107 protein-coding genes, 1 tRNA gene and 1 riboswitch (1 of these 109 only partly in view) are annotated in these 114891 nt (G+C 66.6%); of the genes, 58 read left to right on the forward strand and 50 right to left on the reverse strand.

From position 1 onward, the window contains the following. Positions 1–2101: 2101 nt before the first annotated feature. Together M2390_RS11535 and M2390_RS11540 are read left to right on the forward strand one after the other, a co-directional pair. Positions 2102–3061: a ParA family protein gene (locus tag M2390_RS11535; protein ID WP_310503982.1), complete on the forward strand. Its 960-nt coding sequence runs from the start codon at positions 2102–2104 to the stop codon at positions 3059–3061. Between the two features lie 2 nt (positions 3062–3063). Continuing rightward, entirely contained in the window at positions 3064–4041 is a 978-nt protein-coding gene (locus M2390_RS11540; RefSeq protein ID WP_121687806.1) for a ParB/RepB/Spo0J family partition protein, read from the forward strand. A gap of 71 nt (positions 4042–4112) precedes the next feature. On the opposite strand, the gene trxA is transcribed toward M2390_RS11540, so the two are convergent. The 5 genes from trxA to M2390_RS11565 form a co-directional block, all read right to left on the reverse strand. Continuing rightward, the gene (trxA, locus tag M2390_RS11545) at positions 4113–4433 is read right to left on the reverse strand and encodes a thioredoxin (RefSeq protein ID WP_259178865.1); all 321 of its coding nucleotides are present in this window, start codon (positions 4431–4433) and stop codon (positions 4113–4115) included. Positions 4434–4451: 18 nt separating this feature from the next. Beyond that, positions 4452–5420, reverse strand: coding sequence for a thioredoxin-disulfide reductase (trxB, locus tag M2390_RS11550; RefSeq protein WP_030147586.1), 969 nt, complete (start codon positions 5418–5420; stop codon positions 4452–4454). A 100-nt stretch (positions 5421–5520) separates the two neighbouring features. After that, positions 5521–7161, reverse strand: coding sequence for a murein biosynthesis integral membrane protein MurJ (gene murJ / locus M2390_RS11555; RefSeq protein ID WP_259178869.1), 1641 nt, complete (start codon positions 7159–7161; stop codon positions 5521–5523). Then, positions 7154–9454, reverse strand: coding sequence for an MSCRAMM family adhesin SdrC (locus M2390_RS11560; protein ID WP_259178870.1), 2301 nt, complete (start codon positions 9452–9454; stop codon positions 7154–7156). Before M2390_RS11560 ends, murJ begins: the two co-directional genes overlap by 8 nt. Before the next feature lie 151 nt (positions 9455–9605). Next, a complete protein-coding gene (locus M2390_RS11565; protein WP_259178872.1) occupies positions 9606–9962 on the reverse strand; it encodes a hypothetical protein in 357 nt (118 codons plus the stop codon). Between the two features lie 76 nt (positions 9963–10038). Between M2390_RS11565 and M2390_RS11570 the strand changes: the two genes are divergently transcribed. Together M2390_RS11570 and M2390_RS11575 are read left to right on the forward strand one after the other, a co-directional pair. Next, positions 10039–10512, forward strand: a complete 474-nt coding sequence (locus M2390_RS11570; protein ID WP_259178873.1) for an 8-oxo-dGTP diphosphatase — start codon at positions 10039–10041, stop codon at positions 10510–10512. Between the two features lie 100 nt (positions 10513–10612). Then, entirely contained in the window at positions 10613–12166 is a 1554-nt protein-coding gene (locus M2390_RS11575) for a methyltransferase (RefSeq protein ID WP_259178875.1), read from the forward strand. 56 nt (positions 12167–12222) lie between these two features. Here M2390_RS11575 and M2390_RS11580 read toward each other — a convergent pair whose 3' ends face one another. The 8 genes from M2390_RS11580 to M2390_RS11615 form a co-directional block, all read right to left on the reverse strand. Continuing rightward, positions 12223–14349 carry an ATP-dependent DNA helicase RecQ gene (locus M2390_RS11580; RefSeq protein ID WP_259178877.1) on the reverse strand — a complete coding sequence of 709 codons (2127 nt, stop codon included), beginning with the start codon at positions 14347–14349 and terminating at the stop codon, positions 12223–12225. Between the two features lie 89 nt (positions 14350–14438). Next, positions 14439–16538, reverse strand: coding sequence for a bifunctional lysylphosphatidylglycerol flippase/synthetase MprF (locus tag M2390_RS11585; protein ID WP_259178878.1), 2100 nt, complete (start codon positions 16536–16538; stop codon positions 14439–14441). 87 nt (positions 16539–16625) lie between these two features. Further along, positions 16626–18047: an L-serine ammonia-lyase gene (locus M2390_RS11590; protein ID WP_259178880.1), complete on the reverse strand. Its 1422-nt coding sequence runs from the start codon at positions 18045–18047 to the stop codon at positions 16626–16628. A 92-nt stretch (positions 18048–18139) separates the two neighbouring features. Further along, positions 18140–18520 carry a glycine cleavage system protein GcvH gene (gene gcvH, locus M2390_RS11595; protein ID WP_121687797.1) on the reverse strand — a complete coding sequence of 127 codons (381 nt, stop codon included), beginning with the start codon at positions 18518–18520 and terminating at the stop codon, positions 18140–18142. A 58-nt stretch (positions 18521–18578) separates the two neighbouring features. Next, positions 18579–19691, reverse strand: coding sequence for a glycine cleavage system aminomethyltransferase GcvT (gene gcvT, locus M2390_RS11600; protein ID WP_259178883.1), 1113 nt, complete (start codon positions 19689–19691; stop codon positions 18579–18581). Continuing rightward, positions 19688–22570, reverse strand: a complete 2883-nt coding sequence (gcvP, locus tag M2390_RS11605) for an aminomethyl-transferring glycine dehydrogenase (protein WP_259179275.1) — start codon at positions 22568–22570, stop codon at positions 19688–19690. Before gcvP ends, gcvT begins: the two co-directional genes overlap by 4 nt. A gap of 217 nt (positions 22571–22787) precedes the next feature. Continuing rightward, a riboswitch (glycine riboswitch) is annotated at positions 22788–22877 on the reverse strand. Between the two features lie 98 nt (positions 22878–22975). Next, a complete protein-coding gene (locus tag M2390_RS11610) occupies positions 22976–24088 on the reverse strand; it encodes an NAD(P)-binding domain-containing protein (protein ID WP_396823009.1) in 1113 nt (370 codons plus the stop codon). A 5-nt stretch (positions 24089–24093) separates the two neighbouring features. Continuing rightward, positions 24094–24603: a MarR family winged helix-turn-helix transcriptional regulator gene (locus M2390_RS11615; protein ID WP_259178887.1), complete on the reverse strand. Its 510-nt coding sequence runs from the start codon at positions 24601–24603 to the stop codon at positions 24094–24096. Between the two features lie 192 nt (positions 24604–24795). Between M2390_RS11615 and M2390_RS11620 the strand changes: the two genes are divergently transcribed. From M2390_RS11620 to M2390_RS11630, 3 genes are read left to right on the forward strand one after another with little or no spacing between them, the layout of a single operon-like run. Next, a complete protein-coding gene (locus tag M2390_RS11620) occupies positions 24796–25719 on the forward strand; it encodes a DnaJ domain-containing protein (protein WP_259178889.1) in 924 nt (307 codons plus the stop codon). Positions 25720–25748: 29 nt separating this feature from the next. Next, positions 25749–26045 (forward strand): ATP-dependent Clp protease adapter ClpS, encoded by a 297-nt coding sequence (gene clpS / locus M2390_RS11625; protein WP_259178891.1) that lies wholly within the window; start codon positions 25749–25751, stop codon positions 26043–26045. Then, a complete protein-coding gene (locus M2390_RS11630; protein ID WP_259178893.1) occupies positions 26042–26536 on the forward strand; it encodes a DUF2017 domain-containing protein in 495 nt (164 codons plus the stop codon). The genes clpS and M2390_RS11630 overlap by 4 nt, the downstream gene beginning before the upstream one ends. A gap of 86 nt (positions 26537–26622) precedes the next feature. Here the strand turns inward: M2390_RS11630 and M2390_RS11635 are convergent, their stop codons facing one another. Next, positions 26623–27039 carry a DUF2809 domain-containing protein gene (locus M2390_RS11635; RefSeq protein WP_259178895.1) on the reverse strand — a complete coding sequence of 139 codons (417 nt, stop codon included), beginning with the start codon at positions 27037–27039 and terminating at the stop codon, positions 26623–26625. Positions 27040–27142: 103 nt separating this feature from the next. Here M2390_RS11635 and M2390_RS11640 point away from each other — a divergent pair, with 103 nt between their 5' ends. After that, positions 27143–28414 (forward strand): M18 family aminopeptidase, encoded by a 1272-nt coding sequence (locus M2390_RS11640; RefSeq protein ID WP_259178896.1) that lies wholly within the window; start codon positions 27143–27145, stop codon positions 28412–28414. 160 nt (positions 28415–28574) lie between these two features. Next, positions 28575–29060, forward strand: coding sequence for a hypothetical protein (locus M2390_RS11645; protein ID WP_259178898.1), 486 nt, complete (start codon positions 28575–28577; stop codon positions 29058–29060). On the opposite strand, the gene M2390_RS11650 is transcribed toward M2390_RS11645, so the two are convergent. Further along, a complete protein-coding gene (locus M2390_RS11650) occupies positions 29057–29935 on the reverse strand; it encodes a chitosanase (RefSeq protein ID WP_310503983.1) in 879 nt (292 codons plus the stop codon). The two genes, M2390_RS11645 and M2390_RS11650, sit on opposite strands and share 4 nt — an antisense overlap. A gap of 238 nt (positions 29936–30173) precedes the next feature. Here M2390_RS11650 and M2390_RS11655 point away from each other — a divergent pair, with 238 nt between their 5' ends. Continuing rightward, positions 30174–30656, forward strand: a complete 483-nt coding sequence (locus M2390_RS11655; protein ID WP_121687785.1) for a GNAT family N-acetyltransferase — start codon at positions 30174–30176, stop codon at positions 30654–30656. A gap of 78 nt (positions 30657–30734) precedes the next feature. On the opposite strand, the gene M2390_RS11660 is transcribed toward M2390_RS11655, so the two are convergent. Next, complete coding sequence (locus tag M2390_RS11660) at positions 30735–31142, reverse strand: DUF5997 family protein (RefSeq protein WP_043321635.1); 408 nt, start codon at positions 31140–31142, stop codon at positions 30735–30737. Positions 31143–31255: 113 nt separating this feature from the next. On the opposite strand from M2390_RS11660, the gene M2390_RS11665 reads away from it, so the two are divergent. From M2390_RS11665 to rplI, 7 genes are all read left to right on the forward strand, one after another. After that, complete coding sequence (locus tag M2390_RS11665; protein WP_259178902.1) at positions 31256–32101, forward strand: LysR substrate-binding domain-containing protein; 846 nt, start codon at positions 31256–31258, stop codon at positions 32099–32101. A 54-nt stretch (positions 32102–32155) separates the two neighbouring features. After that, positions 32156–33592 carry a CCA tRNA nucleotidyltransferase gene (locus M2390_RS11670; protein ID WP_259178904.1) on the forward strand — a complete coding sequence of 479 codons (1437 nt, stop codon included), beginning with the start codon at positions 32156–32158 and terminating at the stop codon, positions 33590–33592. 311 nt (positions 33593–33903) lie between these two features. Then, positions 33904–35250, forward strand: coding sequence for a sugar ABC transporter substrate-binding protein (locus M2390_RS11675; protein WP_259178907.1), 1347 nt, complete (start codon positions 33904–33906; stop codon positions 35248–35250). 230 nt (positions 35251–35480) lie between these two features. Next, positions 35481–35864: a 30S ribosomal protein S6 gene (gene rpsF, locus M2390_RS11680; RefSeq protein ID WP_030147614.1), complete on the forward strand. Its 384-nt coding sequence runs from the start codon at positions 35481–35483 to the stop codon at positions 35862–35864. A 5-nt stretch (positions 35865–35869) separates the two neighbouring features. Then, positions 35870–36394 carry a single-stranded DNA-binding protein gene (locus tag M2390_RS11685; RefSeq protein WP_121687780.1) on the forward strand — a complete coding sequence of 175 codons (525 nt, stop codon included), beginning with the start codon at positions 35870–35872 and terminating at the stop codon, positions 36392–36394. A 50-nt stretch (positions 36395–36444) separates the two neighbouring features. After that, a complete protein-coding gene (gene rpsR / locus M2390_RS11690) occupies positions 36445–36705 on the forward strand; it encodes a 30S ribosomal protein S18 (protein WP_030147616.1) in 261 nt (86 codons plus the stop codon). Positions 36706–36716: 11 nt separating this feature from the next. Continuing rightward, positions 36717–37169, forward strand: a complete 453-nt coding sequence (rplI, locus tag M2390_RS11695) for a 50S ribosomal protein L9 (protein WP_030147617.1) — start codon at positions 36717–36719, stop codon at positions 37167–37169. A 91-nt stretch (positions 37170–37260) separates the two neighbouring features. Here the strand turns inward: rplI and M2390_RS11700 are convergent, their stop codons facing one another. After that, the gene (locus tag M2390_RS11700) at positions 37261–38625 is read right to left on the reverse strand and encodes a lipase family protein (protein WP_259178914.1); all 1365 of its coding nucleotides are present in this window, start codon (positions 38623–38625) and stop codon (positions 37261–37263) included. Between the two features lie 532 nt (positions 38626–39157). Between M2390_RS11700 and dnaB the strand changes: the two genes are divergently transcribed. The 4 genes from dnaB (at position 39158) to M2390_RS11720 (ending at position 43356) form a co-directional block, all read left to right on the forward strand. After that, the gene (dnaB, locus tag M2390_RS11705; RefSeq protein WP_030147619.1) at positions 39158–40531 is read left to right on the forward strand and encodes a replicative DNA helicase; all 1374 of its coding nucleotides are present in this window, start codon (positions 39158–39160) and stop codon (positions 40529–40531) included. 189 nt (positions 40532–40720) lie between these two features. Beyond that, on the forward strand, positions 40721–41395 hold the full coding sequence (locus M2390_RS11710) for a hypothetical protein (RefSeq protein ID WP_259178917.1): 675 nt from the start codon (positions 40721–40723) through the stop codon (positions 41393–41395). A gap of 3 nt (positions 41396–41398) precedes the next feature. Beyond that, positions 41399–41848 carry a hypothetical protein gene (locus tag M2390_RS11715; protein WP_259178919.1) on the forward strand — a complete coding sequence of 150 codons (450 nt, stop codon included), beginning with the start codon at positions 41399–41401 and terminating at the stop codon, positions 41846–41848. Between the two features lie 164 nt (positions 41849–42012). Continuing rightward, entirely contained in the window at positions 42013–43356 is a 1344-nt protein-coding gene (locus M2390_RS11720) for a hypothetical protein (RefSeq protein WP_259178921.1), read from the forward strand. Positions 43357–43419: 63 nt separating this feature from the next. Here M2390_RS11720 and purB read toward each other — a convergent pair whose 3' ends face one another. From purB to M2390_RS11735, 3 genes are read right to left on the reverse strand one after another with little or no spacing between them, the layout of a single operon-like run. After that, the gene (gene purB / locus M2390_RS11725; RefSeq protein WP_030147623.1) at positions 43420–44802 is read right to left on the reverse strand and encodes an adenylosuccinate lyase; all 1383 of its coding nucleotides are present in this window, start codon (positions 44800–44802) and stop codon (positions 43420–43422) included. Continuing rightward, positions 44799–45305 carry a low molecular weight protein-tyrosine-phosphatase gene (locus M2390_RS11730; RefSeq protein WP_255505726.1) on the reverse strand — a complete coding sequence of 169 codons (507 nt, stop codon included), beginning with the start codon at positions 45303–45305 and terminating at the stop codon, positions 44799–44801. The genes purB and M2390_RS11730 overlap by 4 nt, the downstream gene beginning before the upstream one ends. A gap of 9 nt (positions 45306–45314) precedes the next feature. Beyond that, positions 45315–45710, reverse strand: a complete 396-nt coding sequence (locus M2390_RS11735) for a phage holin family protein (protein WP_030147625.1) — start codon at positions 45708–45710, stop codon at positions 45315–45317. Between the two features lie 102 nt (positions 45711–45812). Between M2390_RS11735 and M2390_RS11740 the strand changes: the two genes are divergently transcribed. The 11 genes from M2390_RS11740 (at position 45813) to M2390_RS11790 (ending at position 57405) form a co-directional block, all read left to right on the forward strand. Further along, the gene (locus M2390_RS11740; RefSeq protein WP_259178926.1) at positions 45813–46892 is read left to right on the forward strand and encodes a histidinol-phosphate transaminase; all 1080 of its coding nucleotides are present in this window, start codon (positions 45813–45815) and stop codon (positions 46890–46892) included. Positions 46893–46904: 12 nt separating this feature from the next. Further along, a complete protein-coding gene (locus M2390_RS11745; RefSeq protein ID WP_259178928.1) occupies positions 46905–48041 on the forward strand; it encodes a thiamine pyrophosphate-dependent dehydrogenase E1 component subunit alpha in 1137 nt (378 codons plus the stop codon). After that, positions 48038–49021: an alpha-ketoacid dehydrogenase subunit beta gene (locus tag M2390_RS11750; RefSeq protein WP_259178929.1), complete on the forward strand. Its 984-nt coding sequence runs from the start codon at positions 48038–48040 to the stop codon at positions 49019–49021. The genes M2390_RS11745 and M2390_RS11750 overlap by 4 nt, the downstream gene beginning before the upstream one ends. A gap of 11 nt (positions 49022–49032) precedes the next feature. Then, positions 49033–50346 (forward strand): dihydrolipoamide acetyltransferase family protein, encoded by a 1314-nt coding sequence (locus M2390_RS11755; protein ID WP_259178931.1) that lies wholly within the window; start codon positions 49033–49035, stop codon positions 50344–50346. A 477-nt stretch (positions 50347–50823) separates the two neighbouring features. Then, a complete protein-coding gene (locus M2390_RS11760) occupies positions 50824–52134 on the forward strand; it encodes a glycine betaine/L-proline ABC transporter ATP-binding protein (RefSeq protein WP_259178933.1) in 1311 nt (436 codons plus the stop codon). Continuing rightward, entirely contained in the window at positions 52131–53057 is a 927-nt protein-coding gene (locus tag M2390_RS11765) for a proline/glycine betaine ABC transporter permease (RefSeq protein WP_259178935.1), read from the forward strand. Before M2390_RS11760 ends, M2390_RS11765 begins: the two co-directional genes overlap by 4 nt. Positions 53058–53124: 67 nt before the next feature. Further along, a complete protein-coding gene (locus M2390_RS11770) occupies positions 53125–54036 on the forward strand; it encodes a glycine betaine ABC transporter substrate-binding protein (protein WP_030147632.1) in 912 nt (303 codons plus the stop codon). A 120-nt stretch (positions 54037–54156) separates the two neighbouring features. Continuing rightward, on the forward strand, positions 54157–55167 hold the full coding sequence (locus tag M2390_RS11775; protein ID WP_259178937.1) for a metal ABC transporter solute-binding protein, Zn/Mn family: 1011 nt from the start codon (positions 54157–54159) through the stop codon (positions 55165–55167). Beyond that, positions 55164–56021, forward strand: coding sequence for a metal ABC transporter ATP-binding protein (locus M2390_RS11780; protein ID WP_259178939.1), 858 nt, complete (start codon positions 55164–55166; stop codon positions 56019–56021). The genes M2390_RS11775 and M2390_RS11780 overlap by 4 nt, the downstream gene beginning before the upstream one ends. Further along, complete coding sequence (locus M2390_RS11785; protein WP_121687765.1) at positions 56021–56950, forward strand: metal ABC transporter permease; 930 nt, start codon at positions 56021–56023, stop codon at positions 56948–56950. The genes M2390_RS11780 and M2390_RS11785 overlap by 1 nt, the downstream gene beginning before the upstream one ends. Before the next feature lie 50 nt (positions 56951–57000). Continuing rightward, entirely contained in the window at positions 57001–57405 is a 405-nt protein-coding gene (locus M2390_RS11790) for a Fur family transcriptional regulator (RefSeq protein WP_259178941.1), read from the forward strand. 218 nt (positions 57406–57623) lie between these two features. On the opposite strand, the gene M2390_RS11795 is transcribed toward M2390_RS11790, so the two are convergent. Then, complete coding sequence (locus M2390_RS11795) at positions 57624–58235, reverse strand: TetR/AcrR family transcriptional regulator (protein ID WP_259178942.1); 612 nt, start codon at positions 58233–58235, stop codon at positions 57624–57626. Between the two features lie 218 nt (positions 58236–58453). On the opposite strand from M2390_RS11795, the gene M2390_RS11800 reads away from it, so the two are divergent. From M2390_RS11800 to M2390_RS11825, 6 genes are all read left to right on the forward strand, one after another. Beyond that, positions 58454–59020, forward strand: a complete 567-nt coding sequence (locus tag M2390_RS11800; RefSeq protein ID WP_259178943.1) for a TetR family transcriptional regulator — start codon at positions 58454–58456, stop codon at positions 59018–59020. Between the two features lie 244 nt (positions 59021–59264). Next, a complete protein-coding gene (gene rpmB, locus M2390_RS11805; RefSeq protein ID WP_030147639.1) occupies positions 59265–59501 on the forward strand; it encodes a 50S ribosomal protein L28 in 237 nt (78 codons plus the stop codon). Between the two features lie 2 nt (positions 59502–59503). Further along, on the forward strand, positions 59504–59671 hold the full coding sequence (gene rpmG, locus M2390_RS11810) for a 50S ribosomal protein L33 (protein ID WP_030147640.1): 168 nt from the start codon (positions 59504–59506) through the stop codon (positions 59669–59671). Positions 59672–59673: 2 nt separating this feature from the next. Then, on the forward strand, positions 59674–59979 hold the full coding sequence (gene rpsN, locus M2390_RS11815) for a 30S ribosomal protein S14 (protein WP_030147641.1): 306 nt from the start codon (positions 59674–59676) through the stop codon (positions 59977–59979). Between the two features lie 281 nt (positions 59980–60260). Continuing rightward, positions 60261–60548: an HU family DNA-binding protein gene (locus tag M2390_RS11820; protein ID WP_030147642.1), complete on the forward strand. Its 288-nt coding sequence runs from the start codon at positions 60261–60263 to the stop codon at positions 60546–60548. 166 nt (positions 60549–60714) lie between these two features. Beyond that, positions 60715–62685, forward strand: a complete 1971-nt coding sequence (locus tag M2390_RS11825; protein ID WP_259178944.1) for a bifunctional copper resistance protein CopD/cytochrome c oxidase assembly protein — start codon at positions 60715–60717, stop codon at positions 62683–62685. Positions 62686–62733: 48 nt separating this feature from the next. On the opposite strand, the gene M2390_RS11830 is transcribed toward M2390_RS11825, so the two are convergent. The 3 genes from M2390_RS11830 to M2390_RS11840 are packed head-to-tail and all read right to left on the reverse strand — an operon-like array spanning position 62734 to position 64363. Continuing rightward, positions 62734–62886, reverse strand: a complete 153-nt coding sequence (locus M2390_RS11830; protein WP_259178945.1) for a hypothetical protein — start codon at positions 62884–62886, stop codon at positions 62734–62736. Positions 62887–62915: 29 nt separating this feature from the next. Further along, a complete protein-coding gene (locus M2390_RS11835; protein WP_259178946.1) occupies positions 62916–64007 on the reverse strand; it encodes a hypothetical protein in 1092 nt (363 codons plus the stop codon). Further along, positions 64004–64363 carry a PadR family transcriptional regulator gene (locus M2390_RS11840; RefSeq protein WP_121687761.1) on the reverse strand — a complete coding sequence of 120 codons (360 nt, stop codon included), beginning with the start codon at positions 64361–64363 and terminating at the stop codon, positions 64004–64006. Before M2390_RS11840 ends, M2390_RS11835 begins: the two co-directional genes overlap by 4 nt. Before the next feature lie 122 nt (positions 64364–64485). On the opposite strand from M2390_RS11840, the gene M2390_RS11845 reads away from it, so the two are divergent. Next, on the forward strand, positions 64486–65808 hold the full coding sequence (locus M2390_RS11845) for an ATP-dependent RecD-like DNA helicase (RefSeq protein ID WP_259178950.1): 1323 nt from the start codon (positions 64486–64488) through the stop codon (positions 65806–65808). 75 nt (positions 65809–65883) lie between these two features. Here M2390_RS11845 and M2390_RS11850 read toward each other — a convergent pair whose 3' ends face one another. The 3 genes from M2390_RS11850 to M2390_RS11860 form a co-directional block, all read right to left on the reverse strand. After that, positions 65884–66537, reverse strand: coding sequence for a heme oxygenase (biliverdin-producing) (locus M2390_RS11850; RefSeq protein WP_030147647.1), 654 nt, complete (start codon positions 66535–66537; stop codon positions 65884–65886). A 135-nt stretch (positions 66538–66672) separates the two neighbouring features. Next, on the reverse strand, positions 66673–66978 hold the full coding sequence (locus M2390_RS11855) for a DUF2470 domain-containing protein (protein WP_121687759.1): 306 nt from the start codon (positions 66976–66978) through the stop codon (positions 66673–66675). 70 nt (positions 66979–67048) lie between these two features. Beyond that, the gene (locus M2390_RS11860) at positions 67049–70513 is read right to left on the reverse strand and encodes a hypothetical protein (protein WP_259178954.1); all 3465 of its coding nucleotides are present in this window, start codon (positions 70511–70513) and stop codon (positions 67049–67051) included. Between the two features lie 52 nt (positions 70514–70565). Here M2390_RS11860 and M2390_RS11865 point away from each other — a divergent pair, with 52 nt between their 5' ends. Then, positions 70566–71216 (forward strand): YigZ family protein, encoded by a 651-nt coding sequence (locus M2390_RS11865; RefSeq protein WP_259178956.1) that lies wholly within the window; start codon positions 70566–70568, stop codon positions 71214–71216. A gap of 43 nt (positions 71217–71259) precedes the next feature. Here the strand turns inward: M2390_RS11865 and M2390_RS11870 are convergent, their stop codons facing one another. Together M2390_RS11870 and M2390_RS11875 are read right to left on the reverse strand one after the other, a co-directional pair. After that, positions 71260–71646 carry an MmcQ/YjbR family DNA-binding protein gene (locus M2390_RS11870; protein ID WP_259178958.1) on the reverse strand — a complete coding sequence of 129 codons (387 nt, stop codon included), beginning with the start codon at positions 71644–71646 and terminating at the stop codon, positions 71260–71262. Next, positions 71643–72914 (reverse strand): ROK family protein, encoded by a 1272-nt coding sequence (locus M2390_RS11875; protein WP_259178962.1) that lies wholly within the window; start codon positions 72912–72914, stop codon positions 71643–71645. The genes M2390_RS11870 and M2390_RS11875 overlap by 4 nt, the downstream gene beginning before the upstream one ends. 167 nt (positions 72915–73081) lie before the next feature. Here M2390_RS11875 and M2390_RS11880 point away from each other — a divergent pair, with 167 nt between their 5' ends. The 5 genes from M2390_RS11880 (at position 73082) to M2390_RS11900 (ending at position 77504) form a co-directional block, all read left to right on the forward strand. After that, positions 73082–73834: a sugar phosphate isomerase/epimerase gene (locus M2390_RS11880; RefSeq protein WP_259178964.1), complete on the forward strand. Its 753-nt coding sequence runs from the start codon at positions 73082–73084 to the stop codon at positions 73832–73834. After that, positions 73831–74928 (forward strand): Gfo/Idh/MocA family protein, encoded by a 1098-nt coding sequence (locus M2390_RS11885; RefSeq protein ID WP_259178965.1) that lies wholly within the window; start codon positions 73831–73833, stop codon positions 74926–74928. The genes M2390_RS11880 and M2390_RS11885 overlap by 4 nt, the downstream gene beginning before the upstream one ends. Continuing rightward, positions 74925–76022, forward strand: a complete 1098-nt coding sequence (locus tag M2390_RS11890; protein WP_259178967.1) for a Gfo/Idh/MocA family protein — start codon at positions 74925–74927, stop codon at positions 76020–76022. The genes M2390_RS11885 and M2390_RS11890 overlap by 4 nt, the downstream gene beginning before the upstream one ends. A gap of 11 nt (positions 76023–76033) precedes the next feature. Continuing rightward, entirely contained in the window at positions 76034–77047 is a 1014-nt protein-coding gene (locus M2390_RS11895; RefSeq protein ID WP_259178969.1) for a sugar phosphate isomerase/epimerase, read from the forward strand. A gap of 211 nt (positions 77048–77258) precedes the next feature. Then, positions 77259–77504: a hypothetical protein gene (locus M2390_RS11900; protein WP_259178971.1), complete on the forward strand. Its 246-nt coding sequence runs from the start codon at positions 77259–77261 to the stop codon at positions 77502–77504. Here the strand turns inward: M2390_RS11900 and M2390_RS11905 are convergent. From M2390_RS11905 to M2390_RS11930, 6 genes are all read right to left on the reverse strand, one after another. Next, positions 77487–78113 (reverse strand): hypothetical protein, encoded by a 627-nt coding sequence (locus M2390_RS11905; protein WP_259178972.1) that lies wholly within the window; start codon positions 78111–78113, stop codon positions 77487–77489. The two genes, M2390_RS11900 and M2390_RS11905, sit on opposite strands and share 18 nt — an antisense overlap. 281 nt (positions 78114–78394) lie before the next feature. Then, the gene (locus M2390_RS11910; RefSeq protein ID WP_259178973.1) at positions 78395–79492 is read right to left on the reverse strand and encodes a DUF917 domain-containing protein; all 1098 of its coding nucleotides are present in this window, start codon (positions 79490–79492) and stop codon (positions 78395–78397) included. Then, a complete protein-coding gene (locus M2390_RS11915) occupies positions 79489–81039 on the reverse strand; it encodes a hydantoinase/oxoprolinase family protein (protein ID WP_259179277.1) in 1551 nt (516 codons plus the stop codon). The genes M2390_RS11910 and M2390_RS11915 overlap by 4 nt, the downstream gene beginning before the upstream one ends. Before the next feature lie 100 nt (positions 81040–81139). Beyond that, entirely contained in the window at positions 81140–82462 is a 1323-nt protein-coding gene (locus M2390_RS11920) for a cytosine permease (RefSeq protein ID WP_259178975.1), read from the reverse strand. 131 nt (positions 82463–82593) lie between these two features. Further along, entirely contained in the window at positions 82594–83463 is an 870-nt protein-coding gene (locus M2390_RS11925; protein ID WP_259178976.1) for a DUF1684 domain-containing protein, read from the reverse strand. Positions 83464–83641: 178 nt separating this feature from the next. Then, positions 83642–84271: a TetR/AcrR family transcriptional regulator gene (locus tag M2390_RS11930; RefSeq protein WP_259178978.1), complete on the reverse strand. Its 630-nt coding sequence runs from the start codon at positions 84269–84271 to the stop codon at positions 83642–83644. Positions 84272–84386: 115 nt separating this feature from the next. Here M2390_RS11930 and M2390_RS11935 point away from each other — a divergent pair, with 115 nt between their 5' ends. Continuing rightward, positions 84387–85658, forward strand: coding sequence for an MFS transporter (locus M2390_RS11935; RefSeq protein ID WP_259178979.1), 1272 nt, complete (start codon positions 84387–84389; stop codon positions 85656–85658). A 36-nt stretch (positions 85659–85694) separates the two neighbouring features. After that, positions 85695–87254 (forward strand): family 20 glycosylhydrolase, encoded by a 1560-nt coding sequence (locus M2390_RS11940; RefSeq protein WP_259178981.1) that lies wholly within the window; start codon positions 85695–85697, stop codon positions 87252–87254. Here M2390_RS11940 and M2390_RS11945 read toward each other — a convergent pair. The 5 genes from M2390_RS11945 to M2390_RS11965 form a co-directional block, all read right to left on the reverse strand. Next, on the reverse strand, positions 87251–87676 hold the full coding sequence (locus M2390_RS11945; RefSeq protein ID WP_259178983.1) for an RbsD/FucU family protein: 426 nt from the start codon (positions 87674–87676) through the stop codon (positions 87251–87253). The genes M2390_RS11940 and M2390_RS11945 overlap by 4 nt on opposite strands. After that, positions 87669–90488, reverse strand: a complete 2820-nt coding sequence (locus M2390_RS11950; protein WP_259178985.1) for a hypothetical protein — start codon at positions 90486–90488, stop codon at positions 87669–87671. The genes M2390_RS11945 and M2390_RS11950 overlap by 8 nt, the downstream gene beginning before the upstream one ends. Beyond that, positions 90485–92140 carry a cytosine permease gene (locus M2390_RS11955; RefSeq protein ID WP_259178986.1) on the reverse strand — a complete coding sequence of 552 codons (1656 nt, stop codon included), beginning with the start codon at positions 92138–92140 and terminating at the stop codon, positions 90485–90487. Before M2390_RS11955 ends, M2390_RS11950 begins: the two co-directional genes overlap by 4 nt. Before the next feature lie 54 nt (positions 92141–92194). Further along, positions 92195–93703 (reverse strand): cytosine permease, encoded by a 1509-nt coding sequence (locus tag M2390_RS11960; RefSeq protein ID WP_259178987.1) that lies wholly within the window; start codon positions 93701–93703, stop codon positions 92195–92197. 170 nt (positions 93704–93873) lie between these two features. Next, a complete protein-coding gene (locus M2390_RS11965) occupies positions 93874–94770 on the reverse strand; it encodes a PfkB family carbohydrate kinase (protein ID WP_259178989.1) in 897 nt (298 codons plus the stop codon). Between the two features lie 87 nt (positions 94771–94857). Between M2390_RS11965 and M2390_RS11970 the strand changes: the two genes are divergently transcribed. Then, a complete protein-coding gene (locus M2390_RS11970) occupies positions 94858–95835 on the forward strand; it encodes a LacI family DNA-binding transcriptional regulator (RefSeq protein WP_259178991.1) in 978 nt (325 codons plus the stop codon). 22 nt (positions 95836–95857) lie between these two features. Here the strand turns inward: M2390_RS11970 and M2390_RS11975 are convergent. Next, a tRNA-Gly gene (locus tag M2390_RS11975) sits at positions 95858–95931 on the reverse strand. Between the two features lie 125 nt (positions 95932–96056). Here M2390_RS11975 and dcd point away from each other — a divergent pair. Further along, positions 96057–96662: a dCTP deaminase gene (gene dcd / locus M2390_RS11980; RefSeq protein ID WP_259178994.1), complete on the forward strand. Its 606-nt coding sequence runs from the start codon at positions 96057–96059 to the stop codon at positions 96660–96662. 58 nt (positions 96663–96720) lie between these two features. Here the strand turns inward: dcd and idi are convergent, their stop codons facing one another. From idi to M2390_RS11995, 3 genes are all read right to left on the reverse strand, one after another. Further along, positions 96721–97239, reverse strand: a complete 519-nt coding sequence (gene idi, locus M2390_RS11985) for an isopentenyl-diphosphate Delta-isomerase (RefSeq protein ID WP_259178995.1) — start codon at positions 97237–97239, stop codon at positions 96721–96723. Positions 97240–97312: 73 nt separating this feature from the next. Continuing rightward, the gene (locus tag M2390_RS11990; protein WP_259178997.1) at positions 97313–98623 is read right to left on the reverse strand and encodes an MFS transporter; all 1311 of its coding nucleotides are present in this window, start codon (positions 98621–98623) and stop codon (positions 97313–97315) included. A gap of 88 nt (positions 98624–98711) precedes the next feature. Next, positions 98712–99257: a TM2 domain-containing protein gene (locus tag M2390_RS11995; protein ID WP_259178999.1), complete on the reverse strand. Its 546-nt coding sequence runs from the start codon at positions 99255–99257 to the stop codon at positions 98712–98714. A 245-nt stretch (positions 99258–99502) separates the two neighbouring features. Here M2390_RS11995 and dnaK point away from each other — a divergent pair, with 245 nt between their 5' ends. From dnaK to M2390_RS12020, 5 genes are all read left to right on the forward strand, one after another. Beyond that, the gene (dnaK, locus tag M2390_RS12000) at positions 99503–101353 is read left to right on the forward strand and encodes a molecular chaperone DnaK (RefSeq protein WP_121687736.1); all 1851 of its coding nucleotides are present in this window, start codon (positions 99503–99505) and stop codon (positions 101351–101353) included. Between the two features lie 4 nt (positions 101354–101357). Then, the gene (locus tag M2390_RS12005; protein WP_259179003.1) at positions 101358–101978 is read left to right on the forward strand and encodes a nucleotide exchange factor GrpE; all 621 of its coding nucleotides are present in this window, start codon (positions 101358–101360) and stop codon (positions 101976–101978) included. 5 nt (positions 101979–101983) lie between these two features. Beyond that, complete coding sequence (locus tag M2390_RS12010) at positions 101984–102940, forward strand: DnaJ C-terminal domain-containing protein (protein WP_121687734.1); 957 nt, start codon at positions 101984–101986, stop codon at positions 102938–102940. Between the two features lie 150 nt (positions 102941–103090). After that, positions 103091–103594: a heat shock protein transcriptional repressor HspR gene (locus M2390_RS12015; protein ID WP_259179006.1), complete on the forward strand. Its 504-nt coding sequence runs from the start codon at positions 103091–103093 to the stop codon at positions 103592–103594. A gap of 67 nt (positions 103595–103661) precedes the next feature. Next, positions 103662–104822, forward strand: a complete 1161-nt coding sequence (locus tag M2390_RS12020; RefSeq protein WP_259179008.1) for a methyltransferase — start codon at positions 103662–103664, stop codon at positions 104820–104822. A gap of 10 nt (positions 104823–104832) precedes the next feature. On the opposite strand, the gene M2390_RS12025 is transcribed toward M2390_RS12020, so the two are convergent. Both M2390_RS12025 and M2390_RS12030 read right to left on the reverse strand, forming a co-directional pair. Further along, positions 104833–105462, reverse strand: a complete 630-nt coding sequence (locus M2390_RS12025; protein WP_259179009.1) for a DNA-binding response regulator — start codon at positions 105460–105462, stop codon at positions 104833–104835. Beyond that, complete coding sequence (locus tag M2390_RS12030; protein ID WP_259179010.1) at positions 105459–106715, reverse strand: histidine kinase; 1257 nt, start codon at positions 106713–106715, stop codon at positions 105459–105461. Before M2390_RS12030 ends, M2390_RS12025 begins: the two co-directional genes overlap by 4 nt. A 171-nt stretch (positions 106716–106886) precedes the next feature. On the opposite strand from M2390_RS12030, the gene M2390_RS12035 reads away from it, so the two are divergent. Beyond that, positions 106887–107840, forward strand: a complete 954-nt coding sequence (locus M2390_RS12035) for an alpha/beta fold hydrolase (protein WP_259179012.1) — start codon at positions 106887–106889, stop codon at positions 107838–107840. A gap of 74 nt (positions 107841–107914) precedes the next feature. On the opposite strand, the gene M2390_RS12040 is transcribed toward M2390_RS12035, so the two are convergent. Beyond that, on the reverse strand, positions 107915–109258 hold the full coding sequence (locus M2390_RS12040; protein ID WP_259179014.1) for a M23 family metallopeptidase: 1344 nt from the start codon (positions 109256–109258) through the stop codon (positions 107915–107917). A gap of 309 nt (positions 109259–109567) precedes the next feature. Here M2390_RS12040 and M2390_RS12045 point away from each other — a divergent pair, with 309 nt between their 5' ends. The 3 genes from M2390_RS12045 to M2390_RS12055 all read left to right on the forward strand — a co-directional run bounded on the left by M2390_RS12045 (position 109568) and on the right by M2390_RS12055 (position 113144). Continuing rightward, entirely contained in the window at positions 109568–111712 is a 2145-nt protein-coding gene (locus M2390_RS12045) for an ATP-dependent Clp protease ATP-binding subunit (protein WP_259179016.1), read from the forward strand. A gap of 112 nt (positions 111713–111824) precedes the next feature. Continuing rightward, positions 111825–112133 (forward strand): rhodanese-like domain-containing protein, encoded by a 309-nt coding sequence (locus M2390_RS12050; protein ID WP_259179018.1) that lies wholly within the window; start codon positions 111825–111827, stop codon positions 112131–112133. Between the two features lie 225 nt (positions 112134–112358). Further along, positions 112359–113144: an Ltp family lipoprotein gene (locus M2390_RS12055; protein ID WP_259179020.1), complete on the forward strand. Its 786-nt coding sequence runs from the start codon at positions 112359–112361 to the stop codon at positions 113142–113144. Positions 113145–113254: 110 nt separating this feature from the next. Here the strand turns inward: M2390_RS12055 and M2390_RS12060 are convergent, their stop codons facing one another. The 3 genes from M2390_RS12060 to M2390_RS12070 all read right to left on the reverse strand — a co-directional run. After that, positions 113255–114184 (reverse strand): aldo/keto reductase family oxidoreductase, encoded by a 930-nt coding sequence (locus M2390_RS12060; protein ID WP_030147733.1) that lies wholly within the window; start codon positions 114182–114184, stop codon positions 113255–113257. A gap of 136 nt (positions 114185–114320) precedes the next feature. Next, a complete protein-coding gene (locus M2390_RS12065; RefSeq protein ID WP_259179022.1) occupies positions 114321–114533 on the reverse strand; it encodes a hypothetical protein in 213 nt (70 codons plus the stop codon). 7 nt (positions 114534–114540) lie between these two features. Beyond that, on the reverse strand, positions 114541–114891 hold the 3' portion of the coding sequence (locus tag M2390_RS12070) for a nitroreductase family protein (protein WP_259179023.1). Its footprint extends 240 nt past the window's final position; only the last 351 of its 591 coding nucleotides appear in the window; the start codon falls outside the window, past its right edge; it ends in the stop codon at positions 114541–114543.

The raw sequence follows: 114891 nt of genomic DNA on the forward strand, positions 1-114891 counted from the left end.
GCCTGCTGCCTGCTGCCTGCTGCCTGCTGCCTGCTGCCTGCTGCCTGCTGCCTGCTGCCTGCTGCCTGCTGCCTGCTGCCTGCTGCCTGCTGCCTGCTGCCTACTGCCAGAAGCAGTCAGCCTTGGGCGGCCGCAGCGCTTGTTAACGGTGGTGGTTCGCGCTGTGCGTGAGTGGGCAGGATCCGATGCTGCCGCGCGCACCGCCTGGATGATGTGTCATCGTCTGTCCTCACCTCCCCCTCGCACCGCCGCGTGCGTTGAGGCCCGATGCTGCCGTGTTGGTCTCTCATCTAGTTAGAGCTCGTTGCCGCGAGCTCTTCGCTTTGGGTGAAGCTCGAACCCGAGAGTGGTTCCCCCGAGGTGCGGATGCGGTTCCGCCACGCATGGCCGAACTATAGGTGTCGGGGCCGATTTGTTGGTGGGTTTATGCAGCCCGTGATTGTTGAACTACTGGCTTCCGCGTTCCTCTGAACGTGGTCGGACTCGCCTGTAGGACCTTGGTTCAAGATGGTTGCGAACTGGGTCAAGGAGCCCTAAAGTGGTGGCCCGATTTGGTACTGGTTGCGGTGACGCGCTTAGCGTTTCACGTGAAACATCCTGCGGCCGCGGCTGTGGGGTTGTGGGCTGTGGGGCCACGAGGCTATGCGGCTATGCGGGAGCACCGTCACTCTTCCATGGGGAAAAGATGGCGCGAGGGGGTGGCGCGGTTGCGGGCGTGAGATGGCGGGAGTTCGTGGCTCCCGGGCTGTCGGACCCAAGGCTGCGGGGAGCAGCAAGGTCCATGGAAATCCGCAGTCTGGTGTGGGTTGGTGTCTGCCGTGAGTTGAACGTCCTCGGCCTTGCGCGTCGCGTCTCGGCTGTGAGGTGCAGTGTGGGACTGCGGTTTGTGGACTACGGCTTGTGGTCCGAGGGCTAAGGGGCGGGGCCTCGATCGGACCTGGGCTTGGTGGAAAGACGGGATGACGGGAAGGGCAAGGAAACAAGGGAGCAAGGAAACAAGGGAGCAAGGAAACAAGGGAGCAAGGAAACAAGGGAGCGTAGGGACAAGGGAGCAAAGGGACAAGGGACAAGGGTCAAGGCAAAGCTCGGGTGCCGCGGCTCTGACAGGCCAGCCCATGGCGCCTGGACGAATGGCGCAGCGTTTCCGTTTGATTGGGAGCAGCGCCAATCGGCCGGAGTGGAGGAGGTACGAGACCGAGAGTTCGGGTGGGAGGGACCCTCACGATCCTCGGTGTCGCCTCGTGAGCAAGTCTCATCTATGCTCGTGATCCTGCCGAGGCCAGGCCGACCGGGCATCACACCGTCCAAGTGGCAGGGCGGGGCTTGGCTAGTCGTGGCTGGGCACTGCCTCTTGTCACAGACGCCGCGGAGGAGCGGAGGTTGTGCAGCTAGGCAATGATCCGTCGACGCCGTCGAGTGAGTAGGGTACACGAATAGGTGCGGGATGACGGGTCGTTGTGCCAGGCGCGGGCCGCGGTCGGTTCGGGATAAGTGGTTGTTGCGCCCCACAGGCCTGTCGGATCGATTTGTTATCGTCGGAAGCGTGCGTTCGTCGGGTAGGGTCACTCCCCCACCTGGATGTACCGCTAGCTGCGGATGGACATCATGTTTCACGTGAAACATAGCGGGATCACGTAGAGCGCGTCTGTCGCCGAATGTGCGTAAACCTCGGGCAAAATGTTTGCGCCGAAACTACGGGCCTTCTGTCGGGGGGGGGGGTGGGTGTGTCTCGGTTCGGAGTGAGCCCAGCAGGAGCACACGGCCCGACAGATCAACGCCGGACGCTCCCGCATACTCGTGTCGTATCGCTGTATCGCCGTATAGTGGGGCGATCGCGACGAACGCTCGCGCGTATCAATCGATGCCGGGTGCAGTGGGTGCCAGGTATCGGCACGCGTCAGCATGGGGCAGATGTTTCACGTGAAACCTTTCTTGTGACCAGTGTGGCTCGGCGGCACGACGGTACGGAAGTCTGCCCGAAGATGCCCGGTTGGCGTGCGCGATCCTATGAGTCAATGTGCGTCGGCACGCGGAAATCGACACCCCAAATGTCGGCCGGGCGCGATACGGTTAAGAGGACACAGATCGGAGCCCGTTTCACGTGAAACAATCACAGCCTGACCGCGAGGTCACCGGCGAAACCGCCACCCCAGACGCAGGAACGCCTCTCGCGCGCGAGATTGCGGATCTGAGTAAGCGTCGCCGTGTAATCGGCCAGTTCCCCGTGCCGCTCCCCCGCGAGACCCGAGTGCTTGCGGTATCCAACCAGAAGGGTGGGGTGGGAAAGACCACCACCACCGTCAACCTTGCCGCGGCACTCGCTAAGGCTGGGGCGCGAGTACTGGTTATCGATCTGGACCCGCAGGGCAATGCGTCCACCGCGCTCGGCGTTGAGCACACGGCCGAAACCCCCAGTATCTACGACGTTCTGATCGACGGGTTCGCCCTGAGTGATGTTGTGATGCCCAGCCCGGAGTTTCCCGAGAACCTCTTCTGTGCACCCTCAACGATCCACCTGGCCGGCGCGGAAATCGAACTGGTAACCCAGGACCGTCGCGAGCACCTGCTTCGCACAGCCGTGGACTCACTCCTAGAGGAGGCCGCGGGGCAGTACCACTATGTCTTCATTGACTGCCCGCCCTCCCTCGGCCTCCTGACCATCAACGCCTTTGTGGCCGCTCGCGAGGTCCTGATCCCGATTCAGTGCGAGTACTACGCGCTCGAGGGCCTCAGTCAGCTCCTGAGTAGCATCCAACTCATCGGTGAGCACCTCAATCCGGGCCTTCGGCTCTCGACCATTCTGTTGACGATGTTTGACGGGCGAACCAACCTGTCGAATCAGGTCGCCGAGGACGTTCGCACCCACTTCCCCGACCAGGTACTACACACGGTCATCCCACGTACCGTGCGTATTTCCGAGGCACCGAGCTTCGGGCAGACGGTCATCAGCTATGACCCGAGCTCCCTCGGCGCGGTTTCCTACCTCGAAGCGGCCGCGGAGATCGCCGTGTGGGGTCGCAAGTTTGAACAGCGTCAGTCGACCATCCGAAAGGACGCCTAATAATGGCAACAAAACGCACGGGGCTTGGCCGCGGAATCGGCGCGCTGATTCCGACCAGCGATAACCCCACAGCTTCCCGACCGGTCGACGTCTTCTTCCCCGCCACCGAGCAGCCGGCGGGCAAAAACTCGGGCGCAAAAGCCGCCACCGATGCCGAACCGCAGCTGGTCTCGGTACCAGGGGCGCGTCTTATCGACATCAATCCCGCCGATGTCATCCCCAACGCGGTCCAGCCGCGCACCTACTTCGAGCCGGAGGCCCTGGCCGAACTCGTCGTCAGTATTCGCGAGGTGGGAGTGCTTCAGCCCATCGTGGTACGCACGCATCCCACCCAGGCTGGCAAGTACGAGCTGATTATGGGTGAGCGGCGGCTGCGGGCAAGCCGCGAGGTGGGCCTTGAGCGCATCCCCGCGGTGGTCAAGGAGACCGCCGATGAGGACATGCTGCGCGATGCCCTGCTGGAAAACCTGCACCGCTCGCAGCTGAACCCGCTGGAAGAGGCATCCGCCTATCAGCAGCTCCTCAGCGACTTCGGTATCACCCAGGAGCAGCTGGCCGAACGAATCGGACGCTCACGCCCGCAGATCAGTAATACCCTGCGTCTGCTGAAGCTCCCCGCCTCAGTGCAGAAGAAGGTTGCCGCCGGTGTCCTGAGTGCCGGACACGCACGTGCGATCCTCTCGGTCAACGACCTGGAGAAAATGCATCACCTGGCGGACAAGATCATCAACGAGGACCTGTCCGTGCGCGCGGCAGAGTCCGCCGCTACCAAGTCCGCTCCCCCGCGCTCCAGCAAGCCCGTAGCAGGCAATAAGCGTGGATACCTGGACGAGGTAGCCGAAACCCTTGCCGACCGCCTCAACACCCGCGTGAAGGTCACTCTGGGGGCCCGTAAAGGCTCGGTCACCATCGACTTCGCCACCGTGGGTGACCTAAATCGGATCCTTCGAGAGCTCGGTCAGAGCATTGACCCCGCTTAGGTCCACACACCACGTACCGAGTTAAACACAAAAACCCCGGATAATCCGGGGTTTTTGTGTTTGTTCTTGGCCTAGAGGAACGCGGCCAGGTCTGCCTCGAGGGCTGCCTTGGGCTTGGCTCCGATGATGGTCTTTGCAACCTCACCGGCCTTGAAGACCTTCATCGCGGGGATCGAGGTGATCTGGAACTGCGCAGCCAGCTGCGGGTTCTCGTCCACGTTGACCTTGACGATGTCGAGCTTGTCGGTGTTTTCCGCGGCGATCTGGTCGAGGATCGGCGAGACCATGCGGCACGGGCCACACCACTCGGCCCAGAAATCAACCAGAACCGGCTTCTCGGAGTCGAGGACCTCGGCCTGGAACGTTGCTTCGGATACTGAACGTGCACTCATGATGTACTCCTTATGTTCTTAGTTAGCGGGTGCGAGATCGATGCCTGCGGGGTCCTGTACGCCGCTCTCCCGCGCTGCGAGATAGTGTTCGGCATCCAGGGCTGCCACGACACCGGAAGCAGCCGCAGTGGCCGCCTGACGGTAGGTGGGGTCAATCACATCACCCGCGGCGAAGACGCCGGCGACGTTGGTCTTGGACGAGCGACCCGAGACGGCGATGGTGCCCTCCTCGGTCAGATCCAGCTTGCCGTGCACCAGGTGGGTGCGCGGGTCGTTACCGATCGCGACAAACAGACCGTCCAGGGCGAGCTCGCGCTCCTCCCCCGTGACGGTGTCGGTCAGGGTGACACCACTCAGGGCGTTTTCACCGCTGATGCCGGTGACCTCGGCGTTCCAAATGAACTCGATCTTCTCGTTCGCGTGGGCGCGCTCCTGCATGATCTTCGAGGCACGCAGGGTGTCACGACGGTGGATCACGTAGACCTTGCTGGCGAACTTGGTCAGGAAGGTGGCCTCCTCCATGGCGGAGTCTCCACCACCCACAACGGCGATGGTCTTTTCCTTGAAGAAGAAGCCGTCGCAGGTTGCGCACCAGGAGATGCCGCGACCGGACAGGCGCTCCTCATCTGCCAGACCGATCTTGCGGTAGGCGCTACCGGTGGCGAAGATCACCGACTCGGCCTCAAACTCGCCCGAGTAGCCGGTGACCACACGCTTGATGTCGCCGGAAAGGTCCAGCTCGGTGACATCGTCCAGCAGGACCTCGGTGCCAAACTTCTCGGCCTGCTCCTGCATCTTGGCCATGAGCTCGGGACCCTGGATACCCTCCGGGAAACCGGGGAAGTTCTCGACCTCGGTGGTGTTCATGAGCTCGCCACCGGCCTGAACGCTCGAGGCGATCAGGAGCGGATTGAGGTTCGCACGCGCCGCGTAGATAGCGGCGGTGTAGCCGGCCGGGCCGGATCCGATGATGATGACGTTACGCAATTAGACTCCCTTGAGAATGTCCTGTTGGAGGGTAGAACACATTGTACGTGGCATGCATTCCCGAGGGAGATGGACGCCCAGAAAACGGCGAGCGAACGGCCTAGGACCGGCGCAGGCGGTTGAAGATCTTGGCAAACGGCGCGGTGATCGTCGCCAGTTCGCGGGCACGCAGCACCCAGAGGAACAGCAGATAAACACCGCCCGTGACACCGGTGGCCACGATCATCGAAATGATCGCGGTGATCGGGCTGCTAAAGGCCCAGCCACCGGTGTTCATGCCCCCCATCAGAAGCATGCTCACCACGCCGACGATGGTCGCCGGGATCGCCGAGAACGTGAAGATTGCCATGCTGTTGACGATCTGCTGGACATCGAGCCCACGCAGTCGACGACGCAGCAGGAAGAACGCCACAAACGCCTGGGCGGTTCCGGCGATGCTGGTGGCCAGCGCCACACCAAACCCGATCAGCGACTTATCCAGCAGCAAACATCCCGCCGCCAAAACGCTGAAGAGCACGGCCTGGAACACGGTAAAGAAGAACGGGGTTCGGGTGTCTCCCAGCGCGTAGAACGTGCGCTGCAGCACAAACAGGAAGCAGAACGGCACGAGACCAACCACAAACGCGATGATCACAAAACCGATGCCGATGGCCTGGCTCGGCGAACCCGTGAAGAGGAATCCGAAGGGGAAGGCTACGGTGAACAAAATGGCGGCCGACGCGACAATCATGAGGCTCACGTTGCGCAGCGCCGCCGACACATCGAGTTTGAGCTTGTCGTAGTCCAGGGCGCGAGCATGCTCGGCCATCCGGGTGAAGTACGCGGTGGTCAGCGAGACGGCCAGCACCGAGTGCGGCAGCATGAAGATCAGCCAGGCGTTCTGCAACGCAAAGATCGAGGGGTTATCCGGACCGGAAGCCGCCGAGACCACGCGGGACTGGACGATGCCTGCCGCGGTGGTCACCATGATCATCGCAAACGACCAGCCGGCGAGCTTGCCGGTCTCGGCCAGTCCCACCCCGCGCCAGGCGAAGTCGGGGCGGAAGCGCAGGCCGAGCACCTTCCAGTAACGGAACAGGATCAGGGCCTGGGCGGCAACGCCGAGGGTTGCACTTCCGGCGAGGACCGCAACCATCATCGGGGACCATTCGGAGGCCGTGCGCAGCCCCTGAGAGTCGGCACCAAACATGCCGATGAACACAAAGAGACCGGCGATCGCGACCACGTTGTTCAGCGCCGGCGACCAGGTGAACGGCCCAAAAATCTTGTGGGCGTTGAGAATCTCCCCAAGCATCGAGTACAGACCGTAGAAGAACAGCTGTGGCAGACACCACAGGGCAAACACGGTGGCCAGGGCAGCCTGTTCGGGACCGTAGCTTGAGGCCCAGAGTTTAATCAGCAACGGCGCCGCGGCCATCGCGACCAGGGTGGTCGCGGCGAGCACGCTGAGTGTGATCGTGAGCAGCTTGTTTATATAGGCGGCGCCGCGGTCGGCGTGCACCGTGGCCTTCACGATTTGCGGGACCAGGATGGCCGAGAGTACACCGCCGGCGATGATTGTAAAGATCGTGTTGGGCAGGATGTTCGCGGTTGCGAAGGCGTCACCGCTGACACCCACCTGGCCGATGGTGCGGGCGATCAGGATCGCCTTGATGAATCCCAGCACACGGGACACCATGGTGCCGGAAGCGAGGAAGGCGCTTGCGCGACCGATCCCCGCGATGGAAGCGGGTTTAGCCATGTGTGGGGGCCTTTTCGGGGAGTGAATCGGGGCCGGCATCCGGGTCGGCCTGAGTGTCTGAGCGTGTCGCAGCGTCTGGGTCGTCGCCCGCATTCGAGGCAGGCTCAGCATCCGAGGCAGCCTGGGCAGCAGGATCTGACTGCGCATCAGGATCTGACTGCGTATCCTGGGCCGAATCGCTGGTTTCGATCGTGGGTGCGGGGTCTCCCGCACCGCGGCGCCGCTTGCGAATGGTGCGGAACAGCCCACCGGCCAGCAGCAGGAACACCAGGCTCCCCAGCGCAACCGAGCCGATGATTTCCCAGTCGGCACGCACGTTGACGCGCACCGAGCTGGCCGCCCCCAGTTGTGTTCCGTCGGGTGCGTGCAGACTCAGCGAGAGGGTGCTCTGGCCGTTACCAATCCGCGCGCGCACCGGAACCGTGAACTTTTCGGTGGCAAACGGCTTGATTTCCCGGGTCACCGAGGAATCGATTGCCAGACGCAGGTTGTCGGATTCCACGTCCAGGGTGACCTTGACCGCATAGGGCAGATCATTGCGCACCGAGAATCCCAGGTTTGACTGCCAGCTCACCATGTTGAACTGCGTGGTGGGGGCCAGCGTGATGCCGCCCAGGGTCGCGGTGGTTTGCTCATCATGTTCGGTCACCGCACCATTCCAGGCGGATCCCTGGTCACGCCAGGCCACGGCAAATAGCGAGAGCAGCTGCGCCCGCTCGCGTCCGGTGAGCAGGGCCGGATCCTCAAGGGCACCGGCAAACCGGTTGAGGTCCTGTTCGCGCTGTAGGAGGAGTTTTGCGGCCTTTACTCGCTCGCCCGGGACCGAGTGTTCCACGAGGGTTCCCTCGACCGCGGGCTGGGCGCGGAGGGTGTCCAGGGAGACGATGTGGGTTTCGGGAATGGTCGAAAGCTGGGCGATCGCCGCGTCGAGATTGACGGCGGTATCCGCCCATCCGCGCGGAAGCGTCACCAGGTACGAGCGCTGATCGGCCCCGCGCTCGGTGGCCAGCGCGGCAAAGGCCGCGCGAATGTGAGTGAGATCGGCGCCGGGCTGACCGTCCAACCCAGGGTGAACCAGATCCTGAATCAGCTTGGTAAGCGTCGGCTCGGCCGCGAGTACGTCGTTGCCGTCCACCGTGCGATGCGCGCCGGGGGTCGAGTCCTTTTCCGGTTCGAGGGCCGAGCCATCGAGCAGCGTGGTGTGCCCATCGGAGGCGGAGATGACCTTCAGATCGGAGGCTTTGACCGAGTCTGATCCGGGCCACACGATCCCCTGTTCGGAGGCGGGCCACGCGGTGAGCTGGTCAAGGGTGGGAAGGTCGGGCGTCTCGGGCGTCGCACTCGAACCCTGTGTGGAGTCGTGTGGGGGTGGGAAATTAGCCGGGAGTAGTCCGTAGGACAGGGAGGTCGGTGCGAGCAGGGTGTCGGCTCCGGCCTGGGCCTGCAGGGCGGCGTCTGCATCGGCGTACTGCAGGACAAAACTGGGGTTCGAGGCGTTATGTAACCGGTTTAGCCAGTTAGTGGCGGACTCCGGGGCCGTGGTGCCCAGGCTGCGAATCGAGGCCAGAATCATCGGGTCAATAGCCAGGGTCACCGGACGATCAAGGGCGGCGTCCAATTCGCGGCTCAGGATGCCTCCCGGCGCCGTCCACTCGGTCAGTGATTCCACCGGAATCAGGCCCGCGCTACTGGGCGGCGCGGTGATCGGCACGGCAATGGCCAAGCCGCCCGTGGTGGCCCCGGTACCGGGGTCAAACAGGACGCTGGTGCGAGCCTCGGAAATCTCCGGGCCGGTCACGTAGTAGGCGCGAACGGCGTAATTTCCATAAACGGAATGTAGTTCCAACTGCTCCGCCGTCAGCGTGACGGGGTCGGTGGTGAAACTCTCTCCCGGTGCCAATGCGGGCACCGAAACCGAGGCCAGCGCGTAGGGCAAACGCACATCAATCGAGCGGTCAAACCAGCCGGTGAACTGTTCTAACGTGGACAGCGGAAGCGGCCCAGAGCTGAGCGTCGCCTTGCCCGCGGCCAGGGCAGAACCGGTGGAATTGGTGATCGTGGTGGTGAAGGTGATCGTTCCGTCCGGCGCGATCGTCGGAGAGGACTGGGTAAGCGAAACCGCGGCGCCCTCGGTGGGAGCCGCGGCGGGTTCCTGTCTCACGGTAATGCTTGTGGGGGGCGCGGCCGGGATCGTCACGGCCTGCGCGGCCAGCGGCGCACTCAGCACACCCATGGCCGTCAGTGCGGCGATGAGTGCGGTGCGCGTGCGCTTCAGGGGGCGAAATCGTGTCATAGGCAGTCTCAGGCGTGCCACAGGGCGCACGACATAACAATTGATTCTACGGGCTGAGGCTGAGCATCGGCGGTGCGCCGCACCGCCGGGAACCCGCGCATCTCCGGGGCATAGCGGGGTGCCGATACGCCGTGACCCGAGGACAAAATGCTCATGCGGCGTCGAGGCGGCCGAGCATGCTCCACACGGTACGGGCCAGTTCGGGGTGGATCAGGCCGATTTCACGCAGGATTTCACGCTCCACGCGGTCGGCATCCGCGGCGTGCAGTGCGGCCTCGGGGCGCGAGCTCGCTCCGGCCATGCGCGCAAGAATGTACTGGGCGGTGAGCCCACGATCGTCGATCTCGGAATTGCGCAGCTCGGTCACCACCAGCTCGTCGATGGACGGCAGGGTGGGGATAAAGTCGTGCGGGTCCTCGCCGGCGCGTGCGTGCGCCTCGATCAGCACCGCGCGCTCGAGAGTGGCGTCGCGGCGTAGCCTGATCAGGTCGTTGGCGGTGGTTCGCATGAGTGCTCCTTTTGCGGATGTCCCCGAACAAGGGTACGCAATGATCGGCCCGCGTGCGGCACGATAGCCTGATTAGATGGAACTCCCAGAAGTTTGTGTGTGTTATTTGATCCGTTCCACGCCACGCGGGGATGAGGTTCTGCTGGGGGAAAAGCGTCGCGGTCTCGGCCAGGGGCGGGTGGTTGCCCCCGGCGGAAAACTCGAGCCGGGCGAAACCCCGACCCGGGCGATTGTGCGCGAGGTGCTCGAGGAGGTGGGCCTGGTTGTGGCGCCGGAAGACCTCCGTGCTCATGGCTACATCGACTATCGCTTCCCGTCGCGAACCGAGTGGAGTCAGCGTTCCTGGGTGTTTAGCGCGCGCGATCATCGGGGCGAGCCGATCGCCACGGCCGAGCTGGATGCCCGATGGGTCCCGGTTGATGAGGTTCCCTTCGACCTCATGTGGGACGACGCACGATACTGGTTACCCGGGGTTTTGGCGGGTGAGTCGGTGGCCGTGGACTTTGATTTTGCACCCGATAACGCCACTGCGATCCTCGCCATGCGCTAACTTCTCAGTATGGTTACCGCGACTCCTGTGGTGACACCGCTCAAGCAGGTTAGTGTCCCGGTGGTTTCGTTCGCTGCCGGAAATGGCGTTGAATGGGTGGGTGACTCTCGAGCAAAATCCAGCATTCATCGACGCCCTGCGCGCCGACCTTCTCCGCGCCGACTACCGCACCGCGAGCCTGCTCGCGCTCTGGGGTGAGGATGCCGATGCCGCCCTCGTTCGCGGTAACACCCTGCCGATCCAGCGACTGCTGATCGCCCGCGACGACGACCCCAGCGACCCGACGTTTGCCCGTGTGATTTGCGCGCGACTGTTTGTGCTGGGTCAGTCCTGCACCGCCGCGGAGGTCGATAGCGCGTTCCCCGAAACCGGCGTGGCCGGCCTCGAAGCGCTCGCGCTGGTTGGGGTTGAGGCCGGGGTGGTGCGTGCCCAGCTTGAGCTGCGGCCCTATACCTTTACCGACGGCGCCGAGTCGGTTGACTGGTGGCTGGCCGCCGACCTGGGGGAACTCATCGTGGGTGGTGCGCTGCGTGCGGACCATGTGGTGGGCGTCGGCGGTGCGAGCCGCACCCTGGCCGGGTTGATCATCCCCGAGCCGATCTCGCTGGCTCTGGATCTCGGAACCGGATGCGGCATTCAGGCGCTGCACCTGGCCCGTCATGCCGAACGCGTCATCGCCACGGACATTTCCCAGCGCGCGCTCGATATCGCCCGTTTTAACGCCGACCTCAATCGGGCCCAGGGTATCGAATTCCGTCTGGGGAATATGTTTGAGCCGGTGGCCGAAGAGCGCTTTGACCGGATCGTGTCGAACCCGCCGTTTGTCATCACTCCGCGCGATGCCGGTGCCCCCGAGTACGAGTACCGTGATGGCGGCCGCGAGGGGGACGACATTGTCCGCGAGATGATCGAGACGGCGCCGCGCTTCCTCGTCCCCGGCGGGATTGTGCAGATGCTTGGTAACTGGGAGTATCGCGCCGATGAGGACGCGTTTGATCGGATTCGCGGGTGGTTGGACGCCGACGTGGATGCCTGGGTCCTCGAGCGTGAGCGTCAGGACCCGGTGCGCTACGCGGAAACCTGGATTCGAGACGGAGGCACCCGCCCCGGTGATCCCGAGTTTGAGCGCCTGTGTGGCGCCTGGTTGGATGACTTCGATCGCCGAGCCACCACCGGCATCGGCTTCGGCTATGTACTGCTGCGGCGCGGTGATCAGGGACTGGCTCCCTGGCGACGCTTCGAACGTGTGGCCAGCCGGGTCTCCGGCGCCCTGGGGGCACACATTGGTCAGGTGCTTGCGGCGCGTGACTGGCAGGCCGCTCGCGACGATGTGGCACTGGGTGCCGAGGCTCTCCGGGTGAGCGGGGACGTGACCGAGGAGCGACACTACTGGCCGGGGAATGAGGATCCGTCCGTCATGATCCTGCATCAGGGTGCCGGATTTGGTCGCACCGTGGACCTGGACACGGGCCTTGCGGCGATCGTGGGGGCGAGCGATGGAACCCTGGAGGTGGGTGTGCTCGTGTCGGCGATCGCCCAGCTCCTGGAGGTGGATGAGGCGGCCCTCGGGGCCGAGCTGCTCCCCCGTCTCCGCGAGCTGCTGGATGAGGGATTCCTGGTCCCGGAGGAATTCGCCGCGCCAGCCTCGGCCTAGAAAACAACAACGGGCCCGTAACCTCTGAGTGGGGTTACGGGCCCGCTGTGTTGATGCTAGGCGACGAGGGCCAGCGCGAAGGGCAGCACCGCGGTGGCACCGACCCGACGCAGCGCGAGGGCGCTGACCGTGAGGGTCCACCGACTGTCGACCCGATCATCCACCAGTAGGATCGGGCCGGGCCCAACCTGCGCGAGGTGTGCCATGAGGTCGGGTCCCACGGTGAAACCGTCCCAGACCCCGGCCAGGCGATAGCCGCTGTTGCCGCCGGCGCTGCCGCGCGGGCCGCCATTCACGAGCTCAAGCGAACCCAGATACGGCAGCTTGCCGGCACCCGCGAGGCCGCGCGCCACCGAGTCCACCAGCTGCGGATGCGAGCGCGAGGGGACCGACACCACGGCGACCGGTCGCTCGCTCCACCCCCAGGTGGCCAGCACACGAATCGCGGCGCCGAGCAGTGCCGGGCTGGCCGGCGCATCCGGGGTGCCCGGGGCGAAAATCTCGCGGAGGGTCCCGCCCCAGCCGAGGTCGGTGAGTCGGGCGATCGCGCGCCCGGGTTCGGCGCGCAGGGCCTCGGGAATCTTGCCACGCACCGCGGCCCCGGCCAGGGTGATGCCCAGGCGGTCGGCACCGGTGGGCCACTGACGGCGCGGCTCGATCTCAACCGACACCCGATCCAGGGAACCGGCGGCCTCGGTGGCCGCCTGCTCGCTGATCGAGGAGGGATACCAGGCGGTGGTGCAGCGGTCACAGCGACCGCAGGGCGCCGCGGTCGGATCATCCAGGTCGCGCTGCAGCGTCGCCATTCGGCACTCGGTGGTGCGCTGATACTCGATCATCGACGCCTCCTCGTCGAGGCGGGCTCGCGCGATTCGCGCATAGCGGTCGGCATCGTAGGTCCAGGGCTGGCCGGTCCCGACCCAGCCGCCGGTCACCCGGTGCACGGCGCCGTCCACATCCAGGACCTTGAGCAGCAGCTCCAGCGGAGTGCGTCGGATATTCACCCAGGCCTCCAGCGCGGGGGTGGAAATCGGATCGGAGCCGAGCGCCTCCAGGACCGCGCGGGCGCGCTCCTCATCGGGCATCGAGGCGGTCGCGAAGTAGCGCCAGATCTCGCGGTCCTCGGTTCCGGGCAGCAACAGCACGTCGGCGCGGTCCGTCCCGCGACCGGCACGACCCACCTGCTGGTAGTAGGCGACCGGGGAGGACGGGGCGCCGAGGTGCACCACAAATCCCAGGTCGGGCTTGTCGAAGCCCATCCCCAGCGCGCTGGTGGCCACCAGGGCCTTGAGCTCGTTGTTCTTGAGCATCAGCTCGGACTCGGCACGCTCATCGGTGTCGGTCCGGCCGGTGTAGGCGCGCACATTGTGCCCGGCATCGCGCAGCAGCCGGGCGGTATCCTCGGCCGCCGAGACGGTCAGCGCGTAGATGATGCCACTGCCCTGGAAATCACCCAGATGGCTGAGCAGCCATCCCAGGCGGGCACGTGAGTCCGGCAGTTCCAGCACGCCGAGGCGCAGCGAGGCGCGCGCCAGCGAACCGCGGATCGTGACTACGCCACCCGCATCCACGGCCAGCTGTTCCTCGATGTCGGTGACCACGCGGGCGTTGGCCGTGGCCGTGGTGGCCAAAACGGGCAGGTTGGCCGGGAGGGCACGAATCAGCTCGGCGATCCGGCGATAGTCGGGACGGAAGTCGTGACCCCAGTCGGAGATACAGTGGGCCTCGTCGATCACCAGCAGGCCGATCCTCCCCATCAGGGTGGGCAGCTGCTCGTCCCGGAAGCGCGGGTTGTTCAGCCGCTCGGGTGAGACCAGCAGCACGTCTACCTCGTCATTCGCCAGGGCCTGGCGCGCATCGTCCCACTCGTGGGCATTGGCCGAGTTGATCGCAACCGCGCGCACCCCGGCCCGGGCGGCCGCCGCCACCTGATCGCGCATCAGCGAGAGCAGCGGCGAAACCAGCAGGGTGGGTCCGGCGCCGCGGCGGCGCAGCAGCAGGGTGGCGATGAAGTACACGGCGGACTTGCCCCAACCGGTACGCTGCACCACCAGCGCGCGGCGCCGTGCATCGACCAGGGTGCTGATGGCCTCAAACTGGCCCTCGTGAAAGTGGGCATCCGGAACGCCGGTCAAATCGGCGAGGATGGCGCGGGCTTCGGCTTCGATCGGGCTCGTGGACATGCCCCCAGTCTTGCAGCAACCCCCGTCCCCGACGCAGAAACCGCGCCGGGGCACGAGGCTCGGCGCGGATTCTGCGTGGTGACTGCGGGTTATTTCGGGGCGCGCAGGCTGCGCACCAGCGAGGGCAGCGTGGCATCCGGGAGGAAGGCGCGACCGAGGCCCAGCCCGATCCGCGCCAGGTCACCCTCGTCGCGGTAGAGCAGGTAGACCGGCTCATAACGCGGGTTGAACTTCCGCTTGAACGCGTGCAGCGAGCGGAATCCGTAGAGCGGCTCGATGGCTTCTCCCAGCCCACTCAGAAGGTTGTCGATGATGTTGCCGCCGCGCTGGCCCAGGTGGGCCAGCGGCGCACCGGAGAGGGAGGCGATCATCGCGCCCTCGGCGGAGAACTCCTGGGCCGAACGACCGATCAGGTACTCCATCACCGGACCAAAACCGCCCTCGCGGCGCCGCATCAGGTCCAGGGTCCAGCCGTGAATAGTGCCGTTTTCGCCGTACACCGGGAGCCAGCTCAGGAACCCATCGATCTCCCCCTCGGCGTTATACGCCAGGGCCAGGCGAACCGAGGGATCCAGCGCCTCATCGACTCCACCCAGGGTGAAGCCCATCTCGGGCAGACCCTTATCTCCGAGCCACGCTTCGGAGATCTGTCGCACCTGCTGCTGAACCTTGCGCGGCTCGGCCGACAGGTGCGTCAGGCGGAAGGTCACCCCCTCGCGGTCGGCCTTGTTGAGGGAGGTCCGCACCGAGTTCCAGCGCTTACCGGTAAAGGCCAGGCCGGGCAGGTCGATGATCGTGTCCTCGGCAACCTGAAGCGAACGCCAGGTGGGCAGCGATTCGGTGCGCAGGGCCTCACTGGCCACAAAGAAGCAGGGCACAAACCCGGCCTTCTCGGCCGAGGCGATGAACTGGCGGGCGGTCTCGGTGCGCTCGGCGACCGGTCCGATCGGGTCGGACAGCGCGATCGCGGTCTTGGCATGCACCTGATAGGTGACAAAGCCGCGGCCGGTCGGGCTGAAGTAGTGCCGGTTTCCGGGCCAGGTGGTCATCCAGGACAGGGTGCCGCCGCCGCTCTCGCGCAGAACCTCGCGGACGCTGCGCTCATTGCCGCCGCCACCACCGGGCAGGCGGCGACGGAACGGCACGGTGAAGGCGCCGTGGGCCACCAGAAGGTAGATGAAGAAGATCAGCCACAGCACGCCGTCGGCGATGGTCACGTTGGTGCTGCTCGCGTAGGCGCGGATCTCTTCGAGCTCGGGAATGCTGGTCTGCACGATCAGGAAGAAGGACAGGCCGGCCAGGATGTTGATCAGCGAGAGACCGAGGGCCAGGACCCATGCCAGGCGGCGGCCGGTGCGCAGTCCGTTGGCCAGCACCAGGATGATCAGCGCGTTCACGACCGCGTGGCCCCAGGAACCCTCAAGCAGCGAGGTGTCGCCGAAGGGCCCGTGGGTGCGCACCACGGTGAGGATCAGCTGGATCGCGCCAAGGCCCAGGATGGTGACAAACGTGGTGAAGCGACGCTCATGGATACTGGGGGCGCGCTTGCGGCGGCGGGTGCCCATCGCGAGCACAATAATGATCGCCGCGGCGTTGAGCAGCGCGGGCAGAATACCCAGGAACAGCACGCCGATCGCGGCCACATAGATGAGGATCATCCGGCCCCGGCTGCGCCAGGGATCGGGCAGGCTGTTGATGGTCGCGGTTAGCGCGGCAAAGAGTCCGGGCATCATGCCCACGGTCACCGTGGTGGCCAGATTATCGGCCCACTCCCAGCCCAAATCGGAGAAGATTGAGAGGAAGAGTGCGCTGGTAAGCACCGCCGCCAGCTGGCCAAAAATGAAGTACCCGGCGGCCACGCCGGAGCCTCGACGCAGCTCCAGGCGGATCAGCGAGAACGGCACCAGAATCAGGAACCACACGTACATTGCCGGGTGGGCTGCCCAGAACATTCCGGTGATCAGGGTCCACCAGTGTCCGGCATCGAATGCGGGCACACCGTAGGCCACCAGGTGGAACCAGTGGCGGTGACGCAAGGGATCCCAGAGGGCACCGGTGGTGGCACCCAGGAACAGCACGACGGCGATCAGACCGAAGCTGAAGGGCAGCCGGCGAACGGTCTCAAACCAGCGGCGCGGGTGCCACCGGGATGCCGGCGTCGCCGGGGCGGATTGTTCGACGGTCGTCATGAGACCCCTTCGCAAGACAACATAGGTCTCAAAACTCTACGGGTATTACCAGGGGAAACACCGTGAACAACACCCTCCTGTGCTGTATTAACACTCCACCACGTTCACGGCGAGGCCACCCAGCGAGGTCTCCTTATACTTGCTGCTCATGTCATTTCCGGTGTCACGCATGGTGAGAATCACCTGATCGAGGGATACCCGATGGGTGCCATCACCCCACAGTGCCATCTTCGCCGCGTTGACGGCCTTGGCGGCGCCGATCGCATTGCGTTCGATACACGGGATCTGCACCAGCCCGCCCACCGGGTCACAGGTGAGTCCGAGGTTGTGCTCCATCGCGATCTCCGCCGCGTTGGCGACCTGGGCGGGGGTACCGCCGAGGATTTCGGCGAGGGCGGCCGCGGCCATCGAGGAGGCCGAGCCCACCTCCCCCTGGCAGCCCAGCTCGGCGCCCGAGATCGCCGCCATCTCCTTATAGAGCACCCCGATCGCCGCCGCGGTGAGCAGGAAGCGCTCGGTGATGTCATCGCGCAGGGCCAGCAGCTCGGCGCTCGCCTCGGTGCCGCCGTCGGGGCTCATCAGCGCCCGCACGCTCGGGGCATAGTGGACCGCATAAAACAGCACGGCGGGGATGATGCCCGCGGCGCCGTTGGTCGGGGCGGTGACCACCCGTCCTCCCGAGGCGTTTTCCTCGTTGACCGCGAGGGCCACCAGGTTGACCCACTCCTGCCAGTACAGCGGATCGCGGTGCGGATCCAAGGCGCGTAAACGCTCATGCCAGGCGGGCGCTCGGCGCTTCACATCGAGTCCGCCCGGGAGCACCCCGGTGCGGGCGATCGCCGAGTCGGCGCACTGGTTCATCACGTCACGAATATGCAGCAGGCCCGAGCGCAGGCCCGCGGCATCGATGGTGGCGAGCTCGTTTTGGCGCATGACCTCGGAGATGTCGATGCCGAGTTCGGTGCAGTGCTCGAGCAGCCGGGCGGCGCTGGCAAAGGGCAGCGGCACCGGCCCGGTATCCAGCACGGTATCGGGAAGCGCACCGTCGCGGGTGATAAAGCCGCCGCCGATCGAATAGAAGGTTTCGGTGGCGAGTTCGACCCCGGCCGCATCCAGGGCGCTCAGCCGCATCGCGTTGGTGTGCCGAGGCAGCACGGTGAGCGGGTGGAGGATCATATCGTCCTCCCCCAGGGTGATCGCGCGCTCGCCGCCCAGGAGCAGCGGCGCCCCGGCGGCGATGCCGGCCAGGGTCTCGGTGACGGTGTCGGGTCCGATGGTTTCCGGATCAAACCCCGAGAGGCCCAACAGGATCGCGCCCTGGGTGCCGTGTCCGCGGCCGGTGGCCGCGAGCGAGCCGTACAGGTGAACGTTCAGCTCGGCGACGCTGCCCAGCAGATTGTGATCACGCAGTTCGGTGGCAAAAATATTTGCGGCCCGCATCGGGCCGACGGTGTGTGAACTCGAGGGTCCGATTCCGATCGAAAACAGATCAAAAACGCCAACACTCATGGGAACTCCTTTGATGTGGATGCGCCGGGCGTCGATGCCCGGTGATCCGTGATCCGTGGCCGCGCGGTGTCACCGGCGGCCACGGCATCGAATTACGGCGCGGTGACGCCGTTTGCAGCCGCGTACTCCTCGGGGCTCAGCAGCGGTCCCTCGGCGGTCACGGCGACGGTGAAGAGCCAGCCGGCACCGTACGGGTCGCCGTTGACCAGGGCGGGATCATCCAGCACCGCCTGGTTGATGGCGATGACCTCACCGGTGACCGGCGCGTACAGGTCGGACACGGACTTGGTGGACTCGACCTCGCCGCAGGTGGCGCCCGCGGTCACGGTGTCACCCACCTCGGGCAGGCTCACGTAGACGATGTCACCGAGGGCCTCGGCGGCGACCGCGGTGATGCCCACGGTTGCGGGATCGCCGGCGGCCAGCCACTCGTGCTCGGCGGAGTATTTCAGGTTGGGGGCAACGGTGCTCATGGGTGCCTTTCGATGGTGATGGGGTGTGTGGTGGTGCTGTGGGTGGTGGTGCTGTGGATTAGCGGGTACGGCGATAAAACGGGGTCTCAACCACGGTGAACGCCTCGGGCTTGCCGCGCAGGTCGGCCTGGACCGGGGTGCCGGGGGTCGCGAATTCGGGGTCGACGTAGGCAAATCCGATCGGATACCCGAGGGTCGGGCTCGGCTGGCCCGAGGTCACCGCGCCGATCACCTCGCCCTCGCAGAGGATCGGGTAGCCGGCCCGGGCGGCTCGGCGGCCCTCGCCGCGCAGACCCACCAGGACCCGGCGGCCCGTGCGGTTATCCCGGGCGGCTTCCAGTGCCGCGCGGCCCACGAAATTGTGGCCCTCGGTGAGGTTCACCACGCGGTCGAATCCCGCATCAAACGGGGTCAGTTCGCGGGTCAGCTCGTTGCCGTAGAGCGGCATGCCCGCCTCGAGACGCAGCGAGTCCCGGGCGGCCAGGCCGCAGGGAATCAGGCCGCGGGTGAGCCCGGCGGCCAGCAGGGTGTCCCAGAGTTCCGCGGCGCGAGAGTTGGGAATGAACAGCTCGAAGCCGTCCTCCCCGGTGTAGCCGGTGCGGGCGACCAGCGCCGGCTCGCCGTCCACGCTCAGCTCGATGGCCGCGTAGTAGCGCAGCGCGGCCAGGTCCTCATGGTCGGCCTCGGGCACCAGGGTGGCCAGGATCTCTGCGGCGCGCGGACCCTGCAGGGCGATCAGCGCGGTGTTCGCGCTGGCATCGGTGACGGTAGCGGTGAATCCGGCGGCGCGCACGGTCAGTTCCCCGGCCACCAGCTCGGCGTTGCCCGCGTTCGGGACCACCAGGAAGCGTTCGGGGGTGAGGCGGTAGACGATCAGGTCGTCGAGGATCCCGCCGTCCTCCGCCACGATCAGCGAGTACTTGGCGCGGCCCACGGCCAGGGTGTCGAAGGCCCCGACCAGTGCGAAGCTCAGCGCGGCGGCCGCATCCGGTCCCTGCACCCAGACCTCGCCCATGTGGGAGAGGTCAAACAGGCCCGCGGCGGTGCGCACCGCGGTGTGCTCGGCGAGCTCGGACCCGTAGCGCAGCGGCATCTGCCAGCCACCAAAATCGGTGAAGTGCGCGCCGAGGGCGGCGTGGGCGTCGTACAGGGCGGTGGTGCGCTCGGTCATCGGGTGGCCTCGGCTTCCTCGGTGTGGCCCTCCTCGGAGGACGTTTCCTCAAAGGCGGACAGGGGCGGGCAGGAGCAGATCAGGTTGCGGTCTCCGGCGGCCTGGTTGATCCGGCCCACCGGCGGGAAGTACTTGTCCTGACGCAGTCCGGGCACCGGGAAGGCCGCCTGCTCGCGACCGTAGGGGCGGTCCCAGGTGTCCGAGAGCAGCGCGGCGGCGGTGTGCGGGGCGCGGCGCAGCGGCGATTCGGCCACCGGGTACTCCCCCGCCTCGACCGCGGCAATCTCGGCGCGGATCACCCGCATCGCGGTCACGAAGCGCTCAAGCTCGGTGGTGTCCTCGGACTCGGTGGGCTCGACCATCAGGGTGCCGGGCACCGGGAAGGACAGCGTCGGGGCGTGGAACCCGAAGTCCATCAGGCGCTTGGCCACGTCCTCGGCGGTGACGCCGGTGGCGGCGGTGATCGGACGCAGGTCGAGGATGCACTCGTGTGCGACCAGGCCGTCGTTTCCGCGGTAGAGCACCGGGAAGTACTCATCCAGGCGTGCGGCCAGGTAGTTGGCGGAGAGCAGTGCGGTGCGGGTCGCGCGGGTCAGACCCTCGCCACCCATCAGGCGCACGTACGCCCAGCTGATCGGCAGGACCCCGGCCGAGCCGAAGCGGGCCGAGGAGATCGGGGTCGTGGAGTTCGGGTCCGTCGCATCCCCGGGCAGGAAGGGTGCCAGGTGGGCGCGCACGGCGACCGGTCCCACGCCGGGTCCGCCGCCCCCGTGCGGGATGCAGAAGGTCTTGTGTAGGTTCAGGTGCGAGACGTCGCCGCCAAACTCGCCGGGCTTGGCGAGCCCGACCAGCGCGTTGAGGTTGGCGCCGTCGATGTAGACCTGTCCGCCGGCCGCGTGCACCGCGTCACACACCTCACGCACATCGGCGTCGAAGACACCGTGGGTCGAGGGGTAGGTGATCATGATCGCGGCCAGCACGTCGCGGTGCTCGGCGATCTTGGCGTTCAGATCGGCGTGATCGATCGTGCCGTCGGCCGCGGTGGCCACCACTACGACCCGCATCCCGGCGAGCACCGCCGAGGCCGCGTTGGTGCCGTGCGCGCTCGCCGGAATCAGGCAGATGGTGCGCGCCTCATCCCCGCGGGAGCGGTGGTAGCCGCGGATCGCCAGCAGGCCCGCGAGTTCGCCCTGGGAACCGGCGTTGGGCTGAACCGAGACCCGGTCATAGCCGGTGATCTCGGCCAGATCTTCCTCGAGCTCGGTGATCAGGGTACGCCAGCCCACGGTCTGGTGATCGGGGGCGAAGGGGTGGATCGAGGCGAATTCGGGCCAGGAGATGGCCTCCATCTCGACCGCCGCGTTGAGCTTCATGGTGCAGGATCCCAGCGGGATCATGGTCCGGTCCAGGGCCAGATCGCGGTCCGAGAGGCGGCGAATGTAGCGCAGCAGCTGGGTTTCGGAGCGGTGCTGGTGGAACACCGGGTGGGTGAGGAAGGCGCTGGTGCGCACAATCTCGGCGGGGATCCGGTCGGCGTCGGCCGGAACGACCGGTGCGCCCTCGGTGCCGGTGATCGCGGCCAGTACGTGGTCGAGAATGCGCGCGGTGGTGACCTCGTTGACCGCCACTCCCACGTGGTCGGCATCGATCCGGCGCAGGTTGATTCCGCGGCCCTCGGCGGCAGCCAGCACCTCGGCGGCGCGTCCAGGAACGGCCACGGTCAGGGTGTCAAACGCGGTCTGATTGACCACGGTGATACCCGCGGATTCCAGCGCATCCCGCAGCCCGGTGGCCAGGCGGTGGATACGACGGGCGATGCTCGTGAGGCCCTCGGGACCGTGATACACCGCATAGAACGAGGCGACCACGGCCAGCAGGGCCTGCGCGGTACAGATGTTGGAGGTGGCCTTCTCGCGGCGGATGTGCTGCTCGCGAGTCTGCAGGGCCAGGCGGTAGGCGGGGCGTCCGGCATCATCCACCGAGACGCCGACCAGGCGACCGGGCAGCTGACGCTCAAGGCCCTTCTTCACCGCAATAAACGCCGCGTGCGGGCCACCGAAGAAGAGCGGAACACCCATTCGCTGGGCCGAACCCACCGCGATATCGGCACCCTGCTCGCCCGGGGAGGTCAGCAGGGTCAGGGCCAGCAGGTCGGTCGCGACGGTCACCAGGACACCACGCTCGTGGGCCGCGGCGATGACCGCCGAGTGATCCACGATCGCACCGGAAACGCCGGGCTGCTGCACAATTACGCCGCCCAGCGGACCCTCGGGCAGGTCGGTGGGCAGGCCCCGGGAGAGGTCGGCGACGATGATCTCGAACCCGAGCGCCTCGGCCCGGCCACGCAGCAGGGCGATGGTCTGCGGGAAGGCGTCGGCATCGATGACCGTGGGCGCATCATCCGGCAGGCCGCGGGTCGCGCGGCGCATGAGCAGCGCGGCCTCGACCACCGCGGTGCCCTCATCCAGCAGCGAGGCACCGGCGACATCGAGCCTGGTGAGGTCCTGGACCATGGTCTGGAAGTTCAGCAGCGCCTCCAGGCGTCCCTGCGAAATCTCGGGCTGATACGGGGTGTAGGCGGTGTACCAGGCGGGGCTTTCCAGCACGTTCCGGCGGATGACCGCGGGGGTGATGGTGTCGGAGTAGCCCTGCCCGATCAGCTGCACGGCGGTGGTATTCTGTGTGGCCAGCGCGCGCAGCGCGGTGAGAACGTCGGCCTCGGAGAGCGGCTGGGCCAGGTTCAGCGGTGCCGACTGGCGAATCGAGGTGGGAACCGCGGTGTCTACCAGCGCGGTGAGGCTCGGCTGCCCGATGACGCCGAGCATGTGAGCCACCTCGGCATCCCGATGCACCCCGATATGACGCTCGGCAAAGCCGATCTCGGGCGCGGGTTGCGTGTGTTCCTCGGCGGAAACGGATACGGACGGGTCGACCAGGGTCACGGGAACTCCAATATGGGTACCGGCGCGTGCGCGCCGGAAACGACGATGGGTTCCTCCCCGCTCTGTAGCTGTACCTGAGAGATTTCGCGCGAGATTCCGCACCTGCACCGTCGGTGGATCCGCTCGCGCACGAGGGATCACTTTCCAGAGTTGCCGCACCACTGCGGTCCATGGGCCTGAGAGATTCCCGGGGAGGGTTTGCTCCTACGGCGCCCAAACATCGGGACTCTCCCGCGGTGGTTTAGTGGCGTATGTGATTGTGGGTGTTCGGCATCAATCTACACGGTTTTTGGGCGCGGGAACACCACGCGCGGGTGCTCTCGGGATTCTTGGTGGAGGTGGTTACCTGCCCGAAACACGGGGCTCTTCCCCGAGCGCCTGCACCACCTGCGCGGCCGTGGCGCGGGCCGAACGGGCGGCCCCGATCGTGCTGGCCTGTGGGCCGTATCCGGCCAGGAAGAGGCGGGGTTCATCGATCGCCCGGCCACGCTCGACCCGGATCGTGTGTCCGGGGGCGGCCAGGCCCAGCGGTTCCAGGTGGTCAACCTCGGCGCGGAAGCCGGCGGCCCAGATGATCGCGTCCACCGTTTCCGCGGTCCCGTCGGGCCAGATCACGCCGGTTTCGGTCAGCGCGGTGAACATCGGGCGCTCGGTCAGGATCCCCGCCTCGCGCGCCTGGCGCATCCGCCGCGTCAGCGGGACGCCGGTGCCCGAGACGATACTGGGCAGGATCTCCCCCGCTCGGGCTGCCTCATCCTGGGCGGCGACCGCGGCCCGGGCATGATCGCGGGCAAGGCCCACGGTCTCGCTGAAGTCCACCGGATGCCGGGTTGCCCACTGCACACGCGCGGCCACCGGCGAGAGTTCCAGCACAAACCCGATCGCGCTGGTCCCGCCACCCACCACGATCACGTGCTGACCGGCAAACGCCTCGGCGGCCACAAACTCGGGGGTGCGCAGTTGACGCCCGGTGAAGAGCTCGCGGCCGGGAACCTCGGGCTGGATCGGATGGGTCCAGGTACCCGAGGCGTTGATCACGATCCGGGCCAGGATTTCGGTGTCGGGTGTCCCGGTGACCGCGTTCCGGGTGGTGACCCGAAGCGTGTGGTCGGGGCCGTCCGCGGTGACCGCGACCGCCTCGATCGGTCGCCGAATCGGCAGGCCGTAGGCGCGCTCGTAGCGGGAGTAGTAGTCGGCCACAATTTCCCGCGCGGGCTCATCCCCGGGGGCGGTGCGGAAGCTGAGCCCCAGGGTATCGAGGCCCGGCAGATCCTCAACCTGGTGCGCATCGTCCAGCCGCAGCGAGGCCCAGCGGTGCTGCCAGGCACCGCCCGACCCGGGGCCGCGGTCGATGATCCGCATGCTGGTCACGCCGCGGCGCTGAAGCTCCTGGGCCGTTGCCAGGCCCGCCTGGCCCGCGCCGATGATCAGCACATCGACCCGGTGATTGGACACCGCGCTCATACGGCGGGAGGCGCGGCCGCGGCGGGCGGGGTTAGCGCGTGGAGTCGATCGCTCGGATCCAGGGTGCGCAGGATGCGGGTGCTGACCTCATCCAGCGCGCCCACCAGGTCGGGGCCCAGCGCATCAAAGACGTGTTTACGCACGGTCTCCACGTGTCCGGGGGCCGCGGCCACCACGATCTCCCAGCCCGCGTCGGTCAGCCGCGCATTGGTCGCCCGGCGATCATCCGCACAGGGGAAACGCTCCACCAATCCGCGCTCCTCGAGGCGGCGCACCACGTGGGACAGCCGGGGCAGGGTCGCGTTGGTGGCATCCGACAGTGCGGTCATCCGCAGCGTGCGTTCGGGGGCTTCGGAGAGCTTTGCCAGGGTGAAGTACTCGTAGTGGGTCAGGCCGGCATCGGCCTGGAGCTCGGACTCGAGCGCCCCGGGGAGCAGCTGCACCACCGCGATAAAGCGCAGCCACGCCTGCATTTCCGCGGGACTGAGCCAGGGAACATCGGTCATTTTTCCTCCCAAAGCATGCCCGCTAACTATAACGCCCGCGGCCTTACGCCGAGGGCGGAATGGTGCCCGTACACCCCGGAGATGACCACAGAATGGAAGGGTGAGGCGTTTCATCCGCGCCTCCCGCTACGTTTTCCGCCGCCGCGCCCGGTAGCCTGGATCGATCCCCGGCCGTCTGTTTCAAGGAGCACCATGAGTACAAGCCCCGCCGAACGGACCCCGTATGAGGTCCTCGGAGTGGCCGGATCGGCGAGCGAGGACGACCTGCGCCGGGCCTACCGTCGTCGCGCCCGCGAGACCCACCCGGACACCGGGGGCAGCGCCGCCGCGTTTGACGAGGTGCAGCGCGCCTGGGAACTGGTGGGTACCATCGAGGCGCGTGCGTCCTATGACCGTGGATCCTCCTCGACCTCCTCCCCCGCCGAGCCCGGTGCCACCTGGTCGGCGGCCCCGCGTCCGCCGCGACAGGATTCTCGCCCCAAGGCGCGCACCTACGGACACCCCGGCGGCCGGGCGCGCGAGCGCTACCTGGCGATGCTGCGCGAGTGGGTGGGGCGCGGTGTCGACATCCCGGATCCGTATGAGGCACGCCTGGTGCGGACCGCTCCCCCGGAGATCCGCCGCGAGCTGGCCAAGGCGCTCGCCGAGGAGGCCACCGCCCGGCAGATCACCGACCTGGGTATGGGTTTCACGATGTGGAGCGATGTGGCCGCCGGTAACGAGGGAGCGCTGGATCACGTGGTCCTCGGCCCCGCCGGACTGTTTGCCATCGCCTCGGAGGACTGGGGCGGTCAGATTGTACTCAAGCGCGGCGAACTCCAGGGCGAAAATATCGGTCCGCTGGAACTGCCGGTTCGCCGCACCACCCGCACCGCACGGGCGTTTGCCAAGGACCTCCGGGTCAAGTTCACCGGCGTGCTGATCGTGGTCCCGGATAACTCGATGGAGGACGGCATTGTGGCCGTGGGTCGCGGACGCCACGCGAGCACCCTGGTGGTGCAGCGCTCGCTGCTCGGCCACGTGTTGCGCACCGGCATCCCCGGGATGGCGCACGGCAGCCTGAGCGATGTATTCGAGCTGCGCAGCGTGCTCCAGGCGGGTATCCGATTCCTCTAGGCCGCACCCGCGCCTATTCTTAAGGGGTGATGACCGACACCCAGCAACTCCTAGACCGTGCCCCGGCGGCGCTCGCCGAGACGCCCTGGGAGGTGGTGGTCTGGGACGATCCGGTGAACCTGATGAGCTACGTCTCCTTTGTGTTCCGCAGCCACTTCGGGATGAGCATCGAGCAGGCCGAGGAGCGCATGCTCGCCGTACACAACGAGGGCAGCGCGGTCGTGGCGAGGACCGGACGCGAGGCCGCCGAGATGCACGTGCAGGCGATGCACGGCTTCGGCCTGTGGGCCACCGTTCGGGCCGGCGATGCGGGGGCCGGAGCGTGAGTGTGAGCATCGGTGCCGTGCACCTGGATCAGAACGGCTTCACGCTGCTGCTGGAGGAGCACGAGCGGGCGATCCTCTCCGATCTGGCGGTCCAGTTGATCGAGGTGCTTGAGGACCCCACCGATCCGGTCGCCGAGCGACTCTATCCCGACGCCTACCCGGAGGATGCCGAGGCCTCGGCCGAGTTTCGCCGGCTGACCCGCGGCGACCTCGATGACGCCCGCATCCACGGTGCCCGGCTGCTCGCGGACACGATCCCCGCCGATCCGGCACCCGCACTCTCCCGCGCGGATGCCGCGACCGTGATGCGCGCGCTGGGCGATCTGCGTCAGGTCCTCGCCGAACGCCTGAGCATCACCACGCAGACCCCCGAGGCCGACCCCGATGAACCACTGACCGGTCTGTATGACTGGCTCGGCTACCTCCAGGAGTCCCTGGTGCTGGCGCTGGTGCGCGGCGATGAGGAGTCGGGACGGCTGGCGAAAAGCTAGGCCCGGCTCTCGACGCGGAATCAACCGGGTTCGGGCCTCGAAAACACGGCGGATCTGCCGGCGACCCTGCGTTGGGCGCCCCGCGGCTAGGGACGGTTTGATCCGAGTGCCGTGGCTCGCGATCGCCACCAGGTATCCAGTGCGGCAATGAGAACGCCGCCCAGCAGGTAGGCGATCAGATCCACCCAGTTGAAGGTGGTGCCCAGCAGATAGCGCCAGCCGATCCACTGTTCGGCCAGATGCAGCGGAATCCCGGTGGCCTGAAAGAATTCGATCGCCCAGCAGATCGCCACGGTGAGAAGACCCAGCGGGATCGGGCGCAGTCGCACCCAGAGAATTCCGATCGCCAGGTACGCGGCCACCGCATACAGGGCATCTCCGGTAAACCCGGCCACCTCGCCACTGCCCAGTTTGGTGACTGCAAGGCCCAGCGCCACACACACCATCAGCGCGATCAGTAGCGTGCGGCGGCGTGGCAGGGGACGTGAATCGGGAGTGTGCACGGGGTTCCTCTCGTGAGCGTTCAGGCTAGCGTGCCTCGGCTGGGAAAACGCACGTTCGGCACGGATTCCCCGCGCCGCCCCGAACAGTGATTGGATGGAGGGCATGCACAACACTGACGAGCTCATCGCGGACTTTGGTGCCTTCATTCAGGCCTCCCCCTCCTCCTATCACGCGGCCGCGGCGGGTGCCGCCCGGCTCGAGGGTGCCGGATTTACCCGGCTGGATGAGGCCGACGCCTGGTCCACCGAGGCCGGCCGCTACCTGGTGATCCGGGATGGCGCGCTGGTGGCCTGGATCCAGCCCGAGGGCGCGACCGCGACCACCGGCTTCCGCATCCTGGGTGCCCACACCGACTCCCCCGGGTTCAAGCTCAAGCCCAAGCCGAGCACCGGATCCGACGGCTGGCTGCAGGCCGGGGTTGAGGTCTACGGCGGCCCGCTGCTGAACTCCTGGCTCGACCGCGAGCTGGAGCTCGCCGGACGCCTGGTTCTGCGCGACGGCAGCGAGCACCTGGTGCGCACCGGACCGTACCTGCGGATCCCGCAGCTGGCGATCCACCTGGACCGCGAGGCTAATAACGGCCTGACCCTGAACCGTCAGCGTCACACCCAGCCCGTGTACGGCGTGGGTGATCGCTCCACCGCCGACCTGGTGGCGCACCTGGCGGCGCTCGCCGGCGTCGAGCCCGGTGAGGTGGCCGGCTATGACATTCTGACCGCCGACACCCAGGCCCCCGCCCGCTTCGGCCAGAATGGTGAGCTGTTTGCCGCCGGACGGATGGACAACCTCTCCTCGGTCTGGGCAGGACTGCACGCCCTGGAGACCCTGGCCGCCGATCCCGCACACATCGTGATGCTCGCCGCCTTCGACCACGAGGAACTCGGTTCGGAAACCCGCTCGGGTGCCAGCGGACCGCTGCTCGCCGAGATCACCGAGCGCATTGCGCTGGGACTTGGGGCCACCGGAACCGACCTGGCCCGCGCCTATGCCGCATCCTGGTGCCTCTCGGCGGATGCCGGTCACTCGGTGCACCCGAACTACGGCGAGATGCATGATCCCGCGGTGCGTCCGCTGGCCGGATCCGGTCCGCTGCTGAAGATCAACGCCAATCAGCGCTACGCGACCGACGCGCACGGTGCCGCGCTGTTCGCCCGGGCCTGCGAGGCCGCCGGGGTGAATTACCAGGAGTTTGTCTCTAACAACACCGTCCCCTGTGGTTCGACCATCGGCCCGCTTACCGCAACCCGCCTGGGTATCCGCACCGTGGACGTCGGGGTGCCGCTGCTCTCGATGCACTCGGCTCGCGAGCTGTGCCACGTGAACGACCCGATCGCGCTCTCCGGCGCCATCGGTGCCTTCTTCGCCGGCGCCTAATTACACGCAGACAGAAGGCCCGTCCCGATCCGGGGCGGGCCTTCGGTCTGCGGAGCCAACGTTGTCAATCCACTGAAAATTCGCTTCTCGAAGCCGCCTGCCGTCGACACCACAGAGCCGCGCTGATAGCGTCGCCAGAACGCGAGCAAGGGGGCACGAGGTGACGACAAAACAGACGGTGCTGGGGATGCTGGTCGGAGTAGGGGCGTCCCTGATCGTTGTTCCTGTGCTGGGGTTCCTGAGCTTTCACGAGCGTTCCCGCCGGGAGGGACTGGGTTTCTCCTGGGACCTGGGGAACATCTCCGTCGGCGAGCCGAGGCGAACCCTGCTTCCCGTGCTGGGCATTATTGTGTTCAGCGCCCTTCTGACGTGGATGCTGTTATGGGTATCCACTCGGGCGGGCACCATCGCCCGGGGTTGGCCGTTGGCCGCTGCGGGCGCGACCCTGCTGGTGATCGTCCTCCTGACAACGCTGATGGCACCGGCCCCGGACCCCGACACGCTTGAGCTTTCGAAATCGGGATTCCTGGCATATCTGCGGACCGGGGCGACCGGCTCGGTACCCGCGGTGTTGGGCACCGTCCTGTGTGTCCTGTCGGTGTTCGCATTCCGAGGCGGACAACTCGCCCCGGGGCGCAATCCCTAGTCGATCCGGTAGCGATCCCCGTAGGTGCGCCACTCCAGCGGCGTGGTTAGGTCAAAGTTGCCGGCCTTGAGGAATACCCGCTGCGCGGTGTCGATGCGTGAGGTGTCATCGTGAGCCTCCTCGGTTTTCATCGCCGCGACGCGGGCATCGAGGAACGCATTGAGATATGCCTTCTCATCGCCGCCCTGGGCGGGGGTCTTAGCCTTTTTCATCGCGGTCTTTCGGATGCCCTCGAGGCTCACCTCATCCCCCTCGGTGCCGTGCACCACGGCCGCGTCGTAGTAGGCAAACTGGCCCAGCGGGCGCAGGCCGTCGGACACCGCGAGGGACACCGCCGGGTCAAAATACTCCCGGTCCCGCTCGGCATCCTGGGCGGCACGGAACTTCGGATCATCGGCCGCATCGGTCCAGGCCTGCTCAAAATCCGGTCCGAGCCCGTCGTGAGAGTCGGTGCCGTTGACCTTCTCCAGCGCGGGAATGAACGCGGCCAGGGCATTGCCGGGGACCGTCCGGGTATAGGCGCGCACAACCTCCAGCAGATCGCCGGTGCCGGTGGTAAAACCGATGATCCCGGCGGTAAATCCACGACCATCCTCGATGTCCTCGATATAGCCGTACTGATCCTTCCAGTCCAGCGTGGAGTTCTCGGCACTGGAAACCAGCTGCATCGCGATGTCCTTGAGTCGGGGATCGTTCAGCGTCGCTTCCGGCGCCTTCTGCTCGGGGGCCACCGATTCCGAGGCGGATTCGATCGCCGGCTGAGGAATCTGGGGCAGCAGCGAACACCCCGCGGTGAGCGTCAGGATCGCGGCACCCAGAGCCGCCGCACCCACCCATCCGTATCGGTGGGAGGAGGGTCTCGCGGGAGTGAACATCAGCCATCCTTGGGAAGCGATTCAGCAGGGAATCTCAGACTACTCGCGGTCCGCGCCGCGCCGTGATGCAAAAACTCATAAAACGGATTTTTTGACGGGCCCCGAAGGCCCGCAGATCCCCGCCACGCCGCGGATTTCGGGGGTGTTCAGGGGTGCCCGAATCGGGTGTGGCACGCGAGTGATTGAGTGTTCATTTCACATTCACCGGAGTGTCACCGTCGGGGTGTGAAAATAAATCGTGAACTACGAGTTTGATTCCGATCCGTCGCGCCTGGACCTCGGCGCGATTTGGGAGTTTTTGTCTACCCAGGCACCCTGGCACCGGTGGCGTACCCGCGAGGACGTCGAGGCGCAGATTCGCGGCGCATGGCGCGTGGTGGGTGTGTATACCGAGCACGGCAACCAGATTGGTTTTGCCCGTGCCGTCTCCGATGGCATCAACGATGCCTACCTTGCCGATGTCTACGTTCTCCCCGAACATCGCGGCCATAATCTGGGCCGATTGCTCGTGGAGGAAATGATCGAAAACGGTCCCGGAAAAGACTTCCGCTGGACCCTGTTTACCTCCAGCGCCCACGGCCTGTATAGCAAGTTCGGGTTTGTCGAACCGACCCATACCTCGATGGTGCGCCCCGGTCGCCGGGCCGAACGCATCATGGAGGCCGTCCCGGACCTCATCCCCGCCGAATCCAACGTCCTGACGATGGAGCCCGCCGCCTAGCCCGCCTTTTACTCGGAACACACAGAGCGGCGCCCGGATCCAACTGGATCCGGGCGCCGCTCTGTGCGTCGTGGACGACTACTTCTGCTCTTCGGCTGCCCGCTCGGCGGCGAGGATCTTGCGACCCTCGTTGCGCTCGTTGGTGCGCTGGTTGACGGCGCGCACCTCGGCCTGGGTGGCACGCTCGGTGACCAGCCATGCCGGCGGGTTGGTCAGCAGCTCCTTGATTTCGGCGGTGGTCAGGGCGGCGTCGGCCATCCCGGCACGGGACAGGCCCGAGACCGAAACGCCCAGCTTGCGGGCCACCTCGGTCCGCGGGTGCGGACCGTTCAGGCGCAGCTCGGTCAGCCACTCCGGCGGGGTCTGCTGAAGCGCGAGGAAGGCCTCGCGGGTGATCGGCTCGGCTTGGAATGCCTCAGGCGTGGCCTGGAGGTAGATTCCGAGCTTCTTTGCCGCGGTCGCGGGTTTCATGTTCTGCTCGCTCATGCTCTTAGGGTAACCGTGATTGCGGGGTTGCAGAAATTTTCCGGGCGATCCCTGCCGTACTCTGGAGGTGGTGTCCCCGTCTTTGTGGGGGCACGCAGACCCAGGGAGGCACCGTGAGCGAGCACCAGAACCCGGAATCGATTTCGGAATCCACCGAACCGGCCGAGTCCGTCGAAACCGTTGCCACGGCCCCGGAGCCCACCGATGCACCGCCCGCCGACTTCCGTATCGCCTATGTATCCGGGGTCTCGCTGGGCAAGTGGGGCACTGCCTGGACCGAGCGCAACGCGCGCGTCCGCACCTCCTTCACCATGGGTGAGCGCGAGGATCAGCGCCGGGTACTCACCGAAAACCTGGCCGACGTGAGTTTTGTGCGTCTCCCCTTTGATCGCGGGGATGACCTGCACCTGATCAAGCTGTATGAGGAAACCCCGATGGTCGTGCTGCCCAAGGGGCACGAGCTGCTTGAGCGCGCCGATGTGGGCCTGGGCGAGCTGGCCGACCTGCACCTGATCCAGGATCCGAGCGAGGTGCCCGGCTGGGCCGAGGTCGGCACCGAGATGATCGAGGGCACCCGCCCGGACCTGCCCGCCCCCGAGCGGGTAGCGGATGCGATCGAGCTGGTTGCCGCGGGCATCGGATTTGTGATCCTGCCGCAGTCCCTCGCCCGCCTGCACGACCGTAAGGACGTCAAGCACCGCCGCGTGAGCGGGGTTGCCCCCACCGAGATCGGGATCGCCTGGCGCATCGACGAGGACGACGCGGTGCGCGCCGAACGCGTTGAGGACTTTGTGGGCATCGTCCGTGGACGCACCGCCAATAGCTCGCGGGGCCGGGCCGAACCCGAACCCGAAAAGCCCGCCAAGAAGAAGCCGGCGCAGCAGCAGAGCAAAAAGCCCGCACCGTTCCGCCCGCGTCAGCCGCGTAAGCCCGCAAGTAAGAAGCGCGGTCGCCGCTAGATCCCGCGGCCCCCGGTGCCGCGTGGTGTCGGGGTGCCTAGTAGAATTGCCCGCATGGTGAGAATGGCTGAAGCCCTCGAGCGGCTGGAAAAACTCGCCGCTTCCCCGATCGTGTCGACCCTGTCGCGCGCGTTTGCCGAGGCGGAGTATGAGCTGGCACTCGTGGGCGGTCCGGTCCGCGATGCGATCCTCGGTCGTACGGTCAACGACTTCGATTTCACCACCAACGCGCGTCCGGATGACATTCTGCGCATCGTGACCCCGATCTCCGACGCCCAGTGGGACATCGGCCGCGAGTTCGGGACCATCGGTGCCCGTATCCACGGCGAAACGATCGAGATCACCACCTACCGCGCCGACACCTACGACGGCGTGACCCGCAAGCCCGTGGTGGCCTTCGGGGACACCCTGACCGGCGACCTCAGCCGCCGCGACTTCACCGTCAACGCGATGGCGCTGCGCCTGCCGCAGGTCGCGCTGGAGGACCCCACCGGTGGGTTCCAGGACCTGGCCGATCGCACCCTGCGCACCCCGATCGAGCCCGCCGTGAGCTTCGGTGATGACCCGCTGCGGATGATGCGGGCCGCCCGATTCTCCTCCCAGCTGGACTTCACCGTGGACGAGGACGCCCGCGCCGCGATCACCGAGATGACCGCCTCGATCGAGAACATCTCCGCCGAGCGGGTCCAGGCCGAGCTGAGCAAGCTGCTGCTGACCGATAATCCGCGTCCGGGAATCGAGCTGCTGGTGGACACCGGCCTCGCGGACATCGTGCTGCCCGAGCTGCCCGCACTGCGCCTGGAAGCCGATGAGCACCACCACCATAAGGACGTTTACCAGCACTCGCTGACGGTGCTGGAACAGGCCATCAGCTACGAGCATGAGCGTCACCCGGAGGCCGAGCCCGACCTGGTGCTGCGCTGGGCGGCGCTGCTGCACGATATCGGCAAACCGGCCACCCGCAAGCTGGGGCCCGGCGGTACCGTGAGCTTCTACCACCACGATCTGGTGGGTTCCAAGCTCGCCAAGAAGCGCCTGGGGGCGCTGCGCTATGACACCGCGACGATCAAGGCCGTGGGTCGCCTGGTTGAGCTGCACATGCGCTTCTTCGGGTACACCGAGGCCGCCTGGGCGGACTCTGCCGTGCGCCGCTACGTGCGCGATGCCGGCGACCTGCTGGAGCGCCTGCACATGCTGACTCGCGCCGATGTGACCACCCGCAACCGCCGCAAGGCCGACCGGTTGGCCTTTGCCTATGACGACCTTGAGGCGCGCATCGCCGAGCTGGCCGAGCAGGAGGAGCTGGACGCCGTACGTCCGGACCTCGACGGCAACCAGATCCAGCAGATCCTGGGCATCGCCCCGGGCCGTGAGGTGGGCGAAGCATACCGCTGGCTGCTGGAGCTTCGCCTGGATGAGGGCCCGCTCGGGCCCGAGGTTGCCACCGAACGCCTGCGTGCGTGGTGGGCCGCACGCGATTCCGCGGAGTAGGGGCTCATCCGGGGTCGCCGACCGCCCCATTTCGAAATTGATTTTTGATCTCGATGGGGCGGCGCTGTCCCCCGGAATGGCGGGTTTTTTCGGGGTATCCGGGGTCGGGATCGTCGACGGTTTGGGGCGATGCTGCCTTGTCAATACCGCGGCAACGATGAAATAGTTAACGAAAGTGTCACGTTTTTCGTGATCGTGGTGACGAATCCAGGTGTTCGTCACCACTGTTTTTTATCCCCCTCGACGGTGGGACCTTCCCGGCCATGACCGGACCCACGTTCACCTGGAACGAACGAAGGACGTAAACCTCCATGATCCGAAAAAAGCTCTCCGCGGCCGCCATCATCGGTGCCGCCGCGCTGCTCCTCTCCGCCTGCTCGGGGACGAACGGCGCCTCCGACTCCGCCAGCGGGAGCGGCGAGGGTACCGAGCTGACCGTGCGCGTTTGGGACGAGGCCGTGGCCAAGTCCTACCGCCAGTCGTTTGACGCCTTCGAGAAGGAAAACTCGGACATCAAGGTCAACGTGAAGACGGTTGCCTGGAGCGACTACTGGACCACCCTGCGCAAGGACGTGGCCGCCAAGAGCGCCGACGATCTGTTCTGGATCAACGCCTCGAGCTACCCGGCCTATGTGGACAGCGGCAACCTGCTGGACATCGGTGCCACCCTGGGTGACGGGGCCAAGGGTGACTGGGAGCCCAGCGTGGTGGACCAGTACACCCGCTCGGGCAAGCTCTGGGGTGTCCCCCAGCTCTACGACGCCGGCATCGCCGTCTACTACAACGCCGATCTGCTGAGCGCGGCCGGGGTTGAGCCCAAGACCCTGAACGACCTCACCTGGGATCCCAACCCGGAAAAGGACACCTACCTGAAGACCGCCCAGGCACTCACCCGAGACGCCGCGGGTGTGGCCGCCGGTGCCGAGGGTTATGACGGTACCGCGGTGACCTACGGTACGAGCCTCAATAATGACGGCCAGGCCATCATCCTTCCGTTCATCGGTTCCAACGGGGGCGAGTTCCAGGATGGCGACGCCTTCACCTTCGCCAACCCGGCCTCGGCCGAGGCGATCAAGTATGTGGTTGACGCCATCAACACCTCGAAGGTGGCCCCGCCTGCCGCCGAGACCAGCGCCAACACCGATGTGGTGCGCGATCAGTTCATCGCGGGCAAGCTGGCCACCTTCCAGTCGGGGATCTACAACCTCAAGACCGTCTCCGAGCAGGCCGGGTTCAAGTGGGGCGTCGCGATGCTCCCCGCCGGCCCCGAGGGTCGCGTGTCGGTGACCAACGGCATCGCCGTGGCCGGTAACGCCAACGCCGATAAGAGCAAGCAGCCGGCGATCAAGAAGCTGCTGACCTGGCTGGGATCCGCCAAGGGCGCCGCCTTCATCGGTAGCGAGGGCACCCACGTGCCCGCCGTGGTGGACGCGCAGTCGAAGTTCTTTGACTACTGGAAGGGCAAGGACACCAACGTGGCTCCGTTCTTCGATGTGATCAAGGACGGCAAGACCATCCCGCCCTTCCACGGCGGAAAGTTCGTGGCAGCCCAGGAGGCCTACACCCCGCTCTTCAACGAGATTTTCGAGGGCAAGCTCGACGTCAAGGAGGGTCTGAAGAAGGCTCAGGACGCCGGAAACGTGGCCGTAAACGGCTAGTTCACCCGGATTCACCGCACCCCGCCCCCCTCTGGGAGGCGGGGTGTCGTGCTTTCCACAGGCCGGGCAACGCCGTGTAGTTGTCCACAGGGGCGACACGCGCGGTCAAAATCAAGTAGACTGAGCAAGTTGTCCATTTAAGCCCCATTCTGGGGCGAGGATCGGCAACGATGCAGAACCCTCCTGTCACAGAAATCCTGTGGCCGTTCGAGTCCGAAGGAGGTGGGTTAGTGACGCATCAGTATGAACTCATGGTTATTCTCGACCCGGAGATTGACGAGCGCACGGTTGCACCGAGCCTCGACAAGTTCCTGAACGTCATCCGCAACGATGGTGGAACCATCGAAAAGGTTGACATCTGGGGCCGTCGTCGTCTGGCGTACGAGATCAACAAGAAGGCCGAAGGCATCTACGCTGTCGTCGACTTCACCGCTACCGCTGCCGCGACCACTGAGCTGGACCGTCAGCTCAAGCTGTCCGAGGCCGTCATGCGCACCAAGGTGCTGCGTGCCGAGGAAGCAATCGCTCAGGTTGCCGTGGAAGCCGAGCGCGCAAGCGCCAAGGCCGCCCGTGCTGCCGCTAAGGCCCAGTCGGCCGAGGCGAAGGCCGAGTAGTTTCGATGGCCGGCGAAACGATCATTACCGTGGTGGGAAACCTCACCTCGGACCCGGAGCTGCGCTATACGCAGTCCGGGCTGGCGGTCGCCAACTTTACGATCGCATCGACCCCGCGTAACTTCGATCGTCAGTCGAACGAGTGGAAGGACGGCGAAGCGCTGTTCCTCCGCGCTTCGGTCTGGCGCGAGTTTGCCGAGCACGTCGCCGGATCGCTGAGCAAGGGAAGCCGTGTCATCGCGACCGGTCGCCTGAAGCAGCGTTCCTATGAGACGAAGGAAGGCGAAAAGCGCACCGCGATCGAGCTTGAAGTTGACGAGATCGGTCCGTCGCTGCGGTACGCAACCGCTCAGGTCAGCCGTGCACAGTCCTCCGGCGGTGGAGCTCGCTCCCCGCAGCAGGGTGCCGTATCGGATGAGCCCTGGGCCAGTGCCGCGCCGTCGTACAACAACGCGCCGTCGAACAACGCGTCCTCTGGAGCAGATGCCTGGAACACTCCCGGCACCTTCGGGGACGACACTCCCTTCTAAGAAATTTTCTTCGAGCCTTCGGCTCGAGGTAGCACACTAAGGAAATCATTATGGCTGGAAAGTCTGGCGGCCCTGGCCGCAAGCCTGCCCGCGGTAAGGGCGCAAAGGTCGTCGCTCCCGCGAAGGCTATCCGCGTCGGCGTCATCGATTACAAGGATGTCGCAACCCTGCGCAAGTTCATCTCCGAGCGTGGAAAGATCCGCGCCCGTCGCATCACCGGTGTTTCCGTCCAGGAGCAGCGCCTCATCGCACGTGCCGTCAAGAACGCACGTGAGATGGCTCTTCTCCCCTACGCCGGCTCCGGCCGCTAAGGAGTAAGCAAATGTCGAAGGTAATTCTGACCCACGAGGTCACCGGTCTCGGTGCCCCCGGGGACGTTATCGAGGTGAAGAACGGCTTTGCCCGTAACTACCTCGTGCCCAAGGGCTTTGCTGTTGTCTGGACTCGCGGTGGCGAGAAGCAGGTTGAGCAGATCAAGGCGGCTCGCGCCGCTCGTGCACTGCACAACCTCGAGGACGCTCAGGCGCTCAAGGCAAACCTGGAGCAGGGCAAGGTCAAGCTGACCGTCAAGGCCGGTCGCGAAGGCCGCCTGTTCGGTTCGGTGAAGACCGCTGACATCGCCGCCGCCGTTTCGGCTGCGGGCGCTGGCGAGATCGACAAGCGTAAGGTCGAGATCCCCAACGCGATCAAGGCAACCGGTGACCACAAGGTCCTGGTTCGTCTGCACGACGAGGTTAGCGCGACCATCACCCTTCAGGTGGTAGCCGCTAAGTAGTTGGTGCACCCCTCGGGGTGAATCGCTCACATAAACGGCCCCGGATCTTTTCGATCCGGGGCCGTTTTGTGTGCGTTGCCGGGGGTTTCGGCTAGCCACAGGTTGATGCGGCGGGCTTGTTTTTTACCAAACGATGCAGGAACCAGAGGGCGTCGGGGACCAGCGTGGCCGCGGCGACCCCGTGCCCCACCGCGGGGGCCTGCACGCTGGTGACCGATGCGCCGCGGGAACACCACTGCCGTACCAGGTCGGCGGACTGCGCGGCGGGAATGATGTCGTCGGTGGGACTCTGACCGATCAGCATCGGAAAGCCGGGTGTGCCCCGCCCGATTGCCTGCTCGTCGATCACCCGCGAATACTCGGGGACGCGTTCGATCAGTTCGGTCACCGACTCCCCGGTTGTGGTGAGCGAGCGCAGCGGTGTGGCACCGTAGCGCGAGCTGGTGGGACTCACACAGTTGTTCGCAGCCCAGGCCCGGGCCTCGCGTCCCGCCGCGTTGAGGTAGTTATCGGCGCTAATCCCGGCAAGATCACCGATCGAGGTCAGCGCAAACAGTAGCATGGTACCGGCGGGCTTGTCCTGAACGTAACCGGCCACCGCGCGCAAGTCCGCCGGCACACCGCCCGCATATCCCCCGATGATCGGTAGCTCCGGGGCGTAGCTTGCGGCGAGCTCGGCGGCGGATGCGCTGGCACCCCCACCCTGCGAGTAGCCGTAGAGCATCACCGGAGACGTAGCGCTGATCGAGGGGAGCCCGGTTTGCGGTGCGGCCCGGGCCGCGTCCAAGACCGCATTACCCTGGCTGACGCGGGCAAGATAGGTGGCGTCGAGGGCGGTGCCCATGCCCTCATAGTCGGTGACCACCACGGAGTATCCGGCGAGCAGCAGCGCGGTGACCTGGAAGGCCTCATACTCGGTGCCGCGCACAAACTGGCGTGAGGGGGCGCAGTCCGGTCCGAGACCCTGCGTGCCCGGGGCCAGGGAGACCAGGGGGCGTTCACCGGCACCCGAATAGGCCGTCCACGGGGTGAACACGGTACCGGTCACCACGGTCGGGGCACCGGAGCTTGAGGTGCTCGAATACATGACCAGTTCGGCCTGGGCGGGTACCGAAATGTTCTCGGTGATGAGCTTGGCATCAATCGGGCGGTGGCGAATGAGTGTGCCCGGGGTCGCGGGGATGGGATCGGGGAGGTCGTAGAACGTGCGGTCGATGCCGTTCGTGAGGCTCTGCGCGTCTAGCGGCGGAACTTCGTCGGAGTCGCCCGAGCTCGCGGGTACACCCGGTGCGACGAGTGCCGGGTCGCTGGCGGGTGCGGGTGCGGGTGCCGGTGCCGGAGGCGCGTCGGGTGGCGCGGAGGCATGGGCCCCGGTGGCCGGAACGAGCAGGGTTCCGGCTAGGAGGAGGGCGAGGGAGCCGGGGTACAGGGTGGCGCGTGAAACGGTGATCTTCATCGATCTCTCCGGTCGGTCGGGTTGTGATGTGGGAGGAGTAAACCAGGTCGTGGTGTGAAGAAAACGAATGTGCGGCGAATGCCACCCCGAGTGGGCACGCCGCCGCCGTCGCGGCAGGGGAATCGCGTAATCTACGGCGCCGCCGCGGCCACGGTCAAGTAGTTGTACACACTGAGGGTGTGTATGACGACAACATTCACCCGCCGGTGGAGAGAGTTTTCCTCACAGCCATGTGGAGAGATAAAAACCCAGGTCAAGCGCTCTTATTTGGTGAAACTTTTTTCTTATCCACAGGATCCCCCCACAGGTTGTGCACAATGTGGACGGAGTTTCCCGCAGATTCTCCACAAAGTTATCCACAAGTGCATTTGTGATTCTGTGGGGTGCTCCCGTAGCGTGGTCGAGGATCCCTCTCGCGGCCCGAATTCTCCGGCCGGTGCAGGGCTTCGGTGTCGGTGGTCCGTGGTGTGCTTATACCGCGCGACGATGGTCGACACGGCGGTTATCGCGCCTGGCGTGAAGGAGTAAATCGGTGTCTATTGCGGATCTTGGCCTGTCGGACCCGGGCCTGGGCGAAGGCTCGCGTGCTGAGCGTACCCCGCCCCACGATCTGCTTGCCGAGCAGTCGGCCCTGGGCGGCATGCTGCTGTCCAAGGACGCCGTTGCCGACGTGGTTGAGACCGTCCGCGGAACCGACTTCTACGTGCCCAAGCACGAGATCATTTACGATGCGATCCTGTCGCTCTACTCGCACGGTGAGCCGACCGATGTGATCGCCGTGACCGACGAGCTGATCAAGCAGGGTGAACTCTCTCGAGCCGGCGGTGCCGACTACCTGCACTCGCTCACCAGCCTGGTCCCCACCGCCGCGAACGCCGGCTACTACGCGAGCATCGTCGCCGAGCGGGCGCTGCTGCGCCGCCTGGTGGAGGCCGGGACCCGAATCGTCCAGATGGGGTACCAGGGGGAGGGCGAGGCGCTCGACCTGGTCAACAACGCCCAGGCCGAAATCTACGCGGTCAACGGCAACGTCGACACCGAAGACTATGTCCCCCTGACCGATGCCCTCGGTGCCGCGATCGACGAGATCGAGGCCGCCGCCGGCAAGGACGGCCAGATGACCGGTGTGCCCACCGGCTTTGTCGAGATGGACGAACTCACCAACGGCTTCCACCCCGGTCAGCTGATCCTGGTGGCCGCACGTCCGGCCCTGGGTAAGTCCACGCTCGCGCTCGACTTCGCCCGTGCCGCCTCGATCGGCAACAACATGCCCTCGATCTTCTTCTCCCTGGAAATGGGGCGCGCCGAGATCGCGATGCGTCTGATGGCCGCCGAGGCCTCGGTTCCGCTGCAGAACATGCGTAAGGGAACGGTGGACCAGCGCGACTGGACCAAGATCGCCGCGACCCGCGGCAAGATCAACGACGCCCCGCTCTACATCGACGACAGCCCCAACATGACCCTGGTCGAGATCCGCGCCAAGTGCCGCCGGCTCAAGCAGAAGGTGGGCCTCAAGCTCGTTGTGATCGACTACCTGCAGCTGATGACCTCGGGTAAGCGCGTGGAAAGCCGTCAGCAGGAGGTGTCGGAGTTCTCGCGATCGCTCAAGCTGATGGCCAAGGAGCTTCAGGTGCCGGTGATCGCGCTGTCGCAGCTGAACCGTGGACCCGAGCAGCGCGCGGACAAGAAGCCCGCAATCTCGGACCTGCGTGAGTCGGGCTCGCTTGAGCAGGACGCCGACATGGTCATCCTGCTGCACCGCGAAAGCGCCTATGACCGCGACAACCCGCGCGCGGGCGAGGCTGACCTCATCGTCGCCAAGCACCGTAACGGTCCCACCCGGGATGTGACCGTGGCGTTCCATGGGCATTTCTCCCGCTTCGCCGACCTCGCCCCCGGTTCCTAGGCGCGCCAGCCATCTTCGGGCACGCTCTGTCTTCGGGGTTCGCTGACCTCGCCCCGGGTTCCTAGGCACCTCAGCCAGTTTCGGGACCCGAATTTCGCGGGCGGAAGTGTACGTGCTCGCGGGCGGCGTTGCGCGCTGGCTGGCGTAGACTGGGTGGGATCGTATAAATCCTGGGAAAGAGGATAAGTCGTGGCCACGTCCGAAGCCGTTCACACCGGCGATACCCCGCCCGCGCTGCCCTCCGGGAGCTGGCTGCTGCCGCTCTCGCGTGCGGTAATTGCGGCCGTGGTGGCGCTGGTCATCACCTTCTCCAGCGACCACTCCCCGCAGCTCGGGCTCACGGCCTTTGCCGCGTACGCGCTGATCGAGGGGCTCATCCAGCTCATCTGGGGTGCCCGCAACGTGCCCGTTCGTTTCGGCCGCGGAGCGACCCGCGCACAGGGTGCGATCGGCGTGGTTGCCGGCATCGCTGCCCTGGTTATCCTGCTGACGGCCCCGGCCGCTCACCTGATCGGACTGCTCGGCCTGATCGCCGGATGGGCCCTGATCACCGGTGTGCTGGAGCTGGTCGGTGGGCTGCGTGCCCGCGGACGCCTGGGCATTGCCCGCGATTGGATCGCCGTGGGGGCGTTCACCCTGCTGCTGGCCGTTGCCGTGCTGCTGGTGCGTCCCGACTACGTTCACAACTTCGGTGGCGATGGCAAGACCCCTCCGGGAGTGCTGAACGCGTCGATCATGACCGTCGGCCTGTTTGGAGCGTATGCGGCCATCGTCGCTGCTTACCAGGCGATCGCCGCACTCTCCCTGAAATGGGCCCCGGCCGCCAAGGCGGTCCCCGCAGTTTCCGTCTCGAAAGGCGACTAGTACATGACCTCCCCCGCAGCCGACCAGGAGCCCGAAACCACTCCGGCGGCACCCGCCACCCCGGAATCGGCACCCGTCGCAGATGCTCAGCCCGTCGCGGATGCCCCGGTCGGCACCGAGCCCACCGCCGAGGCTTTGGCCGCGGAGACCGCCAACGCGTTTGATGCGGCCGCGCAGGTCGCTCCGGTCCCGCCGCGCAAGCCCACCCGTCGCGAGATTCTGCGTCCGGTCGAGCTGCTGGTGATCGCCCTGATCTTTGGTGGATTCACCGGCCTGATCGCGGCCTACGCCTCGCGGGAGCCGATGCTCGGCCTGATCCTCGGTGGTGTCGCCTTCATCGTTGGACTGATCGGTATCGCGATGTTCTCGCTGGCCATCAAGCCCGACGATTTTGAAGCCCGTGACATTCACGCGCAGGACACCGAGGGTGACCAGCGCCCCCGCGCCCACTAGGCATCAACCGCACACACCCTCGCCCGCGACCCGAACGCCGATTCGGATCGCGGGCGTCGTGGTTTCGAGCGGGAACCACGTCAGCACGGGCTTTGTGGGTTTGGGGGTGTGGCGCGTGAACGTGGGCATAGGCGCGCAGCTCTGCCCGCGCTACGCTTGCACCGATGAGTGAGAACGCAGCACCAGAATCCGCGGAGAACGCGACCCTGCACGCCCGCCTGGCCGGGCTGGAGGCCGAAAACGCGCGCCTGCGGGGATCTCGATCCGCCGGGCGACGTCTGCGCTGGATCGGTGCCGGTGTGCTGCTGGCGCTCGGGGCGCTGCTTGCCCCGGTCGCGATTGTGGCAAACTGGGCGGCCACTCAGACGGCCCAGACCGAGGTGTTTGTGGACACCTTCGAGCCGCTGCTGGCCGAACCCGAGGTGCGATCCCTGATCGCGAGCGAGGTCAGTCAGGCGATCATCGATGCCGCGGACGTCCCGTCCCTCGCGGCCAGCGCCTTTGAGGGGCTGGACGGACTGGGTGTTCCCGAGCGGGCTCGCACCGCGCTGAACGCGTTGCAGGGCGTCGCGGTGGCCGGGATGAACGGGCTGATCGAACGCACGGTGGACGAGCTGATCGCCTCCCCCGCCTTCACTCAGCTCACCACGGGTCTGCTCACCCACACGCATCGCGAGCTGGTGGCGGCGCTTTCGGGCACCGAAAATTCCCTGCTCACCCTCGGCAGCGATGGCAGTCTCGGCGTCCAGCTGGGCCCGATCATCGACGCGGTCAAGTCTCGGTTGCTGAGTGAGGGGGTGGGGATTGCCGCGGCGATCCCCACGGTGGATCGCACGCTGGTTCTGGTGCAGGCCGATGAGCTGGCCCGCCTGCGTCCCGGCTACGCCCTCCTCCAGGCCGCGGGTGCGTGGCTGGCACCGCTGGGGCTGCTCGCACTCCTCGGTGGCGTCCTGCTGGCACCCAGACGCCGTACCGCGGTGCTGTGGGGCGCGGGGCTGCTCGCCGGGGTCCTGCTGCTGGTGGTGCTGGCCCTGAGCATCGGCGTGAGCGTGCTGGCCCCGAGCCTCGGTGCGAGCCTGGGCTCGGTGCCGGTGGCCCAGCTGGTGCTGGAAACCGGGATCGGGTTTACTCGGGACCTGTCGATCACCGTCGCGATCATCGCGCTGCTGGTGGGGATCATCGCCTGGTGGACCGGCCCTTGGCGCACTCCCCGTACCCTGCGCGGTGCCAGCACCGCGCTGTTTGCCCGGGCTCGGTCCTTCGGAGATCGGCACGGCATCGGTACCGGCCGGTTTGGTCGCCGTTTGAGCCTGCTCGCGCCGACGATTCGGATTGTGCTGGCCCTGGGGGCCGCGGCGATCCTGATCTGGGGGCGTCCGCTTACCGTGGGCCTGGTGATCTGGACTCTCGTGGGTGGCCTGGTGGTGATCATCCTGCTGGAGCTGCTGCGCCGCCCGGCGGAGGTTGTACCCGCGGCCGAGCCCGAGCGGGCACCGCTGCCCGCATAGCCGCCCGCCCCGCAACACAAACGCGGCCCCGGGAATCCCCGAGGCCGCGTGCGTGGTTGCCGATTACGGCAGGAAGTCCACCAGCTCGGCCGACAGTCCCACGTAGGTCGCGGGGGTCAGCGCGAGCAGGCGGGCCTTGGCCTCATCGCCGATTTCCAGCTTCTCCACAAACGCGATCAGGTCAGCCTGACCGATGCGCTTGCCGCGGGTGAGCTCCTTGAGCAGCGCGTACGGGTCCTCGATCGAGGAGCGTCCGGCGGCCACCTCGGCGCGGATCACGGTCTGGATGGCCTCGCCCAGGATCTCCCAGTTGGCGTCGAGGTCGGCCAGCAGGGCCGCACGGTTCAGCGAAATCTCGCGCAGGCCGCGGGCCAGGTTGTCCAGGGCCAGCAGCGAGTGGCCGAAGCCCACGCCGATGTTGCGCTGGGCGCTGGAGTCGGTCAGGTCGCGCTGCATGCGCGAGGTCACCAGGGTCGCGGCGAGCGAGTCGAGGATCGCGCTGGAGAGCTCGAGGTTGGCCTCGGCGTTCTCGAAGCGGATCGGGTTGATCTTATGCGGCATGGTTGACGAGCCGGTGGCACCCGCCTGCGGGATCTGGGTGAAGTAGCCCATCGAGATGTAGGTCCAGATGTCGGTCGCCAGGTTGTGCAGCACGCGGTTGGCGTGGGACACCTTGCCGTACAGCTCGGCCTGCCAGTCGTGGGACTCGATCTGGGTGGTCAGCGGGTTCCAGGTGAGCCCCAGACCCTCGACGAACTCCTTCGACAGCGCGGGCCAGTTGGCCTCGGGCTCGGCCACCACGTGGGCGGAGAAGGTGCCGGTGGCACCGGAGAACTTGCCCAGGTACTCGGTCTGCTGGATCTGGGTGACGATCCGCTCCAGGCGCCAGGCGGTCACCGCGAGCTCGCGGCCCATGGTGCTCGGGGTGGCCGGCTGACCGTGGGTGTGCGAGAGCATCGCCGCATCGCGGTGCTCGTGGGCCAGCTCACGCAGGATGTCGATCACGCGACGCAGGCCGGGCAGCCAGACCTCCTGCACGGCGGCGGAGACGGTCAGCGCATAGGAGAGGTTATTGATGTCTTCGCTGGTGCAGGCGAAGTGGGTCAGCTCGGCAATGCTGTCGAGGCCCAGCTCGCTCAGGCGGTGACGCACCAGGTACTCCACGGCCTTCACATCGTGCCGGGTCACGGCCTCCTTCTCGGCCAGCCACTCGATGTCGGCCTGCGAGAACTCGGTGTACAGGGCGCGCAGCGCATCGATCTGCTCATCGCTCAGCGGCGAGGTCCCGAAGGCACCGCGACCGGTCAGCGCGATCAGCCATTCCACCTCAACCTGAACGCGGGCGCGGTTCAGGCCGGCCTCGCTGAGGTACTCGCCCAGACCGCTGACGGCGGCCTGATAGCGGCCATCGAGGGGGCTGAGGGGCTGGATGGGAAGTGAGGTCATCGAGAGGCTCCTGCTCGGATCGCGGGTTGTATTTGGCGAAAAAGTTGTTCGCACGCCTTCCTAATCATGACAAAAACCGCGTCAAACACCGCATCGTCCGCATAATAGGGGTCGGGAACATCGCGCAGATGGGCCTGCGCGCTATCAAAACTCAGCAGGAGCGCCACCTTATCGGCGTCCTCGGGGGTGGGGGCGCCGGCGCGCAGCACGCGTTCGTGGCTGCGATCCAGGGCCACCAGGAGGTCGAACTCGTCGTAGTGTTCGGGCTGAAACTTCTGGGCACGGTGGGCGCTGCCGTCGTAACCGTGCCGGGCGAGGGAGGCGATTGTGCGATGGTCGGCCTGCTCCCCCACGTGCCAGTCGCCGGTGCCGGTGGAGATGATCCGCAGCGAGGAGGCGAGTCCCGCCTCCTCGGCGAGTCCACGCAGGATGACCTCGGCCATCGGGGACCGGCAGATATTGCCGGAGCAGACGAAGTTAATCGCAAAGGGCTGCGCGGGCACGGGCACGGCCTAGCGTCGTCTTTGCTGGGGGCGCAGGATGGCGCCGATGATCGCGTTGATGATCGAGATCACGATGGCACCGAGGATGGCCCAGCCCAGATTCTCGACCCGCAGGCCGAATCCGAACCATTCGGTGACGGATGCGACGATCAGCAGCAGCACCCCGTTGATCACGAAGGAGATCAGGCCCAGGGTAATCACGTAGAGCGGAATCGCCACGATCTTCACGATGGTGCCCAGGATGCCGTTGACCACCGCAAAGATGAAGGCGACGATCAGATAGCTGAGCCCAATCTGCCACCACTGGTCATCCGAAAACGGGCGCACGGTGACGCCGCTCAGCAGCAGGGTGGTGAGCCAAATCGCAATCGCGTTGGTGATTAATCGCAGGAGAAAATTTCCCATATGCTCCACTATCGCAGTTCTTGCGGCGAGTCGCACTACATTCCAGCGCCGGTATCGGCGGATGAATAGACTTTGGTGGTGGATAACGTACAACGAACATCTGTGAAGCTGAGGCCGGAGATCCTGGCCTCGCCGGTTTACCGGCAGGGACGTCCCGCGAGCGACGACGCCTTCAAGCTTTCCAGCAACGAGAATCCCTTCGCCCCACTGCCCGCCGTGCTGGCCGCGGTGACGGCCGAGCTGGAAATCAACCGCTACCCCGACGCCACCGCCGCCTCACTGCGTGGCGCGCTGGCCGCACGCCTGGGTACCACCGCGGATGAGGTCATCATCGGATCGGGTTCGGTGGCGCTGCTGCAGCAGTTCATCCTGGCCGCCGCCGGTCCCGGCGACGAGGTCGCCTATGCTTGGCGCTCATTCGAGGCGTATCCGACCATGGTGACCGTGGCCGGTGCCACCTCCGTGCAGGTGCCCAACCGTGCCGACGGGGGCCACGATCTGGAGGCCCTGGCCGCCGCGATCACCCCGCGCACCCGCGTGGCAATCGTCTGTAGCCCCAATAACCCCACCGGCGTGACCGTGACCGCCGAGGAGTTTGCAACCTTCATGGACGCGGTCCCGAGCGACCTGCTGGTCCTGCTGGATGAGGCCTATGCCGAGTTTGTGCGCGACCCGGAGGCCGTGGACGGCCGTACCCTGGTCGGCCGCTACCCCAACCTGGTGATCCTGCGAACCTTCTCCAAGGCCTATGGCCTGGCGGGTCTGCGGGTGGGCTGGGCAACCGGGCCCGAGGCCATCCTGGATGCCGCCCGGGCGACCGCGATCCCGCTGGCCGTCACCGGTGTCGCTCAGGCTGCCGCCCACGCCTCCCTTCAGGCCGAGGCCGAGCTGCTGGAGCGGGTCGAGGCCATCGCCCGTCGTCGCGGCACCCTGATCGCCGCGCTGCGCGAGCAGGGCTGGAACATTCCCGCCAGCGAATCCAACTTCATCTGGCTCGCCCTGGGCGAGCACACCTTCGATGCGGCCGAGCGCTTCTTCGACGCGGGGCTGGTTACCCGGCCCTTCGCCGGAGACGGCGTGCGGATCAGCATCGGCGAGGAAGAATCCCTCGCACCCCTCCTCGCCCAGGCGGCGGAGATCCTATCCGACCTGCCCGCCGGCCACCCGGCCCGAGCAGCCTAACCGGAGAACATCATGACTCTTCACACCGAACAAGCCCCGGAGCCCGTACGGTTCCTGAGCGCCGACGGCACCTTCGCGCCGACCCCGGCCGCCGAACCCTTCCTGGCACGCCTGGACAGCCTGACCGATGCCCACCATGAGCGCTTCTACCGCGACATGGTCTCGGTGCGTGCCTTTGACCGCGAGGCTACCAACCTGCAGCGTCAGGGCGAGATGGCCCTGTTCCCGCCGAGCGAGGGCCAGGAGGGTGCGCAGGTGGGTTCGGCTCACGCCGCCCGTCCGCAGGACCACATCTTCCCCTCCTACCGTGAGCACGTCGTGGGCATGATCCGCGGGGTTGACCCGGTGAACATCCTCAGCCTGATGCGCGGGGTGACCCTGGGCGGATGGGATCCCACCGATCCCAAAAACGGCAACTTCCACCTCTACACGCTGGTGCTCGGCTCGCAGACCCTGCACGCCACCGGCTATGCGATGGGGCAGCTCTTTGACGGTGCCAGCGGCACCGGCAACGTGGACACCGACGAGGCCACGATCGTCTACTTCGGCGACGGTTCGACCTCCGAGGGCGATGTGAGCGAGGCCCTGGTCTTCGCCGCAAGCCACCAGACCCCGCAGGTCTTCTTCCTGCAGAACAACCAGTGGGCCATCTCGGTTCCGGTTTCGGTGCAGTCGCGCACCCCGCTGTACCTGCGCGGCGCGGGCTTTGGCCTGCCCAGCGTGCAGATCGATGGCAACGACGTGCTGGCCAGCTACGCGGTCACCTCGCAGTTCCTGGATGAGGCTCGCGTGGGCCAGGGGCCGCGCTTCATCGAGGCGATGACCTACCGGATGGGCGCGCACACCACGAGTGATGACCCCACCAAGTACCGCACCAATGAGGAGCGCGCCGAGTGGGGGCAGCGTGACCCGATCGTCCGCTTTGAGGCGTACCTGCGGGCTCGGGGAGCATCCGAGTCGCTGTTCACCAGCGCCGCCGAGGAGGCCAAGGACCTGTGCGCCGACGTGCGCGCCCGCACCCTGGCCCTGGAAGCCCCCGACTTCCCCACCATGTTTGAACACGTGTACTCCGAGGAGCACCCCCGCATGCGGGAGCAGTCGGACTGGCTGAACCGGTATGAGGCATCGATGACGGAGGAGAACCGATGAGCGAAATCGTGAACATGCCGATGGCCAAGGCGCTTAACGCCGGGCTGCGTGCAGCGCTCGCCGCGGATGAGAAGGTCCTGCTGATGGGCGAGGACATCGGCCCGCTGGGTGGCGTCTTCCGGATCACCGAGGGCCTGCAGGCCGAGTTCGGACCGCGCCGGGTGCAGGACACCCCGCTGGCCGAATCCGGCATCGTGGGCACCGCGATCGGCCTGGCCATGCGCGGGTACCGTCCGGTGTGCGAGATCCAGTTCGACGGGTTCATCTACCCGGCCTTTGACCAGATCGTGTCCCAGCTGGCCAAGCAGACCAACCGTCACGGCGGCACCCTGTCGATGCCCGTGGTGATCCGGGTGCCCTACGGCGGGCACATCGGTGCCGTCGAGCACCACCAGGAGAGCCCCGAGGCCTACTTCGCGCACACCGCGGGTCTGCGCGTGGTGAGCCCCTCAACCCCGAACGACGCGTACTGGATGATCCAGGAAGCGATCCAGAGCAACGACCCGGTGCTGTTCTTCGAGCCCAAGAGCCGATACTGGCCCAAGGGCGAGGTGAACCTGACCGAGTCTCAGCTGGGACTGCACCAGAGCCGCGTGGCCCGCGAGGGCACCGACGTGACCCTGATCGGCCACGGTGCCATGGTGTCCACGCTGCTGCAGGCCGCCGAGGTGGCCGCGGGTGAGGGCATCAGCGCCGAGGTGGTGGACCTGCGTTCGATCTCCCCGATCGACTACGGCCCGCTGCTGGATAGCGCCCGTAAGACCGGCCGCGTGGTGGTGGCTCAGGAGGCCCCGGAGAACGCCTCGGTGGGGTCGGAGATCGCCGCGACCCTGGCCGAGAAGGCGTTCTACTCGCTGGAAGCACCCGTGCTGCGGGTGTCGGGGTTTGACACCCCGTTCCCGGCTGCGAAACTTGAAGGAATGTACCTGCCCGACGCCGACCGCGTACTCGACGCGGTGGACCGGGCCCTGGCGTACTAGAAGGAGACGAGATGAGCGAGCAGAGCTTTCCCCTGCCGGACGTAGGCGAGGGCCTCACCGAGGCCGAGATCGTCTCCTGGAAGGTGGCCCCGGGCGACCGGGTTGAGATCAACGACACCCTGGTGGAGATCGAGACGGCCAAGTCCCTGGTTGAGCTGCCGTCCCCGTTTGCGGGCACCGTCAGCGAGATCCTGGTGGCCGAGGGCACCACGGTGGATGTCGGGACCCCGATTGTCACGGTGAACGACGGTTCCGCCGCCGCGCCGGTGGCCGCCCCCGCCCCGGATGCCGCGGTGGTCGAGGCCGCCGCCGACACCCAGTCCACGATTGCCGCCGAGCCCGAAGGGTCGGGGTCGGTGCTGGTGGGGTACGGATCGGCCGGATCGGTGACCTCGCGTCGCCGCGGTCGCCCGACCCCCGCCGCTGCCCCGGTGCCGCCGCCGAGCGTGCCCGCGGCCTCGGCCAGTCCGATCATCGCCAAGCCGCCGATCCGCAAGCTGGCCAAGGACCTGGGCGTGGACCTGTCCGCGGTTCAGGGCACCGGCCTGGTGGGCGAGATCACCCGCGATGACGTGGTGCGTTCGGCCGGTCAGGCCAGCGTGTTCCGCAACATCGAGACCCCCGCCTGGGCACCCGAGCGCGAGGAGCGCATCCCGGTTAAGGGCATGCGTAAGGCCATCGCGCAGGCGATGGTGCAGAGTGCGTTCACCGCACCGCACGTGAGCGTGTTTGTGGACGTGGATGCGACCCGCACGATGGAGTTTGTGAAGCGCCTCAAGGCCTCCCCCGACTTCGCCGGCGTCAAGGTGTCTCCGCTGCTGATCATGGCCCGCGCGATCATCTGGGCCGTGCGTCGTAACCCCACGGTGAACGCGACCTGGACCGAGAACGAGATCATCGTGCGCCACTACGTGAACCTCGGCATCGCCGCGGCCACCCCGCGCGGCCTGATCGTCCCCAACGTCAAGGAGGCTCAGGGCATGTCACTGCTCGAGCTGGCCAAGTCGCTCGAGCAGCTCACGCTGACCGCTCGGGACGGCAAGACCACCCCGGCGGACATGCAGGATGGCACGATCACGATCACCAACATCGGTGTGTTTGGGATGGACACCGGCACCCCGATCCTGAACCCCGGCGAGGTCGGAATCGTGGCGCTCGGCACGATCAAGCAGAAGCCCTGGGTCGTGGATGGTGAGGTGCGTCCGCGCTTCGTCACGACGATCGGTGGATCCTTTGATCACCGCGTCGTGGACGGCGATGTGGTCTCCCGCTTCATCGCCGATGTGGCCTCCATTATCGAGGAGCCCGCACTGCTGCTCGACTAGCGTTTTTTGCCCCACTCGCCCCCGGGTTGTCTCAGAGACAACATGCCCGGGGGTGAGTGCGTTTGTCCGGGTTTGCATGTACGTGATGTAACGTTCCGGTAACGCCTCGATAATTCGGTCTTGACCAGCTTTTTACCGCGACTCGGGTCGCGGTATTTTTGCGCCCTGGGTGCGATCTCAAGGTTCTCGATTGGCAACTCGCCCCCGAACCTTGTTAGCGTGGTTGATGGACAAAGGTCCGCAACGAGCCCGCGGCCGGACGTTATTTTCAGTGGAAATGACACCCGGGCGTATGGTCAGTCACGCCGGCGGCGATCCCATGATCGCCCCGGGCATGCCACCCTTCGCCACCCGATTACCACCGATGTTCGGGAAGGCTTGAGTACGGGGGTATGCCGGGCGCGGAAGACCCGGACGTAAGAGCGAGTGTCACCCGGCCGCTGGCGGAAACGTCGCCCGGATGACCGGAAAAAATCTGTGTCACATAACTTTGCGGTAGAGGCTTCGGGCCTCTACAAAATTTTCGGAAAAAAGCCGCGAGAAGCCCTGAATAAACTGCGTGCCGGCGCATCCCGCGAGGAGATCGCGGGTCTCGGTACCGCCGCGGTGATCGACGCGTCCTTCGACGTGAAGCCCGGCGAGATCTTTGTGGTCATGGGCCTGAGTGGTTCGGGAAAATCGACCCTGATCCGCATGCTCAACGGTCTGTGGGAGCCCACCGCGGGTTCCGTACGGGTCATGGGCAAGGAAATCGCCGGAATCCCGGCGAGCAAGCTGCGCGAGATTCGCCGCGAATCCATCTCGATGGTGTTCCAGCACTTTGCGCTGCTGCCGCACCGCACGGTGCTGGATAACGCCGCCTACGCGCTGGAAATCCAGGGGGTGCCCGCCGCCGAGCGTCGTGCCCGTGCCACGGATATCCTGGCCCGGGTGGGCCTGGAGGGCTGGGAGCAGAAGATGCCCGGCCAGCTTTCCGGCGGCATGCAGCAGCGGGTGGGCCTGGCCCGCGCGCTGGCCTCGGACACCGACGTGCTGCTGATGGATGAGGCCTTCTCGGCCCTGGATCCGCTGATCCGCCGCGAGATGCAGGAGCAGCTGGTCGATCTTCAGCGCGACCTCGGCAAAACCATCATCTTCATCACCCACGACCTCAACGAGGCCATGTTCCTCGGCGACCGGATCGCCGTGATGCGCGATGGCCGCATCGTCCAGGTGGGCACGCCGGATGAGATCCTCACCGACCCCGCCAACGACTACGTCGCCCAGTTTGTGCACGACGTGGACCGCGCCCGGGTGCTGACCGCCGAGGGCGTGATGGAGGCCCCGCACGCGGTGGTCCAGCTCTCCGCCGGTCCCCGCGCCGCCCTCCGGGTGATGCGGGATCGCCAGACCTCCACCGTGTTTGTGCTCGGCCCCGGCCGAACCCTGCTCGGGGTGGTGCGTGACCGCGAGGTCCTCGACCTGGTGCGTGCGGGGGCGCGGGATCTCTCCCCCGCCCTGCGCGAGACTGCCGCGACCGTGACCCGTGACTCCCTGCTGGTGGACCTGTTCGAGCCCGCCGCCGAGAGCCCGATGCCCGTTGCGGTGGTTGATGATCAGAACCGCCTGGTGGGCACCGTTCCGCGGGTGACCCTGCTGGCCGCCCTGGCCAACGTGCAGCCCGTCATCACCGCCGAAAACGCCATCATCGCCCCAGCCACCGTCCCGGTGGATGTAATCACCGCCACGCTGCGTGCGACCGGTGACGCGCCCGAATCGGCCACCACGAGCACGGGAGGTCACGCATGATCGCGCCGATGGCAGGCGGCTGGGACCGCTTCTGGGAGACCGGCCGGGTACCGCTGGGCGAGTGGGTCGAGTCGATCGAGAAGTTTGTGACCACAAACCTCTCGGGCTTCTTCGACGTCATCCGCGCCATTTTTAAGGGCATGTACGACGCGGTGGACACCGTGTTTGCCGGACCGCCGTTCTGGATCATCATCCTGGTGCTCGTTCTTGCGGGCCTCTGGGTGCGCGGCTGGAAGTTTGCGCTGGGGATGCTCGCCGGGCTGCTGCTCGTGGTGGGTGTCTCGCAGTGGGAGAACGCGATGCACACGCTCGCGCTGGTCATCGTGGCCAGTGTGATCGCACTGATTATCGCGGTGCCGCTGGGTATTCTGACCGCGCGATCGGATACCGCCTCGGCCATCGTGCGGCCGATCCTGGACTTCCTGCAGACCATGCCCGCGTTTGTCTACCTGATCCCCGCCCTGGTGCTGTTCCGGGTGGGTGTGGTGCCGGGTATCGTCGCCACGATCATCTTTGCGCTGGCCCCCGGCGTGCGCTTCACCGAGCTGGGTATTCGCGGCGTGGACCGCGAGGTGGTCGAGGCCGGACAGGCATTCGGTGCCTCCCCCGGACGCATCCTGCGTCAGATTCAGCTGCCGCTGGCGATGCCCACGATCATGGCCGGTGTGAACCAGGTCATCATGCTCTCGCTCTCGATGGTGGTCATCGCCGGCATGGTGGGCGCCGAGGGCCTGGGAACCGACGTGGTTGCGGGTCTGACCCAGCTCAACACCGGACTGGGTGTCGAGGCGGGTATCGGCGTGGTGATCCTCGCCGTTTACCTCGACCGGATGACCGCCGCCCTGGCCAAGCCCCGCCAGCGGCGCTTCCCGCGCAAGCGTGCCGCCGCGGCTCAGGAAACCCCGGCGCCCGTCGCCGCATAACCAGGCAATACACACATTTTCGATTGATCAGTGGCGACCGCGTTGTCGCCACCGAAGGGAATTTATTATGACCAAGATTCGAAACACCAAGACCCGTCGCCTGCTGACCGCGGGAGGCATCATCGCCGCCGGGGCCCTGGCCCTGACCGGCTGCTCGTCCTCGGGACCCGCCGCCACCCTGGACAACGGGGACGAGAAGGCGCTGAACATCGCGGTCTTCAACGGCTGGGATGAGGGGATCGCCGCGAGTGAGCTGTGGAAGGCCGTGCTGGATGATGAGGGCTACGACGTCAAGCTGACCTATGCCGACGTGGTCCCGGTGTACACCGGAATCTCCGAGGGCGACTACGACCTGCTGCTGGACAGCTGGCTGCCGACCACTCACAAGGACCAGTTCGAGCGCTTCGGCGATAAGCTGGTGGACCTCGGTTCCTGGTATGACAACGCCAAGCTCACCATTGCGGTGAACGAGGATGCCCCGATCAAGACCATCGATGAGCTGGTCGAGAACGCCGATAAGTTCGGCGATCGGATCGTGGGGATCGAGGCCGGTGCCGGTCTGACCAAGCAGGTGCAGAACAACGTGTTCCCCGACTATAAGATCGGCGACAAGCTCAAGCTGGTGACCTCCTCGACCCCGGCCATGCTGGGTGAGCTCAAGGCCGCCACCGCCAAGGGTGAGAACATTGCGGTGACCCTGTGGCAGCCGCACTGGGCCTACGATGCCTTCCCGATCCGCGATCTGGAGGACCCGAAGAACTCCCTCGGTACCGCCGAGAGTGTGCACTCGGTGGGCAGCACGAGCTTCGAGAAGAAGTTCCCGGATGTCGCCAAGCGGATCAAGAACTTCACCATGGACGATGAGACCCTGGCCTCGCTGGAGAACGCCCTGTTTAACAGCGGTGACGGCAAGCCGCAGGATCTGGTCCGCAAGTGGATGGCCGACAACAAGGAGTACGTGGACTCGCTGAAGTCCTAGTTTCCTCACCCGTGCGCCCGCTCCCGGAATTCCGGGAGCGGGCGCACACGTTAACCGAGAGGGACCCGGGCGAATTCGCCCGTGTTGAGAATGGTTATCATTACTGATAATGTTTCTCATATGAAGAAACGACTCCTCGCGCCCCTGATCGCGCTGCCCGCCCTCGCACTGGTGTTGAGCGGCTGCTCCACCTCCCCGGGAAGCGCAGACTCCAGCGGTGATTCCACCGCCCCGCTCTCGATCGTGGCGAGCACGAGTGTCTACGGTTCCATCGCCTCGGAGATTGTCGGTGACCACGGCACCGTCACCAGCCTGATCAGCTCGGTCGCGCAGGATCCGCACAGCTACGAGGCCACCGCGCAGGACACCCTGGCGGTATCCAAGGCCGACGTTGTCATCAAAAACGGTGGCGGATACGACGACTTCATGAACACCATCCTCGACGCCAATAAGGGCACCGCCCCCAAGGTGGTCGACGCCGCCGAAGCCTCGGGACTGCTGCCCGGGCACGAGGCGCACAACCACGACCATGACGCGGATACCGCCAAGGTGGACGACTCCTCCAAGGAGGCCGGCAAGGACCACGACGTACACAACCACGTCGAGGGCTTCAACGAGCACGTCTGGTACAGCTTCGAGGGTGTCAAGAACGTGGCCCACGACCTCGCCCACGTGCTGGGTGACGCCCGTCCCGCCGAGGCCGAAGCCTTCCACAAGAACTACGAGAAGTTCGTGGGCCAGCTCGATGAGCTGACCAAGAGCGCCGAGGCCCTGAAGCCCGAGCTCGAGGGCAAGAACGCGGCGATCACCGAGCCGGTACCGATGTACCTGCTGGATTCCGTGGGCCTGAACAACGTGACCCCGTCCGAGTACAGCGAGGCCGTCGAAGAGGGGACCGACGTCTCCCCCGCGGTCATGCAGGCCACCCTCAAGGCCGTCGGTGCGGGCGATGTCCTCCTCCTCGCCTACAATGATCAGACCAGTGGCCCCGAGACCGAGCAGGTCCGTAAGGCCGCCGAGGCAGCGGGCGTCAAGGTGGTCGACTTCACCGAGACCCTGCCGGACAAGAAGGATTACGTGAGCTGGATGCAGGACAACATCAACAACCTCGCAAAGGTCGTCGGTAAGTGACGGCCGCACCGGGCGCACCCGCGGCCGAGCATGAACACGGCCACCCGGGTGCCCCGGTGCTCAGTCTGCGGGGTGCGCGCCTCGGCTTCGGCGGGCGCACCCTGTGGGACGACCTCTCCCTGGACGTGTGCCGGGGGGAGTTTCTTGCGGTTCTGGGTCCCAACGGATCCGGTAAGTCCAGCCTGCTGCGCACGATCCTCGGTCAGCAGGAGCTGACCGCCGGCGAGATTAGCTTCGGCGGTGACCCCGTGCGCCGCGGCGATCGTCGCATCGGTTATATCCCGCAGCAGAAGATGATTCCCGCCGGGACCCCGATGCGCGCCCGCGACCTGGTCGCCCTGGGCGTGAACGGGCACCGTTTTGGACTGCCCCTCCCCCGTCGCGGCGAGCGTGAGCGCGTGGATGAGCTGCTGGAATCCGTGGGCGCGACCCACTTCGCGAACGCCCCGGTCGGTACCCTGTCCGGTGGCGAGCAGCAGCGACTGCGGGTCGGCCAGGCCCTCGCCGGCGATCCCGATCTGCTGCTGTGTGATGAGCCGCTGCTGAGCCTCGACCTCAACCATCAGCGTGAGGTGTCCGAGCTGATCGACCGCCGCCGGCGCAGCCACGGCACCCCGGTCGTGTTTGTGACTCACGACGTGAACCCGGTCCTGGGTATGGTCGACCGTATTCTCTACCTCGCCGGCGGACGCTTCCGCGAGGGCACCCCGGACGAAGTCCTGCGCAGCGACGTGCTGAGCGACCTGTACCAGACCCCGGTGGAGGTGTTCCGCTCACACGGCCGCATCGTGGTGATGGGCCTGCCGGACACCCACGATCACCACCCCCACAACGAAACTCCCGAGGCATCCTGATGACCACCGCGCTCGCTCCCCTGATCCTGACCGCCGCTGCCGGCGGCGGGGATGACCTCTGGTCGCGGATGTTCAGCTTTGCCAACTACGGCGAACTCCTCCAGCTGGTGCAGAACTCGGTGATCGCCGGTGCGGTGCTCGGCATCGTCGGCGGCCTGATCGGTGTCTTTGTGATGCAGCGTGATATGGCCTTTGCCGTACACGGCATCAGCGAGCTCTCCTTTGCCGGGGCTGCCGCCGCGCTGCTGCTCGGCGTGAACGTGGTCGCCGGTTCGCTGGTGGGTTCGCTGATTGCCGCCGTGATCATCGGCGTGCTGGGGTCAAAGGCTCGGGATCGCAACTCGATTATCGGCGTGCTGATGCCGTTTGGTCTGGGCCTGGGAATCCTGTTTCTCGCCCTCTACCAGGGGCGCACGGCCAATAAGTTTGGCCTGCTGACCGGGCAGATCGTCTCGGTGGATGATCCGCAGCTGATCTGGCTGATCGTGATCAGCATCGTGGTCCTGCTGGGCCTGGGCATCATGTGGCGTCCGCTGAGCTTTGACTCACTGGATGCCGACGTGGCCTCGGCCCGTGGTGTGCCCACCCGGGCCGTCTCGCTGACCTTCATGCTGTTGCTGGGTCTGATGGTCGCGGTCTCGGTGCAGATTATTGGCGCACTGCTGGTGCTGGCGCTACTGGTAACCCCGGCCGCGGCGGCCATGCGGGTGTCCGCATCGCCCATCCTGGTACCCATTTTGAGCATGCTGTTTGGCTTTGTCTCGGCTGTAGGGGGTATCCTGCTGGCACTGGGTGGTTCGCTTCCCATCAGCCCGTACATCACCACGATCTCGTTTGCGATCTACCTGGTGTGCCGTCTGATCGAGGCGCGCCGCACCAAGACGCGGTCGTTTCGCTCATCGGGCGAGACCGTCGCCGTGGCGGCCTAACACGGTCGCCCAGAGAGCGCCCATTCGGGCGGAAAGAGGAGGGGTGCAGCATGGCCGTTCGGCGTAATACCTGGCAGCGTGAGGCCGTTCGTGAGGCGCTGGAGCGCTCCGAGGGCTTCATCAGCGCGCAGGCGCTGCACACCGAGCTGCACCGCACCGGCTCCCCCATCGGCCTGGCCACCGTCTACCGAGCCCTGGCCGATCTCTCCACCGAGGGTGAGGCCGACTCGCTGCAGTCCCCCGAGGGTGAGGCCATCTACCGCTCCTGTGCGACGATGGATCACCACCACCACCTGATCTGCCGCGAGTGCGGCACCACCGCCGAGATCGAGGCGACCGAGGTCGAGGCCTGGGCCTCCCGGGTCGCCGCCGAGCACGGCTTTACCGAGGCCCGCCACGTGGTTGACATCTTCGGGCTGTGCGCCGACTGCACCGCGGCGGCCGCCCGCGCCTAGCCGCACAACAGCAGAGGGGCACCCGGCCACATGGCCGGGTGCCCCTCTGCTGTTGGGTGGAGATCGAGTCGGAGTTGTCTCTGAGGCAACATGCTCCGGAACGGGGTGTCGCATCGATATCCGCAAAATCGGGTTAGCACCCCGAATTCGCCCCCCGAATGAGGGACAAACTCACGGCGTTTTCCCGGGTGTGGCGGGCCATTTTCGGCCCTCCGGGGCTACTTGGTGACGGCCGGGATGCCCGCGCGGACGGCGTCGATCTGTCCGACGGTGGTGGCCAGGGCGATGTCGAAGACGTCGATGGTCGCCGCCCGGTCACCGCTAATCAGGTAGCCAAACTGGGTGCCAAAGAGGCAGTTGGTGATGTGCAGGGCGAGACGGTCGACCTCGGTCTCGGGTACGTCCTGGCGACGCAGCCAGCCGGCGAAGAGCTCGTTCCACACCGCATAGGAATCGGTGATGCGGGTCCCGATGTCCGGGTCGATGCTCTCGAGGGATCCGGCCTCGAACTGCAGGCGAATTCCGGGCAGGTGGCGCGGCTCGAGGGAGGTGATAAACGCCTCGCGCATCCAGGCCAGCATCTCCTCGCGGCTCAGGGCCTCCACGTCCACGCCCTCGAGCGCTTCGCGGCGCATGCGCACGCTCTCATCGAGGATGGCGTCGATCAGATCCCGGCGTGATCCAAAGTGATACACCAGGACATACGTGCTTACTCCCAGTGCGCCAGCGAGGCTCCGAAAGGTGACACGGGACAGCGACGAGGTCGCGACATGCTCCAGAATCTGACTGAGCAGTTCCGGGCGGCGATTGGGATTTGCTGGACGGCCCACGCGGTCCCCTTCCTAGATAACAATCGGAAGAATAACACCTAGTGTGCGACACCACGGCGTCCGTTCTCCTGAACTCACAGCCGGTTTTCAGAACAAGTGTTCTTACAATGAGGCGCCGCGGAATCATCCGCGACCGAGAACGCACCGATGCGGACTTGGAATGTTGTTTGGGGGAAAACATGGCTAGGACCGGAAATCCGGAAAGAAAAACAGAATTATTGGATCAGATCCTCGAGTTCCTCGTGGATGTGCCGCTTGCGCAGGCCTCGTTCCGCGCGCTTGCGGATGCGCTCGGCGTCAGTACCTTTGCGCTGGTGTACCACTTCGGAAATCGGGAGCAGCTCGACCAGGAGATCCTGGGCGTGGTGCGCGATCGGCAGGTGTTGATGCTGGGGGGCATCAAACCCGGTGCGATCAGCGGCGAGGAGCTCGTCGAGGCCGGAGTGCACGCCTGGGAGGAATCCCTGTCGCGTCGCGGCCTCCTTGCCGGAAGGCTCTCATTCGAGGCCGGCGTCACCGAACGGCTGCGCTACCCGGCGGGTGACGGCATCCTTGCCGCCGCCCACAGCGACTGGGTGCGCGCCCTCTATGAGTGGGCACTCGCGCACGGTGCCAGCGAGGAAGATGCCGAGTCCGAGGCCGAGCTGCTGGTCGCGGTACTCTCCGGGCTGCGCTATCGACTCCACCTCTATGGGGCCGATGCGGTTCCGATCACCCTGGTGGAAACCGCGTTCCGCCGGTTCACGGAACTCGTGACCCACCCCGAACCGGCGATCGCGCGCTAGGAACACTCCTCTCTATGGGCGAACGCCGCGAGGGGTGTGCTTCGGGCCGTGGGGACGTACGGCGTCCCCGCGGCCCGAAGTGGTTTGCCGGGAGTGTCGTTATGAGATAAGCTTGACCCTTGGCCGGACGGACTCCCCCGTCTGGATCGTACGAAAACCTCGCTCTCTCGGGTGCGAGTCACTTCGTGCCGACAAGAGATCTTGGGCGAAACCATCGGTTTCGCGGTATTCAAGGAGAATCACAATGGCATCAGTGTGCCAGGTGACCGGCGCCGTTCCCGGCTTCGGACACAACATTTCACACTCGCACCGTCGCACCAAGCGTCGGTTTGACCCCAACGTTCAGAAGAAGACGTACTACGTACCCTCGCTTCGCCGTAACGTTACCCTGACCCTGAGCGCCAAGGGCATCAAGGTTATCGACGCTCGTGGCATCGAGTCCGTCGTCAAGGACATCCTGGCTCGTGGAGGCAAGATTTAATCATGGCTAAGCACCAGGACGTACGTCCCATCATCAAGCTCCGTTCCACCGCGGGCACCGGTTACACCTACGTAACCCGCAAGAACCGCCGGAACAACCCCGACCGTATCGTGCTGAAGAAGTACGACCCCGTAGTGCGCAAGCACGTTGAATTCCGAGAGGAGCGCTAAACATGGCTAAGAAGAGCATGATCGCCAAGAACGAACAGCGCAAGGTCATCGTCGAGCGCTACGCAGAAAAGCGTCTCGAGCTGAAGAAGGCTCTGGTTAACCCCGAGTCGACCCCCGCCGAGCGCGAAGCCGCTCGTCTGGGCCTGCAGAAGCTGCCCCGCAACGCTTCGCCGGTGCGCGTGCGCAACCGCGACGCCGTCGACGGCCGCCCCCGGGGTATCCTCACCAAGTTCGGTGTCTCCCGTGTGCGCTTCCGCGACATGGCTCACCGCGGTGAGCTGCCGGGTATCACCAAGTCGAGCTGGTAGGTCTTCCTCCCACTCACCACACGGTGAAACACTTGCTCTCAGGGCGTCCGCTACGGCGGGCGCCCTGAGGCGTTTAACCCGCCAAAATCGGCTACAGACTGTGAACAAAATCAAAGAATCCGGCGACACGCGGACAATTTCGGCCGGAACCGCCGAAATATCCGCGAAAACATGCGGATTTCTGGTACATTCAAGGCGGTCCTCGTGGACCAACTACGAACTCAGGCGAGCTCGTGGAACGTACCAGTTACAGACTGCAAGAAAGTCCGAGGAGGACACTCATGGCTGATAAGACTCTTAACAAGACCGAGCTCGTTGCGAAGATCGCTTCCGAGTCCGGCCAGAGCCAGGCTGCTGTCGGCGGCGTGCTCGATGCCCTGTTCAACGTTCTGGCCGAGTCGGTTGCAAACGACGTTAAGGTCACCATCCCGGGTTGGCTCGCTGTAGAGCGCACCGCACGTGCAGCTCGCACCGGCCGCAACCCGCAGACCGGTGCCGAGATCCAGATTCCGGCCGGTCACTCGGTCAAGGTTTCGGCTGGTTCGAAGCTGAAGGCTGCCGCCAAGTAGTCTCAGCCAAACGGCTGGTTCGAAGACGGTGTTGGTGGGCTAGCCCCCACTCGGTCTTCACCACTATGGCTTCAAAAGGGACGGTTCTTCGGAATCGTCCCTTTTGCGTTGCCGGCCGCCCGCCGCGTGAGTTTTAAGGGGGCGTGTACTCGCGTAGGCTGGGACGGTGTCACGCGTAACCCGAATCGTCGCCCCCGCAGTTCTTTTGCTGATCGCCCTGATCGCCCTGTTTGGCGCGCTCGCGATCGGCGGGGGTGCCCAGGCGCAGCAGCTCAGCGACCCCGGTGCCACCGTGCGCTACGGCCTGCCGATCGCCAAGATGATCGTGAACATCAGCGCGGCCGGCATGATCGGTGCGCTCACCCTGGTGCTCTTTGCCCTGACCCCGCAGCGCCGCGAATACGGCGCGGCCCTCGATGTGGCCTCGGCCAGCGCGGCCCTGTTCACCATCGCCTCGGGTGCCACCGGTGTGCTCACCTTCCTCAACGTCACCGGAACCAAGTTTGAACTCACCCAGGAATTCGGGTCCAAGATCGGTGTCTTCTTCACCGACGTGGAGGCCGGTCGAGCCTGGCTAATCACCACGCTGATCGCCGCCGCCGTGACCGTGCTGTGCTTCTCTGTGCGCGGGCAAACCCTCGTCTTTTTTGTGGGGGTCCTTGCGGCCTTCTCCCTGCTCCCGATGGCGCAGCAGGGCCACGCCGCCGGAACCTCCGGCCACGGGCAGGCGGTTACCGCCCTCGGCCTGCACCTCCTGTTTGCCGGGGTGTGGCTGGGTGGGCTCCTCACCCTGGTCTTTATCAGGTCGCATCTGGAACGCGGTCGGCTCCCCATCGTCCTCGCCCGCTACTCGACCCTGGCACTGGTGTGCTTCGTGGTGGTGGCCATTTCCGGCTATGCCAGCGCCGCCCTGCGGGTCGGGTCCCTCGAACAGCTCCTCACTCCCTACGGCCTCCTGGTGGTGCTCAAGGGGCTCTCGCTGGTGGTCCTGGGCCTGTTCGGGGCAACCTATCGGCTGCGGATGATCGACCGGTTGGAAAAGCGCGGCAAGAACTCCACGTTCTGGTGGATCGTGGTGGCGGAGCTGGCGTTCATGGGAATCGCGTCCGGCGTCGCCGCGGCCCTCGGTCGCACCGCCACCCCGGTCCTGGAAGACACCTCGCCCACCCGCACCCCGGCCGAACTCCTCACCGGCGATAAGCTGCCGCCCGAGCTGACCCCCTGGCGTCTGTTCACGCTGTGGGAGGTCGACCTGATCTGGCTGCTGGTGGGCGCATTCGGTATCTTCTTCTACCTTGCCGGGATGTACCGTCTCCACAAGCGCGGGGATAAGTGGCCGTGGCTGCGTGCAGTGTCCTGGATTGCCGGGTTGCTGCTGCTGATGTGGATCACCAGCGGCGGCATCAACGTCTACCAGCGCTTCCTCTTCTCGACCCACATGATGGGCCATATGGCGCTCACCATGGCCGTCCCGGTCCTCCTGGTGCCCGGTGCGCCGGTGACCCTGGCGATGCGCGCGATTCGCAAGCGTCAGGACGGCTCCCGCGGTGCCCGCGAGTGGATCCTCACCGCCGTACACTCGCGCTTTGCGACGATCATCACCAACCCGGTGGTAACCGCCGTCCTCTTCGCCGGATCGCTGTGGGTGTTCTACTACACCGAGATCTTCCGCTGGTCGATGGTGGACCACATCGGCCACGAGTGGATGATCATCCACTTTGTCATCACCGGGTACCTGTTTGTGCAGTCGCTGATCGGAATCGATCCGGTTCCACACCGCCTGGCCTACCCGATGCGCCTGATTCTGCTGATCGCCACCATGGCGTTCCACGCGTTCTTCGGGCTCGCGATCATGTCCAATACCGGCCTGTTTGTGGCCGACTGGTTCGGCGCGACCGGACGCACCTGGGGGGACCCTCCGATGGAGGATCAGCGGGTCGGCGGTGGCATCACCTGGAGCATTGGCGAGATTCCGACCGTGGCGCTGGCGATCGCGGTGGCCATTCAGTGGAGCCGCAACGACGTGAAGGAGCAGCGCCGCTCTGATCGCCGGGCCGACCGCTCCGGGGACGCCGAGCTCAAGGCCTACAACGCGCGCCTGGCCAAGATGGCCGAACGCGAAGACGCCGGGAAATAGCCCCCAGCGCAGAATGCCCGGCTCCGAGGGGAGCCGGGCATTCCGTTTCTAGGCGGTGGGGGGTGCGTCCGGATGGTGTGCCTCGGCCGCTCGCTCGAGCCAGGGGGCGATGTCCACCGGGATCGAGTACAGCGCGGGGCGCGGATCCAGGCGGGTCTGCGGATCCGGGCCGGCCACGGGGCGGGTCAGACGTTCGTTCATGATGCCTCCGATGTGATCTGTGCGGGTGGTTAGGGTGTGGGCTCGGCGGGTGCCTCGCCGGCGGGTGCCTCGCCGGCGGGTGCCTCCTCGGCGGGGGCCGCGGGGGCGATTGTGCAGCCCGGCAGGGGACGGGCGCGTTCAAACGGACGCACGGCGCTACCCGGCTGAGCCTCGTCGGGGGTGCCGGCGCTGGGGATCGGGGTCGGAGTCGAGACCGCTCCGGTGTCGGGGTCGATCGTTGTGGTCACCGTGGAGAGCGGGAACGCGTTGTAGACCGGCCCCTGTTCGGTGTCGGTGCGCGCCTTCAAATAGGTTTGCGTGCCCGCGTCGCTCTCTCGGGCGAGAAGCCCGTTTTCATCGGCGTCCTCGAGGACCAGCGGCTTCCCATTCGCATCGAAGAGCTGCACCCGGTCGATCGCGGCCCCCGAACAGTCGAAGGCGAAGATATTCTGCACGTTCTCGCCGTTCATCCGCAGCCCCTCGGGGATCGGTTCCTCGTAGCTGTCGCCGGATGAGTACCCGGACGAGTAGGGGTCATAGGAGAGCCGGTTGAGAGCGGTGGGGATCGTGATCAGAAGGACCAGGACCGCCACGACGCTCGCCGCGGCCTTGAGGATGCGCAGGAAACGCGAGCCCAGCCAGATCCCGCGTCCCCACTGCACGCTGAGCACCACGAGGGCGGCCAGCACAATCCACCCCAGCGGGTCGGCGGGGAGAAGCCAGTTGAGGCGCGGCCCGAGGGCTCCGATGCAGAGGAAGAGTGCGAATCCGCGAGCGAACCACCACACCGGCCGCAGCGCCACCAGAAAGCGTGTGATCGGGGCGATTCCGCGGCGCCGGGAGAACGCGAGTGCCTGCGCCCGGCGCTCGGCCCACCACTCGCGGGAAGTTTGTGAGGGCGGGACATGCGGGCCCTGAGCCGGGAGCCCTGCGGACTCGCGGAGCTCGCGGGCGTAGGCGGCGGCGTCGCCGAGGTCCCCGGTGTCGGCCAGGCGCTCGGCGAGGTCCGCCTCCAGGCCCTCGGTCAGCTCGGTGACCTCCTCGGGGCCCAGGTCGCCCAGACGGGAGCGGACCTCGGCGGCGAAGGCATCAACCCGCGGGTCAATCGAGATACTGGTCATTTGATTCCCCCTGAAGTGGGTGCGGAGTCGGCGGGCGACTCGGGATTGATCAGCGCACCGAGGCGCTGGGCGAAGTGGTTCCACGTTTGGCGGTCGGCGTCGAGCGTCGCGCGGCCCTGATCGTTGATGCCGTAGTACTTGCGGTGCGGTCCCCCCTCGGAGGGCACCACGTAGGTGGAGACCAGACCGGCGGCGTACAGGCGACGCAGGGTTCCATAGACCGAGGCATCCCCCACATCTTCGAGCCCGGCAGCGCGCAGACGGCGCACGATGTCGTATCCGTATCCATCCTCGTCGCGGATGACCGCGAGCACGGCGATATCTAATACACCCTTGAGTAGCTGCGTTGTATCCACACAACCTCCTATCAACACACTGCACACTACTACGGAATGCATAATAGTCAAACCATCATGTCCAAAATGTGGTGATCGGCGAGGTATCCTGGGATCTGCCGAACTGGAATCGAGGCTCCCGCGTGTCATCATCCTCACCCGCGCTCAGTAGCGAACAGCAGGCGGTGTTTGACCTCATCGAGGGCACCCGCGAGCACCTGTTTGTGACCGGTCGGGCGGGCACCGGAAAGTCCACGCTGCTCAACCACCTCTCGTGGAACACTTCTAAAACCATCGTCATCTGCGCGCCCACCGGGGTTGCGGCCCTCAACGTGGGTGGGCAGACCATCCACTCGCTCTTCCGGCTGCCGATCGGTCTGATTGCCGATCAGGAAATCGAGCAGAACGACCAGACCAAAAAGCTGCTCAACACCATCGATACCCTGGTCATCGACGAGATTTCGATGGTCAACGCGGACCTGATGGACGCGATGGATCGCAGCCTGCGCCAGGCTCGCCAACGCCGCCACGAGCCCTTCGGCGGTGTCCAGGTAGTGCTGTTTGGTGACCCGTATCAGCTCGCCCCGGTGCCCGGTCACGGCGAGGAGCGCGACTACATCGCCGACACCTACCGGTCGTTCTGGTTCTTCGATGCCAAGGTGTGGCAGGAGGCCCCGCTGCGGGTGATTGAGCTCGTGCAGATTCACCGCCAGGCCGACAACGATTTCCGTCGGATGCTCACAGCCGTGCGCCACGGCACCGTGGACGCCGAAATTGGTGGTCGTCTGAACGCCGCGGGGGAGCGCCCGCTGCCAGAGGATGGCGACACGATCATCACCCTGGCCGCCCGCAACGATGCGGTGACCCGGATTAACGCGGCCGCGCTGAAGAAGCTGCCCGGACGCCTGCTCACCGCGCGGGCGGAGGTCACCGGGGAGTTTGGCAAGTCCGCATTCCCCGCCGACGACAAGCTGGAACTCAAGGTCGGGGCGCAGGTCATGTTCCTGCGCAACGACGCGGCCGGGCCCGACGGGCAGCGCTGGGTCAACGGCACCATCGGCACGGTGACCCGGATCGACACCAACGTATTTGTCGAGGTGGACGGCGAGATCCACGAGGTGGAGCCGGCGATCTGGGAGAAGTACAAGTACTCCTACTCGGCCCTGACCAAGCAGCTCAAGCGCGATATCGTGGCCGAGTTTACCCAGTTCCCGCTGCGGCTGGCCTGGGCCGTGACGATCCACAAGTCCCAGGGTCAGACCTACGACCGCGCGATCGTGGACCTCGGACCGCGCGCGTTCAGTCCCGGACAGACCTATGTGGCACTCAGCCGGTTGACCAGCCTGGACGGGCTCTACCTGGCGCGTCCGCTGCGTCCGAGTGACGTGATCGTGGACCCCGATGTGGTGCGCTTCATGAGCGGCCGCGAATCCGTGGGCCCCGACGCCGAGTCGGCCGCAAACTAGCGCCCGGAGCGGCCGGCGCCCCACGCACAAACGCGGGCCCCTCCGAGGAGGAACCCGCGTTTGAGAAAGCCGTGGTTACGCGGCAGCGGTGGCCTTGGCGGCGCCGAGGTCCACAAACAGGTTGGTGTTGTAGGCGTAGGCGCGCACGATCTCCTCGATCACACGCTCACGCTCGGCCTCGTCCCAGTCCAGGGCGTCCAGCAGCTCGCGGTAGGCGTCCTTGAAGACGGCCGGGTCCTCGATCTCGGGGAACGCGTAGAACTCCACGCCGGCCTCGTCCAGCTCAAACTGACGCTTCATCAGGCGGGCGATGTACTGGCCGCCGGAGAGGTCGCCGAGGTAGCGGGTGTAGTGGTGGGCGATCAGGCCGCCGGCCCAGGTTGAGCCGATCTCGTTGATCCGGGCCACGTAGTTGACGGTGGTGGGCAGCGGGGCAATCTGCTCGCGCCAGTTGTCACCGAGCAGGAAGGCCAGGTCGCGCTCGAGCGCGGGCAGGCGGCGCAGCGACTCGAACACAAACTTGCCGGCAACCTCGTCCTCGGCCTGGGCGTCGGCCGCGGCCTCAAGCGCCTCGTAGATGAAGAAGTGCTGGGCGGTGAGGGCCGCGTAGTCCTCGCGGGTGCCGCGTCCACGCATCAGGTCGGCCATGAAATCGGCCCCCTCGCTCGAGGAGTGATCCTGGCGGGTGCGCTCGCGAACCTGGGTAGAGAAGGGGGTGACATCGGTCATGAGACGCTCCGGATTTACATGAAGAGTGGGGAAGGGGAGCCGAAGGCGGCTCGTTTACTTAGGTTACCCATACCGGCACTGTGTCGGCAAGATGTCCAAGGTGATTTCTCGGCCGTTTTTCGGCCGGGATTCGGACTAGGCGTGGGCGCGCGGCTCCAGGCCCAGCTCGGCGCAGGCCAGATCGTAGAGCACCACGATCTCACGCCGGATCTCCGGACGCTCGGTGATCGAGGTGCTCCACTTCACGGTGAGGTCGCGGGGTGCGCCATCCACGGTGATGCTCCAGGTTCCGCCGTCGCCATCCAGCGCGGTCATGATCGAACCGGTAGCGCCGCGGTCGCCGAAGGCGCGCGCGATCAGGAGGTTATCGTCGTTGTGGTCGTCGTTCATGTGGTGCAGGACGCCCGCGACGATCTCCGGGGCAAAAACAAAGGCGCTCATGGCGGATCCTCCGAAAGAGTAAGGGTTACCTAAGTAGCCTAATGGATATTCGTGCGACCCGCGTACATCCTTAGAATCCGGGACTGATCCGCATCCGCAGGTGTGGATTCGATCCGGCAAAAACGCCCGGCTGGATGGCCCGAGCGAGCGCGTCGAGGGCGCGCTCGCGGGGCTCCGGGGCCAGCCGGGGGAGCGCATCGCGCAGCAGGACGATGGTCTCACCGGACTGGCGGGTGCCCGAGATGCACGCGGCCAGCAGGTCCACGGCGACGATCTGGGCGGCGGGATCGCCCGCGCTCAGCCGGTTCGCGAGGGCCAGGGCGTGGTCGGTGCGGTGCAGGAGTGTCCGGCTCGCGGCGGAGTCGACCAGCTCGGCGGCGATCGATGCGCGTCCGGCCAGGGTTTCGGCCAGGGCCGCGGCGACCCGATCGGGTTCCAGCGTGGCCGCGGCTGTTAGCGCCCACACCGTGTGGGAGGCGATCCGCGCGTGTTCGCCCGTGGCCGAGAGGGACCGGGCGATGCTCAGAAGCGTGGTGACGGCCGAATCCGGGAGCGGCGCGCTCGCCACCAGGGCATCGGGATCCAGAATCCGCAGGAGCGCAAGGCGTGATCCACGGTTTCGGGCGAGCGTCAGCAGCGCGTCGGCCGCACCCTCGGTGTGCCCGGCGGACAGAAGCGTGGCCGTGACCGGCGCGGCCGCCACCGGGACGTCCTCGGGGGCGCGGGCAACCGCGTGCCAGAAGCTATCGGCGAGGTCCCGCTGGTGCGGGGCCCACACCCGGATCAGCGTGAGGGACGCGGATGCCCAGACGCCCGTGGTTTTCACCACGTCGATAGCCGCGCGCAGCGCCTCCGCGCGGGCAGCGGGCGAGAGGGTGGCGGAGGAAATGGCGGCGAGACGTGCGCCCGCACGCTCGGAATCCTCGGGGGAGTGCGGCCGCGATAGTTCGGCACGAACGAATGCGCGCTCGGCGCGCGCCTCGGGGTGGGCCAGGGCCAGATCGATGGCTCGCCAGCGTAGATCCGGGTGCGGCTGTGGCCCCAGGATGCTCAGGCGGCGGGCCGCGTGATCGGCGGTGCCGGCACGGTCAAGCGCCGCCAGGGCGAATCGGCGGGTGGAGACGCCGGTGGCGGCGGCATCGATGCGGGTGAGGAGTTCGGTGGTATGGGCGGCGGTCAGCGTCCCAGCGCGGCGAATAAGCGCGGAACCTGCCACACGACGGAGGGCACCGGACGCGGGAGCGGGCGCGGGCATGCCGGCCCCGTTTGCGCTGGCCGCGTTTGCCTCGGCCCCGCTTGCGCCGGACCCGGTCGCGCCGGGGTCGGCGGCCCCGGGATCGGCGGCCTCGACGGCATCGCCCGAGAGGATCGCGCACAGCACGTCGTCGGCCCCGGTGTCCTCGGTGCGTGCCCCCAGCAGGGCGATGGCTCGGCCGCGGAGGCGCTCGGCGGCAATCACCTCGTCCTCCTCGCCCGATTCGATGAGTGTTTCGGGGGTCAGTGTGGCCTGGCGCAGGGTCGCCAGTCCGTGCCCCGGAATACGGGACAGTGAGCCCAGCGCTGTCAGGCGCACAAATTCGTTATCCGCGGCTTCGCGCAGGGCCGCCTCATAGGCCGAGGCCACCAGCGTGCGTGCGGAGGCTCCCCAGCGGCCCGAACGCCCGGTGTCGGGTTCGCCGGCCGCGGCACCGGGGATCCGGACCAGCAGGTCGCTTCCGGCGTGGGAGAGGACCGCCTGCACGCCGGCCTCACCGAGGAGCGAGTACCGGTCTAGGCGTGGGTCATCCAGCAGCGCCCGAACCCGTGCCACTCGCGTCCTCCGATCCCGCAACCAGGCCCCGATCAACGGGGAAAACTCGAAGATGGCGTCGGGGTCCGTGGCCCGGATGGCGGCCAGCAGAGCCGCATCGAGGCCCGGATGCGTGGGGGCCTCCCACGCGAGTTGAACGAGCGTTTCGGTGGAGGATACCCGGGGGAGAATCCGGTCCAGGAGGAGAGCGCAAAGGGGATTGGCGATCCGGTCCAGGGGGAAGGCCAGGGGGTTCACCTTGGCGATCGCATCCACCATTCGCCACCCGAGCGAGGATGTGTTGTCGGTGCCGGTCAGAATCCTGATTGCGAGCCTGGCCAGGACCGAGAGGGTGCCCGGGTCTCGGTCGGGAGCGATCAGGGCCGCGTGAACCAGCGGAAACAGGGACTCCTCGGTGACACGGGCAAGCCGTGATGCGGGGGCCGCGCAGAGTGCATCGAGTGCGGCTAACCGGACGGTGCCGCGCTCGCTGCCGAGCCTGTCGAGCCTGTGCAGCAGCGCAGAGAGGTCGGCCCCGGGGTCCAGGACGGCCGCCCCGAGGAGCTCTCGATAGGCCTGGGCTCTGACCTCGGCGATGGAGCTCCGGAGCCGCGCATCGAGACGTTCCTCGGCCGCGGCAAGCGGCAGCCAGGGGATATCCGACTCGGGGTTGCCGGCCCGGGCCGCGCTCATCCGAGCGGCCGCGGGCAGGAGGTGCTCGCCCGTCCAGCCGCGCGCGGGGAGCGCCACACCGCGTTCGATCAGCGTGCGCAGGATCGCGCGCGCGTCCTCGGGGGCGGCCGAGGTGAGCAGCCGCGTGGCCAGCGCGGTGGGCCGAGGCTCACCCAGCTGGGCGGCAAGGAGATCGTGCAGGGGTTCCGAGGCTCCTGCGATCAGCTCCCGTGCGATGCTTCGCGCGGGAAGCGCCGGACGGTACGGGTGGAGGCGGGCCCGGGCAAGCAGGGGCAGCGTTTGGTCGGGATCGGCGCGCAGCAGCGCGTTCCAGAGCGGGGAGTGGGTCCCGGTCCAGCCCTCCAGGGGAGCATGGCTCGATACCGCCGCCAAGATCGCGGACAGCTGGCCCGGCGTCGTCGCGAGGGCGTCCACTCGAAGGGTGATCTCGGCCAGCGCGGCCACCAGCGCCGGGGTGAGCCGATCCCAGGCGGCATCTCGGGCTTCGTGGGGTGTCCAATCCAGGCTCTCCAGCAGGATCGGCACCGAAGCTTTCGGATGTGCTTGGGCGATCCGCTCGGGGCGCACGCTGCCCGGCAGCAGGGTACCCAGGTGCTGCTCGGCACGGGTGGGGGAGGCTGCCGGAAGCACCGTGCGGGCATCCTCGATCCGCTCGGAGTCCAGGGCCGCCTGCAGCAGGGCGTCGGCGAGGTCGGTGCGGTGGAGGGCGCGGACAGCACGCAGGAGGGCGCGGCGCTCTCGTGCACTGGCCCGTGTGTAGGCGTCGAGGACGGTCTCGGCGGTCGCATCGGCGCAGCGTGGCAGCGCGGTGATTGCCCGGATGCGTACCCGCGCATCCGGGTGCGTGAGTGCCGTCGCCAGCGCGGGGACCAGGCGGGCCTCGCGGGCCAGATCCACCGCGACCTCGCCACCCCACAGCTCCCGCTCGAACAGCTCGGCGCACAGCGTGCCGAGCGCCTCCGCATCCAGCTCGCGTGCCAGGCGCGCGATTTCTCGCCGCGCATCCGCCGGGGAGAGGCGGTCGATCAGGTCCAGCAGCTCGTCTGCGATCATGCGGTCAGCATAACGGGCCTGGCGGTTCGGGTCCACGTACTAGCCTGGAACCATGACCACGTTTGTGCCTCCCGGATATCGGAAAATTGCCGCGCCGGTCGAGACCGAACAGGAGATTAAGCGTTCCCGGTTTATCTGCTTTTTGACGCCGGTGACCGATGAGGAGGAGGCGCGCGCCGAAATCGCACGCGTGCGTGCGCTGCATCCCAAGGCCCGCCACCACTGCACCGCGTTTGTGCTGGGCGAGCGAGGCCAGCTCAAGCGCAGCAACGACGATGGGGAGCCCTCGGGAACCGCCGGTGCCCCGATGCTGGACGCGCTCGACGGGTCGGAACTGACGTTCGCGGTGGCCATCGTGGTGCGCTACTTCGGTGGCATTCTGCTCGGGGCCGGCGGGCTCACCCGCGCCTACCGCGCGGCGGTGGCCGACGCGGTAACCCACGCCAAAATCCTGCGCTTCGAACCGCGCGAACGCATCGCCGTGACGCTCGACTACTCCACCGCGGCCGTCGTCGAGGCCGAGGCGCTGCGCCGCGGATGGAGCATCGGCGAGGCCGAATACGGGGCGGATGTGACCCTGCGCCTGGGTATCCCGCCCGAGGACCGCGACATCGCCGCCGAGCGCATTGCGGCCCATACCGCCGGTGCCGCGACGGTCGTCGACGAGGGGTTCGGATTCGTCTCGGTGGGCGCGGCCGACTAGGCCCCGGGCACACCGGTGCCTTGCCGCGCCGGATCCTGGCGCGCTAGCGCCCGCCGCCCAGCGCCGCTAGCCGGATTCTGTCGGCGCGGGTGAGGCCCGCGGCCGCGCGCTCATGCGCCTCCACGATCAGGTCCTCGATCAGGTCGGGCGGGACGCTCTCATCCAGCACCACGGTAATCCAGTGCCGCTTATTCATGTGATAGCCGGGCGTAATTGCCGGGAAATCGCGGCACAGCAGGTCGCCGCGGACCGGATCCACCTTGAGCGTGAGCCAGAGCGGCGAGCGCGCCTCGGAGATCATCCCGAACATTTTGCCGAGCACTCGGAACACCCGGGCGTCCGGACCAAACGGATAGGTCGCATCGGCACCGGGGAGGGCGCAGGCCACCGCATCCCAGTGCGCGTACTGTGCGTGATCGAGGGCGCTCATGCGGTCAACGCGTCGATATTGGCCGGGGCCAGGACGTATCCCAGCACCATCTGGGCGGCGCCGAGTGTGCCGCCGCGATCACCCGAACGCGAGGGGATGATGTGCAGGTCCTGGCTGGAGAGCGCGATGCTGCGCGACTCGACGATCTCCCGAACTCCCGCCAGCAGATCGGGGGAGGCCGCACCCACGCTGCCTCCCACCACCACGTGTGAGGGGTTGAGTAGGCTGATGACCGTGGCCAGCGCCGCCCCCACGTCGCGTCCGGCCTGATGCAGCACCGCGGGAACCGGATCGGCCCCCGCCTGAATCAGGGCCAGCACGGCCGAGCGGGTACGCGGAGCGGCGGGATCCGAGGTGAGTAGGGCACCCAGCGCCGCGGCACCCACGAGTGCCTCCAGATCGCGTTCATCCTCGGGTGCCCGGCCGGATTCGGGATCAAACGGGATGCGCACATGGCCCAGATCCCCGGCGGCCCCCTGCGCCCCGCGTCGCAGCGCGCCACCGCTGATGATGCCCGCGCCCACGCCGGTGGACACCTTCACATACACGAGATCCTGCACCTCGGGCCACTCCTGAGCGCGCTCGCCGAGGGCCAGCAGGTTCACGTCGTTGTCCACATATACGGGCCCGGCCAGGCGTGCCCCCACGTAACCGGTGATGTCGAAGCGGTCCCACCCGGGCATGATCGGCGGGGCCACCGGAAGCCCGGCGGCATGCTCGACCGGTCCCGGTACGCCGATCCCGATGCCCAGGATGTCCGCGACTTCGTGGCCCGCGGCGGCCAGCTGGCGGTGCGCGGCGGCGATGACCCAGTCCAGGACCGGGACCGGTCCGTCGGCGATCACCAGGTCGCTGCGTTCCTCGCAGAGGATGGTGCCAAACAGGTCGGCCACGGCGACCTGCCCGTGGGTGACGCCGAGCTCAATCGCGATCACGATCCGGGCGCGCTCGTTGAGGCGCAGGCGGGCGGGCGGACGTCCGCCGGAGGATTCGGCTTCACCCGCGTCGATCAGCAGGCCCGAGGCGATCAGGGTGTCCACCCGCGCCGAGACGGTCGAGCGGGCCAGCCCGGTGAGGGTGCCGATCTCCGCCTTGGTGCGGGCGCTACCGTCCCTGAAAATCTGCAGGACCTGACCCACGCCGCCGCTCACCTGGGGTGCCTGTGGGCCCGGATTCCCGGGGATATAGGGGGTGAGTGGGTCCGCGGCTGCACCCGCGTTCTCCCGAGCGCCCGGGGGAGTGGGCGTGGGAGAGGGGGCAGCGGTCATGCCGTGAGTCTATCCGTTTTGTCGAAGTTCTCGGGGCGGCGAGGCGGAGTTGTGTGGGGTCGGAAAAAGATGTTCCCGAGACTTTTCGGACTTTTGTTTGTTTGTGGGCAAAAGTCCGGTACGCTCGTTTCCACGGACCCATCCATCCACCCCGCAAAAGGATCATCATGACTTCCAACCACCTCACCGCCCAGCTGTACTCGGTGCGTCACGCGCTCGCCGAAGACCGCGCCGCCACCCTGACCCGCCTCGCCGAGATCGGCTTCACCCAGATCGAAACCTTCGGCTTCAACGCCGAAAGCGTCGCCGACATCCGCGAGTTCGCCGAGTACGGCCTCTCGGTCCCGAGCGCACACTCCAACTTCCTGGGCAAGGGCTTGGACGTTTCGGCCACCTTCGCCGCGGCCGCCGAGGCCGGCGTGGGCACCGTGATCGAGCCCTTCCTACCCGCCGAGCACTTCGGTGATGCCGACGCGATCAAGAAGGTCGCCGACCAGCTCAACGCCGCCGCCGACCTCGCCGACCAGCACGGCGTCGTCACCGGTTACCACAACCACGCCTGGGAGGCCGAGGGCCTGGTCGAGGGTGTTTCCCCGATCGAATACCTGGCAAGCCTGCTCGACCCGCGTGTGACCCTCGAAATTGACACCTACTGGGCCCAGGTGGGCGGCCAGAACCCGATCGACCTGCTCGGTCGACTGGGTGAGCGCGTCTCCCTGCTGCACATCAAGGATGGCGACGCCAGCCGTGACGTCAAGAACCAGCTGCCCGCCGGTTCCGGTGTCCTGGACGTCCTCGGCATCATCGCCGCCGCCCCGCACGCGACCCCGGTGGTCGAGTTCGACGACTACGCCGGCGACATCTTCGAGGGTCTGCAGACCGCCTTCAACTTCCTCACCAAGAACGGTGTCCAGGCATGAGCGGCGTCGTCGGAATCGGCCTGATCGGTGCCGGTGTCATCAGCGACCAGTACCTGGCAAACCTGACCACCTTCCCCGATGTTGAGGTGCGCTTCATCGCCGACCTCGACGTCGAGCGTGCCCGCACCCAGGCCGAGAAGTACGGCGTGGCCGGCTTCGGAACCGTGGCCGAGCTGCTGGCGGACGACTCGATCGAGATCGTCATCAACCTCACCATCCCCAAGGTGCACGTCGAGATCGCCCTGCAGATCCTGAACGCCGGTAAGCACGTGTGGAGCGAGAAGCCCTTCGCGCTGGACCGCGAGAGCGGCCGCGAGCTGTTGGCCGTCGCCAACGCCAAGAACCTGCGCGTGGCCACCGCCCCCGACACCTTCCTCGGTGCGGGGATCCAGCACGCCCGCCGCCTGGTGGAATCCGGCCGGATCGGCGCCCCGCTGACCGCGCTGACCCTGTTCCAGGTGCCCGGCCCCGAGAGCTGGCACCCCAACCCCGACTTCCTGTTCCAGGAGGGCGCGGGTCCGCTGTTCGACATGGGTCCCTACTACTTCACCGCCCTGGTGCAGCTGTTCGGTCCGGTTAAGCGCGTCTCGGCGCTGTCCTCGAAGTCGCGCGACACCCGCGTGATCGGTTCGGGACCGCGCGCGGGCGAGTCCTTCGACGTGACCGTGCCCACCCACATCAGCGTCAACATCGAGTTCGAGGGTGGCCAGAGCTCCCAGTCGATCCTGAGCTTCGATTCGCCGCTCGCGCGCATCCAGTTCGAGGTCACCGGCGAGACCGGCGCGCTGACCATCCCCGACCCCAACCGTTTCGAGGGCGAGCTGATCGTGCACGGTTACGGTGTCGAGCCCGAGACCATCGAGGCTCAGGGCACCAGCGCCGGCCGCGGCATCGGCGTGGTTGAGCTGGCCCGTGCGATCCGGGCCGGTGTGCCCGAGCGCGCCTCCGGGGAGCTCGCATTCCACGTGCTCGATGTCATGGTCTCCACCGCCGAGTCGGCCGCCTCGGGTGAGCCGGTCACCGTGGAGAGCACCGTTGTGCTGTCCGCTCCGCTGGCCGAGGACTGGGATCCCGCGGCCCGGGTGATCGCATGAGTGTAAACCCCAACCGCATCGGTGCGGGCGTCGGCGTGGGCATCGTGGGCGGTGGCTTCATGGCCACCGTGCACGCCCGCGCGGCCCGCACCGCCGGGGCCACCCTCGTGGGAGTGGTGGCCTCGACCCCCGCCCGCTCGGCCCAGGTGGCCGAGGAACTGGGTGCGCTGCAGGCGTTTGACTCGCTCGAGGCCCTGCTCGCCGATGAGCGCATCACCGTGGTGCACGTGTGCACCCCGAACGCGCTGCACGCCGAGCAGGCCGCCGCGGTGATCGCCGCCGGCAAGCACGTGGTGTGCGAGAAGCCGCTGGCCACGACTCCTGCCGAGGCGCGCAGCATTACCGAGGCCGCCGCGGCCGCCGGTGTCATCGCCACCGTGCCCTTCGTCTACCGCTTCCATCCAATGGCTCGTGAGGCGCGTGCGCAGATCGCCGCCGGTGGCAGGGTTCTGACGATCGGGGGCGAGTACCTACAGGACTGGCTCGCCGCCGCCGACTCGGACAACTGGCGCGTGGACTCCGCGCAGGGCGGGAAATCCCGCGCGTTTGCGGACATCGGATCGCACCTGGTTGACCTGATCGAGTTCATCGGTGGCGACCGCATCCACTCGCTGTATGCGCGCACCCGCACCTTCCTGGCCGAGCGCTCGGGCACCGGAACCGTGACCACCGAGGACGCGGTGTCGGTGAGTTTCGAAACCGTGGGCGGCGCCATCGGCACACTCCTGGTCTCGCAGGTCGCCCCGGGCTTCAAGAACGGCCTGGTGCTGAAGATCTCGGCCACCGACTCGAGCATCGTGTTCGAGCAGGAACAGCCGGATTCCCTGTGGCTCGGCACCATCGCCGAGAACCGCGTGCTGCCGCGCGAGGCCGACCGCCTCGACGCCGATGCCGCGCGCCTCTGCGTGGTGCCCTCGGGTCACGCCCAGGGGTATCAGGACGCCTTCAACGGCTTTGTAGCCGACACCTACGCCGCCATCGCCGGTGAGACCCCCGTGGGCCTGCCGACCTTCGCCGACGGCCTGCGCGCGGGCATCATCACCCAGGCGGTGCTCGACTCGGCAGCGTCCGGTCAGACCGTGGTTCTGGACTAGAGGAGATTGAAATGACTGAAGCACGACTTCCCGTCACCCTGTTCACCGGACAGTGGGCTGACCTGCCCTTCGAAGAGGTCGCTCGTCTGGCCGCCGAGTGGGGCTACGACGGCCTGGAGATTGCCGCCTCCGGCGATCACCTCGACCTGAAGCTCGCCGACGAGGACGACTCGTACCTGGCCTCGCGCCTGGAGATCCTCAAGCGCTACAACCTGCAGGTGTTTGCGATCTCGAACCACCTCACCGGCCAGGCCGTGTGTGATGACCCGATCGACTTCCGTCACCAGTCCATCGTCCGCCCCTACACCTGGGGCGACGGCGATGGCGAGGGTGTGCGTCAGCGCGCCGCCGAGGACATGAAGCGCTCGGCCCGCGTGGCCCGCAAGCTCGGCGTGGATACCGTGGTGGGCTTCACCGGATCGAAGATCTGGCAGTACTCGGCGATGTTCCCGCCGGTACCCGCCTCGGTCATCGACGCCGGCTATGAGGACTTCGCAAACCGCTGGAACCCGATCCTCGACGTCTTCGACGCCGAGGGTGTGCGCTTCGCCCACGAGGTGCACCCGGGCGAGATCGCGTATGACTACTGGACCAGCGTGCGCACCCTCGAGGTGCTGAACCGTCGCGAGGCCTTCGGCTTCAACTGGGACCCTTCGCACATGATGTGGCAGAACATCGACCCGGTCGGCTTCATCGTCGACTTCGCCGACCGCATCTACCACGTGGACTGCAAGGACACCCGCCTGCGCCCGCACAACGGCCGCGCCGGCGTTGTGGGCTCGCACCTGCCCTGGGGCGACCCGCGCCGCGGCTGGGACTTCGTCTCCACCGGACACGGCGACGTGCCCTGGGAGGACTCCTTCCGCGCCCTGAGCTCGATCGGCTACAACGGCCCGATCTCGGTCGAGTGGGAGGACGCCGGCATGGACCGCCTCGTTGGTGCCGCCGACGCGGTGAACTTCGTGCGCTCCCTGCTGTGGAAGCTCCCGGAGGGCTCCTTCGACGACGCCTTCTCCAACCAGTAGGTAGCGTACCCACAAACGTCCCGCCCGTGATCCTCGGATCGTGGGCGGGACGTTTGTGTGGGGTGCTCACAGGTCCGACGTAGCCGGGTAAGCCTGATGCCTCGATGATCGTGGCCGCAGTCACACTACGGTAGGTCCGAGAGCACCGGTGGGCGCGGGGCTACCGGTCGATAGACGTAGTGGGGCGGGCCGTGGCAAATCTGCAAATTGTGTGGGTGGCAAATCCAAAGGTGCGCGTACCCGCCGAATATGCCCCGAAGCGCCCGCGCTCTTTGCGGTGATCGGCTTCGCCTTTATCCTGCTCCAGCTCCTCCTCACCCGCACCGCGCCCAGACTCGAACTCACCCCCGATGCGGTGCTGTACCGCAGCGGCTGGACTACCGCCACGATCCCGTGGGTGAGCGTGGGCACACTCACCCTCGAGCCGCGCTCCGCGGCGCTACATGATGACGTGTGACTCGGGTTGCCGAGGGCTGGTGTCGGTCGACGGGACCGGGGTGAGCAGTGCGAGAATTCCGATCAGCGCCGGGGCGAGGGCACTGACAAGAGCGCTGAGGCCGGTCATGATGGATGTGGCCGGCCCGAATGCGCCAAAATCTGCCTGGGCTACCGCCGCCGTGATCCCCGAGATCACCGCGGTTGCGGCGAGGATGGCGAGCGGGACCCAGCGCCATCCGAGGAGGAGGGCACGGTTTTGCCCGACCTGCACCGCAACGATCGCCAACAGGGCGAAGTGGAGAAAACCAAATGCGGTCCAGAGGGTGAGGAGCGCGGGGTTCAGCGGGCTAAACGACGCCCAAAACACGATGACTAGCGCTGTCAGTCCCGTCCACACGGCCAGGATGGCCAGAGCAATGGTGCCCGAACGCTTGCCCCCAACGATGTTTCCGCCCGAACCACCACCCCATCCCAGAAGCACGAGCGCCGACACCTGCAGCAGGGAGGGCACCAGGGGGGACGGGATCAGCGGCACCGGCGTTCCCAGCGTGATCGCCGATGCGATCAGCAGGATGCCGGCGATGCGCCAGGAGATGCGGCGGTCGAGTGTGGTCAGTGCGTTCATCATGGCCCCCGATGAGTGTCCGAGCCAGCGGTGGACCGGAGTTATCACCATGATAGGGGAGGCCGTGTCGGCCCCGAATCGTGGTGTCCTCGGTTTCCGTGACTCCCCCTCGGCGAACCCCCGAGATGCAGAGATTACGAATGGGCTTTCGCCGCGGGATTCGCCCCACGCATGGGAACGCCCCGGGTCAGCTCTGAGACTGAATACCGGGGCGACCACGTAGGTGTTCACGTAACGTAGTGGATCAAGTCCGCTAGAGGCTAGCCTGAACGAGCTATTTCAGGCTAGCTCAGTTCCTCCACCGGGACGAAGGCATCGGTCAGCCCGAAGGCCGGTGGGCCGAAGGTGTCCAGGGCCTCGGGGGTGCGCATGAGCGCCGGGGTGGAGACCCCGAGTACCCGTACTCGCTGACCGTAGCGCAGGGCTTCGGTGGTGATCGGCTCGGCCGTTTCCTGGTCCACCACGCAGATCAGGTCCGGGACGATCGCGACCAGCCGGCCATCGCGTCGGGCGACCAGATTTTCGTTCTGGAAGTCGATCTCGAAGGCGCTGGTATCCGTGGCATCCGCCGAGACGAGCTTGGCGCGGCCGCGGGCGAAGCCGCCCTCGGTGCGGCGCTCGACGTCGACGATCTTTCCCACAAACAGCTCCCGCACGTGCGAGTACAGGGTGGGGGCCAGCGCATCGGCGATGGCCTCGAACGGGGAGCGGTGCTCGGCGCGCGCCTCGCGGATGGCACGCCCGATCGACAGGGCCATCGAGATGGTGCGGGGAACGCCGGTGCGGCGCACATCCGCCCCGGTCATCGCATATTCGGCAATCGCGGCCGAGCCGCCCAGCTCGACCGTCAACGCCCGCGCAAGCTGCTCGATCCGGCGGTTATCCGCGCCGGTGTCCAGGATGATGTGCTCGCCGCGTTCGGCGGTCAACGCGATGGGCGACGCATTCACGCCGTACACCGCGAAGGTCTCCATCGAGAGCTCGGGGAACGCGCGCCCCATCCCGTCGGCGTCCACAACCGGCAGGCCGGTCTGCGCGGCCACCAACAGCGGGATCAGCGAGTTCACCCCGCCGCACTCGATCGGCATGGTCGCGTCGGCCTGGCGGCCGTAGTGCGCCTCCAGGTGGCGCAGCGCGGTCAGCGGTTCGTGGCCGGCGAGGAGCTTCTCGATGATCACCGTGGGGGCACCCATCAGCGCGACCGGGATCACAAACAGGTCATCGGCAATCTCGTCGGGATCGAGGATCGTGATCGATCCCTCCCCGAGGGCCAGCTCAACCAGCTTGTGACCGATGTACGGGTCGCCGCCACCACCGGTACCGAGGAACGCGGCACCGCGGGCGAGGTCGGGCAGGTCGGCCCGGGTCAGTTCCCAGCTCATGCGGAGACTCCTTCGAGGTCACCCACGGCCTTGATGCGCACACGCGTCGCACCGCCGGGGAGGTAGGGGATCGGGATTTCGTCCACGTCGAGAATGGTGACCGTTGCCGGGTCGGCTCCGGCCGCAATCGCCTCGGCGATGGCACGCTCCTTGAGCGCAGCGAGCACGGTGTCGCGGCTCCCGGGAACGATGGATTCCACCGTGTCGATTTCGGCACCCACCTGCGAGATCGAGGCGCCGATCGCATTGGCGACCCCGGCGTTTTCGGGCCGGACAATCTCGCCCAGCCCGGGCAGGGTCGGCGCGAGCAGCACGGCGCCGCCACCCACCGCGACCACGGGGATCGGCTCCGGGGAGGTGCGCATGCGGTCGATGGCCTCGGCGATGCGCTGATCGATTCGGTGCAATACGCGCTCCACCAGCGCCGGGTCCAGGTGGGCGACTCGGGCGGGATCACCCAGGGTGACCCGGCCTCCGGCGACCGCGATGTCCGTGGCGGTCAGCACGTCGCCGCCGAAGACCAGGGCCTTCTCGGTGAGTCGGAAGCCGACCGATTCGGGACCCACCTCGGCGGTGTCGACGTTGACGATCGAGCCGCCGCCGATGCCGATCGAGATCACATCGGGCATGCGGAAGTTGGTGCGCACCCCGGCGACCGCGACGCTCGCCGCGGCCTCGCGCGGGAACCCGCCCTCGATCAGGCCGATATCCGCGGTGGTTCCGCCCACATCCACGACCGCGCAGGTTGCCAGGCCCGTGGTTTCGGCGGCCCCACGCATCGAATTGGTCGGGCCCGAGGCGAAGGTTGCGACGGGGTAGCGGCGCACGAAGTCTTCGTCCATCAGGGTGCCGTCGTTCTGGCTGAGGTAGATCGGGGCGGTGATCCCGAGTCCGCGCACGGTGGTTGCCAGACCCTCGATCACCTCGGTACCCAGCTCGCGCAGGGCCGCGTTGATCACCGTGGCGTTTTCGCGCTCCAGGATCCCCAGTCGGCCGATCTCGTGCGACAGCGAGAAGGTGACAAACTCGGGTAGCTCGGCGCGCAGAATCTCGGCCGCGGCGGATTCCAGCTCGGCGTTCAGCGGGCTAAACACCGAGGCGATGGCGACCGAGCGCACCCCGGCGGCGCGCATGTCGGCGGCCTGGGCGCGCAGCTCAGCGGGGTCCAGCGGCGAAATCGGACGACCGTCGAACTCGTGACCGCCGTGTGCCAGGTACACCTTTGCGGAAATCGCGGACACCAGGGTCTCGGGCCAGTCGGTGAGCGGCGGCAGCGCGGCGCTCGCCGGAAGACCCAGCCGCACCACCGCGGTGGGGGCCAGGTCCCGGGCCTGGACGAGGGCGTTGACAAAGTGCGTGGTGCCGATCATCACGGCGCGCACATCCGCGTTTTCAAACGGCGACTGCTCGCGCAGGGCCCGGATCGCGTCGCCGATGCCCGAGGTCACATCCGCGGTGGTCGAGCGCTTGACCCCGGCCAGCACTTTGCGCCCATCCATCAGGACGGCATCGGTGTTGGTGCCACCCACATCGATCCCGATGCGCAGGGCCCGCGCGATAGGGGCGGGGACGGTGGCGGGAATCTGAACCTCGCTCATGCGGACACTCCGTTCGTGGTGGACAGGGAATCGCGGGTGCGGGTGGACACTATGCGGCCACCTCGATCTTGCTGGTGTGGGCGACGCCGACCCCGCGCACCAGGCCCAGCTTGCCGGCGATCACGTAGAGAACAATCGAGAGCAGCAGGCTGGTGACGGCGGGGATTCCCCAGGTGACAAAGTGGCCCACCAGGGCCGAGACGGCCCAGATGATCAGCGTGGCCGGGACCCAGCGCGGGGCGGTTGCGGGCAGTGCGGTCTCGTCCTCACCGCGCTTATCCAGCAGCCCGCGGAACGCCTTGACGATGAAGTACTCGGCCACCATGATGCCCGCGATCGGCGGGAAGACGACCCCCAGCAGCACCAGGAAGTCGGTGAACTTGCCGAGGATTCCGGCGGCGGCGAGGATCGATCCCACCACACCGAAGATCACGGTGGTCCACAGGCGGTTGAGGCGTACGCCGAACAGGGTGTGCACAAAGGTGATCACGCCGAGGGTCGAGGAGTACAGGTTCCAGTCGTTGACCTTGAGCGTGCCGGAGACCACGATGATCAGGCCGATCAGGCCCACCGAGGAGGTGATGATGGCCACGATGTCGCCGCTGCGGGCACCGTGGGCGACCAGGACGCCGGCCAGACCGATCACAAACTCACCGAGCGAGACGCCAACAACGGTCTGCTTGACCACGTCGGATCCCGAGCGGTTGAAGCGGGTCATATCGGGGGTGATGATTGCGCCCACGATCACACCACCGGCGACGATTCCCGCACCGGCGATCAGGCTCAGCGAGGGGCCGGGGGCGGGGCCGGTGAGCAGGTCGGCGAAGTTGTGGCGGGAGAGCTCTGAGGTGACCGACCAGGCCACCAGGATCAGGAACAGCGGCACCGTGATGTTCGCGAGCCACTGCATGCCGAGGAATCCGAAGGCCACGATCGCGGTCACGATCAGGCCGAAGATCAGGCTCCATGCCCAGGAGGGCATGACTCCGGGCAGTAGGGCGTTGAGCGAGTCGGCGGAAATAGCGGACTGGATGCCGAACCAGCCGATCAGGCTGATGCCGATTGCCAGGCCCACCAGGGCCGCACCGATGTCGCCGAAACCGGTCCAACGGGCCAGCAGCGAGGTGTTCAGGCCCTCGCGCTGGCCGATGATCCCCACGGCGAGCATGATCAGCTCAACCAGCAGCGAGCCGAGCAGGATCGCCAGGAACGCGGTGGCGAAGTTCATGCCGTAGCCGAGGGTGGCACCGATCAGGAACTGGGCGAGAGCGCCGACCATGCCAAAGCGCTGCACGGCGATGCCAAACCAGTGGCGTCGGGCCGAGGAGGGTACGCGGGCCAGCGCAAAATCGTCGGAGGATGACTGGGACATTGTGGGGTCCTTTGAAGATGTGGGGATCGGGGAGGGTGTCGGCCGGATTCGGGGATACCGGGTGACGGGAAGGGGAGCCGGCGGGGACCGGTCTGGCCGCATCCTGGGGAGGAGGCGGCATGCGGGGAGGACTATGGGTGCGGGGAGAACGAGGGGGTGTGCCGGGCACGGTTCTCGCCCGCGGTGATCGCGGCCGAGACCCGGTTGTGGGCCGGGGGGATCGGACAGCTGAAGAAGTCGCTGAAGCCGCAGGGTGGGACGAAGGCGCGGTTGAAATCAAGGGTGATCGGGGCGCCATCGGGTACCGGATCCAGGCGGAGGAAGCGGCCCGGGGCGTAGCTGATCGCTCCGGTGGTGGCATCGGCAAACACCAGGACCAGCGCGGGGCCGTCGGCGAACACCAGCAGCGAGTAGTCGGCCTCGCCCACCCGGACTGCGATTGTGCCGGGGACCGCCTTGGTGTGGCCGTTATCGGATTCGCGGGTGAAGCCCCAGGGCACCCGGGCGTCGGGCTCGCCGGCGTGGAAGGTGCCGGAGAGGACCCAGGCGGGATCGTAGGGGTTGGTGTCGATCCCGGTCAACGAGGTCACGGTGGGGGCTTCGGCGTCGTAGACGCGCAGCTCAAAATCGGTGCCGTCGAGGCTGAAGGCGTCGATCGTGAACCGGTCATACTCGATCAGCGGAAATCCGTCGGCTCCGAGGCGCTCCACAAACGTCTCAACGCCCGGGGTCAGCTCGCGCTCACCCGCGCCGGTGCGCAGCGTAACCCCGACGGTGTGGGCGCGTACGCGCACGCCCGGTTCCTCCGCGATCCGCCAGGCACTCAGCGGAAACTCGGGGATTTCTCGCTCGGTGGCATCCACCGGCACATAGTTGATCAGCGCCGCGGCCCCGGTGCGTCCGGAGACCTGGAGCAGCCGCTCGGATCGCCAGGCAGCGTGAGCGGCGGCCGGGTCATCTGAGGCGGCCGAAAGGGGATCGGTGGTGGCGGAGAGAGTCATGGAAATATCATCATTGCCCCACTTCCGGGGGACAGCGAGTTTCATGACAAACTATGACAACCTACCGGTCGGTAGGAGCCGAGGTGGGATCGCGAGCGAGACGTGTCGAGCCGCCGCGGGATGATCGGCCCTCGCCGCGAATCCTTGGCCCGAAGGCAACCGGGTGAAAGGGTGCGGGCTAGTCCCGGGCCGACTCTTCCGCGAGCTGCGCGTCTGGGCGGAGCATCGTCAGAACCTCGCTCAGGGTTTCCAGGGGCTGTTCCAGCGGGGTGTCGGGGTCGAGGAGCCACTGCATCTGTGCCCCGTCGGTCACGGCGATGAGCATTTTTGAGAGCTTTTCGGCGGGGATGCGGGTGGTGAGCCTGCCGGCCGCCTGCTCCGCCTCGACGTTCTCGGTCATCTCTGCCAGCAGCTGGGCATAGCGCTGGGTGAGGACATCGTGTGCCGGATGGTCCGTGCTGTGTGCGGCCGCGGTGAGGGACACAAAGAGCTGAATGAGCCCGGGGGTACTGGCGCTGCGGCGAATGAGGTCCACATACAGTTCGGGGGCACCCTTATCGTGTTCCTGGGCCGCCCGCTGGGCAAGGTCGCTGCGCGAGGCTCGGTCGCGGTGCAGGAGGATCTCGGTGAGTAGGCGCTCACGGGAATCGAAGTAGTGCATGACCCCGTTGACGCTGAGGCCGCAGCGCTCGGCCACCGCGCGCAGACTGGTCCCGCGATAACCCTCGACCGCAAAAACCTCGAGGGCGGCGTCGAGAATCTGCACGCGCATGTGCTCACCCTTGGCGTATCGACCTCGTGTACCCATGCACACAGTCTAGCCATCGGGGGCTGGTGCGAGTGCGCAAAGTCGGGGAAGGGTTGCCCCTCGATGACGAATCCCGTATGTTGTACGGTATTGGTCAGAGTGGATCGGGGAACGTATGAACAAGCACATCGTGATGGATAGCGCCGAGGGTGGTGCCGGGGCATCCGCCGAACGACTCAACCGCGGGCAGCGACGTCTGCTGGGGGGACTGATTCGCACAAACTTCTCGCTGTTTGTGGTGTGGGGCGCGGTGGGCCTGCTGCTCCAAGCCCAGGTTCAGGAGCTGAGCCCGGACAATAAGGAAGCCAGCTACACGCTGATTGCGAGTGCCGGGGCGATCATCGCCCTGTTCATCTCGCCCATCGCCGGATCGGTGTCCGACCGAACCCGCTCACGATTTGGCCGTCGCACTCCGTGGATCCTGATGGGATCAATCGGCGGCGGAATCGGGCTGCTGGGCATCGGTAGCGCCAACACCCTGGTTCAGGTATTCCTGGGATGGATTGTGGTGCAAATCACGCTCAACTTCATGGGCAGCGCGCTGATGGCCATCCTGCCCGATCAGGTGCCCGATAAGCGTCGTGGCCTCTACGCGTCGATGCTTGCCGTGGGGATGGGCATTGGCCTGGCCGCGGGGCAGATCTTTGCCTCGATGATCGTGCCCAATTTCCTGCTGGCCTATGCGGTGGTGGCGGGTATCGTCTTCCTGGGGGCGGCGTTCTTTGTGGTCCTGAACCCCGGAAAATCCAACCTGGACGAACCGCGCGAACCCTACCGGTGGCGTCAGATGCTGAGTACCTTCTGGGTCAACCCGATCCGGCATCCCGACTTTGCCTGGGCATTTTTGGGGCGTTTCTGCCTCAACCTGGGCGCGGCCATCACCGGCGTATTCACGTTCTTTGTGCTGCAGGATTACATCGGTCTCACCCACGCCGATGCGCTCGCCGCTATCCCGGTGCTGACCCTGACCGCGCTCATTTTTGGTGTGGTGACCACCGCGCTTGTGGGCTGGATCTCCGACCGCGTGAGCCGCCGGCGCATCTTTGTCTCCGTGGGGGCGGGGCTTGGTGCGGTGGGCATGCTCATCCCCCTGATCACGCCGACCCTGACCGGAATGATCATCGGTGCCGCGATCGGCGGAGTCTCCGCGGGGACCTTCCACGCCGTGGACCTGGCCCTGATCACCCAGGTTCTCCCGAGTTCCAACGACTACGGCAAGGACCTGGGTGTGATCAACATCGCCACCACCCTGCCGCAGAGCATGGCGCCGATTATCGCGGGTGTGATCGTTGCCTTCCTGGGCGGCTATCCGGGCCTGTACTGGTGCGGCCTGGTGATCCTGACGATCGCCGCAGCGAGTGTGTGGCGCATCCGCTCCGTTCGCTAAGACCTCCTCTCATCCCTACTCGAAAAGGACAATCCGATGCCCATTACCCTGCCCCTTCCGTGCAGCCTGCACACCGGTGCTCCGCTGCGTACCCTCACCAATCAGACGCTTCGGGTGTCCGGGCTCACCGAATCTTTGACCCGGGCCGCTGCGCTGATCGAGCGCGCCCTGGGCGTGACGCTGCAGCCGGATGATTCCGATCCGGATGTGATCCTGCGCCGGGAGAGTGTTCCCGCACCGACCCCGCATGGAACCGACCCCCGTCCCGCCGACCGGGCGGGCGCGAGCGAGGCCTATGAGGTTCGCACGGTGGACGGGCACCTGGTGGTGCGTTCGGGATCGGACGAGGGATTCTTCCGGGCGCTGGTCTCGGTGGCCAGCCTGATCACCCTCGACGTGCTGCCCGAGGCTGAAATCCGCGACTACCCCCGATACTCCTGGCGTGGGCTCTCGCTGGATGTGGTGCGGCGCTGGTTCAGCGTGGACGAGGTCGAGCGGATCATCGACCTTCTCGCCCTGCACAAGTTCAACGTGTTGCACCTGCATCTCAATGACGTCGAGGCCTGGAGGTTTACGGTCCCCGGATATCCGACGCTGACTCCGGAGCAGGAGTTCTTCACCGCCGCCGACCTGGACCACCTGGTGGAGTACGCTCGCGACCGGTTTGTCACCCTGGTGCCGGAGGTGGATTTCCCCGGCCACGTGGCCGAGACCGTGCAGGCACTCCCCGGGTTTGAGACCCGGGTTGGCGTGGTTCCGCTGCTCACCTACCTGGACTGGTCCGATCCGGGTGTTGCCCCGTTTGCGCGCGCGGTTCTGAGCGAGGTTGCCACCCGCTTTGACTCCCCGTACGTACATATCGGGGGCGATGAGGTTTTTGGGTCCCCGCGTGAGGTGTATGCCGAGTTTATCCGCGAGTGCCTGGCCGAGCTACACGGACTTGGGCGGCGTGGAATCACCTGGCAGGAGGCGGTTCGAGCGGGCGCGCACGGCCCGACGGACCTGGTGCAGCTGTGGGTGGGCGATCGTGACCAGATTGACCCGGAAAAAGTGCGTGCCGCCGCTCCGGCTGAGCTGCGGCCCCTGGTGGACAAGGCCGAGGCAGACGGCCTATTGACCGCGTCGACCCATGACCACCGGCTGATCGGGACCGCGGGGATCGGCACCATCGTGTCCTCGAGCGATCCGCTCTATCTGGACCGGACCCCCTCGGAGGGCAGCAGCGACCCGGAGCAGCAGCGAGCGTTCGATGAGCGCTTGGGGAATAAGGGGTATGTCCCCACGCCATCCTGGTCGATCATCGATTGGGAACCGGAATCACAGGCGGATATCGTCGCCGGACGGATCCGCGTTTCGGGGATCGAGGCGGCGCTGTGGTGCGAGACCGTGGAGAACTTCGATGATGCCGCGCAGCTTCTGCTTCCGCGCCTGGGCTTTGTCGCCCAGCGTGCCTGGCAGCGTGAGGAGGCCGTGCCCGAGGAAATCATTCGGGCAACTCAGCACTCCTCACGCGCCTGGGAGCGGTTGGGCTTTACCGGTTTCCACCGGAGCGTGGACGTGTTCCCGCACGCCACCCCCGCCCGAGTCGATTCCTAAACCACACCCTTGGTGATCAGAAAGCAGCCGTAGGGGCGGTCATCGGTGGTGGCGATGACCGCAAACGCCGAGCGGGCGCGAACGTAGAACTCGAATCTCTCGATTGATTCGATCCCGATTGCGCGCCCCTCGGCGGCCTCGGCCGCGGCGAACAGCTCACGCTGCACCTCGGGGATTTCCTCGGGTTCGCCCACGACCTCCATCCGGCCGATCGGCGTGGGGATGAACGTGTCCACGGGGAACACGGTGAACAGCGCCTTCGCCAGCCGGGTTACGTCGATTCCCGGCAGGGTGATGACCTCGGCCCCGGCCGCGTGCGCGGGGTAGTTGCGGTCCACTACGGCGAGAACGTCGCCGTGGCCCATCCGGGCGATCGCATAGAGCAGGTCAGCGGAGAGCAGCGGATCGATTCCTTTAAGCATGGTGTGAGCCTTCCGTCGGGGGAGTAAGGAACAGTGTGGGTGTGGCCAGGAGCCCGGTGAGTTCGGGTTCGGGACGCAACCCGGTACCCGCATAGAACTCGTTGGCTGCGGATCCGAATACGGTGATCGCCACCTCGTTGGTGCCCACGCGCAGCAGCTCCGCGGGGATCGCGAAACGGTAGGGGCGCCAGCCGCGCTCGCCGACGAGGGTGCCGTTGATCAACAGTCGGGCCGAGCCGGACACCGCGGGCAACTCGAGGATTGCCCCCGAGACCTCGGCCAGCTCGAACGTGGTGCGGTAGGTGGCGGCGCCCGAGTACTCGGGAAGCACGGTCTGCCAGCCGGCAGTCACATCGATCGGGACGCTTGAGCCGCCGTGTGCCGTGGTGAGGGACCAGTCGTTCGAGAGGATCCGGGTGTCCGCGGGGGCCGGGGTGCCTGGGTTGGCCTGGGCGTCGACGTTGCTGGCCGATCGCGAGCCGGTGCTCGGTGTCTGGCTCTCGTGTGCGGCCGAACCCGCCCACACAAACAGGCGCAGCTCGCCCGGTTCCAGGGCGACCCGGTGGTCGGTCAGCGATCGTGCCTGGCCGCCGGAGGCGTCCCATTCGGCAACCACGGTGCCGGTGAGCACACCGGATACGGAGGACACCCCGTCGTTGAAGAGCGCGACCCGGGTGAACCCGCGGGCGTCGACTCCGGCTCGGATTCGCAGGCCGGCGTTGTCCGCAGACCCAGCGGTGCCGTCGTTGATACCGTCATCTCCCGCGCCGTGCATCTCGACACGGAACACCGTGGCGCCCGATGGCGCGACGCCGAGCACGGCGGCCAGCGCCGACGCCTCGGGTGCGGTGCTCAGATGGGTGCCGGGTAGCGCGCGAGCGGCGGCACCGTCCTGGAGCGTTGTGAGATCGTCCCCCGAGCGGAACACCCGGATTCCCGTGCCCTCGATGGCTTCGAGCGATGCCACGCTGGCCTCATTAGCGAGCGTTCGCACACCGGGCAGCACCAGGATCTGCGCGGTGGGGATCGATCCCGCCGCGATGTCCGCCAGGGCGCGCTCATCCACCACCCGCCAGGGGATTCCGGCGGTGTCCAGAGCCTTCGCCCAGGCACCAAACTGGTCGAAGTGAGCACCCGACTGGCCGTGGGTCCAGATGGTGCGCAGCGGCCAAAACAGCAGCACGGAGGCCTCGTCGGAGAGCGGTTCGAGGAACTCGCTCAGCCGGGCAGACTCGGCAGCAAAGGCCGCGTGGAAGTCGGCAAACCAGGGCTCAAAGTTGATGCCCGGCGGGAAGTCGAAGCGCGGGTTGGCCATCGACTCATGATCGTTACCGTGCCCGTGGGTCTGATAAAACCCGTGGAAGACCATCTGCCGCATACCGGCTAGGTGGTGCCGGATCGTGGTGGAACGCAGCTCGTCCAGGGTCAGTCCCCAGTGGCCCGACCAGGGGGTGCCACCCTCGGGTGGAGTGAGGAAGTACTGCTCGACGATCGTGCCGGTGCGTCCGGTCGCGCGGGCAATCGAGTCGCCCAGGCGCGGGCTCAGCTGGGCCACGCCATCCTGGGCATCCACGGCGGTGAGGTCACGGTAGGCATCCACACCGAAGTGGTCGAGGCCGAAGTTTGCCCGCAGGTCCCAGTCGCCAAACTCGGTGCCGGGGGTGAACGTGCCGATGTGGGTCAGGACCTCATGGCCGGACTGCAGCAGGCCGTAGCGGTGGCTCCAGTCGCGCAGCTTCCCCAGGAACCCCTCCATCGAGAGCTCGGCGTAGAACTGCCAGAATCGGGCGCGCAGGGCGAGGGCCGCGGGGTCCTCGGTCTCGGTAAAGACCGCCCAGATCGTTGCCGCATGGGTGTCTTCGCCGATCGCGCGGGCCAGATCCAGCGTCGTGGTGTGGATCGGGACCGAGGAGCCGACCCCGCCCGAGCGCTGCGCCCAGTCGTAGTAGACCGCGTGCGGCTGATCGAAGAAGACGTAGCGCACCGTGGAACCGAAGTGGTCGCCGACGGCCTCGCGGAAGGGCTCATAGCCCGCCTCGATGAAGCGATCCACGGCCTCGGGATCCAGCGGATTGACCAGGTGCGAGGTGGAGGACCGGGCGGACACCAGGACCAGGGCCGACCCCAGCGCGGGGTTCGCACCGGCGATGCTCAGCGCCGCCTCGGTATCGGTGGCCTCGATGCGGGTTGCGGCGGTAATGTCCACGACGCTCGCCGAGGTGGCGCGGGCGGTGGTCTCGGTACCGTCGACGGCCAGCGCCCGCTCGATCCGCCAGTCGGTCCAGAGCGGCACACTGCCGTCGTAGTGCCAGGCCATCGCGGCGGGGCCGAGTCCCTCGGTGCCCGAGACGATGCCGGAGATCTCCCCGGTTCCCGTGCCGTCCGAAAGCTCGATCCGGGTCCAGAACAGGTGACGTTCGCGCAGGTGGTCGTGCCCGGCAACCGCGCGGCCGCCGGCCTGGCCGGTCTGCCAGTTGTAGTCGTCGTAGAAGCCCACGATCATGCCCAGCGCGGCGGCCTCCTCCACGGCCCAGCGGCACGCGGTGAGGTAGGCGGGTTCCAGATACTCGTGCATCGGGAACGACAGGCGCGCCTGAACCTGGAAGCTCTTGATTCCGGCCGCGTGCATCTGCCGCACCTGGGTGCGCACCTGATCCTCGTCGGGCAGGTGGTGCCAGAACCAGTAGGTCGCCGGGGAGTGCCAGACGTCGGGGGTCACAAAGGATGCGTCGGTGGCCAACATTGCGGCGGCGTCGGCGGTGTTGGCAGCGTCGGTGGTGTTGGCAACGTCGGCGGCGCGCTCGGTGTTCATCGGGCAGCCTCGGGATCGAGCTCGGCCTCGGGAGCCTCGGCGGTTTCGGGGGCCTCGGTTGCTACGACGTCCTCGGGAACGGCAGCAGGAACAGCCACGGCCACCCCGACCGCCAGAATCTCGGCGTCCGCGGGCAGGTCACCCTGCTCGGAGGCCGGGAGCTTCGAGCGGTCCGGCGGCAGGTCCACCTTAAGGACGAAGGTCAGCAGCGCGTAGAGCGCGGCACCGAGCAGCATCGCGCCGATCACGCCGATGTTGCTGGCCCCGATCACACCCTCGCGGGCCTCCTTGGTGAGGAAGAACCCGGTGATGTGGGCGAAGTTGGGGTCGGCGCTGGTCACGGTGCCGAGGCCCACGATGGTGCCGATGATCAGGCTCACAAACGCGGTCCAGCGCCAGTCGCGGCCGCCGAAGCCCGACCCGTTGATCATCCGGATGTCCCAGTTCAGGCGACGCTGGCGGATGAAGTCGACCAGCTGGATGCCACCCATGGTGCCCATCAGCACGGCGATCAGCGAGAGGAAGGACTGGAACGTAGCCAGGAACGAGGTCGAGATGAAGAGCAGGTAGAAGGCGCCGGCGGCGATCAGCAGCGCGTTGATCGCGGTGGTGACCGAGCGACGCAGCGGGAATCCCACGGCCATCAGCGCGAGGCCCGAGCTGTAGATACCGGTGGTCGCGGCGGACACCAGGGACAACACGATCACGATCGAGAACGGGATAAAGAACCACATCGGCAGCAGCGAGGTCAGCGCACCGATCGGGTCGTTGGCGGCGGCCTCACCGAGCTTGGCATCGCTGCCGACCAGCAGCGCCCCCACGACGAGCATCGCGATCACCGGGACGGCGATACCGAAGGTCGTCGCCCCGATCACGCCGCGGGCGTGGGTCTTGCGGGGCAGGTAGCGGGAGAAGTCGCCGCCGGAGTTGATAAAGCCGATGCCCACGATGGTCATGGCCATGATGATGCCGCCCACAAACACAAACGGGTCGCCCGCCTGGGCGGTGCCCAGCTGACCCCACTTGACCTCGGGGAGCACAAAGAACAGGAACGCGATGGTCATCACGCCGGTGATCCAGGCGATCCACACCTCGATGGCCAGGATGAATCCGTGGCCAAACACCGCGGCGGTCATGGTGACCGCGAGCACCACGATGAACCAGCCCACGGTGGTCGGCACGGTGGGGGCACCGCCGTCTCCGGCAAAGAGCGCGGGCCACACCTTGGCAAACAGGTTTGCCCCGGTGGTCGAGGCCAGCGTGATGCTGGTCACCTGCCAGCCGGTGTTGGAGAGGTAGCCGAAGAAGGCGGGCAGGAAGTTGCCCTTGGAGCCGAACGCAAAGCGGGTCTGCACGAGCGTGGGCAGGCCGGTGCGCGGACCACCCACGGCGATCAGGCCCACCAGCGCGGCCGAGATCAGATAGCCGAGGGTCCCGGCGATGATCGTCTGCCAGACATTCAGCCCCAGGGTGAAGATGAAGATTCCGTAGCTCACCCCCAGAATCGAGACGTTCCAGGAGAACCAGACCGGGAACAACCCGCTGGGCTTACCCCGACGCTCGGCGTCCGGAACCGGATTGATACCGTTCGCCTCGACCCCCATCGTGCTGCTGGTGGGGGTGCCGATGGCGCCCGCTGCGTTGTCGCTCATGTTGCTCCCTTGAGGAAACCGGTGGGGCGCGGCGGGTGCCGCGCCCCGAGGATGTTATTTGGTGATCGACGGGTCGATCTTGGAGAAATCGGGCTTCGGATCAATCTTGAAACCGAAGGTGAGCAGAGCGTAGCTTGCCGCACCGAGAACCAGGGCGATGATCACTCCGATGTTGCTGGAGCCGATCACCCCGGCGCGTGCCTCCGGGGTCAGCAGGAACCCGGTGACGTGAGCGAAGTTGGGGTCGGCGCTGGTCACGGTACCCAGGCCCACGATGGTGCCCAGGGCTAGGCTGGCCAGGGCGGTCCAGCGCACCGTGCGTCCACCGTAACCGGCGGGCAGCGCGAGACGCGTGTCCCAGTTCAGGCGACGCTGACGGATGAAGTCCACCAGCTGGATGCCACCCATCGTGCCCATCATGACCGCGATCAGCGAGAGGAAGGACTGGAAGGTCGCCAGGAAGGAGTCGGAGATGAAGAGCAGGTAGAAGGCTCCGGCGGCGATGATCAGCGCGTTGATCGCGGTGGTCATCGAGCGGCGCAGCGGGAAGCCCACGGCCATCAGGGCCAGGCCCGAGCTGTAGACGCCGGTGATGGCGGCCGAGATCAGTGAGATCACGATCACGATCGAGAACGGGATGAAGAACCACATCGGCAGCAGCGCGGTGAGCGCACCGATCGGGTCGGAGGCGGCGGCCGCACCGAGCTTGGGATCGCTGCCCACGAGCAGGGCACCCACGATCAGCAGGGCCACAACCGGCAGCGACAGGCCCAGGGTGGTCCAGCCGATGACCGACTTGGCCGGGGTCTTGCGCGGCAGGTAGCGGGCGAAGTCACCGCCGTAGTTGAGGAAGCCGATGCCCACCATGGTCATGGCCATGATCACGCCGCCGATGAAGACCAGCGGGCCGCCGGCCGGGGTCTGACCCAGCTGGTCCCACTTGACCTCGGGCAGCACAAAGCCCAGGAAGGCGATGGTCATGATGCCGGTGACCCAGGAGATCCACACCTCGATCTTCATGATGAACTCATGCCCTAGCACGGCCACGGCCATGGTGACCGCGAGGACAACCACAAACCAGATCACCACGATGAAGGTCGCGGGCTTGCCCGAACCGTTGCCGAAGACGCTCGGCCACAAGGTCGAGAACAGGTTGGCGCCGGTGGTGGAGGCCAGGGTGATGATGGTCACCTTCCAGCCCATGTTCGACAGGTAGGCGAAGAAGGCGGGTACCACGTTGCCGCGCAGGCCGAAGGCGAACCGGGTCTGCACCAGGGTCGGCAGGCCGGTGCGCGGACCGCCGACGGCCAGCACACCCACCAGGGAGGCGGAGATGATGTAGCCGATGGTGCCGGCCAGGATCGTCTGCCAGACGTCCAGTCCCAGGGTGAAAACAAAGATGCCGTAGCTGATGCCCAGGATCGAAATGTTCCAGGCGAACCACACGGCGAACAGGCCCCGGGGGGAACCTCGACGTTCGCTGTCGGGGACGGGGTTTACACCGTTGGTTTCAACGGTGAGGGCTGAGCCTGCGGTGTCGCGAGCCTGAGCCTCGTTGCTCATGATGTGCCTTTCAAATGGCGGTTGTGGGGAGGGGTGGTGCCCGGAAACCGGGGTGACTGAGCACCGGGATCGTGATCGCGTCGCCGAGGTCACGAAGTGGGGGACGTGGAGGGGAGGTCCACGATGAGGGGTGCCGCTGGGAGCGGGCCGAAATCTAGCTGGGGATGGGCTTAGGGCATCGGAGTTGTGTCCCGAGCGCCGTGAATGGTGACCACGACCGCGGCCGCGGTGGCCCCGGCGGTGGCCGCCGAAACCAGGTCTTCGCCGCGGGCGAGGGCCGCGGTGAGGGTTCCCAGGAACGCATCTCCGGCACCGACGGTGTCGACCGGAGTGGTGCGGATCGCGGGAACGTGGGTGACCTCGCCGCCCTGGCGCACGAGGGCGCCGTCGCCGCCGAGGGTGACCACGACGTCGCCGCCGGGCAGGTCACCGATCAGGCGGTGGGCGATGGCCAGGGGCTCCTCATCGGTGACCGGTTCCAGGTCCAGGGCCTGCTCCAGTTCGACCTCGTTGAGCACCACGACGTGGGCTCGGCGCACGGCCTCGGCCGCGCCGTCGCGCCAGGGGGAGGGGTTCAGGACGATGCGGGCGCGCTCGCCGAAGGCGTCGAGGGCGGCATCGATCACGGGGGCCTCGACCTCGTGCTGCAGGGCCACGACGCTCGGTGCGGTGTGGGTCGCCGCCCAGTCGCTCACGTGCTGTGCGGTGAGGTGGGCGTTGGCGCCGGCATTGACCACGATGGTGTTTTCGCCGCCGGCCAGCAGCAGGACCGCGCGTCCGGTGGGCACATTCGGGACGCTCACCAGGTCTCCCAGGGCCACGTTCACCGTGCGCAGGTCCGCGAGGGCGGGATCGGCGTCGTGCCCGACGGCCGCCAGCAGCGTTGTCGACGCGCCCGCGCGAGCGGCGGCATAGGCCTGGTTTGCGCCCTTTCCGCCGCCGCGTTCCACCATGTCGAGCGCGGCGATCGTCTCGCCCACCCGCGGGGCGCGGGGCAGCGTAAATCCGGTATCGAGGTTTACCGAGCCGATCACCAAAACGTCAACATCATTGTGTGGGAAATGCATTTCCCAAATGTCGCATGAGGTTCCAAATCTGTCAAGCCGGAGGCCGTGTTGTTGGTACTCTAAAAAGATTGACGTGCAGGAGGACCGATGGCCAGACGCGTGAGTCTCAAGGATGTGGCAACCGCCGCGGGTGTCTCCCCGACGACCGCCAGCCGGGTGCTCTCCGGCGTGGATCGGAACGTGGCCCCGGAGCTGGCCGAACGCGTTCAGGCCGCCACCGTGGAGCTCGGCTATCGCGTGAATGCCGCGGCCCGTGCCCTGCGCCTGCAGACCACCGGCTCGATCGCGCTCGTGGTGCCCTCGGTGGCGAATCCCTATTACGCCGAGCTGGTCGCCTCCTATTCGCGGCACCTGGACGCCGAGGGTCGCCGCGTGGTGACCTTCGATACCAACGACTCGGTCGAGAGTGAACGTCGTCAACTCGCAGATATGGACCGGGTTCTGGTGGACGCGGTGCTGATCGCCCCGGTGGACCATGAGGGCAGCGCTCCGGCAATTGCCGCACTCGCGGCCACGCATGCGGTGGTTCAGGTGGACCGTATCGCCGCCGGTGTGGATGCTCCCGCGGTCAGGTTGGACAATGCCGCCGGAATCCGACTGCTGGTTGAGCACCTGCGCGAGGGCGGCCGCGAGCGCATCGTCCTGGTGGATGCCGAGCCGCGCTCCTCGGCCAGCCGCGAGCGGGCCGAAGCGTTCCGCGAGGTGGCTGGGCTCGGCTGCACGGTCCTCCAGATGCCCACCTTTTCGATGCACAGCGGAACCGAGGCGGCCCGCATCCTGCGCGAATCCGCGGACATGCCGGACGCCGTGATCTGCACGGCCGACGTGGTCTCCCTGGGCCTGCTCACCGCGTTCCAGCATGCGGGACTGCGTGTCCCCCAGGACATCGCCCTGGCCACCTTCGACGGCACCGCGCTCTCGGGCGTCACAAGCCCGGGTCTCACCACCCTGGATTCGGTCGTGGATGAGATCGTCCGCGCCTCGCTGGAAATCGTCGACGGGACAAGAAGCACGGGCCTGCTGGTGACCCCGCGGGTGCTGGTGCGCGAGTCCACCGGGCACTAGCCGCGGAAACTCGACTCAAAACTGGAGCGAATGACGGGAATCGAACCCGCGCTACCAGCTTGGGAAGCTGGAGTTCTACCATTGAACTACATTCGCGTATCGCCGCCGGAGCGTCGATTTCCCCACTCTACTAGACAACGAACGCCGCGCAAGGCGGCGCGGCGTGAACGGGCGTGCCGAGTACGGTAGGTTCCGCGGGAATCCGCTGTAGGATGGGCCACGTGCTGCTCTCCGACCGTGATATCAAAGCCCAGATCAACGCCAACCGCATTGGCCTTGAGCCGTTTGCGCCCGAGCTGGTTCAGCCCTCCAGCGTGGATGTGCGCCTCGACCGGTTCTTCCGGCTGTTTGACAACCACAAGTACTCCTACATCGATCCCTCCGAGGAGCAGTCGGAGCTGACTCGGATGGTCGAGACCGATCCCAACGAGCCCTTCATCCTGCACCCGGGCGAGTTTGTGCTCGGGGCCACCTATGAGCGGGTCACCCTGCCCAATGACATTGCCGCACGCCTCGAGGGCAAGTCCTCGCTGGGTCGGTTGGGTCTGCTGACCCACTCCACCGCGGGCTTCATCGACCCCGGCTTCACCGGCCACGTGACCCTCGAGCTGGCCAACGTCGCCAACCTCCCGATTCGGCTCTGGCCCGGCATGAAGATCGGTCAGCTGTGCTTCTTCCAGCTGACCTCGGAAACCGAGAACCCCTACGGGAGCGCCACCACCGGGTCGCACTATCAGGGCCAGCGTGGGCCGACCGCCTCGCGCTCGTTCCAGAACTTCAAGCGCACGGACATCTCGGACACCAGCCAGGGTGCGCTCGGTGCCTAGCCTTCCGGCCTCACGGCAATCGCCCCACCATGCGGTGGGGCGATTGCCGTTTTTGCGGTTAGGCGTCGAGCTGTTCGAGCTGTTCAACCAGCCACGGGCTGATCGACCAGGGGGCGATTTTGGCCAGCTGGGCGAGATCCGCGGGCTCAACCCAGCGGTACTCGGCCACCTCGTCGGGGTTGGGCACCAGATCCGAGGAGAGCGTGGCGGAGAAGACCGGGCAGATCTCGTACTCGACGATGCCGCTGGCATCCACCGCGCGGTAGCGGAAGTCGGGCAGCAACGGGGTGATGTCGGTGACCGTGGTGCCCAGCTCGTCGGCCGCACGCCGCGAAATTGCCGACTCGAAGGACTCTCCGGGGGCCGGATGTCCGCAGAACGCGTTGGTCCAGACGCCGGGCCAGGCGACCTTGCTCAGCGCGCGCCGGGTCAGCAGAATTCGGCCCTGCTCATCGGTGATGTGGCAGGAAAACGCGAGGTGCAGCCGGGTGTTGTGATCGTGCACCTCGGCCTTGTCGGCGATGCCGATCGGTTCGCCGTCCTCGGACAGCAGCTGCACGTACTCGCGGTTTGACATACCCCTATTCTCGCTGGTCACGGCTCGGCGCGCGAATGCAGCACGCTCGCTATGTAAGCGACTGGACCGCGTGCTAGCGGACCGACTGAGGCAGGCGCACCGGAATCATCAGCGCGAGGCCCAGGGCGATCACCAGGATCAGGCCCAGGATGCCGAAGTACTGCGCGCCACCCAGGGTGACCGCGATCCCGAATGCCGCGGGGGCGATGAAGGAAACCGCGCGGCCGGTGGTGGCGTAGAGCCCAAACAGTTCGCCCTCCTTGCCCGGCGGGATGATGCGTGCCAGGAAGGACCGCGAGGCCGACTGGGCCGGCCCCACAAACGCGGCCAGGCCCAGGCCGAAGATCCAGAAGACCGTGTGTCCGCCATCGTGGAGCACAAACACCACCACGCCGAAGGTCACCAGCCCGATCAGCGCGGCCATGATGACCGTGCGCGGACCGAAGCGATCATCCAGGCGGCCCGAGGCGATCGTGACCACGCCCGCCACCACGTTGGCGGCGATCCCAAACAGGATCACGTCGCCCCCGCTGAACCCGAAGGTTCCCACGGCCAGAACCCCGGCGAAAGTGAAGACGCCGGCCAGGCCGTCGCGGAAGATGGCGCTGGCGATCAGGAAGCGCGCGGTGGTCCGGTCATCACGCCAGAGCCCCACCAGGTCCCGGCCGAGCTTCTTATAGGAGCCGAGGATGCCGATCTTGGCACCCGGGGCCGCGGTGCCTGGGGCCTCGGGGATGACTCGGAGCACCGGGATGGCCGAGAGGCCGAGCCAGGCGGCGGCGATCAGCATCGAGATCCGGACGTCCCAGCCATTGTCCGAGGTGATGCCGAAGATCCCCACATCGGGTCCGATCAGGCTCACGTAGAGGATGAGCAGCAGCACGATGCCGGCGATGTACCCCAGGCCCCAGCCGAAGCCGGAGATCTTGCCGATCGTGGCCGGGGTGGAGATCTGGCCGAGCATCGCGTTGTAGTTCACCGAGGCGAACTCGAAGAAGATGTTTCCGGCGGCGAGCAGGAACAGTCCGAGCCACAGCAGGTCGGGTTCCGGGGCAACAAAGGCCAGGCCCGCGGTCGCGGCGACCACCAGGTAGGTGTTGACGCCGAGCCAGAACTTGCGGCGGCCGCTGCGGTCGGCACGCTGCCCGGTGACCGGTGCCAGCAGTGCGATGATCACGCCGGCCCCCGAGATCCACCAGGACAGCTGTGCGGAGACGTGGGCCTCGCCTCCGAACGCGGGGGTCCGGGTGAGGTAGGTGGTGAAGACGAAGGTGGTCACCACGGCGTTGAAGGCGGCCGAGCCCCAGTCCCACATTCCCCACGCTAAGACCGGCTTGGAGAGCAGCCGCGGTTCGGGGGAGGGGGTGCGCAGGGCAGAGGTCATGGCCCCAGGGTACTGCCCCGAAGCGAATCAATGGCAACCAATATGTAAACCGATGGGGTGGCGGCGGGTGCCTCGCCCCGTCGGCGCACTAATCGCGCAGCGGGCGTCCCTCGGCGTCATTGTTAAACGCGCGGGCGCGGGCGAGGATCATGATGCCCTCGATCAGGCCCCAGAGCGCGGCGGTGCCGAAGGTCACGATGGTGGCGGCGATCTGCAACAGACCGATGCCGATGTACCCCAGGTAGAAGCGGTGTACGCCGATCGAGCCGAGGAAGATGCCGAGCAGGCCCGCGGTCAGACGACTCTTGGCGGCCGGGTCGTAGGGGGCATACCCGGGCGGATAGCCGGCGGCACCCTGCTGAGGATAGCCGGACGGTGCACCGGGTGCACCGGGCTGCGGGTAGGCACCCGCGGTGCCCTGCTGGCCGTAGCCGGGGGTGCCCGGGGCTGCCGGGTAGCCGGCGGTCGCGGCCGGAGTCGTGGGGACCTGCCCGGTCAGCGGTGCCGGAAAGTGCGGCAGCGCGCGCGACGGGTCGGTGTCGGCGGGGATTTCTGACGCCGCCGCCGAGGTCTCGGGTGCGGCATCCTGGGGCTGGGCGGTGTGATCCGCGCCCGTGGGATCGGTCGTACTCATGACTCCAGGGTACGCGAGGGTCCGTCATTTTTGACGCAGCGACGGGGATTTTGATGCCGAAAACCAAAGTTGAGTCATGAAGGCTCAAGATTTCCTGAGAGCGGCTTGACACCGGTATTGCGTTCGGTAAACTTGAGCCTAGGCAACTCAACTATGGGATTGCCGCCGACTTCGGGTTCGGTTACCCGGACCCGGGACCAGTTCACGGTATTCGCCCTTCCGGGCGAGAACGAAGGAGAAAACACATGGCACGTGCAGTAGGCATTGACCTCGGTACCACCAACTCGGTGGTCTCGGTCCTCGAAGGTGGCGAGCCCACCGTTATCGCCAACGCCGAGGGTGCTCGCACCACCCCGTCCGTTGTTGCATTCACCAAGGATGGCGAGGTGCTCGTCGGTGACACCGCCAAGCGCCAGGCCGTCACCAACGTTGACCGCACCCTCGCGTCGGTCAAGCGTCACATGGGTACCAACTGGACCTTCGACGTAGACGGCAAGAAGTACACCCCGCAGGAGGTGTCCGCTCGTATCCTCGCGAAGCTGAAGCGCGACGCCGAGCAGTACCTGGGTGACACCGTCACCGACGCCGTCATCACCGTTCCCGCCTACTTCAACGACGCCGAGCGTCAGGCCACCAAGGAGGCCGGTGAGATCGCGGGCCTCAACGTGCTCCGCATCATCAACGAGCCCACCGCTGCCGCCCTGGCCTATGGCCTGGACAAGGGTAAGGAAGACGAGCTCATCCTGGTCTTCGACCTCGGTGGTGGAACCTTCGACGTTTCCCTCCTTGAGGTGGGTAAGGACGACGACTTCTCGACCATTCAGGTCCGCGCGACCTCCGGTGACAACCGCCTCGGTGGAGACGACTGGGACCAGCGCGTGGTTGACCACCTGGTCAAGAAGTTCAAGGAGACCACCGGCGTCGACGTCTCCAATGACAAGATCGCGCTGCAGCGTCTGAAGGAAGCGGCCGAGCAGGCAAAGAAGGAGCTCAGCTCCTCGATGTCCACCTCGATCCAGCTCCCCTACCTCTCGCTGACCGAGTCGGGCCCGGCCAACCTGGACGAGACCCTGACCCGCGCGCAGTTCGAGAACATGACCAAGGACCTGCTGGACCGCACCAAGAAGCCGTTCCAGGACGTTATCCGCGAGGCCGGCGTCAAGGTTTCCGACATCGCTCACGTGGTGCTCGTTGGTGGTTCGACCCGTATGCCGGCCGTGGCCGAGCTGGTCAAGGCCGAGATCGGTCGCGACGCCAACAAGGGTGTCAACCCGGACGAGGTTGTGGCCGTCGGTGCCGCCCTGCAGGCAGGTGTGCTGAAGGGTGAGCGCAAGGACGTTCTGCTGATCGACGTGACCCCCCTGAGCCTCGGTATCGAGACCAAGGGTGGCATGATGACCAAGCTGATCGAGCGCAACACCGCGATCCCCACCAAGCGCAGCGAGACCTTCACCACCGCCGATGACAACCAGCCCTCGGTGGCCATCCAGATCTTCCAGGGTGAGCGCGAGTTCACTCGGGACAACAAGAACCTGGGTACCTTCGAGCTGACCGGTATCGCACCGGCACCGCGCGGTATGCCGCAGATCGAGGTCACCTTCGACATCGACGCCAACGGTATCGTCCAGGTGTCCGCCAAGGACAAGGGCACCGGCACCGAGCAGAAGATCACCATCTCGGGTGGATCGTCGCTGTCCAAGGAAGACATCGAGCGCATGGTTCGTGAGGGCGAGGAGCACGCCGCCGAGGACGCCAAGCGTCGCGAGCAGGCCGAGACCCGCAACTCCGCCGAGCAGCTGGCCTACTCGATCGACAAGCTGATCAAGGACAACGAGGACAAGCTGCCCGAGGACGTCAAGAACGAGGTTCAGGGCGACGTTGACGCACTGAAGTCCGCTCTGGCCGGCGAGGACGAGGATGCGGTCAAGACCGCCTTCGACAAGCTGAACGAGTCGCAGGTCAAGCTGGGCGAGGCCATCTACGCCCAGAGCCAGGCCGAGGCCGCTTCGGCCGAGGGCGCCCCGGCAGCAGCCGAGTCCGATGAGGACGTGGTTGACGCCGAGGTCATCGAGGACGACGAGTCGGAGAAGAAGTAACAACATGACCGAACAGAACCCCACTCCCGAAAACGAAGAGCCCACCACGGGCACCGAGTCCGGCGAGCACGGTTCGACCCAGGAACCGGGGGCCGCTGAGGCCCCCGGTTTCGGGGCATCCGAGGATGCTCCCGAGGTCGAGACCGAGACCGAGACCGGGTCCAACGAGATCTCCGACGAGGAACTGGCAGTGCTGTCCGGCCAGGTTTCCGCCGACGAGATCCTCGCCGACCTGCAGCGGGTGAACGCCGAATACGCCAACTACCGCAAGCGCACCGAGGCTAACCGTGGCATCGAGAAGGAGCGCACCGTGGGTGCCGTTCTGACCTCGCTGCTGCCGGTCCTGGACGACCTGGATCGTGCCGCCAAGCACGGAGACCTCACCGAGGGATCCGCGTTTGCGCTGCTCGCCGAGAAGCTGCGCGGCACCGTCGAGAAGATGGGTCTGACCTCCTTCGCGGCCGCCGGTGAGGTCTTTGACCCCAACCGTCACGACGCGATCTTCCAGCAGCCCAGCGCCGATGTCACGGTGGAAACCGTGGCCGACGTGGTCGAAACCGGCTACCTCATTGGTGAAACCCTGTTGCGCCCCGCCAAGGTGGTCGTCCAGGTTCCTGCGGAGTAACCGCTATGGCTAGCCAGGACTGGTTCGACAAGGACTTCTACAAGGTACTCGGGGTGTCCAAGGACGTCTCCGACGCCGAGCTGAAGAAGGTTTACCGCAAGCTCGCGCGCAAGTATCACCCGGATTCCAACCCGGGCGATGCCGCCAGCGAGGCCAAGTTCAAGGAGATCAGCGAGGCCTACTCGGTCCTCAACGACTCCGAGCAGCGGGCCGAGTATGACCAGATGCGCGCCATGGGTGCCGGGGCGCGGTTCACCGCTCCCGGCGGTGGCCGCGCCGGCGGCGGGTTCGAGGATGTCTTCGGCGGTCGTGGCGGCCAGCAGGGCGGGTTCGAGGACCTGTTCAGCGGCATGTTCGGCGGCGGCGGTTTCGGCCAGACCAGCGGAGGATTCCGCGGGTTTGGCGGGCCGACCCCGGGTCAGGACGTGACCGCATCCACCACGATCGACTTCATTACCGCGGTGCAGGGTGAGACCATCACCCTGCAGACCGGCGAGGGTCGCACCATCAAGGTGAAGATCCCCGCGGGTGTGTCCGATGGGAAGAAGATCCGGGTGCGGGGTAAGGGTCGTCCCTCTCAGGACGGCGGTGCCCCCGGCGACCTGGTGTTGACCGTGCACGTGCGTAAGCACCCGGTGTTTGAGCGCGACGGCAACAACCTGCGCGTGACCGTCCCGGTGACCTTCGTCGAGGCCACACTCGGTGCCACCATCGAGGTCCCCACCCTGGGTGGGGACCCGGTGAAGCTCCGGGTTGCGCCGGGTACCCCCTCGGGCCGGATCCTTCGGGTCAAGGGCCGCGGGGTTGCCACCGGATCGGGCACGGGCGACCTGCTCGCGATCGTTCAGGTTGCCGTACCGGCCCACCTGAGTGCCGAGGCGACCGAGGCGCTCAAGGCGTTCCACGCCGTGGAGCCGAACGAAAACCCGCGCGCGGACCTGATTGCTCGGGCTCGCGGCTAACACCCACACCCGTTTTGCGGAATCGATTGTCCGGTGCCGCGGCGGCTGTAAGTCCCCCGAACGTGAGGCCGGTGCCCTTCCCGGCATCGGCCTCTCGTTTTCTCACCCCACACGGGTATCCTGTGGGGCAACCGCACGGAAGGAATCGACATGGATGAGCACTCCCCGGTGTTTGCCATCGCGATGGCCGCCGAGCTTGCGGGAATGCACCCGCAGACCCTGCGTCAGTACGACCGCATCGGGCTGGTGAGCCCGAGACGCACGGCGGGGAAGTCTCGTCGCTATTCGATGCGTGATATCGCGCAACTCAAGACCGTTTCCCGGCTGAGCAATGAGGGCGTGAGCCTCGAGGGCATCGCGCGCCTGCTGAGCCTGGAGAACCAGGTGGATGCGCTCACCCGTCGGGTGCGCGAACTGGAGAGCGCGCTGGCCAACGAGATGCTTAAGAGCCCGGGTCGGCGCGTATTTGCGGCCGGTCAGGCGGGTGACGTGATCAGTCTGCGCAACGGCGTTCGGACCCAGCGTCGCACCGAACTCGTGGTGTGGCGTCCGGATGCTGCCTTCTTCGCCGACGACGAGGACATCGAGGACTCTGAGGGCGATCTCGACGAGGATTTCGAGGCCGAGTTTCCCGGCGGCCCCGCTCGCGCCTAGCGTTCGCCCGACCTCTCCATCCCCGGAATGGGTCGGCGGCCTGAAATCGCGCGAGTAGTGTTGTGGGGTGAGTGAATCCCCTGCCCCCGCGTCCAGCCCCTTCGATTTTTCCGCCCTGCGCCGTCACCCCGACGTGGAGGGTGACAACCTGCATGCGGTCGATGCGACCGACCGGCTGATCCTGGACGAGGCCGCCTCGACTCTCGACGCGCTCTCGGGCGAACACGTGGTAGTCATCGGCGATCACTACGGTGCCCTCACCCTGGGCGCGATCGCCGCCCACAACCTCACCGGCGTGCGGGTCTTCCAGGACTCGCTGATCGGCGAGCGTGCACTGGCCGAAAACGCCGAGCGTACCGGCCACACGGATGCCTTTACCTCGCTGCCGCTGGGCGCCGAACTGCTGGCCGAGGCCAAGCTTGTTTTGGTGCAGCTTCCGCGTCAGATCGCGGCTCTGGACGAGATTTCGCGCCTCATCGCGATCCACGCCGACCCCGAGGTGCTCGTGGTTTCCGGCGGCCGGATCAAACACCTGAGCCCGGCAATGAACACGATCCTGGGTGAGTCCTTCACCGAGGTACGGGCCTCGCTGGCCCGGCAGAAGTCGCGCCTGCTGATTGCCTCGGGACCCCGCGCCGTCGAGGCTCGAGTGCCCGCCCGCGCCGAGATCCCCGAGCTGGAGCTGACCGTGTGCTCGGGATCGCAGACCTTCGCCGGCGCGAGCCTGGATATCGGTACCCGGGAGCTGCTGAAGTTCCTGCCCAAGTACGCCCGCTGGGCGAAGGTTGCGGTGGATCTGGGCAGCGGAACCGGCATCGTGGCCTCCGCGGTGGCCAAGGCGCGCCCGGACATCCAGGTCATTGCGACGGATATTTCCGCCGATGCGGTGGCCGCGTCGCAGGCGACCGCCGAGGCCAACGGGGTGGCCGACCGGGTTGAGGCCCGTCGTGACATCGGCCTGTCCCAGCAGCCCGACGCGAGCGTCGACCTGGTGCTGCTCAACCCGCCCTTCCACACCGGCGCGACCGTACACGCGGGGCTGGCCGAGGCCCTGTTCCGCGAGGCTGCCCGGGTGCTGCGCCCCGGCGGCGAGCTGTGGACCGTCTACAACACGCACCTGGGATATCGAGGAGCGTTGGGCCGGATCGTCGGTCCCACCAACCAGCGTCTGCGCACCACCAAGTTCACGGTGACCCTGTCCGTCAAGGCCGAGGCTCCGGCGAGCTAGCGTTGGCGGACTAGATCCAGCCGTTGTCCCAGGCGATCGCCGCCGCCTGGACACGGGATTCGGCGTTGAGCTTGAGCATCGCCGCCGAGGTGTGGTTGCGCACGGTTCCGTGGGCCAGGTGCAGCTGCTTGGCCACGAGCTTGGTGGGTAGGCCCTCACGGGTCAGTCGCAGCACGTCGCGCTCGCGGGCGGTGAGCGGGTTTTCGTCCTCAGTGAGAGCCGCGGCGGCCAGATCGCGGTCGATATAGCGTTCCCCGCGGGCAACGGCGCGGATGATCTGCGCGAGCTCGGATGCCGGGGTGGACTTGGGCACAAACCCGGCAATCCCCGCCGACAGGGCACGCTTCAGCGTGCCCGGACGGGCATGCCGGGTGACCAGCACGATCCGGGTGTCTAGGGTGCGCCGAATCTGGATGGCCGCATCCACGCCATCCAGTACGGGCATCTCCAGGTCCAGCAGCACCACGTCGGGGCGGTGCTCGGCGGCCGCGGTGACCGCCGCTCCGCCGTCGGAGACATCGGCGATTACCTCAAGATCGGGTTCCAGACTGAGCAGCGCGACCAGGGCTCCGCGAATGAGTTCCTCATCGTCGGCGATCAGCAGTCGCAGCGGCGCGGGCGTCGATGGTGCCGTACTCATGACTGCTCCCTCGCGGATGAGATGCTGCCGGGCACACGCACGGTCAGGGTGAAGTTACCATTCTGCCGCTCGCCGGCAACGGTTCCGCCGATTGCGGCGGCGCGTTCCCCAAGCCCCGCCAATCCCGTGCCCGCATTCTCCTGGCGTCGCCTCGTGGCCCCGTCGTTTTCCACGGTGAGCAGGAACCCTCCTCCGACCTCGGCGAGGGTTATCGCGGCCCGGGTGGGCTGGGCATGTCGCAGCAGGTTGGTGGTGGCCTCGCGGATCGCCAGAGCCAGGACCGTTCCGATATCCGCCGGGATCGCCGCGTCGGTTATCGAGACCGTGCAGTCGATCCCCGCCGATGCCAGCACCGAGGCCGCGCCACGCGCCTCGACGGCCACGGTGACCGTGCGATAGTTGTTCACCACCGCCCGGGTGTCCTCCAGGGCGGCGCGGCTGATGGTGCGAATCGCCGACAGCTCGGCCGCCGCGGCGGCGGGATCCCGCTCCAGGAGGCGTTCGGCCAGCTCGCTCTTGAGTGCGATGACCTGGAGGTTGTGTCCCTGAATATCGTGCAGGTCGGTCGCGAAGCGCAGGCGTTCGCGGGCGATCGCCAGATCCGATGCCATGCGCCGGGCCCGATCCATCCGCTCCAGCACACGCAGGCTCCAGATCAGCGAGGCATAGGTGAGTGGGAGCAGGACCAGGCCCATGCTGAGCAGGATGAGCAGGGTGATATCCGAGAGTGTGGCTCGAAGATCCACCGGGCGACCGGCGATCACGGCACCGAGCACAAAGATGCCCACCAGCAGAAACACGCTGCCCAGGAATACCCAGAACCGGGCCGCCACCGGCACCAGACACAGCACCATTCCGGCGGCTACGGTCAGGGTGAGCGCCCAGTTCCAGGCGATCACCGAGGAGGAGGCTCCGATCACCCAGGTGGCGATGGCAGAGACCATGAGCGCGATCGGCAGCGGACGCAGAACCCCGCCCGGGGCGGTGACCTGTGCCATCTCACGGATCACCCGGGACACCAGGGCGCAGGCAAGCGCCGTGGTGATGATGGTGAGGGTGGAGAGGACCAGCATCCGCTGCGGTTCGGTGCGCGGATCGGCGAGTACCAGCTGCATGAGGCCAAAGCTGAGGTTCACAAACCAGAGGCTCCAGGCCGTGTACCGGCGTCCGCGCACCAGGTCGGTGACCCCGCGGCGCGCGGCAGGATCGCCCGAATCGAGGGGGCCCGGGTGCGGAGCAGACGCGGCTGACATGACCCCAGCCTAGCGACGCTTGTCCGCCGCAGGGGCGGAATCCTGCGGAACCGTGACATGTGTCATGGGTGGAGGTGACACCGTGCAACTGCCGCCCATGAGCCCGTGCCGACAGACTGAAGACATCAGCGGAAAACCCACACCGGGACCCGCAGGAAGCACGGGTACATCATGAAGAAGATCATCAAGGTTCCACTCATCGTCATTGGGTCGATTGCGGCCCTGATTGCCGCGGGTCTTGGCACCACCACCGTGGTTAACGCGGTGGCCAGCCAGCGTGAAATGGGCGGCCTGGAGCACTACGGCCAGCTGGTTGACGTGGACGGCAAGAAGATGAACGTACTCGTGCAGGGCGACGGTCCCGAAACCATCGTTATGCTGCCGGGCCTGGGCACCGGGGCACCGGCCGTGGACTTCGCCCCGGTCATCGACAAGCTCTCTCCCACCTACCGGGTGGTCGCGGTTGAGCCGCTGGGATACGGGCTGAGTGATGACACCGATGTGCCGCGCACCAGCGACAACATCGTGAAGGAGGTCCATACGGCCCTCGCCGAGCTGGGCGTCACAAAGTACGCGCTGATGGGTCACTCGATTGCCGGCATCTACGCGCTGGACTACGTGAACACCTACCCGAGTGAGGTGACCGCGTTTGTGGGCATCGATTCGAGTGTGCCCAATCAGCCTGGGTCCGAGAGCATCCAGGGTCTCGAGGATGCGCGTGGCCTGAAGTCGCTGGGACTGATGCGTGTCCTGGACAGCCTGGCACCGAGCATGTACGAGGGAATCGACGCCTACTCCGCCGCCCAGAAGGAGCAGATGGAGATTCTGGCACGCCACAATGCGCTGAATGATGTGGCCGTGAGCGAGGCGGGCCTGACCGGTCCGAACTTCGAGGCGGCCCGGAAGCAGTCCTTCCCGATGGACCTGCCCGTGCTCCTGTTTGTCGCCAACAGTGACAACGAGGAGGTACCCGGATGGCTTGAGCTGCACCAGGAGCAGGCGGCCACGACCAGCCTGGGGCAGGTCATCTCGCTCAAGGGTGAGCACTACCTGCACCACACCCAGAGCGAGGCCATCGCCACCGAGACGATCGCCTACCTCTCGGCCCACACCCCCGCACCGTAACGCCCTCCCCTCAAGACGAATGGCCCCCGCCAAAGCGGGGGCCATTTCTGTGTTGGTGTCGGGCTGCGCCGAGACTAGATGCGCACGCCGCGTGCGCGCAGGAACGCGGCGGGGTCGGTGTGGTTGGCACCGACGTAGATCTTCAGATCCAGGTGCGGGCCGGTGGCCACGCCGGTCTGGCCCATGTAGCCGATCACGGTTCCGCCGCTGACGCGGGTGCCCACGCTCACGTTGAAGCCGCTGAGGTGGCCGTAGTAGGACTGGACTCCGCCGCCGTGGTCGACGATCACGCGGTTACCAAAGGCGTTGGCGTTGCCGGCGAAGACCACGGTGCCATCCTGTACCGCCTTGATCGGGGTGCCGCTGGCCCCACCGAAGTCGAGTCCGGCGTGGAACGGTGCCGAGCACCCCTTGGGGCACATGACCGGACGCGGACCGTAGGGCGAGGTGATGCCACCCGGTGCGGGACGCCACCAGCCCGAGCTGGACGGGGCGAAGTAGGTGCCGGTTCCGTTACCGGTCTGCGGCGGGGTCGGCGGCAGGACGACGCCGCCTCCACCGCCTCCGCCGGTGCCCGGCTTGGGCTTATTGGCCTCGGCCTGTCGCCGCGCCTCCTCCTCGGCGGCGCGCTTGCGGGCGGCCTCCTCTTCGGCGCGCTTGCGGGCCTCCTCGGCTCGGACGGCCACACCCACGGCGTACTGCTGCTCTTCCTCCACGCGGGTGCCCTTGAGGGCGGCCAGCTGCTCGATCAGGCGAGACTGGTTGGCCTCCTGTTCGGCGACGGCGCTCTGGGCGGCGGCCGAGGCGGCGGTGGCCCGGTTCAGGGCTCCCTCGGCGTCGGCGCGAGCCTGGGTGAGAATATCGGTGGCGACGGTGGCCTGGGCGTTCAGCGTGGTGACCAGGTTGGCCGCCTGCTTGGCGCGGTCCAGGGTTTCGGTGGACCGCTCGGTGAGCTTGGTCATCGCGCCGAGCTTATAGAGGGCGTCGTCGGCGTTCTTGGGGTCGCCCAGCAGTTCCAGGGACACCGAGCTGCCGGTGCTGCGACCCATCTTCGACATCAACACGGCAACCTGGCCGGCAGATTCCTCGGCGGCGGCGGTGGCATCCTTGACCTCGGCGGCGAGGCGGTTGGAGTTGATCTCGGCCTCGGTGGCCACCGCGTCGGCCGCCTGGTACTGGTCGGCGGCGATGTTGGCGGCGGCCTGGGTGTTGGCGACGTTGGTGTTGAGGTCCTTGATCAGGCCCTCCACCTTGGTGACCTCGGTGGCGGCCGTCTGTTCGTTCTGTCGGGCGCGCTGGACGTCATCCCAGCTGGGGTAGTCGGCCCCCGCGGCGTTTGCCGGCGAGGTGATCCCCAGGGTGCAGACGAGCACCCCGAGGGCGAGTAGGGCGGTGCCTACACGGCTACGAGTTCTCAAGAATCTAATCCTTCCGGCCGGTTTTCCCGCGACGAGGCGGGCTGGCACGCGCGACGCGCCGACAGTCGAGTACCTCCAACCTAACCCGGATTTCCCCAATTGGGGGAGGGCCTCCGGGTGTGTTTGATATTTAGTGTGGACCCATGAGTAGAAAACACCCGGCATCGAATCGGCGTTCAATCAGGGAATTCTGAGTTTTATTTACCCTTAACGACTGGTATCAAATCGCCGCAGGATGTAAACTTGAGTCAACAAGGCTCAAGTTTGCGGGAGACGATTCCCGCCAGCACCAGGAGAAGGAGAGAACCCGTGCAACCAGGCCAGCAGCCACCCCAGGAACAAGCAAAGAGCGCCCTTGAGCAGTACGGCGTGAACCTCACCGCGATTGCCGCGACCGGCAAGCTCGACCCGGTCATCGGCCGCGATGCCGAGATTCGTCGCGTCAGCCAGGTGCTCACTCGGCGTACCAAGAACAACCCGGTCCTGATCGGAGAACCCGGCGTGGGTAAAACCGCCGTCGTGGAGGGGCTCGCCCAGCGCATCGTCGCCGGCGATGTCGCCGACTCCCTCAAGGGCAAGCAGCTCGTCTCCCTCGACCTGGCCGCCCTCGTGGCCGGTGCCAAGTATCGCGGCGAGTTCGAGGAGCGCCTCAAGGCCGTGCTTCAGGAAATCAACGATGCCGACGGCGAGATCATCACCTTCATCGACGAGCTGCACACCCTGATGGGTGCCGGGGCCGGCGAGGGATCGGTCGCCGCCGCGAACATGCTCAAGCCCATGCTTGCCCGCGGTGAACTGCGCCTGATCGGTGCCACCACGCTGGATGAGTACCGGCAGTACATCGAGGCCGATGCGGCGATGGAACGTCGCTTCCAGCAGGTGTATGTGGGGGAGCCCTCGGTTGAGGACACCATCGCGATTCTGCGTGGACTCAAGGAGCGCTATGAGGCGCACCACAAGGTGACCATCGCCGACAGCGCGCTGGTCGCGGCCGCCTCGCTCTCCAGCCGCTACATTCCCGCCCGTCAGCTGCCGGATAAGGCCATCGACCTGATCGATGAGGCCGCGTCCCGGCTGCGTATGGAGATCGACTCGGCCCCGGTCGAGATCGACGAGCTGCGTCGCAGTGTGGACCGCCTCAAGCTCGAGGAGCTCGCGCTCAAGCGGGAGAAGGACGAGGCCAGTAAGCAGCGTCTGGCTGCGCTGCGCGCGGACCTGGCTGCCCGCCAGGAGAAGTTGACCGACCTGCAAAGCCGGTGGGAGCTGGAACGCTCAAGCCTGAACCGCGTGGGAGAGCTCAAGGAAAAGCTTGACCGCGCCCGGATCGAGGCCGACCGCGCCCAGCGCGAGGGCAAGCTGGAGAAGGCCTCCAAGCTGCTCTACGGGGAGATTCCGGTGATCGTGCGGGAGTTGGCCGAGGCTGAGTCCTCGGAGAACACCGCGGACAAGATGGTCAACGACCAGGTGGGTGCCGACGATATCGCCGCGGTGATTGCCGCATGGACGGGAATCCCCGTGGGCCGGCTGCTGCAGGGTGAGACCGAGAAGCTGCTTAACCTTGAGCAGGAGCTGGGCCGTCGCCTGATCGGTCAGCGCAAGGCCGTGGCCGCGGTGGCCGACGCCGTGCGGCGCAGTCGTGCGGGGGTCTCCGACCCCAACCGTCCCACCGGATCGTTCCTCTTCCTGGGTCCGACCGGTGTGGGAAAGACCGAGCTGGCCAAGGCCCTGGCCGAGTTCCTGTTTGACGACGAGAAGGCGATGGTCCGCATCGACATGAGTGAGTACGGCGAGAAGTTCGCCGTCTCGCGCCTGGTGGGTGCCCCGCCCGGATACGTCGGGTATGAGCAGGGTGGTCAGCTGACCGAGGCCGTGCGTCGTCGTCCATATTCGGTGGTTCTGCTGGATGAGGTTGAGAAGGCACACCCCGAGGTCTTTGACATCCTGCTGCAGGTGCTGGATGACGGGCGTCTGACCGATGGGCAGGGTCGTACCGTGGACTTCCGCAATACGATCCTGATCCTCACCTCGAACCTCGGCTCCCAGGTCCTGATCGATCCGACCCTCTCCGCGGATACCAAGGAGAGCATGGTGCAGCAGGCCGTGCGGCAGGCATTCAAACCGGAGTTTGTGAACCGGCTTGATGACATCGTGGTGTTCCAGGCGCTGAGCGAGGAGGATCTCGGCCAGATCGTCGAGCTGTACATCGACCGACTGCAGCGCCGGTTGGCCGCACGTCGACTCGAGCTCGCGGTCACCCCGGATGCCCGGGCCTGGCTCGCCGAACGCGGCTACGACCCGCTGTATGGTGCGCGTCCGCTGCGTCGTCTGATGCAGAAGCAGATCGACGATCGCCTGGCGACCGCGCTGCTCGCGGGCGGCGTACGCGACGGGGACACCGTGGTGGTGGATCTCGCCGCCGACGGGGAGAGTCTGGCCATTCGCACCGGAGAGTAACCCACAACACGCAATGGCCTCGGGGCATAACCCGGGGCCATTGCGCGTTAGCTCGGGCGCAGGTATACGCTCGAAGCCGTGGGCCGCTTGGTCCCGGGAAGGAAATTAGGACATGCAGGAAATTACCGTCACCGAACTGGCCGCCCTGAACCCCGGGGTCGCACTGATCGACGTGCGCGAGCCCGAGGAACATGCCGGTGGCGTGGCCCCCGAGGCGACCCTGCTGCCGATGAGCACCTTCATGGAGCGCGAGGCCGAGCTCCCCGAGGCCGAAACCCTGTACCTGATCTGCGCCGGCGGCGTGCGCAGCGCCCGCGTCGGTGCCTACCTCGAACAGAAGGGCCTGAACGTGGTCAACGTCGAGGGCGGGATGAACGCCTGGGCTCAGGCGGGTCTGCCGATCGTGGCTCCGGGGGTTTAGCCCGCAATATTGATATGTGACATGCACTCGTGAATCCGAGTGCTTTGGGTATGTGTCCCACATCCTTGGGCCTATAGGATCCCACCGCGGTGTGCGGCTATCACCCTCACCGTGGCGTGTGCGGTGCTCGGGTGGCAGACTCGCCGATACTCCCCCTCGAACTGGTGGCGCCGGGAGGGTCAAAACCGCGATTTCATGCGGATCTGCTCTGCCATACTTAGCGTTATGACTACACCCGAAAACCCGAACACCCCCAACCCTGAATACCCGCAGGGTACCCCTGAAACCGCCCCCGTCACCGCTGGAGCAACCGCCACCCTCTCGGCTCCGGCACCGAAGGCTCCGTCGGGCCTTGCGCTGGGTGCACTGCTCGTGGGTATCGGGTCCATTCTGGTTGCGTCGATTCCGGTCCTGGGCATCCTGGCCGCCGTCGCCGCAATCGTCCTCGCCGTGCTTGCCCTCCGCAAGGGTCAGAGCAAGGGCAAGACGGTAACCGGTCTGGTCTTTGGTGTTATCGCCCTCATCTGGTCACTGACCGCCGCAATCTCCGGTGGTGGCAACTCCGACAGCACGGCACCCGCAAAGCCCGCGGCCAGCGCCGTGGCCGAGGCCCCTGCGAGCGAGGAAGCCGCGGCCGTGGACGCCGCCGAGACCGAGCCCGCAAAGCCGGCGAAGGAGACCAAGGAGCCCGAGGCTCCCGCGGTTCCTGCCGAGTTCAAGTCGGCACTGAAGAAGTCCGACTCGTACGTCAAGATCATGCACATGAGCAAGGCCGGTCTCTATGACCAGCTGACCTCCGAGTACGGCGAGAAGTTCTCGGCCGAGGCCGCCCAGTACGCCGTCGATAACGTGCAGGCGGACTGGAACGCCAACGCGCTGGCCAAGGCAAAGACCTACCAGGATCAGATGTCCATGTCGCCGAGCGCCATCCGCGATCAGCTGGTCAGCGAGTACGGCGAGAAGTTCACCCCTGAGGAAGCCGACTACGCGGTCGCGAACCTCAACGGATAGTTTTATCCGAGAGGAAACGAAGGCCCCTCCGAACCATGGTTCGGAGGGGCCTTCGTCCGTGTTGGAGCAACCGACCGCCTCGGTCCACCCCGGTGTTCGCGTGTACCGGGTTACGGCAGGGTGTGACCAGCCGCGGTGAACAGGCGGTACCACTCCTCGCGGGTCAGCGGGAGGTCGGAGCCGGCGGCGGCCTCGGCCACGCGGCCCGGGTTGGTGGTGCCCAGTACCACCTGGATGTTTGCGGGGTGACGGGTGATCCAGGCGGTGGCGATCGCGGTCGGGGTGACGCCGTACTTGGCGGCCAGCTCGTCTAGGACATCATTCAGCGGGCCGAAAGCCTCGCGGTCGCCCAGGAAGACGCCATCGAAGAATACCTTCTGGAACGGCGACCAGGCCTGCAGGGTGATGTCGTTTAGACGGGCGTAGTCGAGCAGACCGTTGTCGCGGCTGATCGACTGGTCGAGGCCCGCCATGTTGGCGGCGATGCCCGAGGCGATCAGCGGGGCGTGGGTGATGCTCAGCTGCACCTGGTTGACGATCAGCGGCTGCTCCACATACTTCTTCAGCAGCTCAATCTGACCCGGGGTGTGGTTGGACACACCGAAGTTCCGTACCAGGCCCTGCTCGTGCAGCTCGGCGAAGGCCGACGCCACCTCCTCGGGCTCAACCAGGGTGTCGGGGCGGTGCAGCAGGAAGACGTCGAGGTAGTCGGTCTTCAGCGCCACCAGCGCCTCGCGGGCGGTGGTCAGGATGTGCTCGCGGGAGAAGTCGAAGTAGCCCGGGCGGATGCCCACCTTGGACTGGATGATGACGTTTTCGCGCTCGGCGGCGGTGAAGGTCACCGCGTTACCAAAACGCTCCTCACACGCGTGGCGGGCACCACCGTAGATGTCGGCATGGTCAAACACGTTGACGCCGGCGTCAATCGCGGAACCCACCAGCGTGCGGATGTCCTGGTCGCTCAGCTCGGCGATGCGCATGAGCCCAAGAATGATGTTGGAAGCCTGGAGGTTGCTCTGGGGAAGGGGGAGAATCTTCATCCCCCTATTCAAGCGCATCTCGGGCGCGTCGCACAGCACACGCCGCAGTTTTGCGGCGAAATTTCCCCGTGGTTAACGCAGAACGCCACGGACACGATGAACCCATTCTTCGTGTCCGTGGCGTTTGCCTGCGGGGTTAGCTCACCGGGGTGAGCAGCGGTTTATCCACCGCTACCGGGGCGTCGATACGTTCGGCTTCCGGCTGTGCGGGCCGAGCATTCAAATCCAGGTCCGCCTCGAGACCGGCAAGACCCTGCCGGACAAACCCGAGGTGGAGCAGACTGATCCGGAAACGCAGCACGGCCAAACCGACCGTGCAGGCCTTCCAGAATCGACGCCGACGTGTCATCGGCGACCTAGTCGTTGACAACAACGATCTCGGCGAGGGGCTTGCGCTCGCGCGGAGCCACCTCGCGGGACTGCAGGAACTCGTCCTCGAGGATCTCCGGGGCGGCGAGCTCACCAATGGCGGAAACGGTGAAGGGTACGAAGCCCTCCTCCAGGCCGAACGAGGACACCAGGGCTGCCGGGTCAAAGCCCGCCATCTGGTGCACAAACAGACCGTCTTCGTGAGCCTGGACGCTCAGGTGAGCGACGGCCTGGCCGAGGTCATAGATGGCCCAGGGCTGCTCGCCACCCTCGGCGTTCTTGGTGTTGGCCACGGCCACCAGCAGGACGCTGGCGCGGTGTGCCCAGGCCTGGTTGAA

It is taken from the genome of Mycetocola sp. BIGb0189 (genome assembly GCF_024810155.1).
Classification (GTDB): domain Bacteria; phylum Actinomycetota; class Actinomycetes; order Actinomycetales; family Microbacteriaceae; genus Mycetocola; species Mycetocola lacteus.

Coding starts and splice junctions, on each gene's coding strand:
- M2390_RS11770 (WP_030147632.1), top strand. CDS start 53,125: ATGACCAAGATTCGAAACACCAAGACCCGTCGCCTGCTGACCGCGGGA.
- M2390_RS11560 (WP_259178870.1), bottom strand. CDS start 9,454: ATGACACGATTTCGCCCCCTGAAGCGCACGCGCACCGCACTCATCGCC.
- M2390_RS11905 (WP_259178972.1), bottom strand. CDS start 78,113: ATGATGAACGCACTGACCACACTCGACCGCCGCATCTCCTGGCGCATC.
- M2390_RS11570 (WP_259178873.1), top strand. CDS start 10,039: ATGGAACTCCCAGAAGTTTGTGTGTGTTATTTGATCCGTTCCACGCCA.
- M2390_RS11700 (WP_259178914.1), bottom strand. CDS start 38,625: ATGAAGATCACCGTTTCACGCGCCACCCTGTACCCCGGCTCCCTCGCC.
- rpsR (WP_030147616.1), top strand. CDS start 36,445: ATGGCTGGAAAGTCTGGCGGCCCTGGCCGCAAGCCTGCCCGCGGTAAG.
- M2390_RS11735 (WP_030147625.1), bottom strand. CDS start 45,710: ATGGGAAATTTTCTCCTGCGATTAATCACCAACGCGATTGCGATTTGG.
- M2390_RS11950 (WP_259178985.1), bottom strand. CDS start 90,488: ATGAACACCGAGCGCGCCGCCGACGTTGCCAACACCACCGACGCTGCC.
- M2390_RS11970 (WP_259178991.1), top strand. CDS start 94,858: ATGGCCAGACGCGTGAGTCTCAAGGATGTGGCAACCGCCGCGGGTGTC.
- purB (WP_030147623.1), bottom strand. CDS start 44,802: ATGACCTCACTTCCCATCCAGCCCCTCAGCCCCCTCGATGGCCGCTAT.
- M2390_RS11715 (WP_259178919.1), top strand. CDS start 41,399: ATGACCTCCCCCGCAGCCGACCAGGAGCCCGAAACCACTCCGGCGGCA.
- M2390_RS11930 (WP_259178978.1), bottom strand. CDS start 84,271: ATGGGTACACGAGGTCGATACGCCAAGGGTGAGCACATGCGCGTGCAG.
- trxA (WP_259178865.1), bottom strand. CDS start 4,433: ATGAGTGCACGTTCAGTATCCGAAGCAACGTTCCAGGCCGAGGTCCTC.
- idi (WP_259178995.1), bottom strand. CDS start 97,239: ATGTCAAACCGCGAGTACGTGCAGCTGCTGTCCGAGGACGGCGAACCG.
- M2390_RS11955 (WP_259178986.1), bottom strand. CDS start 92,140: ATGAGCGACAACGCAGCGGGCGCCATCGGCACCCCCACCAGCAGCACG.
- M2390_RS11830 (WP_259178945.1), bottom strand. CDS start 62,886: ATGAACGAACGTCTGACCCGCCCCGTGGCCGGCCCGGATCCGCAGACC.
- M2390_RS11540 (WP_121687806.1), top strand. CDS start 3,064: ATGGCAACAAAACGCACGGGGCTTGGCCGCGGAATCGGCGCGCTGATT.
- M2390_RS11685 (WP_121687780.1), top strand. CDS start 35,870: ATGGCCGGCGAAACGATCATTACCGTGGTGGGAAACCTCACCTCGGAC.
- M2390_RS12010 (WP_121687734.1), top strand. CDS start 101,984: ATGGCTAGCCAGGACTGGTTCGACAAGGACTTCTACAAGGTACTCGGG.
- M2390_RS12050 (WP_259179018.1), top strand. CDS start 111,825: ATGCAGGAAATTACCGTCACCGAACTGGCCGCCCTGAACCCCGGGGTC.
- M2390_RS11615 (WP_259178887.1), bottom strand. CDS start 24,603: ATGACCGATGTTCCCTGGCTCAGTCCCGCGGAAATGCAGGCGTGGCTG.
- M2390_RS11875 (WP_259178962.1), bottom strand. CDS start 72,914: ATGACCGCTGCCCCCTCTCCCACGCCCACTCCCCCGGGCGCTCGGGAG.
- M2390_RS11895 (WP_259178969.1), top strand. CDS start 76,034: ATGACTGAAGCACGACTTCCCGTCACCCTGTTCACCGGACAGTGGGCT.
- M2390_RS11960 (WP_259178987.1), bottom strand. CDS start 93,703: ATGAGCAACGAGGCTCAGGCTCGCGACACCGCAGGCTCAGCCCTCACC.
- M2390_RS11850 (WP_030147647.1), bottom strand. CDS start 66,537: ATGACCGATGTCACCCCCTTCTCTACCCAGGTTCGCGAGCGCACCCGC.
- M2390_RS11590 (WP_259178880.1), bottom strand. CDS start 18,047: ATGAGTGTTGGCGTTTTTGATCTGTTTTCGATCGGAATCGGACCCTCG.
- M2390_RS11620 (WP_259178889.1), top strand. CDS start 24,796: ATGAGTACAAGCCCCGCCGAACGGACCCCGTATGAGGTCCTCGGAGTG.
- M2390_RS12035 (WP_259179012.1), top strand. CDS start 106,887: ATGAAGAAGATCATCAAGGTTCCACTCATCGTCATTGGGTCGATTGCG.
- M2390_RS11995 (WP_259178999.1), bottom strand. CDS start 99,257: ATGAGTACGACCGATCCCACGGGCGCGGATCACACCGCCCAGCCCCAG.
- rpsN (WP_030147641.1), top strand. CDS start 59,674: ATGGCTAAGAAGAGCATGATCGCCAAGAACGAACAGCGCAAGGTCATC.
- gcvH (WP_121687797.1), bottom strand. CDS start 18,520: ATGAGCACCGTTGCCCCCAACCTGAAATACTCCGCCGAGCACGAGTGG.
- M2390_RS11650 (WP_310503983.1), bottom strand. CDS start 29,935: ATGTTCACTCCCGCGAGACCCTCCTCCCACCGATACGGATGGGTGGGT.
- M2390_RS11745 (WP_259178928.1), top strand. CDS start 46,905: ATGACTCTTCACACCGAACAAGCCCCGGAGCCCGTACGGTTCCTGAGC.
- murJ (WP_259178869.1), bottom strand. CDS start 7,161: ATGGCTAAACCCGCTTCCATCGCGGGGATCGGTCGCGCAAGCGCCTTC.
- M2390_RS11920 (WP_259178975.1), bottom strand. CDS start 82,462: ATGTCCCAGTCATCCTCCGACGATTTTGCGCTGGCCCGCGTACCCTCC.
- M2390_RS11675 (WP_259178907.1), top strand. CDS start 33,904: ATGATCCGAAAAAAGCTCTCCGCGGCCGCCATCATCGGTGCCGCCGCG.
- M2390_RS11965 (WP_259178989.1), bottom strand. CDS start 94,770: ATGCATTTCCCACACAATGATGTTGACGTTTTGGTGATCGGCTCGGTA.
- M2390_RS11580 (WP_259178877.1), bottom strand. CDS start 14,349: ATGTCCACGAGCCCGATCGAAGCCGAAGCCCGCGCCATCCTCGCCGAT.
- clpS (WP_259178891.1), top strand. CDS start 25,749: ATGACCGACACCCAGCAACTCCTAGACCGTGCCCCGGCGGCGCTCGCC.
- rpmG (WP_030147640.1), top strand. CDS start 59,504: ATGGCTAAGCACCAGGACGTACGTCCCATCATCAAGCTCCGTTCCACC.
- M2390_RS11755 (WP_259178931.1), top strand. CDS start 49,033: ATGAGCGAGCAGAGCTTTCCCCTGCCGGACGTAGGCGAGGGCCTCACC.
- M2390_RS11785 (WP_121687765.1), top strand. CDS start 56,021: ATGACCACCGCGCTCGCTCCCCTGATCCTGACCGCCGCTGCCGGCGGC.
- M2390_RS11775 (WP_259178937.1), top strand. CDS start 54,157: ATGAAGAAACGACTCCTCGCGCCCCTGATCGCGCTGCCCGCCCTCGCA.
- M2390_RS11870 (WP_259178958.1), bottom strand. CDS start 71,646: ATGAGCGCCCTCGATCACGCACAGTACGCGCACTGGGATGCGGTGGCC.
- dnaK (WP_121687736.1), top strand. CDS start 99,503: ATGGCACGTGCAGTAGGCATTGACCTCGGTACCACCAACTCGGTGGTC.
- M2390_RS11945 (WP_259178983.1), bottom strand. CDS start 87,676: ATGCTTAAAGGAATCGATCCGCTGCTCTCCGCTGACCTGCTCTATGCG.
- M2390_RS11935 (WP_259178979.1), top strand. CDS start 84,387: ATGAACAAGCACATCGTGATGGATAGCGCCGAGGGTGGTGCCGGGGCA.
- M2390_RS11940 (WP_259178981.1), top strand. CDS start 85,695: ATGCCCATTACCCTGCCCCTTCCGTGCAGCCTGCACACCGGTGCTCCG.
- M2390_RS11860 (WP_259178954.1), bottom strand. CDS start 70,513: ATGATCGCAGACGAGCTGCTGGACCTGATCGACCGCCTCTCCCCGGCG.
- M2390_RS11910 (WP_259178973.1), bottom strand. CDS start 79,492: ATGAGCTGGGAACTGACCCGGGCCGACCTGCCCGACCTCGCCCGCGGT.
- M2390_RS12025 (WP_259179009.1), bottom strand. CDS start 105,462: ATGAGTACGGCACCATCGACGCCCGCGCCGCTGCGACTGCTGATCGCC.
- M2390_RS11880 (WP_259178964.1), top strand. CDS start 73,082: ATGACTTCCAACCACCTCACCGCCCAGCTGTACTCGGTGCGTCACGCG.
- M2390_RS12060 (WP_030147733.1), bottom strand. CDS start 114,184: ATGAAGATTCTCCCCCTTCCCCAGAGCAACCTCCAGGCTTCCAACATC.
- M2390_RS11990 (WP_259178997.1), bottom strand. CDS start 98,623: ATGACCTCTGCCCTGCGCACCCCCTCCCCCGAACCGCGGCTGCTCTCC.
- M2390_RS11660 (WP_043321635.1), bottom strand. CDS start 31,142: ATGAGCGAGCAGAACATGAAACCCGCGACCGCGGCAAAGAAGCTCGGA.
- M2390_RS11670 (WP_259178904.1), top strand. CDS start 32,156: ATGGTGAGAATGGCTGAAGCCCTCGAGCGGCTGGAAAAACTCGCCGCT.
- M2390_RS11925 (WP_259178976.1), bottom strand. CDS start 83,463: ATGACTCTCTCCGCCACCACCGATCCCCTTTCGGCCGCCTCAGATGAC.
- rpmB (WP_030147639.1), top strand. CDS start 59,265: ATGGCATCAGTGTGCCAGGTGACCGGCGCCGTTCCCGGCTTCGGACAC.
- M2390_RS12055 (WP_259179020.1), top strand. CDS start 112,359: ATGACTACACCCGAAAACCCGAACACCCCCAACCCTGAATACCCGCAG.
- M2390_RS12065 (WP_259179022.1), bottom strand. CDS start 114,533: ATGACACGTCGGCGTCGATTCTGGAAGGCCTGCACGGTCGGTTTGGCC.
- M2390_RS11885 (WP_259178965.1), top strand. CDS start 73,831: ATGAGCGGCGTCGTCGGAATCGGCCTGATCGGTGCCGGTGTCATCAGC.
- M2390_RS11790 (WP_259178941.1), top strand. CDS start 57,001: ATGGCCGTTCGGCGTAATACCTGGCAGCGTGAGGCCGTTCGTGAGGCG.
- M2390_RS11565 (WP_259178872.1), bottom strand. CDS start 9,962: ATGCGAACCACCGCCAACGACCTGATCAGGCTACGCCGCGACGCCACT.
- M2390_RS12005 (WP_259179003.1), top strand. CDS start 101,358: ATGACCGAACAGAACCCCACTCCCGAAAACGAAGAGCCCACCACGGGC.
- M2390_RS11820 (WP_030147642.1), top strand. CDS start 60,261: ATGGCTGATAAGACTCTTAACAAGACCGAGCTCGTTGCGAAGATCGCT.
- M2390_RS12015 (WP_259179006.1), top strand. CDS start 103,091: ATGGATGAGCACTCCCCGGTGTTTGCCATCGCGATGGCCGCCGAGCTT.
- M2390_RS11585 (WP_259178878.1), bottom strand. CDS start 16,538: ATGACGACCGTCGAACAATCCGCCCCGGCGACGCCGGCATCCCGGTGG.
- gcvT (WP_259178883.1), bottom strand. CDS start 19,691: ATGACCGAGCGCACCACCGCCCTGTACGACGCCCACGCCGCCCTCGGC.
- M2390_RS11750 (WP_259178929.1), top strand. CDS start 48,038: ATGAGCGAAATCGTGAACATGCCGATGGCCAAGGCGCTTAACGCCGGG.
- M2390_RS11835 (WP_259178946.1), bottom strand. CDS start 64,007: ATGACCAGTATCTCGATTGACCCGCGGGTTGATGCCTTCGCCGCCGAG.
- rplI (WP_030147617.1), top strand. CDS start 36,717: ATGTCGAAGGTAATTCTGACCCACGAGGTCACCGGTCTCGGTGCCCCC.
- M2390_RS11765 (WP_259178935.1), top strand. CDS start 52,131: ATGATCGCGCCGATGGCAGGCGGCTGGGACCGCTTCTGGGAGACCGGC.
- M2390_RS11640 (WP_259178896.1), top strand. CDS start 27,143: ATGCACAACACTGACGAGCTCATCGCGGACTTTGGTGCCTTCATTCAG.
- M2390_RS11890 (WP_259178967.1), top strand. CDS start 74,925: ATGAGTGTAAACCCCAACCGCATCGGTGCGGGCGTCGGCGTGGGCATC.
- M2390_RS11855 (WP_121687759.1), bottom strand. CDS start 66,978: ATGAGCGCCTTTGTTTTTGCCCCGGAGATCGTCGCGGGCGTCCTGCAC.
- M2390_RS12030 (WP_259179010.1), bottom strand. CDS start 106,715: ATGTCAGCCGCGTCTGCTCCGCACCCGGGCCCCCTCGATTCGGGCGAT.
- M2390_RS11720 (WP_259178921.1), top strand. CDS start 42,013: ATGAGTGAGAACGCAGCACCAGAATCCGCGGAGAACGCGACCCTGCAC.
- M2390_RS11865 (WP_259178956.1), top strand. CDS start 70,566: ATGACCACGTTTGTGCCTCCCGGATATCGGAAAATTGCCGCGCCGGTC.